The sequence below is a fragment of the Bradyrhizobium sp. BR14999 genome, assembly GCF_056106085.1.
In genome coordinates, this window is sequence record NZ_CM148536.1 from 1,295,150 (window position 1) to 1,408,626 (window position 113,477).

Genomic DNA, 113,477 nt, shown 5'->3' on the forward strand with positions numbered 1-113,477 from the left:
GGTGAGCATGGGCAATCCGCACGCGGTCTTCTGGGTCGAAGACGTCAACGCCTATGATCTCGAGCGTTTCGGTCCGCTGCTCGAAAACCATCCGATCTTCCCCGAGCGCGCCAACATCACGCTCGCCCATATCGTCGATCGCGACCACGTCACGATCCGCACCTGGGAGCGTGGCGCCGGCCTGACCAAGGCGTGCGGTTCGGCGGCCTGCGCCACGGCCGTCGCCGCGGCGCGGCTGAAGCGCGCCAATCGCAACGTCGAGATCACGCTGCCCGGCGGCAAGCTCGGCATCGAATGGCGCGAGCGCGACGACCATGTGTTGATGACGGGCACCGCGACCTTCGAATATGAAGGCAATTTCGATCCGGCGCTGTTCGCGCCGGTCGGCTGATGGCCGTCGACGTCGTCACTTTCGGCTGCCGCCTCAACGCCTTCGAGGCCGAGGTGATCCACCGCGAGGCGGAGAGCGCGGGCCTTTCCGACACCATCGTCATCAATAGCTGCGCCGTCACCAATGAGGCGGTGGCGCAGGCGCGCCAGTCGATCCGCAAATTGAAGCGCGAGCGGCCCGGTGCCCGCATCGTCGTCACCGGCTGCGCGGCGCAGACGCAAGCCGCGATGTTCGCCGCTATGGCCGAAGTCGATCGCGTCGTCGGCAATGACGACAAGCTGCGCTCGTCCGCATGGCGCGATGCGCGCGATGCATTCGACATCGGCGCCAGCGAGAAGATCGCCGTCAGCGACATCATGGCGGTTAAGGCGATGGCGCCGCATCTCGTTGACGGCTTTGCAACCGGCCTGCCGCGCGTCTTCGTGCAGGTGCAGAACGGCTGCGACCATCGCTGCACCTTCTGCATCATCCCGTTCGGCCGCGGCAACTCGCGCTCGGTGCCAATGGGCGCGGTGGTCGAACAGGTGCGGGCGCTGGCCCTGCGCGGCCATGCCGAGATCGTGCTCACCGGCGTCGACCTCACCAGTTACGGCGCTGACCTGCCGGGCGCGCCCAAGCTCGGCATGCTGACCAAGCAGATCCTGCGGCACGTGCCGGAATTGAAGCGCCTGCGCATCTCCTCGATCGATTCGATCGAGGCCGATGACGATCTGCTGGATGCCATCGCCGACGATGCGCGTCTGATGCCGCATCTGCACCTGTCGCTACAGTCAGGCGACGACATGATTTTGAAGCGGATGAAGCGGCGGCATTCGCGACAGGATGCGATCGCGTTCTGCGACCAGGTGCGCCGCCTGCGCCCGGACGTCATTTTCGGCGCCGACATCATCGCGGGCTTCCCGACCGAGACCGAGGACATGCTCTCGCGCTCGCTCGATCTCGTCGAGGAATGCGGCCTCACCTTCCTGCACGTCTTCCCCTACTCGCCACGCCCCGGCACGCCGGCCGCGCGAATGCCGCAGGTTGCAGGCGGCGCGATCAAGGAACGCGCGCGGCGACTGCGTGCAGTTGGCGAGGCGGCGTTGCGGCAGCGCCTGCAAGCCGAGATCGGCGCAACGCGCGAGGTGCTGATCGAGAGCGAGGGGCAGGGACGCACGGAGCATTATCTGCCGGTGGCGATTGCGGGCGAACGTGTGGGCAGCGTGGTGCCGCTGATGATTGCCGGCAGTGATGGCGAGCGGCTGACGGCGTAAACAGCTGTCGCGCGTCGCGTCGCGCTACATCCCCATCGTCGTCCCGGCGAAGGCCGGGACCCATACCGCGTCATCTATCGGTGATGCGCGATGCCTGTCCCGACAAAGCAGAGTAACTGCTAGCCCTCGCCAAACTGTTCCCTGTGGTTATGGGTCCCGGCCTGCGCCGGGACGACACTGGGAGTGTGGATGCGGGCCCCTAAAGCGCGCGCCTCTACAACGCCCGCACCTGCCAGAACCGCAGGGTGCGCCGCGCATTCTCCGGCGTCATTCTCGCAAAATGACCCTGCGCCCGCGCGAGATCAGCCGGCTTCATCGCGCCCGTCGCGTAACGGCTTTCGAGCACGGCGGCGGTGGTGTCCCAGCCGAGCTGCGCGGCCTTGCACGGCACCAGCAGCCCGTCGTCGCGCAGGCTCTGCATCAGCGGGCGAATCACCTCGACGGTTGATTCGGACAGCGCTGCAAGCGCCGCCACCGTCTCCTCATAGCGCCGCTGTCTGGCGAAGCTGAACAGCGTCGCTTCGTTGAGCCGGCCGTGCGCTTTCAGATTTGCGATGGCCCGCTTGGCGCCTTCGAAGTCGCGCACGCCAGACATCTCGCGTTCGACGCCGACGGTGACGGCGGCAATCGCGCTCTGGATTTCCTCGAACAGGTGCGGTGGCGCGCGTGACAACAGGCGGGTGCGCACGGCGTCGCTCGCCGAACGCAGCAATTGGCGGCGCAGCTCCGACGGCAAATCGACGCGGACGCCAACACTGATTGCGAGCTCCGGATCGCTTTCGGCCTGTCCGACGATGATGGCGAATCCACTGCCGGAGACGCGGGCGCCGGGATTGGTGGCGAGCCGCCGGCTGACGCTGGGATAGCGGCGTGCCAGCAGCGCGTCGGTGACGATCTCCTTCAGCCACCAGCGGCCGGCGACCGCGAGCAGATGCGGCTCGCCCTTGCTCGATGCGATCTTCATCAGCTCGCCATCGTCGAGGCGGGCGGATTCCTGGAGCACGGGTCCGGCGATACGGATCTCGTCATTGTTGGCGAGGCGGCGGATCACGGATGGCGGCGCCTGCGCGATCGGCGCAAGCTGCGCGCTGATCTCGGCGAGCGCAACACGGGCGCCGATGTCGGCGATGGCGCGCAGCTCGATGGTGCCGATCAGGCGCTCGAGCACGTCGTCGAACAGCGCGATCTGCTCGTCGTCAAAGCTGCCGGCGGAACCCAGGAACAGGTCGGTGACGCGCCGGGCCGTCTCCAACCCCTTTTCCGGCGAGCCCATCCGTATCGCGGATTCGACCTCGTCGACGATCGATAGCTCGGCCTTGGACATCACGCGCTGCTCGTCCTGAGCGGTTACGGAAGCTTGTTCTAAGCAACCGCTATCATTAGAGGCGAGCGCTGAACGTTTCGTAAACCATGGCCTGAGGCCGACTAGCTTTAGCGAGATGCCGCCGCAGCGTCAGTGCGCTCCCTCCAGAGGGACTCCCCAAGAGGAGAGAACCCTCACCCGGCGCTACGCGCCGACCTCTCCCGCAAGCGGGAGAGGTTCAGTCCCCGTTCCATCCGCAGGCACGGAGCCGCTCGTGCATGTGGGGCGGGGCCGGCGCCACGACGCGGATCGGGTCCTTGTTCCGGGAGATCGGCACCACGATTTCGCGGGAATGCAGGTGCAGGCGCGGCTCGCCGAAGCGCGGGCCGGTGCCGTAAATGTTATCGCCGACGATCGGCCAGCCGGTCGCGGCCGAATGCACCCGCAATTGATGGGTCCGTCCGGTCACCGGTTCCATGGCGAGCCAGGTCAGGCCCGCGCCGCGCCCCATCACCTTCCAATTGGTGATCGCCTTCTGCCCTTCCGGATCCGGTTTCTGCCACCAGCCGCGCTCGGCGTTGAGACGGCCGAGCGGCATGTCGATGCTGCCTTCGTCTTCAGCAGGGCCGCCCTCGACCACGGTCCAGTAGGTCTTGCCGATCTTGCCGTGCTTGAACAGGAGCCCGAGCGAGGCTGTCGCCTTGCGGTGGCGGCCAAGCACGAGGCAACCGGAGGTAGCCTTGTCGAGCCGGTGAGCCAACACCGGCGGTCGCGGCAGGCCGAAGCGGAGCGCGTCGAAGGAGGCTTCGAGGTTCGCCCCGCCCTTGGGGCCGCGATGGACCGGCAGGCCGGCCGGCTTGTCGATGACCAGCATCAAGCCGTCGCGATGGAGCACGCGGCCTAAGATTTCATCGGCGGTCAATTCGGGAACATCGAGCAATTGCAAGACTTTCGTTTAATCGTCGGAACGGCTAACACACCCCCGCCATGAACGATACCTCCGAGACCCCCAAGCTGAGCTGGTGGCGCCGCCTGTCCAACGGGCTGAAGCGCACGTCGTCCTCGCTCGGGACCGCGGTCGCCGACCTCGTCACCAAGCGCAAGCTCGACCGCGCCATGCTCGACGACATCGAGGACGTGCTGCTGCGCGCCGATCTCGGCACGCAAGTCGCGGTACGGATCGCGGACGCCGTCGGCGCGGGGCGCTACGACAAGGCGATCTCGGCGGACGAGGTCAAGGACGTGGTCGCGACCGAAGTCGAGAAGGTGCTCGTACCGGTCGCGAAGCCGCTCGAGATCGATGCAGCGAAAAAGCCGTTCGTCATCCTCGTGGTCGGCGTCAACGGCTCCGGCAAGACCACGACCATCGGAAAACTCTCGCAAAAGTTCGCGTCCGAAGGCCGCAAGGTGATGCTGGCCGCCGGCGACACGTTTCGCGCAGCGGCGATCGAGCAGCTCAAGATCTGGGGCGAGCGCACCAAGACGCCCGTCATTGCCGGCGCGCAAGGATCGGATTCGGCAAGCCTCGCCTTCAACGCACTGACGGCAGCGAAGGAGCAGAGCATCGACGTGCTCCTGATCGACACCGCGGGCCGGCTTCAGAACAAGGCCGAGCTGATGAACGAGCTCGAGAAGGTCGTGCGCGTCATTCGCAAGGTGGATGCCACCGCGCCGCATGCGGTGCTGCTGGTGCTCGATGCCACCGTCGGCCAGAACGCGCTGTCGCAGGTCGAGGCCTTTCATCGCACCGCCGGGGTCACCGGCCTCGTGATGACCAAGCTCGACGGCACCGCGCGCGGCGGCATCCTGGTGGCGCTGGCGGAGAAATTCAAACTGCCAGTGCATTTCATCGGCGTCGGCGAAGGCGTCGACGATCTCGCGCCCTTCACCGCGCGCGATTTCGCCCGCGCGATCGCCGGAATCGAAAGTTGAGAATGGACAAGACCCAGCCGCATCCGCTGTTCAAGCTTGCAACCGAGCTCGGTCCGCTGCTCGTGTTCTTCTTCGTCAATGCGAAGTTCAACCTTTTTGCCGCGACCGGCGCCTTCATGGTGGCGATCGTGGCGGCGATGGTCGCCTCCTATGTGGTGACGCGCCACATCCCGATCATGGCGATCGTGACGGGCGTCATCGTGCTGGTGTTCGGCACGCTGACGCTGGTGCTGCACGATGAGACCTTCATCAAGGTCAAGCCGACCATCATCTACGGCCTGTTCGCCGCGATCCTCGGCGGCGGCCTGCTGTTCGGCCGCTCCTTCATCGCTGTGATGTTCGACCAGGTGTTCAATCTGACGCCGCACGGCTGGCGCATCCTCACGCTGCGTTGGGCGCTGTTCTTCGCCGGCATGGCGGTGCTGAACGAGATCATCTGGCGCACCCAGAGCACGGACTTCTGGGTGAACTTCAAGGTCTTCGGCGTCCTTCCGCTGACCGCTATCTTCGGCATGATCCAGATGCCGCTGATCAAGCGCTATCACCTCGAGCCGGTGTCGCTGGAGGCGAGCGAGGCCGAGGCGGGAGATGTGAGCAAGGGGTGACCGGTGAGCGCTCGCCACACATTCGGTGTCATCGCCCGGCTTGACCGGGCGATCCAGTACTCCGAGCCGTCTGTGGCTGAATCGATAAGCCGCGGCGTACTGGATGCCCCGGTCAAGCCGGGGCATGACAGCTGTGTGTGGGGCGCCGGGTCTTTGATTCGCAATGACGGGCTTGGCTAAGATCCCGCCTTCAGCGCCTTCTCCAGCTCCGGCATCAGCACCGTCTTGAGGTTTTGCGGCGTGACCGGTCCGACCAACTTGTAGACGATGGTGCCCTCGCGCCCGACGACGAAGGTCTCGGGCACGCCATAGACGCCCCATTCGATCGAGGCGCGACCGTTGGCGTCCACGCCGACGCGGCCGAAGGGATTGCCGTAGCGTCCGAGGAAGCGCCGGGCGTTGTCGGCCGCATCCTTGTAGTTGATGCCGACGAGCTGGAAGCGCTTGTCCTTGGCGAGCTCGGTCAGGAGCGGCGCCTCGTCATGGCACGGCACGCACCAGGACGCCCAGACGTTGACGAGGCTGACCTTGCCTTTGAACGCGGCGGGATCGAGCCCCGGCACCGGCGCATTGTCAGCCTGCAATCCCTCGAGCGGCGGCAGCAGCGTTTGCGGCGCCGGTCGCCCGATCAGTGCGGACGGAATCCGCGAGGGATCGCCGCTGCCGAGCCGAAACCAGAACAACAGCGCAAGGCCGAGGAAGGCGATCAGCGGCAGCGCCATCAGGAAGGTGCGGCGCTGCGGCGTCGCCGGGCTCGATTGATTGCTCATGATCGATCCGTCGCGCTGCGGCCCGAGCGGCGGGTCACACCGCTGCGATCGAGCTCGCGCAGGCGCTGCGTCTGGTTGCGATAGTCGAGCACGACCCAGCCGATCAGGATCACGACCACGAGGGCCGCTGCGGCATATGAGGTCACGATGAACGACGCGTAAGGACCGAGCGCCATCATCACGCAGCTCCAGCTTCTTTTGACGCGTTTTCTTCACGCGAACCGGCGTCCACTTCGCTCGAAAACGCGACGCGGCTCGCCTGCATCATTTGCAGGGAGCGGACGCGGCGGCGCAGGATCTCGTTGCGCATCGCAGCCAAGTGCAGCGTGACGAACAGCAGCGTGAAGGCGATCGCCATCACCAGCAGCGGGAGCAGGAACGACTTGTCGAGCGTCGAGCCGCCCATGCGCATCACCGAGGCCGGCTGGTGCAGCGTGTTCCACCAGTCGACGGAGAACTTGATGATGGGCAGGTTGATGGCGCCAACCAGCGTCAGCACCGCCGCGGCGCGCGCCGCGCGCGAGGGATCGTCGACCGCGCGCCACAGCGCCATCAGGCCGAGATACATCAGGAACAGGATCAGCACCGAAGTCAGCCGCGCGTCCCACTCCCAGTAAGTGCCCCACATCGGCCGGCCCCACAGCGAGCCCGTGAGCAACGCGAGGAAGGTGAAGGCCGCGCCGATCGGAGCAGCCGCTTTCGCGGCGACGTCGGCGAGCGGATGCCGCCACACCAGCGTGCCCAATGAGGCGATGCTCATCACGCCCCACACGAACATCGAGAGCCAGGCATTGGGCACGTGGATGAACATGATCTTCACCGTCGCGCCCTGCTGGTAGTCGTCGGGCGCAAGCGCTGACTGGTACAGACCGATGGTGAGCAGGATGACGGTCGCAGCCGCAAGCCACGGCAGCAGACGCGCTGTCAGCGCGAGGAACCGCGTGGGATTGGCGAGGTCGATCAGCGTCATGGTATTCTGATAATCATCCGGAAGCGCTCAGGCAATCAGCACGAAAGCACGTCGCGAAAGTTGATGCGGGTCAAGGTCAGGCGGGCCCATCTCAGTCGGGTCCATCTCAGTCGAGTCCATGCCGCAGGCTCGCCGCCGCCGCGAAGGGTCCGATCAGGAGGCTGACCAGCGATAGCGCGCACAGGATCGAGAAAGGCGCGCCGAACGTCATCGGACCGACGATCACCGCCTGCGAGGCCGCGACCCCGAAAATCAGCACCGGAATCGACAGCGGCAGCACCAGCACGGCCATCAGCAGTCCGCCCCGATGTAGGGTCACCGCCAGTGCCGCGCCGATCATGCCGGTGAAGGTGAGCGCCGGGGTTCCTGCCAGCAGCGTCAGCGCCACCGCGCCGGTTGCGACCATGTCGAGGTTGAGCAAGAGGCCGAGCACGGGGGTTGCGACAATCAGCGGCAGGCCGGCCGCCAGCCAATGCGCCAGCGCCTTGGCGGCGCAGGCGAGTTCCAGCGGCGTCCGGCTCATCGTGATCAGGTCGAGCGAGCCGTCCTCATGGTCGGCCATGAACAGCCGGTCCAGGGTCAGCAGGCTCGCGAGCAAGGCCCCGAGCCAGAGAATGGCCGGCCCGAGCCGCGACAGCAGCGCCAGATCCGGCCCCACCGCGAACGGCATCAGCACCACCACGGTCAGGAAGAACAGCACGCCAATCAGCGCCCCGCCGCCGACGCGGAGCGCGATCCGGATGTCCCGGCGGATGAGGGCCGACAGGGCGGTCATGGAGCACCTCGCGCGGGCTGGCCGCCTGAAAAAAGCTGAGGGTCAGGCCGCATCACCCCACACCCCCGATCCGCAGCTCTCGCGCGTCGATCCCCAGCGGGGCGTGGGTGGCGGCGATGATCAGGCCGCCGCTTGCCAAGTGCTGTCGCATCAATCCGGCAAACATGTCCTGGCCGGCCACGTCCAGCGCCGTGGTCGGCTCGTCCAGCAGCCAGACCGGGCGGCGCACGGTCAATAGCCGCGCCAGTGACAGCCGGCGGCGCTGGCCGGCGGAGAGGAAGGCGGCGGGCAGGTGGGTGGCGTGGTCGAGGCCGACTTTGGTGAGGCTCTCGGCGGCATCGCGTCGCTCGCCGCCGAGAAATTCAGCCCAAAATGCCAGATTTTCCTTAACGCTCAGCGCCGGCTTCAGGGCATCGCGATGGCCGAGATAGTGGCATTGCTCCGGCAGTGTCAGCTCGCCATCACCCCCGTCCAGCGCGATCGTCCCGCCGGCCGGAATGAGCAGGCCGGCGATCAGCCGCAGCAGCGAGGTCTTGCCCGATCCGTTGCGACCCATCACCGCCAGGGCTTCGCCCGCGGCAGCCGCGAAATCCAGGCCGGCGAACACCTCGCGGCCACCCCGCACGCATCTGAGCCCGTGACCTGAAAGCCGCATCTCGCCTCGTTTCAACCCGCTCAAAGCCAGGCCTCAGGAAAACTTGGGGTAGCGCATGGGAATTTTTGGCTCGCGGATTGGCGCGGCACGATTGTGGCTGTGGCGGCGCGGTTAGAAAGCTTCTATAAGCCCGGAACTACTTGATGCAGCAACTCAACCTGCCCCTGCAAGCGGCCAAGCCTGATACGCTGACGGTGTTAAAATACCCTGCCGGGTATAACTAACAATTGGGATTCCTACATGACCTCGCTCGACAGCTTCAAATGCAAAAAGACCCTCAAGGTCGGCGCCAAGACCTATGTCTATTACAGCCTGCCCACGGCCGAGAAGAATGGTCTGAAGGGAATTTCGAAACTTCCCTATTCGATGAAGGTCCTGCTCGAGAACCTGCTGCGCAACGAGGACGGCCGTTCGGTCAAGAAGGAAGACATTGTCGCCGTCTCGAAATGGCTGCGCAAGAAGTCGCTGGAGCATGAGATCGCGTTCCGCCCGGCGCGTGTCTTGATGCAGGACTTCACCGGCGTGCCTGCAGTGGTCGACCTCGCCGCGATGCGCAACGCGATGCAGAAGCTCGGCGGCGATGCTGAGAAGATCAATCCGCTGGTCCCGGTCGACCTCGTCATCGACCACTCCGTGATCGTGAACTTCTTCGGCGACAACAAGGCCTTCGGCAAGAACGTCACCGAGGAATACAAGCAGAACCAGGAGCGCTACGAGTTCCTGAAGTGGGGCCAGAAGGCGTTCTCGAACTTCTCGGTCGTGCCGCCCGGCACCGGCATCTGCCACCAGGTGAATCTCGAATATCTGGCCCAGACGGTCTGGACCAAGAAGGAGAAGATGACGGTCGGCAAGAAGACCGGCACGTTCGAGGTCGCCTATCCCGACTCGCTGGTCGGCACCGATTCCCACACCACCATGGTCAATGGTCTGGCCGTGCTCGGCTGGGGCGTCGGCGGCATCGAGGCGGAAGCCTGCATGCTCGGCCAGCCGCTGTCGATGCTGCTGCCCAATGTCGTCGGCTTCAAGCTGAAGGGCGCGATGAAGGAAGGCGTCACCGCGACCGACCTCGTGCTGACCGTGACGCAGATGCTGCGCAAGCTTGGCGTCGTCGGCAAGTTCGTCGAATTCTTCGGCCCGGGCCTCGACCATCTCTCCGTCGCCGACAAGGCGACCATCGCCAACATGGCGCCCGAATATGGCGCGACCTGCGGCTTCTTCCCGGTCGACGCCGCCGCGCTCGACTATCTCAAGACCTCCGGCCGCGCCTCGGCGCGCGTTGCGCTGGTTCAGGCCTATGCCAAGGCGCAGGGCCTGTTCCGCACCGCCAAGTCGGCCGATCCGGTGTTCACGGAAACCCTGACGCTCGACCTCGCCGACGTCGTGCCCTCGATGGCCGGTCCGAAGCGTCCCGAAGGCCGTATCGCGCTCCCGTCGGTGGCCGAGGGCTTCTCGCTCGCGCTCAGCAGCGAGTACAAGAAGGCCGAGGAGCCGGAGAAGCGCTTTGCCGTCGAAGGCAAGGACTTCGAGATCGGTCACGGCGACGTCGTGATCGCGGCGATCACCTCCTGCACCAACACCTCGAATCCGAGCGTGCTGATCGGCGCCGGCCTGCTTGCGCGCAACGCGGCTGCGAAGGGCCTCAAGGCCAAACCGTGGGTGAAGACCTCGCTTGCCCCGGGCAGCCAGGTGGTCGCGGGCTATCTCGCCGATTCCGGTCTGCAGAAAGATCTCGACAAGGTCGGCTTCAACCTGGTCGGCTTCGGCTGCACCACCTGCATCGGCAATTCCGGTCCGCTGCCGGAAGAGATCTCGAAGTCGATCAACGACAACGGCATCGTCGCCGCTGCCGTGCTCTCAGGTAACCGCAATTTCGAAGGCCGCGTCTCGCCGGACGTGCAGGCGAACTATCTGGCCTCGCCGCCGCTGGTCGTCGCGCACGCGCTCGCGGGCAGCGTGACCAAGAATCTCGCCACGGAGCCGCTCGGCGAGGGCAAGGACGGCAAGCCGGTGTACCTGAAGGACATCTGGCCGACGACGAAGGAGATCAACGCCTTCATGAAGAAGTTCGTGACCGCGTCGATCTTCAAGAAGAAGTATGCCGACGTGTTCAAGGGCGACACCAACTGGCGCAAGATCAAGACGGTCGAGAGCGAGACCTATCGCTGGAACATGTCTTCGACCTATGTGCAGAACCCGCCCTATTTCGACGGCATGAAGAAGGAGCCGGAGCCGGTCACCGACATCGTCGAGGCGCGCATCCTCGCCATGTTCGGCGACAAGATCACCACCGATCACATCTCGCCGGCCGGCTCGATCAAGCTCACCTCGCCCGCCGGCAAATATCTCAGCGAGCACCAGGTGCGCCCCGCCGACTTCAATCAGTACGGCACGCGCCGCGGCAACCACGAAGTGATGATGCGTGGCACCTTCGCCAACATCCGCATCAAGAACTTCATGCTGAAGGGCGCCGACGGCAACATTCCGGAAGGCGGTCTGACCAAGCACTGGCCGGACGGCGAGCAGATGTCGATCTACGACGCCGCGATGAAGTACCAGGAAGAGAAGGTGCCGCTGGTGGTGTTCGCCGGCGCTGAATACGGCAACGGCTCCTCGCGCGACTGGGCCGCGAAGGGCACGCGCCTGCTCGGCGTTCGCGCCGTGATCTGCCAGAGCTTCGAGCGCATCCACCGTTCGAACCTGGTCGGCATGGGCGTGCTGCCGCTGACCTTCGAGGACGGCACTTCCTGGCAGTCGCTGGGTCTGAAGGGTGACGAGAAGGTCACGTTGCGCGGCCTCGTCGGCGACCTCAAGCCGCGCCAGAAGCTGACCGCGGAGATCGTCTCCGGCGACGGTTCGTTGCACCGCGTTTCGCTGCTTTGCCGCATCGATACGCTGGACGAGCTCGATTACTACCGCAATGGCGGCATCCTCCATTACGTCCTGCGCAAGCTCGCGGCGTAAGCGCGGATTTGTGAACGATGGCTCACTGCGAAGTGAGTAGAAGCCAGAACGAAGGCGGCCTATCAAAAGGCCGCCTTCGCGCGTTTTGCGGCACGTTTCGGATGGGCCCGGCCGGTGGAAAACCTCCTCCTGGACGGATGAATGTGCTGCGCCCCGTAAGATTACGGTGACCATCAGGCGATAAGATTCCCTCTCACGAGCAATGGTGTGCGGCGTTCGACATGACAACAATGACGGCTTCTCATCCGATTTCACGTTGGTCCAGTGCCCTCTGGTCGGGTGCTCTCGGCATCTGTGCGATCGTCGCCGTCATCCGCCCTGCCGGGGCTGATCCCCGCGCCGTTGTCGAATTGTTTACCTCGCAGGGCTGCTCGTCCTGCCCGCCCGCCGACAAGGTCATCGGCGATCTCTCCAAAGATCCCTCGGTCATCGCGCTGAGCATGCCGATCGACTATTGGGACTATCTCGGCTGGAAGGACACGCTGGCCGATTCGCGGTTCTCTGCGCGGCAGCGTGCCTACTCGCGCATGCGCGGCGACCGCGAGGTCTACACGCCGCAGGTCGTCGTCAATGGCTCGACCCATGTCATCGGGAGCGATCGCACCGGCATCGAGAATGCGATCGGCAAGACCGACAAGGGCATGGGCGTGATGAGCGTGCCGGTGACGATGTCGCTTGCGGGCAAGCAGATCAGCGTCTCCGTGGCCGCGAGCAACGAGCCCACGGTCTCGCATGGCGAGGTCTGGATCTGCTCGATCGCCAAGTCGGTGCCGATCACGATCACCCGCGGCGAAAATCGCGGACAGCAGATCACCTACCACAACGTGGTGCGCAACCTGCTCAAGGTCGGCGATTGGACCGGCCGTCCGGAAAGCTGGACGGTGCCGATCGAGAACCTCACGCGCGACGGCGTCGACGGCGCGGTGGTCTATGTTCAGGATGGCAACCGAGAGAAGCCGGGTGCAATGCTGGGCGCGGCGTACACGTCGCTGCACTGATTTCACTCGCTCACCCGCGTCGCGCTCGCTCTAACTCCTCATGGTGAGGAGCGCGCCCTTGCGCGCGTCACGAACCAAGCAGGCCCGGCGGATGCAGCTCGGCCTTTCATCCTTCGAGACGCCGCGCGAGCGCGGCCCTCAGGATGAGGGGGAGAGCCGGCGCATGAGGAGAGCGAAGGCTCGGCGAGTCGGAAACATCCCGACACAAACAAAAAAGGACCAACTTGCGTTGGCCCTCCTTGTCGCGCGTACAGACCCGATCCTGTCGACCCCGGGGGGCTGGGGGCTGAGGAATCCGGAACCGAAGGACCGGGCCAACGCACATGAGCCTTTTCGCAGTGCAGGGCGGCAGTCGCTAGGCGGAAAAGCGGCGACACTATGATTCCTGCTAACGATCCCGTGACGGTTTGCCGCGACAAAGTTCCACCATTGCGTGTGTCCCGATTCGATGAGTCGAACGGGGAGGCCCCTTGCGGTAGGGACCGGTTGGCGCAATCATGCAACTGTCATGATGCCAGAGGTTCCGGTTGTCGCGGACACGGGTCATGCCGTGCGATGAGGAGGCGCTTCCCATGAATCTGATGTCGGAGGATGCCGAGCCGAGCGAGCAGCGCGCGGCGGCGCGCCCCGCCGCTGCGACGACGCAGCCGAATCGGGTGACGTTCAACCGCCTCGAGCTGCACCGGATTCTCAATCTCTACGGCCGCATGGTCGCCGACGGCGAGTGGCGCGACTACGCCATCGACTTCCTGAAGGACCGCGCCGTGTTCTCGGTCTATCGCCGCGCCTCGGAAGTGCCGATCTATCGGATCGAAAAGGACCCGCGGCTTGCGCGCAAGCAGGGCATGTACAGCGTGATCTCGGCGACCGGCCTGATCCTGCGCCGCGGTCACGAGCTCGAGCGCGTGCTGCTGGTGATCGATCGGAAGCTGGCGGTGGTGTGAGGCTTTCGTAGCCCGGATGAGCGAAGCGACATCCGGGACTTTGCTTGCACCGTTCCCGGGTATCGCTTCGCTCACCCGGGCTACGGCATCTATTTCCCCGGCACCGTGCTCGCGCCCTCGCCGAGATCCCGCTGCATCATCACCGTATCCAGCCAGCGGCCGAATTTCAGCCCGACATTGGGATGCGTGCCGATCATCTTGAAGCCGCTCTTGGTGTGAACGCCGATCGAGCCGGCATTGGCGGAATCGCCGATCACGGCGATCATCTGGCGGAAGCCACGCGCCTCGCATTCGGTGATCAGCCGCTCCAGCAGCAGCGAGCCGACACCGCGGCGGTGGAACGAGGGATCGAGATAGATCGAGTTCTCGACCGTGAAGCGATAGGCCGGCCGCGGCCGGTAGGCCCCGGCATAGGCATAGCCGGCCACGCGACGATCGAGGATGGCGACGAAATAGGGATAGCCGCCGTCGGTCAGCGCGCGATAGCGCCGCGTCATCTCGGCAAGGTCGGGCGGCTCCAGCTCGAACGTCGCGGTGCCCTCGCGGACGGCCTGCTGATAGATGGCGGTGATGGCGGGAAGGTCGGCCTCGGTGGTGGGCCTGATTTCAGGTGCGGACATGGCGGGAAGGATAGAGGCTTCCCGCGGCGGCTGGAAGGGGCTCCGCTGCTTCTCCGGCGTCATTGCGAGCCACCGGGTCCGCGCAACGCGCGGCCCGATGACAGGCTCCGCGAAGCAATCCAGAAATGCATCCGTGAAGGCACTCTGGATTGCTTCGTCGCAAGAGCTCCTCGCAATGACGGTGCCTGTGGGTACAGCCCGGCCCAAACAAAAACCCCGGCCCTTCGGCCGGGGTTCATGTCGTTCCCTCGTCCTGGCGTTAGTCGCGCTGGCCGAGGAGCTGCAGCAGCAGCGTGAACAGGTTGATGAAGTTCAGGTACAGCGACAGCGCGCCGGTGATGGCCGCACGCTCTGCGATGTCACCGCCGGCCGAGGCGTAGCCGTAGATGTAGTCGTTCTTCAGCCGCTGGGTATCCCAGGCGGTGAGGCCCGCGAACACCAGCACGCCGACCACCGATACGATGAACTGCAGCATTGAGCTCGCCAGGAACAGGTTCACGAGGCTCGCGATGATGATGCCGATCAGGCCCATGAACAGGAACGAGCCCATTCCGGTCAGGTCACGCTTGGTGGTGTAGCCGTAGAGGCTGAGCGCACCGAAGGTCGCCGCGGTGATGAAGAACACCCGCACGATCGAGGTGTGCGTGAACACCAGGAAGATCGACGACAGCGAGATGCCCATCAGTGCCGAGAACACCCAGAACAGGATCTGGGCGGTCGAGGGTGCCAGGCGGTTGATGCCCGCCGAGATCACGAACACCATCGCGAGCGGCGCCAGCATGAACAGCCACTTGAGCGGACTCACGAACATCGCGTAGCCGAACGGCGTCAGGAACAGCTTGCCGACACGGACGGCTTCCGGCGTCGGGACGTCCGTCACGGCGGCCATGTAGACGCCGAGCGCGGCAAGGCCCGTGATGGCCAGGCCGATGCTCATGTAATTGTAGATGCGCAGCATATAGGCGCGCAGGCCGGCATCGACCGTCGCGGCGTCAACACGCCCGGCGGCCCTGCCGAAAGGAGAAGCGTAGTTACGGTCTAGGTCCGACATGGTCGAATTCCCGTTGGTTGGTCCGGTCCGGCATGAGGGTCGCCACGCCGCCGGTTCGTCAGTTCTATCTCGGATACCGATCCCAGCCGACTAAATTTTGGCTCACAATCGGGGCTCCGAACCCACTCGATATGTGGGAAACTAACACATTCGCTGCAACCGTCCACGCGCGGCCGAATGTCGCCCTCGGCCACAATCCTGACGGGCGGACGTGGTTAATCGCAGGAATCGTGCGATTCCGCTCCCGCGCCGCTACCTTTTGTCACAAATTCCGCAACACCGTCGCGGGCTTTTTGTTCAACGCGAGCAGCGTGCCGGCGAGCCCGAGCCCGACTGTGACGACGAGCGCGGCCGCGACCACGCCGGCGGCGCTGCCGGCCTGCCAAACGAAACTCAGCGTCATCAGCCGCGTCACGATCATCCAGGCCGCGATGCTGCCGGCGATCACGCCGAACATTGCGGTGGCGAGCCCGATCAGGAGGTATTCGAGCGCATAGGCGCCGAGCAGCCGCAGCCGCGTCGCGCCCAGCGTCTTCAGGATCACCGCATCATAGACCCGGTGGCGATGGCCGGCGGCGAGCGCCCCGCCGAGCACCAGGATCGCCGAGATCAGGGTCACCGCACTGGCGCCGCGGATCGCGAGCGCCAGGTTGGTCACCACCGAGCCGACCGTCTCCATCACCTCGCGCACGCGCACGCTCGTCACCATCGGATAGGCGTCGGCTACCTGCTTGATGATCTTGCCGTCGCCCGCAGCGTTGCTGCCGGCTTCGGTCAGCGTTGCGATATGGGTATGCGGCGCGCCCTTGAAGGCGTTCGGCGAGAAGACGAGGACGAAATTGATGCCGAGCCCCTGCCAGTCGATGGTGCGCAGATTGCCGATTCTAGCCGGGATGTCACGGCCAAGCACGTTGACCACGATCTCGTCGCCGAGCTTGAGGCCGAGTCCGTCGGCGATCTTCTTTTCGATCGAGACCAGCGGCGGCCCGGAATAGTCGGCGCTCCACCATTCGCCCTCGACCACCTTGGACCCCTTCGGCAGCTCGCCGGTGTAGGTCAGGCCACGGTCGCTTTGCAGCACCCATTCGGAATCGGTCGAGGGCTTGAGCTCCTCGGCGCGCAACCCGCGCGCGCCGACGATGCGGCCGCGCAGCATCGGCACGTCCTCGACCTTGGCGCCGGGGGCAATCTGGCGCAGATAGAGGTCGAACTGCTCGGCTTGCGCGCTCGGGATGTCGATGAAGAAGAACGATGGCGCCTGCTCGGGAAGCGACGCCAGGAACTGGCGGCGCAGATTGCCGTCGATCTGGGTGATGGTGACCAGCACGGCGAGCCCGAGCCCCAGCGACAGCACGACGGACGGCGTCAGCGCGCCCGGCCGGTGGATGTTGGCGATAGCCAGCCGCAGCATCGGCAGCCGCGTCCGCGGCAGGTGCCGTGCGATGGTCATCAGCAGCGCGGCGATGCCGCGCAGCAGGGCGAACACGACGACGGAGGAGGCGACGAACACCACGGCGATGCGCTTGTCGAAGGACAGGCCGATCACGACGGCGACGAGCAGGACGATCACGACGCCCATGAACACCAGATAGCCTAAGCGCGGCCGGTGCCATTCCGAGCTGATGGTGTCGCGAAACAGCGCGGCCACCGGCACGTCGTGGACGCGGCCGAGCGGCCGCAGGCCGAAAGCCAATGCGGTGAGCAGGCCATAGACGAAGGACAGCGCTAGCTCGTCGGCATGCACGGCCGGCACCACCGGCAGCGGCAACAGCTTGCCGAACAGGCCGACGATGGCGAAGGGCATCGCGGCGCCGAGCGCAAGGCCGATCACCGAGCCGATCGCGGCGAGCAGGATGACCTGCGCGAGATAGATGCCGAACACGTCGCGGCCGGTGGCGCCGACGGCCTTGAAAGCCGCGATCACCTCGAGCCGGCGGTCGATATGGCTCTTGACGGCATTGGCGACGCCGACGCCGCCGACCAGCAGCGCGGCGAGGCCGACCAGCGTCAGGAACTGAGTGAAACGGTTGATGTTGCGCTCGAGCTGCGGCGAGGCGTTGGAGCGGCTGCGGATCTCCCAACCGGCCTGCGGCGCCGCGTTGCGCGCATCAGTGATAAAGGTTTCGGTGGCGCGTTCGCTGTTGGCGGCGTCAGGCAGCTTCACCCGGTAGACCCAGCGCACCAGGCTGCCGGGCTGGATCAGGCCGGTGGCGCGCAGGCCCGCCTGGCTGATCAGGAAGCGCGGGCCGAAGCCGATGCCGCCGGCGAGCTTGTCGGGTTCGGCCTCGACGGTGCTGCGGATCTGGAACGTCGCCGAGCCGATGGTGACGCGATCGCCGGTCTTGAGCGAGAGCCGCGCCAGCAGCGTCGGATCGGCGGCGGCGCCAAACGCGCCGTCATGCTCGGCGAGGAGATCGGACATCGGCAGCGGCGGCGCCAGTTTCAGCTGGCCGAGCATCGGATAGCTGTCGTCGACCGCCTTCATCTCGACCAGCGCGAGCTTGCCATCAGTCGAGCGCGCCATGCCGCGCAAGGTCGCGGCGGTCGACACGGTGCCGCGCGAGCGCAGGAAGGCGACCTCTTCCGGCTTGGCCTCGCGCTGGAACAGCACGAACGAGACGTCGCCGCCGAGCAGCGTGCGGCCTTCGCGCGCAAGACCGTCGGAGAGGCTCGCCGAGACCGAGCCGACGCCGGCGATCGCCATCACGCCGAGCGCGATGCAGGCGATGAAGACGTAGAAGCCGCGCAGGCCTCCGCGCAATTCGCGCAGCGCGTAGCGCAGTGACAGCGCGACGGCACCAGGCCTCGCGAACGATTCGGCAGCCGTGCTCATGCGGGCGCGGACTGCGTGTCGATGCGCCCGGAGCGCAGGCGGATGACGCGATCGCAGCGATGCGCGAGCGAGGAATCGTGCGTGACCAGCACCAAGGTCATGCCGCGCTCGGCATGCTTGCTAAACAGGAGATCGATGATCTGCTTTCCGGTTGTCTCATCCAGATTGCCAGTCGGCTCGTCGGCGACGAGGATCGCCGGATCGGGCGCCAGCGCGCGCGCCAGCGCAACGCGCTGCTGCTCGCCGCCGGAGAGTTGCGTCGGATAGTGATGCAGGCGATCGCCGAGCCCGACCGATTGTAGCTCCTGCGCCGCGCGCGTTGCGGCATCGGGATTGCCGGCGAGCTCGAGCGGCACGGCGACGTTCTCAAGCGCCGTCATGGTCGGGATCAGATGGAAGGACTGAAAGACGATGCCGACCTGGCGGCCGCGGAAGCGGGCCAGCGCATCCTCATCGAGGGCATTGAAAGGCGTGCCGTTGACCACCACCTCTCCGCTATCAGGACGCTCCAGCCCCGCCATCACCATCAGCAGCGTGGATTTGCCCGAGCCTGACGGGCCGATCAGGCCGATCGTCTCGCTCCGGCCCACGCGCAGGCTGATATCCTTGAGGATGTGAACGCGTGCCGCGCCCGTGCCCAATGAGAGATTGACGTTGGAGATGGCGATGGTGTCCGCCGTGGTGGCGGCGAGCGAAGAGGTTTCGATGCGACTGTCCATGGTCCGGTCATATGGCAACTCCGCTGGCGCGGTCGAGAGGCGTTACGGATTGTTCATGCACATAGCCGTGTTGATGTTCGCTTTGATGACGGCCATCACGACGGCCTCGGCGCAGGGGCAGAAGCCGATCAAGCTTGTCGTTCTCGGCGATTCCCTGAGCGCCGGTCTCGGCCTGCCGGCCCAGGACGCATTCCCCCAAAAGCTCCAAAAGGCCTTGCAGACCAAGGGCATAGCGGTCGACATGATCAATGCCGGGGTGTCCGGCGACACATCCTCCGGCGGCCGCGACCGGCTCGATTGGTCGGTGCCTGAAGGAACCGAGGCCGTCATCGTCGAGCTCGGCGCCAACGACGCGTTGCGCGGCATCGATCCCGATTTGACGCGCGCCGCGCTGAGCGACATCGTTCAGCGGCTCAAGGCGCGCAAGATCGCGGTGCTGCTGTGCGGCATGCTGGCGCCGCCGAATTACGGCGCCGATTACGCCGCGCGCTTCAATTCGATTTATCCGGAGCTGGCGAAAAAATTCGACGTGCCGCTCTATCCGTTCTTCCTCGATGCCGTCGCAGCCGACGTCAAGCTCAACCAGGCCGACGGCATTCATCCGACCGCGGCCGGCGTCGACATCATCGTCGAAAGGATGATGCCCACCGTCGAGGCATTCCTTGGCACGATCGCTGAGCAACGGCGTTGAAAAGCAGGCAGCGCTAACCGTAATTCCCAGGGTTTTATCGGGGTGAGGCGGGCTAAGCTTCGCAGAGTCACACAACTGCGATAGGAATCAGGGTAGCGGTGATTCGTCGCCGGCTCTAATTTGGTTATGGTCCTGCTTCCCAGGGGCTGTACCCAAGCATCGGGAGTGCGAAACGATGCCGCGTTTGTTCACTGGTCTGGAAATTCCGGCCGAGATCGGCCAGTCGCTTTCCAACTTGAGGGGTGGCCTTCCCGGCGCCCGCTGGATCGATCCCGAAAATTATCACGTCACCTTGCGCTTCATCGGCGATATCGACGGTGTCTCCGCCAACGAGATCGCCTCGATGCTGTTTCGCGTCGACCGCAAGCCGTTCGAGGTGAAGGTGCAGGGCCTCACGAGTTTTGGCGGCCGCAAACCGCGGGCAGTCGTTGCGACGATCGCGCCGAGCAAGCCGCTGATGGAATTGCAGGCCGAGCTCGAACGCATGATGCAGCGGATCGGTCTCGATCCTGAAGGCCGCAAGTTCATCCCGCATGTCACGCTGGCCCGGCTGCACGACGCATCCGATCGCGACGTCGCCGACTATCTCTCGCTGCGCGGCTACTTCCCGAGCAAGGCGTTCATGGCGGAGCGCTTTGTTCTGTTCTCGTCCCGCGCTTCAACCGGCGGCGGCCCGTATGTCGTCGAGGACGCTTACGAGCTGTGCGCGTAGCTCGCTCTCGTGCCCCGGCCGTAGAGCCGGGGCCCAGCGCTCAGCGATGAACGAAATTTGGCGATGAACGAAACGGTGGGTCCCGGATCAGCGCGTCCGGGACACGAATCCGCATACCCCATCCACCAATTCACGGCTTGCAATTTCCGCCGGTCTCTGGCGGTAAGGGGCCATGCTCACGACCCCAAGTTCCCCGTTCAGCGAAGCCTATCAGGCCGAGATCGCGTCCGGCGCGATCGAGCCCGATGCCGCGCAGGCCGAAGTCGCCGAGGCCTATGCGGCGCTCGACCTGCGGCTCGCGACTTACAAGCCGCAGCGCAAGCAGGGCCTGCTCAGCCGCCTGTTCAGCAGTGACAAGGACGAGGCGCCGCGCGGGCTCTACATCCATGGCGAGGTCGGTCGCGGCAAGACCATGCTGATGGACCTGTTCTTCCAGTACAGTACCGTCGAGCACAAGCGCCGCGCGCATTTCCACGAGTTCATGGCGGAAGCGCATGAGCGCATCTATGACTATCGCCAGGGCATCGCGCGCGGCGAGATCGCCGACGGCGACGTCATCGCGCTGACCGCGAACGCGATCTTCGAAGAGAGCTGGCTGCTCTGCTTCGACGAATTCCATGTCACCGACATCGCGGACGCGATGATCCTCGGCCGTCTGTTCGCAAAGCTGTTCGAGCTCGGCACCGTCGTGGTCGCGACCTCCAACGTCGCGCCCGACGATCTCTATAAGGGCGGCCTGAACCGGTCGCTGTTCCTGCCTTTCATCAAGCAGATCACCGACCACATGGATGTCGCGCGGCTCGATGCGCGTACCGACTTCCGCCTGGAGAAGCTTCAGGGCGTGCCGATGTGGCTGACGCCGGCCGACGTTGATGCGCATGCCGCGCTCGACCGCGCCTGGTCGAAGATGAGCGGCGGCGCCCGATGCAAGCCGCACGACATTTCGATCAAAGGCCGCATCCTGCACGTGCCGTGCTCGGCCCATGGTGTGGCGCGGTTCTCGTTCGCCGATCTCTGCGAGAAGCCGCTTGGGGCATCGGACTACCTCAGGCTCGCGCACGACTATCACACCATCCTGGTCGACCATATTCCAGTGATGGACTTCTCCCAGCGCAACGCCGCCAAGCGCTTCATCACGCTGATCGACACGCTCTATGACAATGCGGTGAAGTTGATGGCCTCGGCCGATGCCAATCCGATCTCGCTGTACCTCGCCACCGAAGGCAACGAGGCCAACGAGTTCAAGCGGACCGCGTCACGCCTGATCGAGATGAGCTCGGAATCCTATCTGGCGCTGCCCCACGGCCGCAAGGATTCCACCGCCAGCGGCTCGACCAAGGGCCTGGTGGAGACTTAAGTCCTATTTGCCAGCGCTGTCATTCCGGGGCGCGCGTTAGCGCGACCCCGGAATCCATCGCGCCACCAACTCTGCAGCTCAATGGATTCCAGGCCTGCGCCTGTCGGCGCATCCCGGAATGACGGACCGGGTATGGCTGCTATCGCGGCAAGCCCGACAAATGGGCATCCACCGACTTGAACGGGGGAGACGAAAGGGATAACCACCCGTCTCAGTTTTCCCCTCCTTACGTGTCTAAAGGACAGGTTCACATGGCGCGCGACAAGATTGGTTTGATTGGCTCCGGCCAGATCGGCGGAACGCTGGCTCACCTCATCGGCCTGAAAGAATTGGGCGACGTCGTGATGTTCGACATCGCCGAGGGCGTGCCGCAGGGCAAGGCGCTCGACATCGCGCAGTCCTCGCCGGTCGACGGCTTTGACGCGCACTACAGCGGCGCGAACTCCTACGAAGCGCTCGACAACGCAAAAGTCTGCATCGTCACCGCCGGCGTGCCGCGCAAGCCCGGCATGAGCCGCGACGACCTCCTCTCCATCAACCTCAAGGTCATGGAGCAGGTCGGTGCCGGCATCAAGAAGTACGCCCCCGACGCTTTCGTCATCTGCATCACCAACCCGCTCGACGCGATGGTGTGGGCGCTTCAGAAGGCCTCGGGCCTGCCGCACAAGAAAGTCGTCGGCATGGCCGGCGTGCTGGATTCGGCGCGCTTCCGCTACTTCCTGGCCGACGAGTTCAACGTCTCGGTCGAGGACGTCACCGCCTTCGTGCTCGGCGGCCATGGCGACACCATGGTGCCGCTGGTGAAGTACTCCACCGTCGCCGGCATCCCGCTGCCCGACCTCGTCAAGATGGGCTGGACCTCGCAGGCGCGTCTCGATGAGATCGTCGACCGCACCCGCAACGGCGGCGCCGAGATCGTCAACCTGCTCAAGACCGGCTCGGCCTTCTATGCGCCGGCGGCGTCCGCGATCGCGATGGCCGAGAGCTATCTGCGGGACAAGAAGCGCGTGCTGCCCTGCGCCGCCTACCTCAACGGCGAGTACAGTGTGAAGGACATGTATGTCGGCGTGCCCGTCGTGATCGGCTCCAAGGGCGTCGAGCGCGTGGTCGAGATCGAGCTCGCCGGCAAGGACCGCGAGGCCTTCGACAAGTCGGTAGGCGCCGTGCAGGGCCTGGTCGACGCCTGCAAGAAGATCGCCCCCGATCTTCTCGGCCGCTAATCGCCAGCAATTCCCGCCGAAGCCCGAAAACCGGTCTTCGGCGGTTTCATTTCCGGGGCCCGGGTGTCCGGGCGGGCTCCGGACCAGAGATCTCGAAGTCAAAGAATCCGGGTTGCAGTTCCTGTGGTATATGGTATGCCAGCCACAAGACTGAGGTGGGCCCTTGAGGTCACCGCCCGCGGGTTCAGGGAGCGACCATATGAATATCCATGAGTACCAGGCCAAAGCGCTGCTGAGCGAGTTCGGCGTGCCGATTTCCAAGGGCGTGCCTGTCCTTAAGCCCGCTGACGCGGAAGCCGCCGCCAAGGCGCTGCCGGGTCCGGTCTGGGTGGTGAAGAGCCAGATCCACGCCGGCGGCCGCGGCAAGGGCAAGTTCAAGGAAGCCTCGGCCGGCGATAAGGGCGGCGTCCGCATCGCCAAGTCGGCCGCCGAGGTCTCCGAATTCGCCAAGCAGATGCTGGGCGCCACGCTCGTGACCGTGCAGACCGGTCCCGCCGGCAAGCAGGTCAACCGCCTCTACATCGAGGACGGCTCCGACATCGACAAGGAATTCTACCTCTCGATCCTGGTCGACCGCGAGACCTCGCGCGTCTCCTTCGTCGTCTCGACCGAGGGCGGCGTCAACATCGAGGAGGTCGCGCACAACACGCCTGAGAAGATCGTGACCTTCTCGGTCGATCCCGCGACCGGCGTCATGGGCCATCACGGCCGCACGGTTGCGAAGGCGCTGAACCTGTCAGGTGATCTCGCCAAGCAGGCCGAGAAGCTCACCGCGCAGCTCTACGCCGCCTTCGTCGCCAAGGACATGTCGATGCTGGAGATCAACCCGCTGGTCGTGACCAAGCAGGGTCAGCTCCGCGTGCTCGACGCCAAGGTCTCGTTCGACGACAACGCGCTGTTCCGTCACCCCGAGGTGCTCGCGCTGCGCGACGAGACCGAGGAAGACGCCAAGGAAATCGAGGCGTCGAAATACGATCTCAACTACGTCACGCTCGACGGCAATATCGGCTGCATGGTCAACGGCGCCGGTCTTGCCATGGCGACGATGGACATCATCAAGCTCTACGGCATGTCGCCGGCCAACTTCCTCGACGTCGGTGGCAGCGCCAGCAAGGAAAAGGTTGCGGCCGCCTTCAAGATCATCACCGCGGATCCCAACGTGAAGGGCATCCTGGTCAACATCTTCGGTGGCATCATGAAGTGCGACGTGATCGCCGAGGGCGTCACCGCCGCCGTGCGCGAGGTCGGCCTCAGCGTCCCGCTGGTGGTCCGCCTCGAAGGCACCAATGTCGAGCTCGGCAAGAAGATCATCCGTGAATCCGGCCTGAACGTGGTGCCGGCCGACAATCTCGACGACGCCGCGCAGAAGATCGTGAAGGCCGTCAAGGGAGGCTAAGGCCATGGCCCAGGACCATCTCGCCGCATCATCTCCGCTCCCCGAGCACACGCGCCTCGCCGCGTTCGCCGGCGAATGGAATGGCGAAGAGATGGTCTTTCCGTCGCGTTGGACGGAGGGCGGACCGGCCACCTCGCACGTCGTCGCGCGCATGGACCTCAACGGGTTCTATCTGATCCAGGACTCGGTCCAGATGCGCGACGGCAAGCAGATCTTCGCCACCCACGGCATCTTCACCTACGACCGCGACGATCGGACCTACAAATTGTTCTGGTACGACTCGCTCGGCTACACGCCGCCCTCGCCCGCCTCCGGCGGCTGGGTCGGCAAGACCCTGACGCTGGTGCGCGGCTCGCTCCGCGGCAATGCGCGCCACGTCTACGAGATCATCGACGACAATTCCTATTCGTTGAAGATCCAGTTCTCGCCGGACGCGGAAGGCTGGGCCGACGTGCTCACCGGCGTCTACCGCCGCATCCACTGACCTCTCACTCGTTAGTTCGCGAAAGCAGATCTCATGTCCATCCTGATCGACAAGAACACCAAGGTCATCTGCCAGGGCTTTACCGGCAAGAACGGCACCTTCCACTCGGAGGCCGCGCTTGCCTATGGCACCAAGATGGTCGGCGGCACCTCGCCGGGCAAAGGCGGCGCGACCCATCTGGGCCTGCCGGTGTTCGACACCGTGCGCGAGGCGCGTGAGAAGACCGGCGCCGATGCGTCGGTGATCTACGTGCCGCCGCCGGGTGCGGCGGACGCGATCTGCGAAGCCATCGATGCCGAGATCCCGCTGATCGTCTGCATCACCGAGGGCATTCCGGTCGTCGACATGGTGCGCGTGAAGCGCTCGCTGATCGGCTCCAAGTCGCGCCTGATCGGGCCGAACTGCCCGGGCGTCATGACCGCCGGCGAGTGCAAGATTGGCATCATGCCGGCCAACATCTTCAAGACCGGCAGCGTCGGCATCGTCTCCCGCTCCGGCACGCTGACCTATGAAGCCGTGTTCCAGACCTCCCAGGAAGGCCTCGGCCAGACCACCGCGGTCGGCATCGGCGGCGACCCGGTCAAGGGCACCGAGTTCATCGACGTGCTGGAGATGCTGCTCGCCGACCCCAAGACCGAATCGATCATCATGATCGGCGAGATCGGCGGTTCCGCCGAGGAAGACGCCGCCCAGTTCCTCAAGGACGAGGCCAAGCGCGGCCGCAAGAAGCCGATGGTCGGCTTCATCGCCGGTGTCACGGCACCTCCCGGCCGCCGCATGGGCCATGCCGGCGCGATCATCTCGGGCGGCAAGGGCGATGCCGGTTCCAAGACCGAAGCGATGAAATCGGCCGGAATCACCGTCTCTCCGTCGCCCGCGCGCCTCGGACATACGCTTGCCGAAAAGTTGAAAGGCTAATTCACTTCTTCGTGCTTTTCCGGGCGAAGTTTCGCAGCAAATAGGGTAAAGGGTGCCTGTCGCGCCGAGCCTCTGCCGGGAGCTCGGCGCCAGCGCCGTTTGTTATGCGCGAACCGAAATCGCCAGGAACTCCAGTATGTCTCGCCAGGACGCGAACGCAGCCTTTGCCCTCTCATCCTTTTTGCAGGGCACCAACGCCACCTACATCGACGAAATCTACGCCCGCTACGAGAAGGATCCGTCCTCGGTCGACGCCGAATGGCGGGAGTTCTTCAAGAGCCTGAACGACCAGCCCGGTGACATCAGCAAGAACGCCGAAGGCCCGTCCTGGGAGCGCGCCAACTGGCCGCTGACCCCACAGGACGACCTCACCTCGGCCCTCGACGGCAATTGGGCCGAAGTCGAGAAGGCGGTCGGCGGCAAGATCGCCGCCAAGGCGCAGGCCAAGGGGGCCGGCCTCTCGTCCGCCGACCTGCTCCAGGCCACGCGCGACTCCGTCCGCGCGCTGATGCTGATCCGCTCCTACCGCATGCGCGGTCATTTCCACGCCAAGCTCGATCCGCTCGGCATCGAAGCCCCGCGCAACCGCGAAGAGCTCGACCCGCGCACCTACGGCTTCAGCGAAGCCGATTTCGACCGCAAGATCTTCCTCGATCACGTGCTCGGTCTCGAATACGGCACCCTGCGCGAGATCACCGCGATCTGCGAGCGCACCTACTGTCAGACGCTCGGCGTCGAGTTCATGCATATCAGCAATGCCGCGCAGAAGGCCTGGATCCAGGAGCGCATCGAGGGGCCGGACAAGGAGATCTCGTTCACCCGCGAAGGTCGCAGAGCCATCCTGATGAAGCTGATCGAGACCGAAGGCTTCGAAAAATTCTGCGACACCAAGTTCACCGGCACCAAGCGCTTCGGTCTCGACGGCGGTGAATCGCTGATTCCCGCGCTGGAGCAGATCATCAAGCGCGGCGGCAATCTCGGCGTGAAGGAGATCGTGCTCGGCATGCCGCATCGCGGCCGCCTCAACGTGCTGACCCAGGTGATGGGCAAGTCGCACCGCGCGCTGTTTCACGAGTTCAAGGGCGGCTCCGCCAACCCGGAGGACGTCGAAGGCTCCGGCGACGTCAAGTATCACCTCGGCGCTTCCTCGGACCGCGAGTTCGACGGCAACCGCATCCATCTGTCGCTGACTGCGAACCCCTCGCATCTCGAGATCGTCGATCCCGTCGTGCTCGGCAAGGTCCGCGCCAAGCAGGACCAACACGGCGATCCGCCGGACATGCGCATCTCCGTCATGCCGCTGCTGATGCACGGCGACGCGGCGTTCGCCGGCCAGGGCGTGGTCGCGGAGTGCTTCGGCCTGTCCGACCTGAAGGGCTACCGCACCGGCGGCTCGGTGCACTTCATCGTCAACAACCAGATCGGCTTCACCACCTATCCGCGCTACTCGCGCTCCTCGCCCTATCCGTCTGACGTGGCGAAGATGATCGACGCGCCGATCTTCCACGTGAACGGCGACGATCCGGAAGCCGTCGTGTTCGCGGCCAAGGTTGCCACCGAGTTCCGGCAGAAGTTCCACAAGCCCGTCGTCATCGACATGTTCTGCTACCGCAGGCATGGCCATAACGAGGGCGACGAGCCGGCCTTCACCCAGCCGGTGATGTACAAGAGGATCGCGGCCCATCCCTCGACGCTGGAGCTCTACTCGCGGCGTCTGGTCAGCGAAGGCGTGATCACCGAGGGCGAGGTCGACAAGGCCAAGGCCGATTGGCGCGCGCGGCTCGATGCCGAGTTCGAGGCCGGCACGTCCTACAAGCCGAACAAGGCCGACTGGCTCGACGGCAAATGGGCGGGCTTCAAGATCGCCGATCAGGAGGAGGATGCGCGGCGCGGCGTCACCGGCGTCGATCTCCCGATCCTCAAGGACATCGGCCGCAAGATCACCAAGGTGCCGGACGGCTTCCGCGTCCACCGCACCATCCAGCGCTTCCTGGAAAACCGCGCCAAGGCGATCGACAGCGGCAATGGTATCGACTGGGCGACCGGCGAGGCGCTGGCGTTCTGCACGCTACTCCATGAAAACCATCACGTCCGTCTGTCGGGACAGGATTCGGAGCGCGGCACCTTCTCGCAGCGTCACTCGGTCCTGATCGACCAGGAGGACGAGAGCCGCTACACGCCGTTCAACCATCTCGGCAGCGAGCAGGGCCATTACGAGGTCATCAACTCGCTGCTGTCGGAAGAGGCCGTGCTCGGCTTCGAATACGGCTATTCGCTCGCCGAGCCGAACACGCTCACGCTGTGGGAAGCCCAGTTCGGCGACTTCGCCAACGGCGCGCAGGTCGTGTTCGACCAGTTCATCTCCTCGGGCGAACGCAAATGGCTGCGCATGTCCGGCCTCGTCTGCCTCTTGCCGCACGGCTATGAGGGCCAGGGACCGGAGCACTCCTCGGCGCGTCTCGAGCGTTACTTGCAGATGTGTGCGGAAGACAACATGCAGGTGGTCTACCCGACCACGCCGGCGAACTACTTCCATGTGCTGCGGCGCCAACTCCACCGCGAGATCCGCAAGCCGCTGATCATGATGACGCCGAAGTCGCTGCTGCGTCACAAGCGGGCGGTGTCGCGTCTCGAAGAGCTCGCGAAGGGCACGAGCTTCCACCGCATCCTCTATGATGACGCCCAGATGCAGCCGAACGAGGCGAGCAAGCTCGTCCCGGACGAGAAGATCCGCCGTATCGTGCTCTGCTCCGGCAAGGTCTATTACGACCTCTACGAGGAGCGCGAGAAGCGCGGCATCGACGACATCTATCTGATGCGCGTCGAGCAGCTCTATCCGGTGCCGCTGAAGGCGCTGGTGGTCGAGCTGTCCCGCTTCAAGAAGGCGGAAGTGGTGTGGTGCCAGGAAGAGCCCCGCAACATGGGTGCTTGGCACTTCATCGAGCCCTATCTGGAATGGGTGCTGAACCAGGTGCACGGCGCGAGCCGGCGTCCGCGTTATGTCGGACGCGCCGCTTCCGCCGCGACCGCCACGGGTCTGATGTCCAAGCATCAGGCGCAGCTGAAGGCGTTCCTGGACGAAGCACTGAGCTAGGCAATTTTAGACTGAATCATGCCCCGCCTTGTGCGCAGTTGCGTAACTAGGGCGGGGCATCCAGTACTCTGCGGCGTTCGTTCTGATCACCAACGTCGCGGCGTACTGGATCGTTCGCCCCCGTGCGGAATTGCGCACAAGGCGGGCGATGACACCCGAGAATTCATGACCGCATTGGCGATCCCCTTAAGGAAGAGACCATGACTGAAATTCGAGTGCCGACGCTCGGCGAATCCGTCACCGAGGCCACCATCGGCCGCTGGTTCAAGAAGGCCGGCGATCCCGTCGCCGTCGACGAGCCCTTGGTGGAGCTCGAGACCGACAAGGTCACCATCGAAGTCCCGGCGCCCTCCGCAGGCACGCTGAGTGAGATCATCGCCGCCGATGGCGTGACCGTCGCGGTCGGTGCGCTGCTCGGCCAGATCACGGAAGGCGCGGGTGCTGCAAAGCCCGCTGCTGCTCCCGCGAAGCCCGCCGCTGCTCCGGCTCCCGCTGCAGCCGCTGCTGCACCGGCCCCGGCCGCGAAGGCGCCGCCGGCCGATGCGCCGCTGGCCCCGTCGGTGCGCAAGCTGTCGGCCGAGACCGGCATCGACGCCTCAACCGTTCCGGGCTCCGGCAAGGACGGCCGCGTCACCAAGGGCGACATGCTCGCCGCGATCGAGCGTGCGGCGTCCGCGCCGACCCCGGTCAACCAGCCCGCCGCCGCCGTTCAGGTCCGCGCGCCGTCGCCGGCCGATGACGCCGCCCGCGAAGAGCGCGTCAAGATGACCCGCCTGCGCCAGACCATCGCGCGCCGGCTCAAGGACGTGCAGAATACCGCGGCCATGCTCACGACCTTCAACGAGGTCGATATGACCAACGTCATGGCGCTGCGTGCCCACTACAAGGACGCATTCGAGAAGAAGCATGGCGCTAAGCTTGGCTTCATGGGCTTCTTCACCAAGGCCGTCGTGCAGGCGCTGAAGGACATCCCGGCCGTCAACGCCGAGATCGACGGCAGCGACCTGATCTACAAGAACTATTACCACGTCGGCGTTGCCGTCGGCACCGACAAGGGCCTTGTCGTCCCCGTGGTGCGCGACTGCGACCACAAGTCGATTTCCGACATCGAGAAGAGCATCGCTGATTTCGGTCGCCGCGCCCGCGACGGCCAGCTCAAGATCGACGAGATGCAGGGCGGCACCTTCACCATCACCAATGGCGGCATCTACGGCTCGCTGATGTCGACCCCGATCCTGAACGCGCCGCAGTCCGGCATTTTGGGCATGCACAAGATCCAGGAGCGGCCGATGGTCGTCGGCGGCAAGATCGAGGTCCGCCCGATGATGTACCTCGCGCTGTCCTACGATCATCGCGTGATCGACGGCAAGGAAGCCGTGACCTTCCTGGTCCGCGTCAAGGAGAGCCTGGAAGATCCGGCGCGCCTGGTGCTGGACCTCTGATCCCTGATGCTCTGCGAGCGCCGTCGCAACGAAACGCGACGGCGCATGTCGAACCATGGAGGCGCGCATGACGGATAAAGTCGTTGTCATCACCGGCGGCAGCCGCGGCATCGGGCGGGCGACTGCGCTTGCGGCGGCCGCGCGCGGCTTCCGCGTCGTGGTCGGCTACGCCAGCAACAAGCAGGCTGCGGACGAGGTCGTGGCCGCGATCGAAGCTAGGAACGGCAAGGCCATCGCGGTGAAATGCGATGTCGCGGAGGAAAGCGACATCCTCGAACTGTTCAAGCAAGCCGACAAGTTCGGCACGCTGGGCGCGCTCGTCAACAATGGCGGCATCGTCGGCAAGAGCGGCGTGCGCGTCGACGAGATGTCGGCCGAGCGCATCCAGCGCGTGATGGCGGTGAACGTCACCGGCTCCATCCTCTGCGCGCGCGAGGCGGTGAAGCGGATGTCGACCAAGCATGGCGGCAAAGGCGGCGTCATCGTCAACCTGTCGTCGGTCGCGGCCAAGCTCGGCTCACCCAATACCTATGTCGATTATGCGGCCTCCAAGGGCGCGATCAATTCCTTCACCATTGGGCTCGGCTATGAGGTTGCGGGCGAAGGCATCCGCGTCGCAGGCATCCGCCCGGGCCTGATCGATACCGACATCCACGCCGCCGGCGGTGAGCCTGACCGCGCCCACCGTCTGGCCCATCTGGTGCCGATGAAGCGCGTCGGCACCGCCGACGAAATCGCCAACGCCATCGTCTGGCTGATCTCGGACGAGGCCTCCTACGTCACCTCAGCCATTCTCGATGTGTCCGGCGGACGCTGACGCGCCGCGCGGACGCTGACACATCCTCACGCTAAACCTACGGGACTTTCTCTCATGGCTACCTACGATCTCGTCGTCATCGGCACCGGACCGGGCGGATATGTCTGCGCGGTGCGCGCAGCCCAGCTCGGCATGAAAGTCGCCGTGGTCGAAAAGAACGCCACGCTCGGCGGCACCTGCCTCAATGTCGGTTGCATGCCGTCGAAGGCGCTGCTGCACGCGTCCGAAATGTTCGAGGAAGCCGGCCATTCGTTCGCCAAGATGGGCGTCAGCGTTTCCGCGCCGAAGCTCGATTTGCCCTCGATGATGAATTTCAAGCAGCAGGGCATCGACGGCAACGTCAAGGGCGTCGAGTTCCTGATGAAGAAGAACAAGATCGACGTGCTCAAGGGCACCGGCAAGATCTTGGGCACCGGCAAGGTCGGAGTCTCCGCCGACGGCAAGGCACAGATGGTCGAGACCAAGAACATCGTGATCGCAACCGGCTCGGACATCGCGCGTCTTAAGGGTATCGAGATCGACGAGAAGCGCATCGTCTCCTCGACCGGCGCGCTGTCGCTGGAGAAGGTGCCCGGCAGATTGCTGGTCATTGGTGCCGGCGTGATCGGGCTCGAACTGGGCTCTGTGTGGCGCCGGCTCGGATCCGAGGTCATGGTGGTCGAATTCCTCGATCGCATTCTGCCCGGCATGGACGGCGAGGTCGCACGGCAATTCCAGCGGATGCTCGAAAAGCAGGGATTTGCATTCAAGCTGGGTTCGAAGGTCACCGGCGTCGAAGCCAACAGCAAGGCGTTGCTCGCGAAAATCGAACCGGCTGCCGGCGGTGCCGCCGAGACCATTGAAGCCGACGTCGTTCTGGTCTGCATCGGCCGCACGCCCTACACCGACGGGCTCGGTCTGAAGGAGGCCGGCGTCGCGCTCGACGCGCGCGGCCGGGTCCAGATCGATCCGCATTTCGCCACCAGCCTGAAGGGCGTCTACGCCATCGGCGACGTCGTCGCAGGACCCATGCTCGCGCACAAGGCCGAGGATGAGGGCGTGGCGGTCGCCGAGATCATCGCCGGGCAAGCCGGCCACGTGAACTACGATGTCATTCCCGGCGTCGTGTATACCACGCCGGAAGTGTCCTCCGTCGGCAAGACCGAGGAGGAACTCAAGCAAGCCGGCGTCGCCTATACCGTCGGGAAGTTTCCCTTTACCGCCAACGGCCGTTCCAAGGTCAATCAGACCACCGACGGTTTTGTGAAGATTCTCGCAGATGCGAAGACCGATCGCGTGCTCGGCGTGCACATTATTGGCCGCGAAGCCGGCGAAATGATCCATGAAGCCTGCGTTCTCATGGAATTTGGCGGCAGTGCGGAGGATCTCGCCCGCACCTGCCACGCGCATCCGACCCGCTCGGAAGCGGTCAAGGAAGCCGCGCTTGCAGTCGGCAAGCGGGCCATCCATATGTAGCCACGGCCCGAGCCGAATCGGGCGGGACAACACATGCTGCGCCGCCTTCTTCAACCGGTCTGGGTCCTGCTTGCGATCGTCTTCCTGATCGAAGCCTGGCTGTGGGACCATCTCGAGCCGATCGTTGCAAAAGCCGTCGCAGCCATCCCGCTCGCGCGCTTCAAGCAATGGCTGACGGAGCGCGTCGATGCGCTGTCGCCGGCCATGACGCTGATCGTGTTCGCGGTCCCCATCATCCCGCTGTTTCCGCTCAAGCTGGTCGGCCTGTGGCTGCTCGCGCACGAATACTGGACCAGCGCGGTGTTCACGATCGTGTTCGCGAAGATGCTCGGCGTCGGCGTCACCGCCTTCGTATTCGACGTGACGCGCGACAAGCTTCTGGAGATGCACTGGTTCGAGCGGATCTATGAGCTCGTGCTGAAAGTGCGCGCCAAGGCCGCCGAGCTGGTCGATCCGATCAAGCGGCGCATCCGCGAGCTGATCACCGGCAACGGGGAGGGGTGGTCGTCACGGACGCTCCGCCTGATCCAGCGTTTCAGGAAGAGCGTGCACGAGGCGCGGTGACTCTCACCACGATGGCGTCGCGTAGCCCGGATGGAGCGCAAGCGTAATCCGGGACGGTCGCCCCGCATTCCGCTGCGCTCCATGCGGGCTACAAGCGCAGCCTCAGCCCCTCAATGCAAATGCAAGAGATGCGGCCACCACAGGCCGAGCGCAGTCATGATCAGGCCTGCGAGCGTCAGCACGCCGCTGACATAAGCGAGCGCGAACATGCCGGTGATGATGGTGGCTGACGCCAGCACGATGCCGATCTGGAACGCGGCCGAGGCCAGCTCGAAGTGATGGTACTTCGCGGTCGCCTCGTCGCGTTCGTGCTCGGCATGCTTGGCCTTCTCGGCGAGCTGCTCGGTGCCTTCGCCGGTCTCGGGCTCGGAGCGGTAGCGCTGCGCGGTCTTGGTCCAGTCGTCGACCTGTTTCTGCACCGTCGCCTTCATGGCGTCGTCGGTCGTGCCACCCAGCGTCAGCTTGCCCTGCTCGGCCGCGGTCGCCACCACGGTGCGGCGGATGCTCTTGGCCTGAAAGAACGCCCAGAGATTGGCGGCCTCGACGTTCTTGCTGATCGATTCGGTCTGGGCGCCCTTGCCGAGCGTCTCCGAGATCGCCAGGAACAGCGCCAGAACCGCGATCAGGAGCGCGATCTTCTTGTTCGAGCCGGACGCGTGTTCGGCGTGCTCGGCATGCTCCATGCTTTCATGTGCGCTCATATGTCCTCCTGCTCGGTTCCGCAACGATTGACCGAACCGCGTGCGCCGCGCAAGAGGCACGCGCGTTATGACATCAGTGTGTCACCGCCGCGGATGCGCGCTCGCATAGACTTCGAGCAGCCGCTCGGAATCGATGCCGGTATAGACCTGCGTGGTCGAGAGCGAGGAATGGCCGAGCAGTTCCTGGATGGCGCGTAAGTCGCCGCCGCGCGAGAGCAGATGCGTGGCGAAGGAATGGCGGAGCGCGTGCGGGGTGGCGCTGTCGGGCAGGCCGAGTGCGCCGCGCAGCCGTTCCATCGCGAGCTGGATGATGCGCGGGCTCAAGGGCCCTCCGCGCGCGCCGACGAAGATCGGCCCCTCGGCGGGCAGGGGATACGGGCACATCGCAACGTACTCTTGCACGAGCTCGAGCACGTTCTGCAGCACCGGCACCATGCGGGTCTTGTTGCCTTTGCCTGTCACGACGAGCACGTCGCCTTCGCCCGGACGCGGCACCTCGCGGCGCTTCAGACCGAGCGCCTCGGAGATGCGCAGGCCCGAGCCGTACAAGAGCGCCATCACCGCAGCATCGCGTGCCAAAATCCACGTCTCGCGTTCCTCGCCGGCGCGTTCGTCGGCATCGGCAAGCCGTTTGGCCGACGCCATCGGCAGCGGCTTGGGCAGGCTTTTCGCGACTTTTGGCGCGCGGATTGCGGAGAGCGCGCCGACCTTGCCCTTGCCTTCGCGCTCGAGAAAGCGGCCGAACGAGCGCAGGCCCGCCAGCGCGCGCATCAGCGAGCGGCCGGCAATGTCATCGGCCCGGCGCATCGCCATGAAGGCGCGCACGTCAGTGGCCTCCAGCGCAGCGAAGCGCGCCAGCGTGACGCGCTCGCCCCAATGAGAGCAGAGAAAATCCAGGCATTGCCGCAAGTCGCGGCCATAGGCCTCCAGCGTCTTCGGCGACAGCCGCCGCTCGGCGCCGAGATGCGACAGCCAGCGCGCCATCTCCTGCGCGATCGAGGGATCGGCGCTGGCGAGCTCGATGGGTGGGGCGGCCGCTTTGCTCATGCGCTCTGGACGTGGTGATTCCGCACAGTATATCGCATCACACTCGTTTATCGTTCGCTAAGGCCGCCCCACGGCGCTAGCCTCGAGGCCCCAGGTTCCGATTCTCCACCCATGGATCACACACCGCGCAGCCCCGCCACCGCCAACGCGACCCGCATGGTCGACGTGCTGGTGCCGGTCGCGCTCGACCAGACCTATTCCTACAAGGTGCCGCGCGGCATGGAGCTGAAGGCCGGCGATCTCGTCGGCGTGCCGCTCGGCCCGCGCGAGGTGCTGGCCGTGGTCTGGGCCGAAAACGCCAATCCCGATCCGCGCCTGCACAACCGTCTCAAGGAGGTCAGCGAAAAGCTCGACATCCCGGCTTTGAAGCCGGAGCTGCGCTCGGTCGTCGACTGGGTCGCCAATTACACGCTGAGCCCGCGCGGCATGGTGCTGCGCATGTGCCTGCGTATGGGCGAGAATCTCGGCCCGGAGCGGGCGCGCCCCGGCGTGCGCCTGGTCGGCGATCCCCCGAGGCGGCTGACGCCGGCGCGGCAGCGGCTGATCGCGGTGCTGGCGGACCGGCTGCTGCACGGCAAGTCCGAAGCCGCCAACGAGGCGGGCGTCTCGGCCGGCGTGATCGACGGCCTGGTCGACGAAGGCACGCTCACGGTCGAACCGATGCCGCCGCCGCCGCCGCCGCCCGCACCCGATCCGGATTTTGGCCGGCCGGATTTCACACCGCTCCAGCGCGCCGCGGTCGATACGATGCGCGCGCTCGCCGCCAACGGCACCTTCCACGTCGCGCTGCTCGACGGCGTCACCGGCTCGGGCAAGACCGAGGTCTATTTCGAGGCGGTCGCGGAAGCCATTCGTCGTGGCAGACAGTCGCTGATCCTGATGCCGGAGATCGCGCTCACCGGCCAATTCCTCGACCGCTTCGCGCAGCGCTTCGGCGTGCGGCCGATCGAATGGCATTCGGAGCTGACGCCGCGCACCCGCGCGCGCAATTGGGCGGCGATCTCCGCAGGCAGCGCGCCGGTCGTGGTCGGCGCGCGCTCGGCGCTGTTTCTGCCTTACGCCAATCTCGGCCTCATCGTCGTCGATGAGGAGCACGACCAGGCCTACAAGCAGGATGACGGCGTGCATTACCACGCCCGCGACATGGCGGTGGTGCGCGCGCATATCGCCAAAATTCCGGTCGTGCTGGCCTCCGCGACGCCGTCGGTCGAGTCCGAGGTCAATGCGCGCAAGAACCGCTACCAGCGCATCGCGCTGCCCTCGCGCTTCGGCGGCCAGCACATGCCGCATATCGAGGCGATCGATCTGCGCCGCGAGCCGCCCGCGCGCGGCCGCTTCATCTCGCCGCGGCTTGCGGGCGAGATCAAGATCGCAATCGAGCGGCGCGAGCAGGCGCTGTTGTTCCTCAATCGCCGCGGCTATGCGCCGCTGACGCTGTGCCGTGCCTGCGGCCATCGCTTCGCCTGCACCATCTGCGATGCCTGGCTGGTCGATCATCGCTTTCGTCAGCGCCTGGTCTGCCATCACTGCGGCTTCTCGATGCCGCGTCCGCACATCTGTCCGAACTGTTCGGCGGAAGAATCGCTTGTGGCGGTCGGGCCCGGCGTCGAGCGCTTGCAGGAGGAGGCGGCCGCGCTATTTCCGGACGCGCGCACCATGGTGCTGTCGAGCGATCTCATCACCTCGATCGAGACGATGCGCAGCGAGCTCGCCGAGATCGCGGAGGGGCGTGTCGACATCATCATCGGCACGCAGCTAGTGGCAAAAGGCCACAACTTCCCGCGACTCAATCTGGTCGGCGTGGTCGATGCGGATCTCGGCCTCTCCAACGGCGACCCGCGCGCGGCGGAACGTACCTGGCAATTGCTCAACCAGGTGATCGGCCGCGCCGGGCGCGAGCAGGGCCGCGGCGTCGGCTATCTCCAGACCCACCAGCCCGATCATCCCGTGATGAAGGCGCTGATCGCCTGCGACCGCGAGGCCTTTTACGACAGCGAGATCGACCTGCGCGAACGCACGCTCTATCCGCCGTTCGGCCGGCTCGCGAGCCTGATCATCTCCGCGGGCGACCGCCCGAGCGCGGAAGGTTTCGGCCGCCGGCTGGTGGCGCTGGCGCCGCGCGACGAGCGCGTGGTGGTGCTGGGGCCTGCGGAAGCGCCGCTCGCGGTCATCAAGGGCCGCTACCGCTTCCGCATCCTGGTGAAATCGGCCCGCGGCTTCGATCTGTCGGACTATTTGCGCAACTGGCTCGCCGTGTGCCCGAAGCCGAAGGGCAATCTGAAGCTCGAAGTGGATGTCGATCCGCAGAGCTTTTTATAGTCCTCGCGCTTTCGTAGGGTGGGCAAAGCGTGCGTCTTCGTTCGGAGAACGAAGGCGCAGGCGTGCCCACCAGGGGGTCTCGATTGCGGCAACGGAATTGGTGGGCACGCTCCCGCCGCCGCTCTGCGAGCGCCGGCGAATGCTTTGCCCACCCTACGGCTGCTTTAGGGTGGGCACACTCTCTCCACGTCATTGCGAGCCAACGGGTCCGCGCGAAGCGCGGCCCGATGACAGGCTCCGCGAAGCAATCCAGACTGTCTCCGCAGAGGCGCTCTGGATTGCTTCGTCGCAAGGGCTCCTCGCAATGACGGCGGAGGCCAACAAAAAAAGCCCGCGGTCCCCCAAGACCACGGGCTTGTTTCAGGCGCGCATCAAACTGATGAAAACTGCGCGTGCGAGGCGCTTGGAGCGCCTTAGGAGACGACTTCCGCGGTGACGCGGCCGACGCCGGCGCCGGTGAGGCCGATGGCGCGGGCTGCGCCCGTGGAGAGGTCGAGCACACGGCCGCGAATGAACGGGCCGCGGTCATTGATGGTGACGATGACGCTCTGGCCGCCATGGGTGACGCGCAGCTTGGTGCCGAACGGCAGCGAGCGGTGCGCGGCGGTCAAGGCGTTCTGGTTGAAGCGCTGGCCCGAGGCGGTCCGGCTGCCGGACTCGTTGCCGTAATAGGAGGCCATGCCTGAGAAGCTGCGGCCCGTGCCCGACGACGGCGTCATCGCGGCGTTGGCATTGCGCCAATCGGAGCTCGCGTTGGTATCGTTCTGGACGTGGTGGCGGTGATGGTGATGCCGGTGATGCCTGGATTTGGCGGAAGCTTCGGTGGCAGTTCCACCGATGACGAGAGTTGCGGCAACGAAAGCAATCGCCGTGCGCGGCCGGGTCACAAAGCCCAGCGTCTTCAAAGACAGCATATAGTGGTCCCTAAGCTAGTATTGCCACATATGTGGCTAGTGGAGCCCCTCTCAGTTTGTGAGCGGGATCGCGTTTCCTTTCGCAATGCGGCATGAATTGGGCAGTAAATCTGTTCTGTTTCGTCATGAAATATCTTGTTACCTGCCTCTGATATTCAGGCGATGTTCCGTAATCTTTTGCTTTAACAATTCATTAACCAGCCCATTACTTGCTAATACTGTAGAGTGAAGTCATCGCCGTCAGCGTTTAGAATTGGGTAAGTATTCCTCGAGTGGAACCGACATGACGGGACTCACGTCTCTGCGATCTGTGTTCATGGCGGCTATGCGCTGGGAGCAGGAACCAATGGGCGCCGGCCGGCTGCAAGGCTCGCGGCAATTCCGTGGCGCGGCAGGTCATCAGCGTCATTCGCGGCGTGCGACGAACTGGCAACAGAACCCCATGCCTTTAATTTGGCGTCATGTTGCACCTGCGCGCCTGCTATGTTAGCAAAGCCGCGATTTTAACGAGCCCGGCACCTCCCGTGCTGGTCGAAAATCGAAGTCCCGCTTGAATTCCAAGGGCTTGGATCGCTAGGCGCCGCTTCGTGGCGACGGTTTTTCCCTTGCGAGTTTGACAGCAAAAAGAGCGCGTCTGTGGCTGCAGAAGATACGTCCGTTTCAGGTGTGTCCGGCCGTTATGCAACGGCCTTGTTCGAACTGGCCCGCGACCAGAAAGTGGTCGACGAGGTCAAAGCCGATCTCGACAAATTCGATGCCTTGCTCAACGAAAGCGCCGATCTGAAGCGCCTCGTCCGCAGCCCGGTGTTCGCGGCCGACGCCCAGTCCAGGGCCCTGTCGGCCGTGCTGGCCAAGGCCGGCATCGCCGGTATCTCCGCCAATTTCCTGAAAGTGCTGACTGCCAACCGCCGCCTGTTCGCGGTGTCGGACGTCATCCGCGCCTACGGCGCCCTCGTCGCCAAGTTCAAGGGCGAGACGACGGCCGACGTCACCGTCGCGGAAGCGCTCTCGGACAAGAATCTCGACGCCCTCAAGGTTGCCCTGAAGTCGGTGACCGGCAAGGACGTCGCGCTGAACGTGAAAGTCGATCCCTCGATCATCGGTGGCCTCGTCGTCAAGCTGGGCAGCCGCATGGTGGATGGTTCGCTTCGCACCAAACTCAATTCGATCAAGCACGCGATGAAAGAGGCAGGCTGATGGACATCCGCGCCGCGGAAATTTCCGCGATCCTCAAGGACCAGATCAAGAATTTCGGCCAGGAAGCTGAAGTCTCCGAAGTCGGACAGGTGCTGTCCGTCGGCGACGGTATCGCCCGCGTCTATGGTCTGGACAACGTCCAGGCCGGTGAAATGGTCGAGTTCGAGAACGGCACTCGCGGCATGGCGCTGAACCTCGAAACCGACAACGTCGGTGTCGTTATTTTCGGTGCCGACCGCGAGATCAAGGAAGGCCAGACCGTCAAGCGCACCCGCGCCATCGTGGACGCGCCGGTCGGCAAGGGTCTGCTCGGCCGCGTCGTCGACGCGCTCGGCAATCCCATCGACGGCAAGGGGCCGATTCAGGCTGACAAGCGCATGCGCGTCGACGTCAAGGCGCCCGGCATCATTCCGCGCAAGTCGGTGAACGAGCCGATGGCGACCGGCCTCAAGGCGATCGACGCTCTGATCCCGATCGGCCGCGGCCAGCGCGAGCTGATCATCGGCGACCGTCAGACCGGCAAGACCGCGATCGCGCTCGACACCATCCTGAACCAGAAGCCGCTCAACGCGCAGCCGGACGAGAACATCAAGCTGTATTGCGTCTACGTCGCGGTCGGCCAGAAGCGTTCGACCGTCGCGCAGTTCGTGAAGGTGCTGGAAGAGCAGGGCGCGCTCGAATACTCGATCGTCGTCGCCGCCACCGCCTCGGATCCGGCGCCGATGCAGTACATCGCGCCGTTCACCGGCTGCACCATGGGCGAGTACTTCCGCGACAACGGCATGCACGCGGTCATCATCTATGACGATCTGTCCAAGCAGGCCGTCGCCTACCGCCAGATGTCGCTGCTGCTGCGCCGCCCGCCGGGCCGCGAAGCCTATCCGGGCGATGTGTTCTACCTGCACTCCCGCCTGCTCGAGCGCGCGGCGAAGCTGAACAAGGACCAGGGCTCGGGCTCGCTGACCGCGCTGCCGGTCATCGAAACCCAGGCAAACGACGTGTCGGCCTACATCCCGACCAACGTCATCTCGATCACCGACGGCCAGATCTTCCTGGAAACCGACCTGTTCTTCCAGGGCATCCGTCCCGCGGTCAACGTCGGTCTGTCGGTGTCGCGCGTCGGCTCCTCGGCGCAGACCAAGGCCACCAAGAAGGTCGCCGGCAAGATCAAGGGCGAGCTGGCGCAGTACCGCGAAATGGCGGCGTTCGCGCAGTTCGGCTCCGACTTGGACGCCTCGACTCAGCGCCTGCTCAACCGCGGATCGCGCCTCACTGAGCTGCTCAAACAGCCGCAGTTCGCGCCGCTGAAGATGGAAGAGCAGGTCTGCGTGATCTGGGCCGGCACCAACGGCTACCTCGATCCGCTCCCGCTCAACAAGATCAAGGCGTTCGAGGACGGTCTGTTGTCGCTGCTGCGCGGCAAGAACGTCGAGATCCTCAACTCGATCCGCGACACCCGCGATCTCAGCGACGACACCGCCGGCAAGCTGAAGTCGGTGGTCGAGGGCTTCGCGAAGTCCTTCGCATAAGGCCGTCGTGGCCGGGCTAAAGCGCGAAGCGCGTCTTCGCATCTGATGTCCCGGCCATCCACGCGTCACCGCGTGGAGCGAGAAGACGTGGATGCCCGGGACAAGCCCGGGCATGACGACTGGGATAGGCTAGCGGCTTGATCCAAGAGATCGAACCGCCGGGGTGAACGAAGAATGGCGTCACTTAAAGACATGCGGGTGCGCATCGCCTCCACCAAGGCGACGCAAAAGATCACCAAGGCCATGCAGATGGTCGCGGCCTCCAAGCTGCGCCGCGCACAGACCGCCGCGGAAGCGGCGCGTCCTTACGCCGACAAGATGAGCGCGGTGATCGGTAACATCGCCAGCGCCGCCGCCGGTTCGCCCGGCGCGCCCAAGCTGCTGGCCGGCACCGGCAGGGACCAGGTTCATCTTCTGCTGGTCTGCACCGGCGAACGAGGCCTGTCGGGCGCCTTCAACTCCTCGATCGTGCGTCTCGCGCGCGAGCACGCGCAGTCGCTGATCGCGCAGGGCAAGGAAGTCAAAATCTTCTGCGTCGGCCGCAAGGGCTACGAGCAGCTCCGCCGCCTGTTCGAAAAGCAGATCGTCGAGCATCTCGACCTGCGCAGCGTTCGCCAGCTCGGCTTCGTCAATGCCGAGGACATCGCCAAGAAGGTGCTGGCCCGTTTCGACGCCGGTGAGTTCGACGTCTGCACGCTGTTCTATTCGCGTTTCAAGTCGGTGATCGCACAGGTCCCGACCGCCCAGCAGATCATCCCGCTGGTGGTCGAGGAAAGCGCTGCCGCCACCACGACGGCTTACGAATACGAGCCGGAGGAGGACGAGATCCTCGCCCGCCTGCTGCCGCGCAATCTCGCGGTGCAGATCTTCCGTGCCCTGCTCGAGAACAACGCTTCGTTCTACGGTGCGCAGATGTCGGCGATGGACAACGCCACCCGCAACGCTGGCGAAATGATCCGCAAGCAGACGCTGGTCTACAACCGCACGCGTCAGGCTCAGATCACCAAGGAACTCATCGAAATCATCTCCGGCGCAGAAGCAGTCTGACCGGACACGAAATTCGGATCGAAGGAGACAGTAAATGGCTACAGCAGCCACCCAGATCGGTCGCGTCACCCAGGTCATGGGCGCCGTCGTCGACGTGCAGTTCGAAGGCCACCTGCCGGCCATTCTCAACTCGCTGGAGACCAAGAACGGCAACAACCGCCTGGTGCTCGAAGTCGCGCAGCACCTTGGCGAATCGACCGTCCGCACGATCGCGATGGACGCCACCGAAGGTCTGGTGCGCGGCCAGGAAGTGACCGACACCGGTCAGCCGATCTCGGTGCCCGTGGGTGACGGTACGCTGGGCCGCATCATGAACGTCATCGGCGAGCCGATCGACGAGGCTGGCCCGATCAAGTCGGAGGGCACTCGCGCCATCCACCAGGAAGCGCCGACCTATACCGACCAGTCGACCGAAGCTGAAATTCTCGTCACGGGCATCAAGGTCGTCGACTTGCTCGCGCCCTACGCCAAGGGCGGCAAGATCGGCCTGTTCGGTGGCGCCGGCGTCGGCAAGACCGTGCTGATTCAGGAACTGATCAACAACGTCGCCAAGGCGCATGGTGGTTACTCGGTGTTCGCCGGCGTCGGCGAGCGTACCCGCGAGGGCAACGACCTCTATCACGAGTTCATCGAGTCCAAGGTCAACGCCGATCCGCACAATCCGGATCCGAGCGTGAAGTCGAAATGCGCGCTGGTGTTCGGCCAGATGAACGAGCCGCCGGGCGCCCGCGCCCGCGTCGGCCTCACCGGTCTGACCGTCGCCGAGCACTTCCGCGACCAGGGCCAGGACGTGCTGTTCTTCGTCGACAACATCTTCCGCTTCACCCAGGCCGGCTCGGAAGTGTCGGCGCTGCTCGGTCGTATTCCTTCGGCGGTGGGTTATCAGCCGACGCTCGCCACCGACATGGGCGCGCTGCAGGAGCGCATCACCACCACCCAGAAGGGCTCGATCACCTCGGTGCAGGCCATCTACGTGCCGGCCGACGACTTGACCGACCCGGCGCCCGCGACCTCGTTCGCGCACTTGGACGCCACCACCGTGCTGTCGCGCGCGATCTCGGAAAAGGGCATCTACCCCGCGGTGGATCCGCTCGACTCGACCTCGCGCATGCTCTCGCCGCTCGTCGTCGGCGAAGAGCACTACCAGACCGCCCGTATGGTCCAGCAGGTGCTGCAGCGCTACAAGTCGCTGCAGGACATCATCGCCATTCTCGGCATGGACGAGCTGTCGGAAGAGGACAAGCTGACGGTGGCGCGCGCCCGCAAGATCGAGCGCTTCCTGTCGCAGCCGTTCCACGTCGCCGAAGTCTTCACCGGATCGCCGGGCAAGTTCGTCGAGCTCGCGGACACCATCAAGGGCTTCCGCGGCCTCTGCGAAGGCAAATATGACCACCTGCCGGAAGCTGCCTTCTACATGGTCGGCACCATCGAAGAAGCCGTCGAGAAGGGCAAGAAGCTGGCCGCTGAAGCGGCTTAAGAAGCGAATGGCGAATGGGGAGTAGCGAATAGTCCGCTGCTCCCAGTTCGCTACCCGCTATTCGCTACTCACCATTCGCAGGTTCTTCATGGCCACCTTCCACTTCGATCTCGTCTCTCCCGAAAAGCTCGCCTTCTCCGGCGAGGTCGATCAGGTCGATATTCCCGGCGCCGAGGGTGATTTCGGCGTGCTCGCCGGACACGCGCCGGTGGTGGCTGCGGTTCGTCCCGGCATTCTCACCATCACCACGGGCGGCACGCATCAAAAGATGATCGTGCTCGGCGGCCTCGCCGAAGTTTCGGAGAACCGCCTCACGGTGCTCGCCGACGTTGCCACCTCGATCCAGGAGATCGATCGCGCGCAGTTCGCCGAGACGATTGCCGAAATGGAAGCAAAGCTTGCCGAGAAGGAAGGCTCTGAGCTTGATCACGCCATCGAGCGGCTCGACCATTACAAGACCATCCAGAACGTGATCGGCACCACGGCTATGCACTAAGCCCCGGGGCACCGCTCCGGGGCTCAAGCTCAAAATTCCCGAATCAACTCAGCGCTCGTCACACCCGTGGCGGGCGCTGAACTTTGTTGCACCGCGTCGCCGATAACGGCATTCTGCAGTCGCGAATTTGTTCCGGGGCTGGGCAGATGAAACGCAAGATCGCAGCGATTTTCGCAGCCGATATTGCCGGTTACTCGAGACTGGTCGCGGAAGACGAGCAGGAGACGCTGCGGCGTCTCGCCTCCTATCGCGAGGTCGTCGACGATTTCATCGCCAAGTCGGGCGGGCGCATCTTCAACACGGCGGGCGATGCCGTGCTCGCGGAATTCCCGAGCGCGGTCGACGCGGTGCGCTGCGCCATCGACATCCAGGAGAGCTTACGGACCCGCAACATGGCCTATCCGCCGAGCCGGCAGATGTCGTTCCGCATCGGCATCACCATCGGCGACGTGGTCGAGCGCGACGGCGATCTCTTGGGGGACGGCGTCAACATCGCGGCGCGGCTGGAAGGGCTCGCCGAGGTCGGCGGCATCTGCGTCTCCCGCGCCGTGCACGAGCAGGTCGCCAACAAGCTGTCGGTCCAGTTCGCCGATATCGGTGCCCAGGAGGTCAAGAACATCCCGACGCCGGTGTACGCCTACATGGTGGCGATGCGGCGCGAGGACGGAACCTACGCGAAACCGCAGCTGAAGAAGCAGGCCTCCAAGCTGGCCGCCGCGCCCGTGTGGATGTGGCCGCTGGTGGTCGCCGTCGTCTCGATCGTCGCCATCGGCGTCAGCGGCTTTCTCTACAACACCAAGCTCAAGCAGACGGCGAGCATCGTAGCGCCGCCGGACGCGACGCCCAGTGCAGCTCCGACTGCAAATGCGGCGGCGACGAGCCCGATGCCAACTCAAATGGCGAAGGCGCCGATGACGCCGCCGAATGCCGGCGCCGCGATGGCGCCGATGCCGTCACCGTCACCGTCGGCTTCGCCGATATCAGGCAAATTTCCTGCCGAGAGCGTGCCCTTCATCAACGAGCGTGTTCGCAACTACCTTGCTGGCGACTATTCCGCTGCCGCCGACTACAAGGCCTTCGCGCTCAATGTCGGCGGCTTCACCGGCTCGGCGTTGAACCAGCCGAACGAAGAGGCCGCGCGCAACATGGCGATCGAGCAGTGCCAGAAGCGCGCCGACGCCGCGCAATCGCCGCGGCGCTGCGAGCTCTATGCGGTCGGCAACACCATCGTTTATGCGCATGGCAAGCCGCCGATGCCATCACAGCCCTTCGTGCGGCACGACGCCATGACCGAGCGGCCGTTCGCGTCGAAAGACTTTCCGATGGTGCGCGATCCCCAGAAAGTCCGGCTCGAGAACATGTTCGCACCGGCCGCGAAATCCCGCTCGGTCGCGCTCGGGCCGGGCGGACAATATTTCATGGTGCTGGGCGCCGCATCGGCCGACGACGCGGCGCGGCGTTCCCTGGAATCGTGCGGCGCCATCGCTGGCGTTGCCTGCCTGGTCGTCGCGATCGACGACAATTTCGTCGTGCCGATCGCGACCCTGTTCAGGATCACCGGCTTCTTCAGCGCCGCCTCCAATGCCTCGATCGTGGCGGATGCGCGCGGCGAGGTCATGCGCAAGCTCACGGACACCATGGGCTGGAACGCGGTCGCGGTCGGCACCGCCGGCCGCCCGGGTCTCGGCGTGAACGCCGCCGACGAGCAGACCGCCGTCAATTCCGCGCTCGCCGACTGCGCCAAGCGCGACAGCGATTGCCACGTCATCGCCATCGGCCCGTTCACCGTGGGGCCGATCAATTAGAGCTTGCTCTGATCCCGACCAGCGCGCAGACGACGCTGCGTTCCCTCCCCCACAAGGGGGGAGGGAATGAGAAATGGTGCTTCCCTCACACGCAAATTTTCGGCGAAAATTCGCGAATGATTTCAAACCCTGTTCTACTGTGCCTGGGGTTGATTTCGCAGTTTTAGTTTCCGAACGTCGCAAACTGCTCTGCCACGGCGCGATAAACGTCGCGGCGGAACGGCACCACGAGGCTGGCGACACGGTCGAGGCGCTCCCAGCGCCAGGCGTCGAACTCCGCCGGCTGGCCGTTGCGCGGCGTCAGCGGATCGATCTCGTCGTCCTTGCCGGTGAAGCGCAGCGCAAACCACTTTTGCCGCTGGCCGCGGAATTTCGCCAGCCGATGCGTCTGCGGTCCGTCGTAAGGCGGGAATTCATAGGTGAACCAATCGGTCTCGCCGAGATAGTCGGCGCTGACCACGTTGGTCTCCTCCCAGAGCTCGCGCATCGCCGCATCGCGCAGATTCTCGCCGTCGTCGACGCCGCCCTGCGGCATCTGCCAGTCGAGGCCTGGCAGGATGATCTCGGGCCCGTCGCCCTTGAAGCGGTGGCCGATTAGCACGCGGCCGTCGGCATTGAACAGGGCGATTCCCACGTTGGGGCGGTAGGGTTTTTCATCGGTCACGCATGGATCTTTCGTTGTCACTCCGGCGGTGCCTTTAGCACCGAACCCGGCGAGACAATTTGATTTACTGATCCGCAAGCGCGGAAAATTCCTTCACCACGCGCTCATAGACCGGGCGCTTGAACGGGATGATCAATCCGGGGAGATTCTTCATCGGCTCCCAGCGCCAGCTCACGAACTCGGCCTTGTGGCCGCCGCCGCCGGGCTTCTCGACATTGATCTCGCTGTCCTTGCCGGTGAAGCGCACCGCGAACCATTTCTGGCGCTGGCCGCGGTAGCGGCCCTTCCAGGCGCGTCCGGCGACCGTGCGCGGAATGTCGTAAATGAGCCAGTCCGGAACCTCGCCGAGCCGCTCGACCGAGCGCACGCTGGTCTCTTCATAGAGCTCGCGCTTGGCGGCCTCCCAAGTGTCCTCGCCGGGATCGACGCCGCCCTGCGGCATCTGCCAGACATGGGCGTCGTCGACATGCTCGATGCCGCCGGCGCGGCGGCCGATGAACACCAGTCCCTTCGTGTTGATCAGCATCACACCGACGCAGGTCCGGTAGGGCAGATCCTCGTAACGCGCCATTCCGCCAGACCCCCTCACATACTGTTGTCGGTAGGGCCTGAAGCGGCCCCGCGGGGACCCGTGCCGTACCAATTCGTTGATTTAGCTGGATTTTGATTTCAGCATCGCAGTTGTCAATGGCACCAAAAGGATACCCCGGTCGCCCAAAGACTTGGTCCAGGCGCCGATGCGCTCGATCGAGACCGGCAGGGCCGAGGCCGTGCCGACGGCGATGCCGCGCTCGCGCGCCGTCGCTTCGAGCTTGTTCAGGGCGCGGTCGATCTCGGTCGGGGTCGGCACCACGTCGATCGCAATGTCGCCCTTGCCGAACGGCATCGCCTGGTTGGCCGCGGCCTGGGGCGCGATGCTGCGGGGCGAGGAGCCGTCGTCGAAGAAGCCGAGCCCGCGCTTGGCCGCCTCGCGGATGATCGGCTGCATTGCCGGCTCCGTAGCGATGAAGCGGGCGCCCATGAAATTGGTGAGGCCGGCATAACCCTGCATCCGGCTCAGGTGCCAGTACAGGCGGTCCATGTTCTGGTCGGTGCTGAGCGAGGTCAGCAGCGTCTGCGGCCCGGGATCGTTGTCGGGGAAGTCGTAGGGCTCCATCGGGATCTGGAGGAAGATCTCGTGACGCTGCGCGCGCGCCCGCTCGGCGAGCTTGCCGGGGTCGGATCCGTAGGGTGTGAAGGCCAGCGTCACCGCCGGCGGCAGCTTCATGATCGCATCGGTGGTCTTGGCGGCACCGACGCCGAGTCCGGCGATCACGATGGCGACCACCGGCATCTTGGCGGCCTTGGCGCGATCGGCATCCGCCGCGTAGACGTTGAACGGCTTCATGTCGCCGGCGATCACCGGGATCATGCCGTAGCGCGACTTCTCCAGCAGTTTTGGATCGATCCCGGCCATGACAGGCGGCGGTGTCGAAGCCGCCCCGCCCTTGTCGGTGGCCTCGCCCGCGCCGATCACCACGTCATGGCGTGCGCCGGTGGAGCCGTCGATCATGGTGACGGTCTTCTGCTCACCGGGAGCGGCCTGCTTCGGCGCCTCCGTGGTCTCGTGCTTGCTCTCTTGCTTGCTTTCGCCGGCATGGCCCGAGGCCACCGGCTTTTCATCCGTGGCTTTGGGCTCGCGGATCGCGATCCGCGTCATCGGCTCGCCGCCGAGCGGATCCCTGTTGAAGATGGCGAAGCCGGCAAAGGTCGCCAGGAACAGGAGAAGCAGGACGGCAAGCAGCTGCATGGCCGTGAACGGCAGCCGCAGCCGGCCTTTCCGGCGCGGCTTGTCCTGTCCGAGCGGGGCGCTCAGATCGTCGGCCGTTTCAGTCATGCGCGATCCCGAATCACTCGCAATGACGATACCACGCCGAGGTCAAGCGGCGGCAGGCCGGGATAGGCCGGGGACGCGTGATCGAATCGGCTGCACCCTTGACGCAGGTGCGCTCCCTCTCCCGCGCGCGGGAGAGGGTTGGGGAGAGGGTGTCTCCGCAGAGAGACCCCCCAGAGGAGAAAGCCCTCACCCGCGCCTTCGGCGCGACCTCTCCCGCAAGCGGGAGAGGTTAGGAAGCGTCGCTCCTCCGGAGCCACGGGCCTAAGATCCAAGCAAAAAGGGCGGCTTCCTGCAGCCGCCCTTTGCGAGAGATTCGTCTAAGCCGATTCTAGTTCGCCGCTTTGGGCTTGTCGGCGGCGGCCTTGTCGCCACCCGGCGTGGGCGCGGCCGAGGCGCTGTTCTTGATGCCGTGGAGCAAATCGTCGGCGAGCTTGAGCGCCTTGTCGTCCTTGGCGTCCGGCGGGACGTAGGACTGCGAGCCGGTCTTCTCGTCGCCGTCGTTCTTGAGGTGGCCGCGCAGCGACGCTTCGCCCTTGGTGTCGGTGCGGGACTTCAGCTCGTCCGGCACGTCCTGAAGCACTTCGATGTCGGGGACGATGCCCTTGGCCTGGATCGACTTGCCCGACGGCGTGTAGTAGCGCGCCGTGGTCAGCCGCAGCGCGCCGTTGCCGCTTCCGAGCGGAATGATGGTCTGCACCGAGCCCTTGCCGAACGAGCGCGTGCCGACGATGGTCGCGCGCTTGTGGTCCTGCAGCGCGCCGGCGACGATTTCCGACGCCGAGGCCGAGCCGCCATTGACCAGCACGATGACCGGCTTGCCCTTGGTCAGGTCGCCCGCATGCGCGGTGCGGCGCTGGGTCTCCTCGGCATTGCGGCCGCGGGTCGAGACGATCTCGCCCTTCTCCAGGAAGGAATCGGAGACGGTGACCGCTTCCTCCAGCAGGCCGCCCGGATTGTTGCGGAGGTCGATGATGTAGCCCTTCAGCTTGTCGCCGATCTGGTTCGAGAGATTGGTGACCTCACGCTTCAGGCCTTCGGTGGTCTGCTCGTTGAAGGTGGTGATGCGGATATAGGCGATGTCGTCGGCCTCGACGCGCGCGCGCACCGAGCGGACGCGGATGTTGTCGCGCACCAGCGTGACGTCGAGCGGATTGTCCTGGCCCTTGCGGATGATCTTGAGCTTGATCTTGGTGTTGACCGGACCGCGCATCTTCTCGACCGCCTGGTTCAGGGTCAGGCCCTGCACCGCCTCGTCGTCGAGATTGGTGATGATGTCGTTGGCCATGATGCCGGCCCGCGAGGCTGGCGTGTCGTCGATCGGCGAGACCACCTTGATCAGGCCGTCTTCCATCGTGACCTCGATGCCGAGGCCACCGAACTCGCCGCGGGTCTGCACCTGCATGTCGCGGAAGCTCTTGGCGTCCATGTAGCTCGAATGCGGATCGAGGCCGGTGAGCATGCCGCTGATGGCGGATTCGATCAGCTTGGTGTCATCGGGCTTCTCGACATAGTCGGAGCGCACGCGCTCGAAGACGTCGCCGAACAGATTGAGCTGGCGATAGGTGTCCGCGGTGGCGGCTCGCGCGCTGGAGCCCATGAACACCGCGCGCGGCTGGGTCACGAACAGCGTCAGCGCCGCGCCGGTGGCTGCGCTGAGGAGGATTACTGAAGTCTTGCGCATCATCCGCGAACCTTCTCGCCTTCATTTGCGGCCCACCATGGGCCTGGATCGACTGGAGTGCCGTCCTTACGGAACTCGACATAGAGCACAGGTTGACTCGCGTTCGTGGCGAGAATGGAGGCGACTTGAGATGTCGACCCCATGGTCGCGACCGGCTCCCCCGTGAGCACAAACTGTCCGATGTTGACCGAAATGCGCTCCATCCCGGCGATCAGGACATGATACCCGCCACCAGCGTTAAGGATCAAGAGTTGTCCATAGCTGCGGAAGGGGCCGGCATAGACCACCCAGCCGTCACACGGCGTTGTGACCTGGGAGCCTGGCTTGGTCGCCAGCGAAATGCCCTTCTGGACCCCGCCGACCCCATCGGAACCGCCAAAATCCCTGATCTTGTTACCGTTAACCGGAAGAGGCAGGAGCCCCTTGGTCGACGCGAAGGCAATCGCGGGCGCGGTCCGGGACCGGTCCTTGAAAGCGGCCGGACCAGACTTGGCACCGGTATTGGCGCTGGCAGCCGCCTTCGCCTCGGCCTGCTTGGCCGCCTCAGCCGCCTTCTCAGCAGCCTTGGCGGCGCTTTGCAGGTCCTGCTCCATCTTGGTGATCAGGCCCTGGAGATCGCCGACCTGCTTTGACAGCATGATCGCGCGCGAATTCTCGGCGTCGAGGTCCTTTTCCCGCGCCGCCTGCTGGCGCTGCCGCTCGTCGACCAAAGCCGTGAGCCGGCTCTGGTCGTTGCGGACCCTGTCGCGGTCCAGGGCGAGCTGGTCGCGTTCGCTGGCGATGTTCTTGCGCAGCGCCACGAGCTCGCCGAGCTCGCCGGCGATCGCCTCGGCGCGGCCGCGCAATTCCGGCACAACCGCGCCGAGCAGCATCGCGGTGCGCAGGGATTGCAGCGCATCTTCGGGGCGCACCAGCAGCGCCGGTGGCGTGCGCCTGCCGGCGCGCTGCAAGGCCGCCAGCACTTCGACGATGTCGGCGCGGCGCGAATCGAGCGAGGCGCGCATCTGTTGCTCACGGCCGTTGAGATTTCGCAGCCGGGCTTCGGCTTCGTCGATCTTGGCCTCGACGGAGCGCACATTGGCGGCGGTGTCGATCAGCTGCTGATTGAGCTGAGTGCGGTCCTGACCGAGCGCGGTGATCTCGGCCTTGAGCTTGGCCTGCGCTTCCTCGGCGCTCTTCTGCCTGGCGCGCGCGGCCTCGAGCTCCTGCTCGCGCTGCTTGATCGCATCGGGCGAGACGGCCGCGGTCTGCGGCGGCGTCGCCGTCTGAGCTTGCGCGAGGCTTGCGCCGGCGACGCTCGCAATCAGCAACAGGTTGAGGAGCGGCGCTCGCATCTTGTCGGCAAAGGTGCTCGTTATGGCGCGCATCACGCGCGGTGATAGGGGTGGCCGGCCAGAATGGTGGCGGCCCGATAAAGTTGTTCCAGAAGCATGACGCGGACCATTTGGTGCGGCCAGGTCGCAGAGCCGAACGCGATCGCGAGCTTGGCCTTACGGCGCAATTCGGGCGAAAGTCCGTCCGCCCCTCCGATCACGAAGATAGTATGTCCGGCACCCTCGTCGCGCCAGCGCCCGAGATGGCGTGCGAATACGGTGGAATCCAGATTCTGGCCGCGCTCGTCCAGCGCCACCAGGATCGACTTTTCCGGAATATGCGCGCTTATCGCCGCGGCTTCTTCGGCCATCCGCGTCGCGGAGTCGCGCGCACGGCTTTCCGGGATTTCGTGGACGGTGAGCTCGCGGAATCCGAGCTTGCGGCCGGCCTCGTCGAACCGCTCGAAATAGCGGTCGGCAAGCTCCCGTTCGGGGCCCTGCTTCAGCCGGCCCACGGCAATGATAGCAACACGCATGATGGTCAGCGTCGTGTTTCAGGGTCGCGCGCATCAGGCGCGCGCACGACGCTACCATGCGCGTCAGCCGATTCGAAATCGGCTCAGTGAGCCTAGATCGCCTTCGCCGCCCCTGGGCCCTGCGTATACAATCGCTCGAGATTGTAGAACTCGCGGACCTCGGGTCTGAACACGTGCACGATCACATCGCCGGAATCGATCAGCACCCAGTCGCAATTGGGCAAGCCCTCGACATGGATGTTCTTGATGCCGTTTTCCTTGAGGCCCTTCGTGACGTTGTCCGCGATCGCGCCGACGTGCCGGTTCACCCGGCCGGTGGTGACGATCATGTAGTCGGAGTACGTCGATTTGCCGCGAAGGTCGATGGTGACCGTCTCTTCCGCCTTCATGTCCTCGAGGCGGGAGAGGATCAGGCTCAGCGTCTTGTCGGCGTCGGGTTGCGCCTTCAAGGCCGCAGCTTTGGTCGATGTTTTACGCGTAGGCTTAGCAACCTTGGGTAAAACAGACTTGGACAATACAGATGTGGCCAGGGACCATTCCTTTCACTGTATCGCGAACGCCGAATCCGACGCTCACCGGTTACACTACATCATGTGGGGTTAAGGCTTTCAATATGCCAGAGAGCCCCAAATCCACACACTCCGTCTCACTTCGTACCTTTTCTCACTTCGTACCTTTCCAGCTCCCGTCCGGGTTCCGCAGGCCTGTCGAGGAGAGATTCAGCTTCAATCCGGTCAAAAACACCCAGGCCGGCGCCGGCTGGTCCGCAAGCAGCGCTGCCTTGTCCTCGGGCAGGCGGTAGCGCGATAGCGCTTGGCCTGCGGGCGAGGCGAGGGCGCGAAAACTCTGCGGCGGGCGATCGATGACTGCCACCGGCACCTGGGCGGCGATGCGCCGCCAGTCCTGCCAACGGTGGAATTGAGCGAGGTTGTCGGCGCCCATAATCCAGATAAAGCGCAAGCCAGAGAAGCGGCGGCGCAAGATGTTGATCGTGTCGATAGTATAGCGGGTACGAATGACGGATTCGAGACAGCTCACCTCGATCCTGGGATCGTTGGCGACCTCGCGCGCCGCCTGCATGCGCGCGCCGAGCTCTTGCAATGCGCCGTTCTCCTTGAGCGGATTTCCCGGCGTCACCAGCCACCAGACGCGATCGAGCTGCAATCGCTTCAGCGCGAATTGGCTGATGGCGCGATGGGCCTGATGCGGCGGGTTGAACGAACCGCCGAGCAGGCCGATGCGCATGCCCTCCGTATAGGGCGGGACCGCTTGCGCCACGAAATGCGGCACGACGAATGTGTTGCTCAATACCCGCCCCGCGACGTTGCTTACGGCCGCGTCTGCCCGGTGCCGCGAACGCGATATTTGAAGCTCGTCAACTGTTCGGCGCCGACAGGGCCGCGGGCATGGAAGCGGCCGGTGGCGATGCCGATCTCGGCGCCGAAGCCGAACTCGCCGCCATCGGCAAACTGCGTCGAGGCGTTGTGCAGCACGATTGCGGAATCGACCTCGCTCAGGAATTTGTTTGCGGCGGTCTCATCCGCGCTCACGATGGCATCGGTGTGATGCGAGCCGTGGTTCTGGATGTGCGCGATGGCGCCTTCGACGCCGTCGACCACTTTCGCTGCGATGATGGCATCGAGATATTCGGTGTCCCAATCATCTTCGCTGGCAGGCTTTACGCGCGCATCGGTCTTCTGCACGGCGTCGTCGCCGCGCACTTCGCAGCCGGCCTCGATCAGCATCTCCACCAGCGGCTTCAGGCTCTTTGCGGCTCCCGCGCGATCGACCAGCAGCGTCTCGGCGGCGCCGCAGACACCGGTGCGGCGCATCTTGGCATTGAGCACGATCGACTTTGCCATGGCAAGATCGGCGCTGCCGTCGACATAGACGTGGTTGACCCCCTCGAGATGCGCGAACACCGGCACGCGCGCTTCCTGCTCGACGCGCGCGACGAGGCTCTTGCCGCCGCGCGGCACGATCACGTCGATGGCGCCGTTCAACCCTGATAGCATCATGCCGACCGCCGCACGGTCGCGCGTCGGCACCAGCGTGATCGCTGCCTCGGGGAGGCCCGCTTCGCGCAGGCCCTGCGCCAGGCACTCATGGATGGCGCGGCAGGAACGAAAACTGTCGGAGCCGCCGCGCAGGATCACGGCATTGCCGGACTTCAGGCACAGCACGCCGGCGTCCGCCGCAACGTTCGGCCGGCTCTCGAAAATCACGCCGACGACGCCGAGCGGCACGCGCACGCGCTCGATGGTCATGCCGTTCGGCCGCTGCCAGCTTTCGGTGACGACACCGACCGGATCGGCAATGCCACGCACGATGCCGATGCCCTCGGCCATCCCTTCGACGCGCGCCGGCGTCAGCGTCAGGCGGTCGATGAAGGCGGAGGTCGCATTGCCGGAGGCGCGGGCCTCGGCGACGTCCTCGGCGTTGGCGGCGAGGATCGCCGCAGCGTTGCCGCGGATCGCCCGCTCCATGGCTTCCAGCGCCCGGTTCTTCTGCTCCGGCGGCGCCAGCGCCAGCACCCGCGCGGCGGCGCGGGCCTTGGCGGCGAGATCGGACATCAGCGCCTGGAGATCGGCATTGCCGTCGACGGCTTTGAGGGGGGCGGCCATGGGGTCAACCTTCTGCTAAGGCAGTGTCCTAGCACGGAAATCCCGCGTCTGCGAAGGGCGGGGAGGGTATGGCTGGTTTCCCCGGTCGCGACAGGCTGGGTCGCTGGCCTACCCGGTTTCTTGCAAAAGGGCCGCTGCGGCCCTTACCCGCCCACCACGAGGTCGTCGCGGTGGATCATCTCGGACCTGCCGCTGATGCCGAGGATGGTCATCACGTCCGGGGAGGAGCGGCCCTTGATCCGCTCGGCGACCTCGGCGTCATAGGCGATCAGGCCACGCCCGACCTCGCTGGCGTCGGGACCGCGCACGATCACGGCATCACCGCGGGCAAACTGGCCCTCGACCTTGATCACGCCGGCCGGCAGCAGGCTGGCGCCGGCGCGTAGCGCCGTCACCGCGCCGGCATCGATGGTCAGCGTGCCCTTCGGCTCCAGCGTGCCGGCGATCCAGCGTTTTCGCGAGGTGATGGGATTGGCCGGCGTCAGGAACCAGGTGCAGCGGCCGCCATCGGCGATCGCCTGCAACGGATGTTCGATCTTGCCGGAGGCGATCAGCATATGCGTGCCGCCTGTCGTGGCGATCTTGGCTGCCTCGACCTTCGTGCGCATGCCGCCGCGCGACAGCTCGGACTCGGCATCTCCCGCCACCCCCTCGATCTCCGAGGAGATGCTCTCGACCACCGGAATCAGCTTTGCGTTCGGGTTGTTCTTGGGCGGGGCGTCGTAGAGGCCGTCAATGTCGGAGAGCAGCACCAGGAGGTCGGCGCTCGCCATGGTGGCGACGCGCGCCGCGAGGCGGTCATTGTCGCCGTAACGGATCTCGTTAGTGGCGACCGTGTCGTTCTCGTTGATCACGGGAATCGCGCGCCACTCCAGCAGCTTGCCGATGGTGGAACGCGCATTGAGATAGCGGCGGCGCTCTTCGGTGTCCTGGAGCGTCACCAGGATCTGGCCGGCGCCGATGTCGTGCGCACCGAGCACCTCCGACCAAATCCGCGCCAGCGCGATCTGGCCGACCGCGGCGGCGGCCTGGCTCTCCTCCAGCTTCAGCGGACCGCGCGGCAATTTGAGGCGGCCGCGGCCGAGCGCGATCGAGCCCGAGGAGACCACCAGCACGTCGCGGCCTTCGCGGTGCAGTTTTGCCATGTCGTCCGCCAGCGCAGCCAGCCAGGACGCCCGCACCTCGCCCCTGTCGGAATCGACCAGCAGCGCGGAGCCGACCTTGACGACGATACGGCGGAATTGACTGAGTTCGGGGCTGGCCATGTGTATTTGTGCTGGCGCTGGATGCGAATTGCTCGGGAAACGGCGGAGCGACAGGCGGCGCCGATGAGTCCTGCTTTTGCAGCAGGACGGTGACCGGCGCAAGGCAGCCGGCATGGTAAACGGCGCATGTCGGCCTTGTCTCGGGCGTCCGCCTGGCTCTAATCGCCATCAACCAAAATGGGCTGAAAGAGGAAACGAATGGATCGCCGCAACTTCATGGCCGGATGCTTGGGGCTGCCGCTGCTGGCGCAGGCGGGTGGGGCGCAAGCGCAGGCCGGGCTCACAAGGGTCATCTTCCCGTTCGCTGCGGGAGCTGGCGGCGACACGCTGTGCCGGCTGATCGCGCAGGAGATGGCGCCAGCGTTGCAACGGACCGTGGTGGTCGAGAACCGCACCGGCGGCGACGGCCTGATCGGCATCAAGGCGGTGAAGGGTGGCAGTCCCGACGGCAGCATGGTGCTGGTGACGACGGGGCCGACCATGTACCTGCTGCCGATGGTGGAGACGACACCGAGCTTCGACACGGCCAAGGACTTCATGCCGGTGTCGCTGCTGGCGCGGTTCGAATTTGCGCTGGTGATCAACCCGGCGGTCGACGCCACTGATTTCAAGAGCTTCGTGGCGTGGCTCAAGGCGCATCCGGACAAGACCTCGTTCGGGGTGCCGAGCAACGGTACGATTCCACATTTCATGGGTTCCAAGCTCGAGAAGGATCTCGGCATTCCCCTGACCCGCGTGCCCTATCGCGGCAGCGCGCCCATCCTCAACGACATCGTTGGCGGCCACATCTCGTTCGGCATCACGACATTGGCCGACGCTCTGCCGCAACATCGCGCCAAGGGCGTGAAGATCATCGCGGTCGCAAGCGCGGAACGCTCGCCCTTTGCACCAGACGTTCCGACGCTGAGGGAGAGCGGCATCGATCTCGTCGCGGACGCCTGGTACGGCATGTGGCTTCCGGCCGGCAGTCCGCCGGAGTTCGCCAGCAAGCTCGGCGCCGCCGCAAGTGCCGCGCTCGCCAAGCCCGAGGTGAAGGAGAAGCTCACCGCGATCGGGCTCATTCCGGTCGGGTCCACGCCGGAAGGATTGACGAAGGAGCTCGCAGCGAACATCGCCTTGTGGCAACCGATCGTGAAGGCGACGGGATACAAGATCGAGAACTGAGGCTTCTCCCTCTCCCCGCTTGCGGGGAGAGGGTTGGGGTGAGGGGGAGTCTCCGCGGGGCCGGTGAGAGTTGGACGCGCGGAGAGTCCCCCTCACCCGGATCGCATCTCGCGATGCGATCCGGCCTCTCCCCGCAAGCGGGGAGAGGCAAAGAGCGCCTCTACATCTTCGCGCGCTGTGCGATGCCGTCCTTGATCGCTGCAAGCTCCGCCTCATCCCAGATGCCGATCAAAACCCCACCCTTCACCTGCAGCTGGTTATCCGCATAGGCCGCGATCTTCTCGCGCGGGGTGGTGATGTGGTCGTTCGGATGCAGCGCCCAGTCGAATAGCTCGGCCTGAAGCCGCGCGATGATGCCGGCGCAATCAGGATCGTCGCCGCGATCCAAAAACTCGTCCGGATCGGTTTCGAGGTCATACAGCATCGGGCGGAATCCGGAGGCGTGGATGTATTTCCAGCGGCCGTCGAATACCATGAACAGGCGGCAGCGCTCGATCGGCTGATTCAGCTTCAGCCGCACATCCTGCATGGCGTAGTCATATTCGGAGAATGCCACCTTGCGCCAATCAGGTGGCGTCGGGCCACGCAGCAGCGGCAGCAGCGAGCGTCCTTCGAGAATGTGGCCCGGCACCTTGCCGCCGAAATAATCGACGAAGGTCGGCGCGAGATCGATAGCCTCGACCAGCGCATCGCTGCGTGCGCCACGCGTGGTGTCAGCTTCTTGCGACGGATCGATGATGATCAGTGGAATCTTGGCCGACTGCTCGTGGAACAGGTCCTTCTCGCCCATCCAGTGATCGCCGAGATAGTCGCCGTGATCGGAGGTGAACACGATCATGGTTGTTTCCAAGAGGCCGCGTTCCTCCAGAAACGTCATCAGCACGCCCATCTGGTCGTCGATCTGGGTGATCAAGCCCATATAGGTCGGGATCACCTTCTCGCGGGCATCATCGCGCGCCATGTTGCGCGAGTAGCGCATGTCCATATAGGCGCCGAACACCGGATGCGGGTTCTGCCGCTCGCGCTCGGAGCGGATCACCGGGATCATGTCATCAGTCAAATACATGCTCGCATAGGGCTCGGGCGCGATATAGGGCCAGTGCGGCTTGATGTAGGACAGATGCAGGCACCACGGCCTGCCGTCCGTCTCAGCCTCGCTGATGAAGTCCATCGCGCGCCGCGTCATGTAGGGCGTCTCGGAGTGCTCGTCCGGCACGCGCGCGGCCTTGTCGGCATGCACCAGCAGCCACCCATTCTGCAACGAGCCGTCGTCCGCCGCGCCGGAATTGGCCCAATGCTCCCAGGGATTGGTGGCCTCAAAGCCCTGCTGGCGCAGATATTCATCGTATTTCGGCCGTGGCCGGCCGGTCGGATGCAGGCCGTCGTCACGCTCATAGGGCTCGAAGCCGCATTCGGCGACGTGCACGCCGATGATCGATTCCGGGGGAATGCCGAGCGCCTTCATGCCCTCGAGGTCGGGCGCCATGTGGGTCTTGCCGACCAGCACGTTGCGCACGCCGATCTTGCCCAGGTGATCGCCGAGCGTGGGTTCGCCGACACGCAGCGGCCAGCCGTTCCAGTGCGAGCCGTGCGAGCGCATGTAGCGCCCGGTATAGAACGACATCCGCGACGGGCCGCAGATCGGCGACTGCACGTAGGCCTTGCTGAAGAGTACGCCACGCTTGGCCATGGCGTCGATGTTGGGTGTCTTCAGCGTGGGATGGCCGGTGCAGCCGAGATAATCATAGCGAAGCTGGTCGCACATGATCCAGAGAACGTTCTTCGCGCGCGCCATGCGTCTCGCTCCGTACTTCGTTTGCCGGATATTGCGCTATCGATGGCGCGAAGAAAACCTCTCCCGAAGGGAGAGGTCGGCGTAGGCCGCCTTTGGCGGCCGTACTTAGCAGAACGCCGAAGCAAAGCTTCGGCTACGGCGTCGGGTGAGGGGTTACGGTCTCTCGTGGGACCTGAGCCCCTCACCCGATTTGCTGCGCAAATCGACCTCTCCCCGTCGGGGAGAGGTGTCGAGAGAGTGTCGTCTTACTACGCCGACCACGGCTCCGCTTCGGCGGCGCTCTTGGCCTTGGCGGAGACCGGGCTCTCGCCGATCACGTCGGCCAGCGCGCGCAGGGCTTCCTTGACGCCCTGGCCAGTCGCGCCCGACAGCAGCAGTGGCGTCTTCTTGGCGGCGCGCTTCAGGCGGTCCTTCTGCTTCTTCAATTCGTCCGGCTCGACCGCGTCGATCTTGTTGAGCGCGACGATCTCGATCTTGTCGGTGAGCTGGCCGCCATAGGCCTCCAGCTCCGTCCGCACCGTCTTGTAGGCTTTGCCGGCGTGCTCGCTCGTCGCATCGACGAGATGCAGCAGCACGCGGCAGCGTTCGACATGGCCGAGGAAGCGGTCGCCGAGGCCGGCGCCTTCATGCGCGCCTTCGATGAGACCCGGAATGTCCGCCAGCACGAATTCGCGGCCGTCGGCATTCACGACGCCGAGCTGCGGATGCAGCGTGGTGAAGGGATAGTCGGCGATCTTCGGCTTTGCCGCGCTGACCTTGCTGAGGAAGGTCGACTTGCCGGCATTGGGCAGGCCGACGACGCCCGCATCCGCGATCAATTTCAGCCGCAGCCAGATCCAGCGCTCTTCGCCCACCTGGCCGGGATTGGCGTTGCGCGGCGCACGGTTGGTCGACGATTTGAAATGCGCGTTGCCGAAGCCGCCATTGCCCCCCTCGGCCAGCACGAATTTTTCGCCGACCTTGGTGAAGTCGTGGATCAGCGTCTCGCGGTCCTCGTCGAAGATCTGCGTGCCCACCGGAACCTTCAGCACGATGTTCTTGCCATTGGCGCCGTGGCGGTCCGAGCCCATGCCGTTCTCGCCCTTCTGGGCCTTGAAATGCTGCTGGTAGCGGTAGTCGATCAGCGTGTTGAGCCCATCGGCGACCTCGATGATCACATTGCCGCCGCGGCCGCCATTGCCGCCGGAGGGACCGCCGAATTCGATGAACTTCTCGCGGCGGAACGCCACGCAGCCGTTCCCGCCGTCACCGGAGCGGATATAGACCTTTGCTTCGTCGAGAAATTTCATGGGCCATAGGTAGGCCAGCTCGCCCGGCCCGGCAACCCGAATTGACCCATGCATCGGCGGAAATTCCGCGATTTTGGGGCGTGCTTAACCTGCGGGCCTTTTCCGGATCAGGAATTTCTGCGTGCCCTCCAGCACCAGCTCCTTGCGCTGGTTGAACACGGTGCTTTTGAGCGAGACGACGCCGGTCGTGCGACCCGGCACCAGCTCGGTGACTTCGAGCGCGGGATAGATAGTGTCGTCGGCGAACACGGGCTTGAGAAACCGGCTTGACTGCTCGAGGAAGCCGACCAGGGATTCCTCGACCATGAACGGAAACAGGCCGGCACCGGGCGCGGTGTGGATCAAGGTCTGGAAGCCGTGGGCGAGCAGATGCGGCATGTCGCGGGCGCGGCAATATTCCACGTCATAGTGCACCGGATGGGTGTCGCCGCTTGCGGTCTGGAATGCCGCGAACACGGCGGAAGTCTGAGTGCGGCTCGGCAGCACGAAACGCTCGCCGAGGACGAAATCCTCAAACCAGCGTTGCGTCGGGATCATGCGATGCCGGGAGGGATCGAAATCGGTCATGCCGCGTCCTTTCGTCGGTATGAGTTCTATCGCTACCGCGATGCGAAGAGTGCGACAATCCGTTCAATTCGGCGGAAGTGGGCTTGTCCAGCGCGCCTGCGTCATTAAAACGACCGAAGCGACACTACTCGCCGTTTTTCGACGCTCCCTCCGCTCGTCATTGCGAGCGAAGCGAAGCAATCCAGACTGCCTCCGTGGAAACAGTCTGGATTGCTTCGTCGCAAGAGCTCCCCGCAATGACGGGTTTTCCACGAACGACAGCAATGCCCTTCTTCAAGAATCTCTCCGCCTATGACGACCGCTCGGCACGGCTGACCGGCATCGCCTTGATGGTGCTGTCGATCTTCATGTTCTCGTTCGGCGACGCCATGGGCAAGTTCCTGGTCGGCACCTATTCGGTGGGGCAGCTCCTGTTCCTGCGCGCCTGCGCGGCGCTGCTCTTGCTGTCGCCGTTGGTCTGGAAGCAGCGTCACCACTTCCTGCAGCTGGAGCGGCCGGGGTTGCAGCTGTTTCGCGTCGTGCTGTCGACTCTGGAAGTGGCTGCCTTCTTCCTCGCGACCGTCTATCTGCCGCTCGCCGACGTCATCACCTATTATCTCGCCGGTCCGATCTTCGTCACCGCGATGTCGGCGATCTTTCTGGGCGAGAAGGTCGGCTGGCGGCGCTGGACCGCGATCCTGATCGGCTTCTGCGGCGTCTTGATCGCGCTGCGGCCTTCCGCGCAGACCGTCAGCCTGCCGGCGCTGATCGCGCTCGGCGGCAGTCTCTCCTTCGCAACGCTGATGCTGATCACGCGCAGCCTGCGCAAGACGCCCGATATCGTGATGGCGTCCTCGCAATTCATCGGCACGTTTTCGCTGGGTGCCGTGCTCTCAGCATTTCACTGGGTGCCACCGACATCGGGCAGCCTCGTGATCTTCGCGCTGGCGGGATGCGTCTCGGTCACCGCGCTGTTCTGCGTCAACCGCTCGCTGAAGCTCGCGCCGGCCAGTGTCGTGGTGCCCTACCAATATTCGATGATCGTCTGGGCCGTGATCTTCGGCTTCGTCGTGTTCGGCGACGTGCCCGAAGTCGCCACCATCGTCGGCGCCGCCATCATCATCGGCGCCGGGTTCTACATCTATCTGCGCGAGCGCGACCTCGGCCGCGAGAGCGCCGAGGTGAATCCGCCGGCGTAGCTCTTACCCTCCCCTGGAGGGGGAGGGTCGCTCGCGCACCGCGCGAGCGGGGTGGGGTGACAGTCTTTCCGCGAAGATGGTGCTTGGATTGGCGGTGATGGGTGAGACCATTGCTGTGGCTTCACCCCACCCCGCTGCGCATTCCGCTTCGCTGCATGCGCATCGACCCTCCCCCTCCAGGGGAGGGTGATCGGTGGTCCTACCTCATCCTCCTCGCACTGCTCCAGCTCTTCAGCGACGCCCACACGCCGCGTGACAGGCGGAAGCAATCGACGGGCGTGGACGAGCCCAGCGCCAGGAAGCGGTGCAGCTGGACGCCGCTCCACTGGAAGCCGCACTTCTCCAGCACCTTGCGCGAGGCCGGGTTGGTGACGCGCGCGCCGGCATAGAGATGATCGTCCTCGAACTCCTCGAAGAAGAAGTCGATCGCGCCGCGTGCGGCCTCGGTGGCAAAGCCCTGGCCCCAATGCTCGACGCCGAGCCAATAGCCGAGCTCGGCATTGTCGGGCGTGGAGCAGTCGATGCCGACCATGCCGATTGGGCCGCTGTCGTGCTCGATCAGGAACACGGTCTCGCTGCCGAGCGCGGCGGTGGCGCGTATGAATTCGACGGCGTCGTCCTGCGAATAAGGATGCGGCAGGCGGCGGGTGTTTTCTGCGATGCGGCGGTCGTTGGCGAGCCGGGCGATGGTCCTGACGTCGGCGAGTGTCGGCCGCCGCAAGGTCAGCCGCTCGGTGGCGACGACACTCGGTCTCGCCTCCTGCAAGGTCACGCTCGAGAAATCCTGCAACATGTCCGGCTCCTGGAAAGTCACTAAGTCAAAGTGAGCAAGTCAAAGAAAAGGGGAGGCCGGTTTCCCGCCTCCCCTGGAGCCTTCGATCTCTATGATCTCTAGGACTCCGCCGGTTTGGTCAGGACCCGGCGGATTCCCATTTGATCCGCCGTCTATTCAGCCGCCTCTGCGATCGGGAGTACCGATACGAAGGTGCGGCCGTTGGCTTTGGCCTGGAACGCAACACGACCTTCGACCTTGGCGAACAAAGTGTGGTCCGTGCCCATGCCGACATTAAGGCCGGGGTGCCAGGTGGTGCCGCGCTGACGCGCAATGATGTTGCCGGGAGCGACGATCTCCCCGCCGAACGCCTTGATGCCGAGGCGCTTGCCCTTGGAATCGCGTCCGTTACGCGATGAACCGCCTGCTTTTTTGTGAGCCATGGCTCGTCTCCGAAATCCTACGTATGTCTAGATCAATTCCTTGACGGAATCATTTCACGATTTCTCACGCATCAATTCGTGAATTGGCGTGATCAAATCTCGTTATTCGGCGGCTTCCGTTGCGGACTCCTTGGCCACCTTCTCCTTCTTCGGACGCGGGCCCTTGGTGGGCTTGGCGCCGTCGGTCAGGATCTCGCTGACGCGAAGCACCGTGATCTCGTCGCGATAGCCGCGCTTGCGGCGCGAGTTCTTGCGGCGGCGCTTCTTGAACGCGATGACCTTCGGTCCGCGCTTGTGGTCGAGCACCTCGACCGCAACGGACGCGCCTGCGACCGTCGGGACGCCCAGGACCGGTGTGTCGCCGCCGACCACCAGAACTTCATTCAACTGCACGATCGTGCCGACTTCGCCGGCGATCTTGCCTACTTCGAGAACATCATCCGGCACGACGCGGTATTGCTTGCCGCCGGTTTTGATGACTGCGAACATCGTTTTTTTCCTTCGTGTTCAATCCCGGCCTCGCGACAGTTTGTCGGGGCCGGCTTTTTGTCAGTCGCTACGGGTTTATGCGAAGCTTTGTGCGGGCGGGAGTTATCCCTTTGAAAACCCACGCAAAAGCAAGCGGCGCGAGAAACGCCTCGCGCCGGCTGTGGGACTTATAGCCGCCGGACGCCGCAAGTCAAGGAAAAGCGAGCGAAAACGGTCAGGATTTGAAGGATTTGGGTCCATTCCGGTGTGTGGCCCGAATCTGCGGCCGGCTTGAAACCAACGGGTTCCCTCCCCGTTGTGTCCTCGCAAATCGGACACGCGGGCAAGGGCTATCATGGCAACAGACCAGCTGGTCAACACGACGGGCATCGCCCAGCACGGGGCGAGCCGCCTGCCGTCGGTCGACGTCGACAGCTTCAACATCGAGCTCAAGGACGACGAGGGCTTTCTGGGCGACCGCGCCAGCAAGGGCGCGTTTCGCGAGATCCTCGAAGAGTGGCGCAAACCGCTTCGCAAGAGCGGCGAGGATCCCTTCGGCGACGAGCCGTCCGACAAGATCAGCAAGAAGGTCCTCGATGCCGTTCTGGTCGGCGACGATACCGAGGCCACGGCCGTCGTGCATAGCGCGATCGAGGATTTCGCGCAGGAGCTCGCTTACGTCACGCGGCGGTTCCTCAAGACCAAGGCCTGGGCCAAGACCGACTGCATTGTGGTCGGCGGCGGCTTTCGCGCGAGCCGGCTCGGCGAAATCGCCATTGCCCGGGCCGAGATCATCCTCAAGTCGGAAGGCTTCGAGGTCGATCTGGTGCCAATCCGCTTCGATCCTGATGATGCCGGGTTGATTGGAGCCCTGCACCTCGCACCGTCCTGGATTTTCGAGGCCTATGACAGCATCCTCGCGGTCGACATCGGCGGAACGAACATCCGCTGCGGGATCGTGGAGACGCGCTGGAAGAAGGCGCCCGATCTGTCCAAGGCCGCGGTCTTCAAATCCGATCTGTGGCGCCATGCCGATAGTGAGCCGAGCCGCGAGGCCGCGGTGAAGCGGCTGGTCAAGATGCTCGAAGGCCTCATCGAGGATGCCGAAGCCGAAGGCTTCAAGCTCGCGCCGTTCATCGGCATCGCCTGTCCCGGCGTGATCGATGCGGACGGCTCCATCGAGAAGGGCGCGCAGAATCTGCCCGGCAATTGGGAGAGCAGCAAGTTCAACCTGCCGGCAAGCCTCGTCGAAGCCATCCCCGAGATCGGCGGGCACGACACCGCGGTCGTGATGCACAATGACGGCGTGGTTCAGGGCCTTTCGGAAGTGCCGTTCATGCAGCACGTCGATCGCTGGGGCGTGCTCACCATCGGCACCGGCCTTGGCAATGCGCGCTTCACCAACCGCCGCAAGGAGGGCGGTAATGGAAAAGACCGGGATTCCACGGAGAACGGCAAGAAAAAGGGCAAGAACGACAACAAGAACGACTAGCTCGGGTTTTCGAGCGAAGTGGACACCGGTTCGCGTCAAGGAAACGCGTCCAACAAGAATCTGGAGCCCGTTTCGGGCTCCACAGTAACCTTGACTGGTTAGGTTAAGGGGCGGATTGCGTTGCGCGGTGCGGGCTGCACGCTAGGGTCGAATCGTCGCTTCACTCGGCCGGCGAAGCCGCCCTTCCCGGTCAGTATTTCAATGAGCGGCAAGGGACCGCCAGTGTTTACCGCGTCTGGCGGTCCCACCCCGTTTCTTGGACCCGGGCCTCAATTCCAGCCGATGCGCTGAAAGAACGCCGCGATCTCCATGGCCGCGCGATCCGGATCTTCCCGATGCGGGAAGTGGCCAACGTCCGGAAACATCGCCAGATCGAGTTCGCTGAAGGTTTCGCCGAGCCGATCGGTCCAGGCATAGGGAAACAGCGGGTCGTGCTCGGCCCAGCGCACGCAGGTCGGCACATTGATCGGCGGCAGGCGTGGTGCCTCACCCTTCATCATCGCGATGCGCCCGGCATGCGAGGCGCGATAATGCGCAAAGCCGCCGGCGAGATTGCCGTCCTTGAGGAAGTTATCGGCGAAGGCGTCGAGCACGTCGTCGAAAGCATCTTTGCGGTGCGCCCAGCCTTTGAGGAAGTGGCTGATATAGAGCCGGCAGGTCTCGCGGCTGGCGCCGACCAGCGCCGGGGCCATCTCCATCTGGTGAAAGGACTGGTACCAGATGTGGTTGAGCCTATCGGGGGCTGCCATGCGCGGCCCGATGCCGGGATAGACGAAATCGAAGAAGAACAGCCCGGTGAGCCGTCCCAGTGCCTGTCGGGCCAGGGGCTGCATCACGGCGCCGCCGACGTCATGACCCACGACGCCGAATCGGTCGATGCCGAGCCCGTCCATCAGCGCTAGCATGTCCGCCGCATGGCCATCCGGTCCGTAAGGGCCATCAGGCTTGTCGCTGTCGCCAAAGCCGCGCAAATCGGGCGCGATCAGCATGAAACGGTCCGAAAGCCTAGATATCACCGGCTCCCAGGTCCGCCAGAATTCCGGCCAACCATGCAGCAAAAGCAGCGGTTTGCCCCGTCCAGCGCGGACCAGGTGGAAATCGGCGCCATTGGCCGCGATCGTCAGATGCTCCACGGCGGTTCCTTTCGGAATGAGAGGGAAGGGATGAAACAGGCGGCGGATTTTCGCCTTTCGCGCCTTGTCTGGCCGGCCATCCTCGCCTATTACACGCCCCGACCACAGGGGTTCCTACCTCTTATCGGCACCTTCAGGAGAGGTGGCAGAGTGGTTGAATGCACCGCACTCGAAATGCGGCATAGGTGCAAGCCTATCGGGGGTTCGAATCCCTCCCTCTCCGCCATTATCAAGTAGATCGCTCCGCAAGCACCGTCCTCGCCGTCGCCACAAACGCTTGCGCCGCCGGCGAGAGAGTTCGTCCCTGGCGCTGGAGCAGCGATACCGGGCGGGTGATGGCCGGGCGCACCAGCGGCTTCGCGATCAGCGTCGGGAATTGATCGGCCGGCAGCATCGTTGCAGGAAGGATGGCGAGGCCGAGACCCTGCGCGGTCATGGCGAGCGCGGTGTTGATCAACGTCACTTCATAGGTCGGATTGAGGCGCTTGCCCTGCGCGCCCAATGCCTGATCGATCTGCATACGGATCCGCGTCTCGCGCCGCATCGCGATCGTCGGGAACTGCTCGAGCTCGTCCCATGTGAGGGAACGACGTGCGGCGAAGTCCGCGGTGCGGCGGCCAATTGCGCTCAGGCGACCGCGGGTCAGGGTCTCGACCGACATCTCCGCGATCTCGCCCTCCACGCTGCCGATCGCGAACTCTGCATCGGTTGCGATCATACGCGGAACGAGATCGTCCGCGGCAACGTCGCGCATGTCGATCTCAATGTCCGGATAGCCCGCGCGGAATTTCGCCAACACCAAAGGCAGCAGCGCCGATGCGGCGCCGGCTGACGCGAGAAACACGACGCGACCTGCGCGCGCCTGCGCGAGGTCATGCATGCGCCGTGACAGTCCTTGCGCATCGCTGAGCATCCGTTCGGCGGCATGAAAAGCTTCGTCGGCGGCCAGCGTTGGCTGCACGGACCGCGTGGAGCGATCGAACAGCCTGACGCCAAGTTGGACCTCGAGCTGCTGGACCAAGAGGCTCGCCGCCGATTGCGTGATCCCCAGCTCGCGCGCGGCCCGCGTGATGCTGCGCGTCCGGTACACGCCGGTGAAGGCCTGCAGCTGCCTCAAGGTGACATTCATAGGCAATGCTCATGAATTGATGAGTTCTTTCTGGCTTATCTCATAAGCGACCCTGCAATAAAATGCATGCTGCGTGGACGGCGAATCCGCGGGTGAAGCATGGGATGGAAACGAGCATGAGGACACAGGTGCTGGTGGTGGGCGCCGGGCCCGTCGGATTGACCGCGGCGATGGATCTGGCCTCGCGCGGGATCGACGTCGTCGTCGCGGAGGTCCGCCATGCCGGCGATCCGCCCAGCGTCAAATGCAATCACGTTTCGGCGCGCTCGATGGAGATCTTCCGCCGGCTCGGCGTCGCCGCAAAGCTGCGCGACGCAGGCCTCCCGGCCGACTTCCCGAACGATTGCTCCTACCGGACCACCGCGACCGGCATCGAACTTTGCCGCATCGACATCCCCTCCCGCGCGCGCCGTTACACCGCAACCGGCGGCCCCGACACCTGGTGGCCGACGCCCGAGCCGCCGCACCGGATCAACCAGGTCTATCTCGAGCCGATCTTGTTCGGCCATGCCGCCGCGCAGCCGCGCATCACCATTTTGGCGCGCACGGAAATTACGGACATCGAACAGAACAACGGCCATGTAATCGCGATAGGTCGCAACCTCGACAGCGGAAATCCGCTCCGTATCGAAGCCAACTTCGTGGTCGGGTGCGATGGCAGCCGCTCGCTGGTGCGAAAATCGATCGGTGCGAGCCTGTCCGGGACGCCAGTGATCCAGCGCGTGCAATCGACCTATATCGAAGCTCCGCAACTCAAGGAACTGATGGGAGCGCACAAGCCTGCCTGGATGGTGCTCTCGCTCAACCCGCGGCGGTCCGGCACCACGGTTGCGATCGATGGTCACGACCGCTGGCTGATCCACAATCACCTGAAGCCCGACGAGCCCGAGTTCGATTCGGTCGATCGCGACTGGGCGATCCGCGCCATTCTCGGCGTCGATGCGCGCTTCGAATACCGGGTCCTTAGCAAGGAGGACTGGGTCGGGCGCCGGCTGGTGGCCGATCGCTTCCGCGATCGCAGGGTCTTCATCTGCGGCGACGCCGCGCATTTGTGGATGCCCTATGCCGGCTACGGCATGAATGCGGGCATTGCCGACGCCGTCGACCTCTGCTGGCAATTGGCGGCGCATCTGAACGGGTGGGCGCCGGCTTCAATTCTCGACGCCTATGAAGCGGAGCGCCAGCCCATCACCGAACAGGTGTCGCGCTTTGCGATGGACCACGCGATGAAGATGATGGCCCAGCGCGGCGGCGTCTCGGCGGAGATCGAGGATGCCACGCCGCGCGGTCACGCGGCGCGCGCAGCGCTGGCCAGGGCGGCGTATGATCTAAACGTGCAGCAATATTGCTGCGCCGGCCTCAACTTCGGCTACTACTACGATGCCTCGCCGATCATCGCCTATGACGGCGAGACCCCGCCGGCTTACGCGATGGGAAGTTTTGCGCCTTCCACCGTACCCGGCGCCCGCGCGCCGCATCTGTTCCTGCGCGACGGCCGATCGCTCTACGATGCATTCGGGCCCGGCTATACATTGCTGCGGCTCGATCCGGCGATCGATGTGGCACGATTCAAGTCGGCCGCGGAGGAACGCGGCATGCCGCTCACGCTGGTCGACATCGCGCCGGACGAGGCGAACGGTGCCTATGCCGAGAAGCTAGTGCTGGTGCGGCCAGACCAGCACATCGCCTGGCGCGGGCAAGTCGCGCCCGACAATCCACAAGGCTTGCTGGCACGCATCACCGGCGCGGCGGCGTAAGGCGACATCAAGCTGCCCGGCCGACCCGTCTGGTCGGGACTCACAAACAAGAACGGACTGAGGAGGGAAATGTGTTTCACGCTGCGAGGCGCCGCATTCTGGCCGTGCTGACGGCCGCGACTTTCGTCGTGCTGCCGCTGGGGGGCGTTGAAGCGGCCTATCCGGAGCAATTGATCAAGATCATCGTGACGTTCCCGCCCGGCGGCAGCGCCGATACCGTGATCCGCGCGCTCGAGCCGCTGGTCACCGCCGAACTCAAGCAAAGCCTGGTGATCGAGAATCGCGCCGGGGCAGGGGGCAACATCGGCATGGCCGCGGTCGCGCAAGCCAAGCCGGACGGCTATACGCTCGGTGTCGCACCGGCAGGCAGCCTCACGGTGAACCCGCACCTCAATTCGTCAATGCCGTTCGATCCCAAGGATCTCGCGCCCATCACCCTGCTTGCGGAGATTCCCTTTGTGCTGGTGGCGTCTGCAAACGTGCCCGCGCACACTGCGGCGGAGACAATCGCGCTCGCCAAGGCAAAGCCAGGCACGTTGTCGATCGGACATGGCGGCAATTCGACCGCCATGCATCTGACGGCAGCGCTGTTCACGCAGAAGTCCGGGATCACCATGGAGCTGGTTCCCTATCGTGGGACGGCGCCAGCGACGGTCGACGTGCTCGCGGGGCACGTCCCGTTCGCGGTGCTGGATATCCCCGCATCGCGGCAGCTGATCCTCGAAGGCAAGCTCAACGCGATCGGCGTCTCCTCGGCGCGCCGTCTTGCATCCCTCCCTGACGTGCCGACGCTTGCCGAGAGCGGGATCGCGGGTTTCGAATCGGTCGGCTGGTTCGGTCTCGTTGCTCCGGCCGGCACGTCTGCGGATGTCGTCGGCCGACTGAACGAAGCCTTCACGAAGGCCCTGAAAGACCCGTCGGTGGTCGAGAAGATCCGGACGCTCGGCGCAGAGCCCGCGCCGACATCGCCTGAGCAGTTCGGCCGCTTCATTCAGGGCGAAAGCGCGAAATGGGGCAAGCTGATTGGCGAGGCCGGGATCAAGGCGAACTAAAGCGCGATGCGATGAGGATGAATCGTCATCGCGCCTTAGGTTGTTGTTTGAGCATGATCTTTTCGGAAAACCGCTGCGCACTTTGCGCTCACGCGGTCCTTCGGGTCCGGATCATGCTTTAACGCGCGGCGATGCCCGCGCTCTCGATCACCCGCTTGTAGCGTGCGGTCTCCTCGACGATGAACGGCTCCATCTCGGCCGGCCCCTTGTCGGCGATCGACACCTGGCCGTTGGTGGAGAGGTCCGCGACGATGGCGGGGTCGGCGAGCACGGCGGCCAGCGCCTCAGAGAGCCTGCCCACGATTCTCGGGTCGGTTCCGGCTGGGACCGAGACCCAGGTCGAGCCGACATTGACGGCGTCCGGGTAGCCGACCTCGAGCATCGTGGGCGCGCCGGGCAGCGCGGCCAGCCGCGCCGTGCCGGTGGTGCCGAGCACCTTGACCTTGCCGGTGTCGATCAGCGGCCTGAGCACGGTAAGGTAGTCGAAGGAGACGTCCAGGATGCCCGACATCATGTCGGTCATCTGGCTCGAGCCCGACTTGTAAGGCACGTGGGTCAGCTTGATGCCGGCGGCGGCCTGGAACATCTCGCCGGCGAGGTGCTGGGCGGTGCCGGGGCCGGGGGAGCCGAAATTGACCTTGCCTGGGTTGGCCTTCGCGTACGCGACGAACTCAGCCAGCGTGTTGTAGGGTGCTGCCGCGGTCGCGACGAGGATCTGGTTCGACGAGCTCACGCCGCGGACGTGGACGTAGCTCTTGAGCGGGTCGTAGTTGAGCTTCGCCAGCCCCAGGTTCGGCTGGATCGTCATAGGCCCGCCGGAGGCGTAGAGCACGGTGTAGCCGTCGGGCTGGGCCCGGGCAACGAACTCCGTCCCAATGGTCCCGCCAGCGCCGGGGCGGTTCTCCACCACCACGGGCTGCCCAAGCCGCGTCCGCAGCAGCTCCGCGATCTTGCGCGAGACGAGGTCGGTGACGCCGCCGGCCCCGAACGGCACTACCCAGGTGATCGCGCGGTTCGGCCAGGATTCTGCGGCCGTCTGAGCCCCCGCGGCGCCCGCCTGGAGCGCCAGCGTCGTCGCGGCGACGAGGCACAAGAGCGCTCTCATCACCTTGTCGGCGATGCCTTCCATGGTTGCAGTTCTCCCCCGCTGCCGTGTGGCCGTTTATGGCCATGTTGACTGAAAGTTACAGCTGTGAGTCTCTTCCAACCATTGGCGTAATCTGAGCATCTCTTTTGCAGAATATGAAAAGATGGATGAATTGCCTTCAGGTCGTGGAACTGTTCATCAGCACCGTCCGCGAGGGCAGCTTCTCGGCGGCGGCCCGCCGCGCCGGGCTCTCGCCGACCTTGGTGTCGCTACATCGGCGAGCTCGAAGCGCAGTTCGGCGTGCAGCTGTTCAACTGCAGCATCTGATCGGGCGCATCGGTCGCGATCTCTCGCCGGCCGCGCGCTTCAGCGCGGCATGCTTGCGGGCGGTCAGCCGATCCGCGACCGCAAGCTCGCCGGCTGACGTGTCGTGCAGCAACCGTCGATGCCCTCTGCAGCCAGTGCGGTCTTGAACCCGCCATCGGCGGAATCCGACCAAGCAACATCCCGCCGGCTGACTGGCGGCAGCCGCCCGCCGGCAGTTTAGGTGATCCAGGACGATGTTCGATAAAACCTACCGGCAGCGCCTCGAAGCCGATCTTGCACAATGGGAAGCTGAAGGTGTGATCGCGCCGGCGGTTGCCGCCTCCATCCGCGCCGCGCTGCCGCCGCTCCCAGCCGGCATCAACATCGCTGTGGTCGTCGCCATCGTCGGTGGCCTGTTGATCGCGGCGGCCTTCCTCGCCTTCGTCGCCGCGCACTGGACCGAGATCGCGCGGCTGCTGCGGTTCGCAATCCTGCTCGCCGGCATGGTCGTCGCTGGCGGCCTCGGGGCCTGGTTCGCAACGACGGGTCGCACTGTTCTCGCCGATCTCTGTGCGAGCATTGGCGCGATCATCTTTGGCGCGGGCATCGCGCTGGTCGGCCAGATGTACCATCTCGGCGACGATTTTGCCGGCGGCATGCTGCTGTGGTCGATCGGGGCATTGGCCGCCGCCTTGTTGACGGGCTCGCGCGGTGCGCTCGCGGTCGGTCTCGTGGCCGCCTCGATCTGGACCTGCTTGCGGACTTACGACACGCCGGACGCCCTGCATCTTCCGTTCGTGGCCGTCTGGCTCATCGCCGCCGCGACGGCCTTCGCATGGAATTCTCGCGTGGCGGCGCATCTCGTCGCGATCGCGATGCTGCCGTGGTGGATCGCGACGTCGCTTCGCTTCGAATTCGATGGCGCCCAGCCATCATTCCTGCTCGCGAATGGTGCGGCGCTGTTGTTCGGCGCGGGGCTCGCGATCGCCGCATCGCCGTCGCCGAGGGCGCTCCGCCTCGGGAGCGTTCTGTCGATCTACGGGGCGTTTTCGCTGGCCGGCGTTGCCTTCCTCGAGGTGACGACAGTCGACGACATCGTCCGCTTCCGGACCGGCGCGGTGCCAGCTCAACCGCTTTGGGCGATCCTGTGCGGGATCGCGGGTGTGATCCTGGCTCTCGCATCCGCCGGGATCACCAGGCGCGCCGGTGAAGTCCTGGCAGCATGCGCCATCGGTCTCGTGCTGCTCGCCGCGCCGATCTGGCCGGCATCTGCGGCCGGCGAACCCTGGTTCGCCTATGCCGCACTGCTCTGCGCCATGTTGTGCCTCGTCGTCTCCGGCATGCTCGATGAGGTGCGCCCGCGGATCGTTGCCGGCTGGCTCGGCATCGCCGGCGTGATCGCGGGCATCACCTGGGCCGTGAAGGGCTCGCTGCTGGGTCGCTCGGCCTTCCTTGCGGCGGCCGGAATCATCGCAGTCGGATTTGCGACCGCGCTCAATCGCATGCTGCCGAGGGCTGCGCGATGATCGAACTGGCCGTATCCGTCACAAAACTCTGGCAGCGCATTCCGAAAGCCGTGCTGTTCGGGGTCGCCGTCCTGCTTCAATGCGTGCTGCTGGTCCTGATGGTCGCCGATCGCATGCAGATCCTGCGTGAAGGTCGTGAGGTGACCTTGCAGACGCAGCCGGTCGATCCTCGCGATCTCCTGCGCGGCGACTATGTCGTGCTCCGCTACGACATCTCGCAAGTGCCGGCCGGCGCGCTCGCCGGCAAGCCGGCCGCCGAACGCAATGCCGTCGTGTTCGTCAAGCTCGCGCCCAATGCCAGCGGCCTTTACGAGGCCGTCTCGGTGCATGCCGAGCCTGTCCCGGTCACGGCGCCTGAAGTGCTGATCCGCGGCCGCGTCGGCTATTCGGGAGGCGCCTGCGGCACAAATGGCCGCACCTTCTGTGACAAGCTGACGATCAAATACGGTCTCGAAAGCTATTTCGTGCCCGAAGGCGAGGGCAAGAAGCTCGAGCAGGCGCGCAACCAGCAAAAGCTGCGGGTCGTCGCCGCGGTGCTGCCTTCGGGCCGCGCCGCCATCAAGCGGCTGCTGCTCGACGGCGAACCGGTGTATGAGGAGCCTTGGTACTAGACGTCTATCGTTCGGTGCCCGCCTTCAACGCCCGCCGCAGCACATCCCACATCCTGGGATCGCCCATCTGCGCCACGTTGAACCGCATGAAGTTCGATGCCGTCTGTGACACGCTGAACACGTTGCCCGGTGCCAGCACCACGTCCTCTTCGAGAGCCGCGCGCGCGACGGCCGTGGCATCCCGTCCATCGGGAAGACGGCACCAGAGGAAGAAGCCGCCGCGCGGCGTCAGCCACGGCTCGATGCCGAGCGCCTGAAGTTTTCGCGCGACGTCACGCCGGGCGCGCATGAGCCGTTGCCTGAGCTCGTCCATGTGCTTGCGATAGCTGCCGCCGGCCAGCACCTTTGCGATGATCTCGGTCGCGACCGGGCTTGAGCCGCCGAAGCTGGTTGCGACCTGGAGATCGACGAGATGCTCGATCCAGTCGGCGCGCGCGGCGATATAGCCGCAGCGCACCGAGGCCGATAGCGTCTTGGAGAAGCTGCCGATGCGGATCACGCGGGCGAGACCGTCGAGCGCGGCAAGGCGCGGCGAGCGCTCCGGCTCGAAGTCGCCGAAAATATCGTCCTCGACGATGGTGACGTCGTGCGCGGCGGCCGCGCTCAGCAGACGGTGCGCAGTCGGAAGCGACAACGTCGCGCCGGTCGGGTTGTGCAGCGCTGAATTGGTGATGTAGAGCCGCGGCCGTTCGCTGGCGAGGACCTGCTCGAAGCTTGCGACGTCCGGACCCGATGGCGTGTAGGGCACGCCGACGATCTTCGCCTGGTGCGCCCGCAGCAAGGCGCGAAAATTAAAGTAGCAGGGATCATCGACCAGCACGGTGTCGCCGGGACGGAGCAGGAAGCGGCAGACGAGATCGGCACTTTGCGTGCCCGAGCCCGTGAGCATGAGCTGGTCGACCGACACCTCGATCGCATCTTCCGCAAGACGCGTAAGCAGCAGCCGGCGCAGTGCCGGCGAACCGCGCGTGCCGCCGTAGTCCGCCAATAGAGTCGCATGGGTCCGCGCGAGCGCGCGGATAGCGCGTCGCAGCGCCGCCTCCGGCATCCACTCCGGCGGCAGCCAGCCGCAGCCGGGCTTCAGCGCGGTCGTGTCCGCATCAAGCGATTGCCGCGAAACCCAGAATGGATCGACCTCCCGGTCGCGGCGCGGCTCGGCCTCGGTCAGTGCGAGCGGCGGCATGATCGTCGGCGAGACATAGAAGCCCGAGCCGCGACGGGCACGAATCAGCCCTTCCGCGGCCAGGCGGTCATAGGCCTCGACGATGGTGGAAGGCGAAACCCCCAGCGTCGCCGCAAGGCTGCGGATCGATGGCAAGCGGTCGCCGGCACCGAGCGCGCGGCCCGCGACCTTGGCGCGGATGGCACTCATCACGCCTGCGGTCCGCGTTCCGTTGCGCCCTCTCGCTGATGCCTCGCTGTCCAAGTGTATCGCCTTCCATATCCATACAGTTTTGCCAGATTGTACTGAACTGTCGCTGGTCTTGTCACTGGCGATGGCCAAGCATCGCGCTCCAAAAAGCGAGACAGGAATGCACTCTTCAGCCACCGGCTGGGGCCACGGTCTCCTCGGCGTCATCATCTTCAGTGGCTCGCTGCCGGCGACGCGGGTGGCGGTCGGCGGTTTCTCCGCGCTATTCCTGACATCCACGCGCGCGGTCATTGCGGCGTTGATCGGACTTGCCATGCTCGGCTTGCTCCGTCAGGCACGGCCGGCGAAGCACGATCTCGCCTCACTCGCCATCGTCACCATCGGTGTCGTGGTCGGCTTTCCCTTGCTGACCGCGCTCGCGCTCCAGCACATCACCTCGGCGCATTCGATCGTCTTCATCGGCCTCTTGCCGCTATCGACCGCGATCTTCGGCGTCTTGCGCGGCGGCGAGCGGCCGCAGCCGTTGTTCTGGCTGTTCGCCGTCCTCGGCAGTGCCACCGTCGCGGGCTTTGCTCTGTCGAATGACGGCTCAGCCTCGCTCACCGGCGATCTCCTGATGGTGGCCGCGATCGTCTTATGCGGTCTCGGCTATGCCGAAGGCGCCGCGTTGTCGCGCCGCCTCGGCGGCTGGCAGGTGATCTCCTGGGCGCTACTGCTCGCGCTGCCGCTGATGGTGCCCGTCGCGATTTGGACGTGGCCGCCGACATGGAGCGGCGTCAGCGCCCCCGCCTGGATCGGGCTCGCCTACGTCTCGATCTTCAGCATGTTCGTCGGCTTCATCTTCTGGTATCGCGGGCTTGCGCTCGGCGGCATTGCGCGTGTCGGCCAGTTGCAACAGCTCCAGCCATTCTTTGGCCTGGCGCTTGCCGGCCTGTTGCTGCACGAGTCGGTTGCCTGGAGCATGATCGCCGCGACCGCGCTCGTGGTCGTCTGCGTCTTTTTCGCGCGGCGGTTTGCGTGATGATGGCCGGCTAGTCCTGCCTTCGGCACGGCAAGAGCGCGAGTGCACGGACTGCCCAAGCAGGCCCGGCGAACGCGCGCGAGATCAATGATTCCCGCGCGCGCCCAGCGACGTACGAGCCGCGAACGAGCTCACTCCATCACGGTTTTCGTCAGCGTCGAGCGGGCGAATTTCTTCAGCGGCATCGGCTTGCCGAACAGAAAGCCCTGCACGAGATCGAAGCCGAGCTCGTTCGCGCCGACGAGGTCGGCGCGGCTCTCGACGCCCTCGGCGACCACGCGCGCGCCGTAGCCTTGCGCCAGCTCGACGATGTGACGGCACACCGTGCGCTTCAGCCGGTCACTGCCGCTGCCGGTGACGAAGTGCCGGTCGGCCTTCATCATGACGAAGGGAATCTTGTCCAGGCCCATCAGCGCCGGCCAGTTGGCGCCGAGATTGTCGATCGCGAGGCCAATATTGTGCAACCCCACCTCGCGTGCGACCTCGGTCAGGAGATCGAGATCGCGGGTCGCTTCTTCGCTGTCGATCTCGATGGTCAGCCCGCCGAAGGCCGGATGCGTCGGCACGCGGCGACAGAGATCGCGCACCGCCTGCGGCGCCTTCAGATAGGACGCTGGTAGGTTGATCGAGAGATCGACCGGGCTCTGCTGCTCCAGCAGATAGTGCCAGTCCTGCATGGCGCGCTCGATCACGAATTCCGAGAGATCACGCAGATGCGGATCATGCTCCTCGGGAATGAAATAGGCCGGCGGCACGACGCCCCAGGTCGGATGGCGCATTCGCACCAGCGCCTCGGCGCCGCTGCGGATCAGCGTGCGCGCGTCGATCTTGGGCTGGTACCAGAGCTCCAGCCAGCCGGCATGCAAGGCCTCGCCGACATGCACGGCCGGGCTCGGCGCCGGCTCCTCCGGCAGCAGCATCGCGACGCGCTCGCGCAGCGTCTCCGCGGCAAAGGGCGTGGTCAGCGGCGGCAGCATCGCAAGGCCATATTCCTCGCCGACCTGCCGCACGGCCCTGACGACGATCGATTCGCGGGCGCCGACCGCCAGAACCTTCCCGGCGAAGCCCTCACGCACCAAGACCTCGAGGAATCTCCCCGGCTCGATGCCGTCGGTGGCGACACCGAGCAGGATCAGATCCGGCAATTCGGTGGCGAGCACGGTTTGCAGCTCGTCCGCGCTGGCGCATTCGCAGGTAACGAAGCCAAGATCCTCGAGCACTTCGCTGAGGAAGGCGCGCAAGTGACGCTTGCTGTCGGCCACGCAGGCGCGCGGCGTCACCTTTCGCCGTCCGAAGGTTACAGGCCTTCGTCCGACGAGTTCAACAATCCCATCGTTCATCAACACCACTCCCGTTCCGTGACGGTTTCTTAAACGCGGAGCGTGGGTTCAAATAAGGAGAGCGTCACGTCGCTGTTGAATTATTTGAGTAACGTTAAGCCCTGCAATTAGAGCTAATTTGTCGACAGATTCTTCGAAAAGAATTCGCATACTCCGGCACCGCACGCGCAACGGCTGCCAGCGCATGCGGAATTTCTCCCGCGCGATCGATGAACGTGCGGCTTGCCGACGCCAGGCATCGAGTGATGCGGTTGCGTGGCCCTTCGCTCCAATGACAGGACGATTGGAGAATTAATTTCCGGCGGCTTTTTCGTGTTGTGCCACGCCGACCGCCTTGTAGTCATAGGTCGGATAGAATTCGGTGCGATAAGATCCCCATGCCGTGTCCTCGATGACGCGGTTGACCTCGCGCAGCCGCGACGCCGGCAGGCGCAGCGTGATCACTTGGCCAATGCCCATCATCACATACCAGCTCACGACCTCGACGCCGGCCGGCGGAAACGCCTTGTAGAAGCCCTGCGTCTCGAGTTGCGCATTCAGCTCGTGCAGCGGCCGGGATTGATCGTGTTTGAAGAAGACGGTCAGCAGCACCGCGTTGTCGGCGGTCGGCGCAGCATTGCCTTGCGGCGTCGTCGTCTGCGCCATCGTCGTCGATGTGAGCGCGAGCGCACTCACGAGCAACATCACCATCGTCAGGGTCCGTCGGTTCGATCTCATCGCGACCTCCTGCGGCTTGTTCCTTCGCAGCATCGGAGGATAGGAGCGACAGCTACGGCCGCGGAACTCATTTTCGCGCGATGCGGGCATGTTCCATCTGCGCTCGTGACAGTTATGCGACGATGCGTCCGCGCCTGTCGGCGCAAATGTGAAACACATCACATGCGCACTGCTGCGCCTGCGCTATTGCTCCGCGCATCCGGTGGTGGGCTGTCGAGGATGCAGCAATGACGATGCGGCGAATGATGTATTGGTGGTTCAGATTCGTGCTGTCGGGGCGATTTCTCGATCGCTTCCTGTGTCTGCCGCGCGCGCATTAGGGCATGATCCGGAAAAGTGTGAAGCAGTTTTCCGAAAAGATCATGCTCAAACAAAGACCTAAAGCGCGATGACGATTCAATTCGATCTCATCGCGCTTTAGGGCATGATCACTCACCGATAACGCGAAGGCCCCTCGCGCTTTGATGACTGCGCGATATCAGGTCTGCCCGATCAATTTGCGAAACGCCGCCGCGCCGTCCTGCATCGCGTCGCGTCCCTTCCAGGCGAGATAGGTCAACTTGCCGCCGAGCGTGTCGTGGCTGCGCAGGCGGCGCGATCCGAGAATGTGGCCGACATTGGCGGGGAAGCGGCTGACCTCGGCGGACACCAGTGCCGCGATCGCGTCCATCAACTGCTGGAGGCGGATGCCCCACTCGCAATGTTCGATGTCGTCGATGCGGACCTTGAGCGCATATTCGATGTCGTAGATCTCGGCGAGCAGGTCGCGGGCGACCAGCACGCGGTTGTGCCGGAGCGCGACCCGAAGAGCGAGGCGCTTGTCGTCGAGCCGGTCGAGCACCATGGGAACGACACAGGCATAGGGCGCGGCGGCGACGTCGGCGGCGCTCTTGGTTGCGGCGGCCTTGGTGGCGAGGCGCACCAATTGCCAGGGCGTCTTCAGGCGCCTTGCCACCAGTGCCAATGCGAAGGGCAGCGCGCGGGGATGGGACTTCCTGAAGCCGTCGAGTTGCGAGGTGATCTGGGCCACCTGGTTGTCATCGAACTTCGCGATCTGCTCGGGCAGTTTTTCGTTGAACTTCGGCAGCGCGTCGCCGGCGCGCAGCACGTCGAGCATCTTCATCACGTCGTCGAAGGCGGTGCGCGATGCCGTGTACTGCGCGAGCTTGGCGCGTGCGAGCTCGGTGCTATCCGCCGACGCCAGGGTGCTCTCGAGGACCTTGAGGACCTTGGTCTGGAAGGTCGACGCGATCTTTTGCACTTCCTTCGGATTGTTGGCGGCGACCTGGTCGTTGATAGCCTTGATGTAGTCGCGTGCCATGGTCGGCAGCAGGTCGCGGCAGATCCATTCCCAGATAGGGGTGAGCGTGTTGCGCGAGATCCGCCCCGCATTGGCGTGCTCGGGCGCGCCGTCGATCAGAAGCAGCTCGAGCGGTGCGAAGAAATAGCGCGAGGGGCTGGTGGCGCGCGCCTGGGTCGATCCGTCCTTGCGAAACTCGGCGCGCAAGCGCGACTGGATGTCGGCCGAGCCCGGCATGTCGATGCCGCACAGCTCGAGCCGCTCGAGTTCGCTGAGCAGACAGCTGCGCGACAGCGGCGTCAGCCTCTGCAAGAATTCCGAAAGCCGATCGATCTCATTCATGGCACGCAATCTTTCGCAGCGTTTCCCGCAGGCATGCGGGCCCAATGCGTGGAGGCATTTGCGCGCTCTCAATCTCCCTAGAGAAGCAAGTCGCCGTTAATTAATCCGTAAAATCCGGGGGGCGGGGATGATCGGAGGCAGCCTTTGAGGGTTTTCGCCCGCTTGCTCAGGATCTGAGCCGGAATCTCAACCTCTACGCGCCCGGGAACTGGCCCCACGCAAGCATAAATTGTGCCGATGCCGCGGATTTAGCGCAAAACTGCCGAAATCACCGTAATCTTACGGAGCAAAAAGTTAACCACAGACCGGGTCCCGTTCCGCTAAACGAGTGACATGGCGTCACAGAATGATACGGCCACTGATTCGCGGCCGTCGGAATGGTACGAAAGCAGCGCTGCTCCAGCTGAAGAGCCCGATTTCGTCCGCCTGAACGCCGCCCGTGCCAAGGCCGCCGACGAAATGGCCGCCGCCATTGCCCGCGAGCTCAACGGCCCCCTGACGGCGCTCCTGCTCTACATGGGCGAGATCAAGCACCACAGCGATCAGCTCGCGCCCGTCACCGGCGACCGCGCCTATTTGCAGCGCGTGGTGGAGAATGCGCTGGCGCAGACCGAGCGCGTTTGCGGCCTCGTCAAGCAGCTTGCCGGCCCTCACAAGGGCGGCCTGCCGATCCCATCCGGGACCGGGGACGCCGAAGCGCGGCCCCCCCGCGTGCCGCTGCCGCAGCGCGTGCCCCGCGCCGAATTGATTGGCCTGTCCGGCCAGAAGCGGCTGACCAAGCGCGAGCGCGAGGTGCTGAGGCTGATCAGTGAAGGCTATTCGAACAAGCAGGGCGCGCTTCGGATGCAGATCAGTCCGCGCACGTTCGAAAGCCACCGCGCCGAGGCGATGCGCAAGCTAGGTGCGCGCAACACCGCAGACCTCGTCCGTGCGGCGCTGCTGCACTCGATCGATTGAGATTGATTGCATTCCGCCCGGCCGGCGGCGCTGATCCCGCTCAGAAATAGTCTTCGGCGAAGGGACGCGTGCGTGATGCGGGCCGCAGCGGCTTGGGCTCGTCCTTCGGTGCGTTCGGGATGATCGTGATGGTCCAGCGGGGAGGCATGTTCGATTCCTGCTCGAGCACCGAGCGCACGAAGCCAGTCACCGTCGACTCGCCAGACTTTACCGTCGCCATCCGGCCGTTGAACTGAGCGATGCGGAAGCGACGGACTTCCTTCTGGTCCGCAGTCTCGTAGGTGAACATGGAAACCCTCCTGGTTTCCCGCGACTATCGCCAGCTATGATTAGCCATCTGTGAAAATCCCAAGCCGTAGAAGTACGGCGGGAATACACGCGCGGATAGTTAGAGCGTTTTCGACAACCGAAATGGCTCTAAAGCGCGATGAGATTTGGATGAATCGTCATCGCGCTTTAGGTTGTTGTTTGAGCATGATCTTTTCGGAAAACCGCTGCGCACTTTTCCGGATCATGCTCTAGCATTCCGGCTCCTGCGCGCGCGCCGCGGCGTAGGCGTCGTCCATCAGGTCCAGGAGATCGCCGAGCTCGGTGTCGTGAAGCGTCTCCGCAGACTTCTCCAGCCGCAGTGCCAGCGCCGCGAGCCTCGCATAGCCGAACGTCCCGGCCGCACTCTTCAACGAATGTGCTTCGCGCGCGATCCTGGCCTGGTGCTGCTCGCGCGAGAGCGTGCGGAACAGTTGCAGGCGTGCGCCGGTCTCGCTCCAGAACACGGCGCGCACCTCGCGGGCTCCGTCCTCGCCGATCTCACGTACCAGCGCCGCATAAGCATTCGGGTCGCGCGCGGGCGCGCAATCGAGCAGCTTCGGCGCCGGCGCGACGGACAATTCAAACATGGCTTTGCCTGCTCGATCACGATTCGATGCCGCGCGGGCCGGTATCGGTGCGAGGCCCGCCGTGTCTACGGCATCTGGATTTCAGTTCCGGAAGCAGGACGGCTCGTGTTTGCGGGCCGGCATTAGCCGTCCGTTTACCACGCGGGCGGGGTCAGCGCTGGCCGAGCAGCCGGTCGTATTGCGCCTTCACGGTGGCGTAGCATTCGCACGCGGTCTGGCGCAGGCCGTCCAGGTTCAGGATCTGGATGTGTCCGCGGCTGTAGTGGATGAAATTGGCCTGCTGCAAGGTGTTGGCGACCAGCGACACGCTGTTGCGCCGCGCCCCGATCATCTGTGCCATGGCCTCCTGGGTCAGCAGCAGCCGGTAGTCGCCCGACAGGTCATGGGTGTGCAGCAGGCAGCGCGACAGCCGCGACTCCACGGGATGGGCGGCGTTGCAGCCCGCGGTCTGCTGGACCTGCGCGTAAATCGCAAGACCGTGGCGCGTGAGCAAGGTCCGCAAGCTGCTGCTCTGGTCGGCCGCGACGCGCAGCCGGTCGAGATCCATCACCGAGGCGACTCCGGGAACCAGCACGACGGCCGTGTTCAGCGCGCTTGCATCGCCCATGGTCGAGAGTGTTCCAAGCAGGCTGTCGCGGCCGATCATCGCGACCTGCACATGCTCGCCCTTGGCGAGCTTCACCACGAGCGAGATCACGCCGCGGTGGGGAAAATAGGCGCGCTTGAGCGTTTCGCCGGCCTCGACCAGCACCGCGTCATGGGGCAGATCGATCGCGCGCAGGTACGGGCGGATCAGCTCATAATCGTCTCCCGACAGCGCGGATAGGAAACCGTTGGATGGGCGGCCCGTCGTTTCCAAAGCTGCCTCCCGCCTTTTGCACCAGCAAAGTCGCCACCGGCGAAATCGCTTCTTGCGCGAGTAAGTTCCATCATGTTCACGTCGGGATATATTGGCAATTGGGACGAGATGTCCGGCCCAAGACAGTCTCCCTGACCATTTCAATCGTTACGAGATGAGAGCGCAGCAGATCGAAATCTGCCGCGTCGAGCATTTGCAGCAACTGGTTGGGCGGGTGGCCGCTTGCGGTCATAAAGGGGCACCGGGTGCATTGACATCCATTCGCGCCGCGCCACGTTCGTCATGCAGTTGCGCGGCGACAAAAATATATTGTATAGGTTGTGGCGCTGTCCATATACTCGTTGCAGGGCAGACAGCCTGTGGCATTTGCGGCGGAAATGGAAATAAAGAGCGGCGCGCTGATTCGCTCTTGAGTTGTGCACCTCTCTGCGAGGGTTGCGCAGGAAAGAGCGGCAAGGGGGCCTTCATGAGCCGGAAGCATTGCATCCGTGCTGCCATCGGACGCCGGTCGACCCGCGCAGTCTCGTCCGCGAGTGCTTTCAGCCATCCAGCATTGCTTCGAACCATGGCGCCGTGCGGCCGCAGATTTCGCGACCATCGTCTCCGTTTTCCCGGCGCCGCCAACCATCTTAGCGGCCATCCATTTCTCGATCGAAACCAGAGGAGAAAGGCGTGTCCCACGGCTCGATGATTGAATTGCCGAAACGGGAAGCTCAAACGGGGAGGGAAGGTCTGCGCCATATTCTCGTTGTCGACGACGACCCGATGGTGTGCATGGCCATCGAGATCCATCTCCAGCGCAACAATTTTCGGGTGACGATCGCCGAGGGAGGTGAAGCCGGACTGCGGGCCCTCGCACACGATCAGTTCGATCTGATGATCATCGACATCCTCATGCCGCATATGCGCGGGTTCGAATCGATCCGGACCTTCCACGAGCGGGCGCCCGCCATTCCGCTGATCGCGATGTCGGGCTACGCTTTCGCAAATCTGAATTCGCCCGCACCCGATTTCCTCCGGATGGCGCTGGAGCTCGGCGCCGCACGCTGTCTGCGCAAGCCGTTCACGCCGCACGCACTGCTCGCCGCCATCAACGATTGCCTGGCGGAGCATCGGCCCGACGCCGAGATTGCCTCGGCAGCGCGGCTGGGTTAGCGCAGCACGAGCCGGACTGGCGACGAGGTAACGGTTCGTTTACCGAAAACGTGAATTTCGCGGAGCTCGGCACAGCACGAAACGACTATCGCGAGAGCGCCCGCGACCGCGGGCCGAGTCCGTTCAATTCCACTCAAGGCCGCGCCTATCGTCCTTCACGAACGGGATTTTCTCGCGCGTGCCATGCGCCGTGATCGACGCGTCTACCTCACTCCTCGCTCCGTCGCGGCGCGGTGCCGGTTTTGCCGAAGCGTGTCCTCGCATGCAGCCGAACGGCAAACTTGTCTTCAATATCCGTATTAGCACGGAGGCCGAAATTAACGGGACCGTGAAAAGGGATGTCTAACGATCGAAAAGAGGGCTTCCGTCGATACCAAGCGCGGCGCAACGCGTCGAAGCCCAGCTCAGTAAGGCGTACCTCATGGATGATCTGTTGCGGGAGTTTTTGACGGAGACCAGCGAGAGCCTGGACACCGTCGACAATCAGCTGGTGAAGTTCGAGCAGGAGCCGAACAACGCCAAGATCCTGGATAACATCTTCCGCCTGGTCCACACCATCAAGGGCACCTGCGGCTTCCTCGGCCTGCCGCGGCTGGAAGCGCTGGCGCATGCCGGCGAGACGCTGATGGGCAAATTCCGCGACGGCATGCCGGTGACCGGGCAGGCGGTGACGGTGATCCTGTCCTCGATCGACCGCATCAAGGAGATTTTGGCTGGCCTGGAGGCGACCGAAGCCGAGCCGGAGGGCAACGACCGCGACCTCATCGACAAGCTGGAGGCGATGGTCGAGCAGGGCATGGCCGCGATGGCGGCTGGCGCAGCTGCGGTCGCCGACGCGCCGCCGCTGGCGCCGGAAGCCCCGGCCGCCGCTGCGCCCACCAAGGCGATGACCACGGGCACGCTGATCGCACAGACGCTGGAGCGCCCGTTGCGTCCCGGCGAAGTCTCGCTCGACGAGCTCGAGCGCGCCTTCCGCGAGACCGCGATCGAAGCGCCGGTGCCTGCTGCGCCCGTTGCCAAGGCTGAAGCCAAGGCCGAGCCCGCGCCGGTGGTTGAAGCCCCGGCGCCTGCCGCGAAGCAAGCCGCCAAGCAAAAGCCCGCGCCGAAGAAGTCGATGGCCGACGAAAGTGCCGGCGAAGGCGACCGCATCGCCAACCAGTCGATCCGCGTCAACGTGGACACGCTGGAGCATCTGATGACCATGGTCTCCGAGCTGGTGCTGACCCGCAACCAGCTGTTGGAGATCTCCCGCCGCAACGAGGACACCGAGTTCAAGGTGCCGCTGCAGCGGCTGTCCAATGTCACCGCCGAGCTGCAGGAGGGCGTCATGAAGACGCGCATGCAGCCGATCGGCAATGCCTGGCAGAAGCTGCCCCGCATCGTCCGCGATCTCTCCTCCGAACTCGGCAAGCAGATCGAGCTGGAGATGCACGGCGCCGACACCGAGCTCGACCGCCAGGTGCTCGACCTGATCAAGGACCCGCTCACCCACATGGTGCGCAACTCCGCCGATCATGGCCTGGAGACCCCCGCCGAGCGCTTAGCGGCCGGCAAGGGCGAGCAGGGCACCATTCGGCTGTCCGCCTATCACGAGGGCGGCCACATCATCATCTGCATCGCCGACAACGGCCGCGGCCTCAACACCGAGAAGATCAAGGCCAAGGCGATCTCCTCAGGGTTGGTCACCGAGGCTGAGCTCGAGAAGATGAGCGAGGCCCAGATCCACAAGTTCATCTTCGCGCCGGGCTTCTCCACCGCGGCCGCCATCACCTCGGTCTCCGGCCGCGGCGTCGGCATGGACGTGGTCCGCACCAATATCGACCAGATCGGCGGCACCATCGACATCAAGAGCGTGGCCGGCGAGGGAAGCTCGGTCACCATCAAGATCCCGCTGACCCTCGCGATCGTCTCGGCCCTGATCGTCGAAGCCGCCGGCGACCGCTTTGCCATCCCGCAGCTCTCGGTGGTCGAGCTGGTGCGCGCCCGCGCCAACAGCGAGCACCGCATCGAGCGCATCAAGGACACCGCGGTGCTGCGCCTGCGCAACAAGCTGCTGCCGCTGATCCATCTGAAGAAGCTCTTGAAGATCGACGACGGCGCCGCGTCCGATCCCGAGAACGGTTTTATCGTGGTGACCCAGGTCGGCAGCCAGACCTTTGGCATCGTCGTCGACGGCGTGTTCCACACCGAGGAGATCGTGGTCAAGCCGATGTCGACCAAGCTGCGTCACATCGACATGTTCTCCGGCAACACCATCTTGGGCGATGGCGCCGTCATCATGATCATCGACCCCAACGGCATTGCCAAGGCGCTCGGCGCCGCCGGCTCCTCGGCCCATGACATGGCCGACGAGAATGCGGCGCATCACATCGGCAGCGGCGAGCAGACCACCTCGCTGCTGGTGTTCCGCGCCGGCTCGTCCCAGCCCAAGGCGGTCCCGCTCGGCCTCGTCACCCGCCTCGAGGAGCTGCCGGCCGACAAGATCGAGTTCAGTAACGGCCGCTACATGGTGCAGTACCGCGAGCAGCTGATGCCGCTGGTCGCGATGGAGGGCGTCACCATCGCGAGCCAGGGCGCCCAGCCGATCCTGGTGTTCGCCGATGACGGCCGCTCCATGGGCCTCGTCGTCGACGAGATCATCGACATCGTCGAGGAGCGGCTCAACATCGAGGTCGGCGGCTCCGGTTCGGGCATTCTGGGCTCGGCCGTGATCAAGGGCCAGGCCACCGAGGTGATCGACGTCGGCCACTTCCTGCCGATGGCGTTCGCCGACTGGTTCACCCGCAAGGAGATGAAGCCGTCGCTGCACTCGCAGTCGGTGCTCTTGGTCGACGACAGCGCCTTCTTCCGCAACATGCTGGCGCCGGTGCTGAAAGCGGCCGGCTACCGCGTCCGCACCGCGCCGACCGCGCAGGAGGGCCTCGCTGCGCTGCGCGCGCAGAGCTTTGACGTGGTCCTGACCGACATCGAGATGCCCGACATGAACGGGTTCGAGTTCGCCGAACTGATCCGCTCCGACAACAATCTGGGGTCGATGCCGATCATCGGCCTCTCCGCGCTGGTGTCGCCGGCGGCGATCGAGCGCGGCCGTCAGGCCGGCTTCCACGACTATGTCGCCAAGTTCGACCGTCCCGGTCTGATCGCGGCGCTGAAGGAGCAGACCGCGGGCGCCGCCGGCGCCTCCGAGCTGAGCCGGGCAGCGGCTTAAAGCATGATCCGGAAAAGTGTGAAGCGGTTTTCCGACAAGATCATGCTCAAACAAGCGCAGGGATCAGGAGACAAGCGATGAGCCGCAAGACCCAGTCCAGCGAGGGCGCCATGGTCGAATACGTCACCGCGATGATCGGCGGCCAGCTGTTCGGCCTGCCGATCTCCCGCGTCCAGGACGTGTTCATGCCCGAGCGCGTCACCCGCGTGCCGCTGTCCTCGCGCGAGATCGCCGGCGTCCTGAACCTGCGCGGCCGCATCGTCACCGTGGTCGACATGCGCGCCCGGCTCGGCCTGCCCAAGGCCGAAGACGGCAAGGTGCCGATGGCGGTCGGCGTCGACCTGCGCGGTGAATCCTATGGCCTCTTGATCGACCAGATCGGCGAGGTGCTGCGCCTGCCCGAGGACGGCAAGGAGGAAAACCCCGTCAACCTCGATCCGCGCATGGCCAAGCTCGCCGGCGGCGTCCACCGCCTCGACGGTCAGCTCATGGTCGTGCTCGACGTCGATCGCGTCCTCGAGCTCGAAACCAAAGTGCAAATGGCTGCGTGAGCCAACCGAAACATCGAAACCGGAGAACCAAAATGAAAACGTGTTTGGTGGTCGATGATTCCAGCGTCGTGCGCAAGATCGCGCGCCGGATCCTGGAAGGCCTGGAGTTCGAGGTCACCGAGGCCGAGGACGGCTCGAAGGCGCTCGAAATCTGCCAGCGCAAGCTGCCCGATGCGGTGCTGCTCGACTGGAACATGCCCGTGATGGACGGCTTCGAATTCATGGGCCATATGCGTCGCCTGCCCGGCGGCGACCAGCCCAAGGTGGTGTTCTGCACCACCGAGAACAACGTGGCTCATATCGCCCAGGCGCTCAGCGGCGGCGCCAACGAGTACATCATGAAGCCCTTCGACAAGGACATTATCGCCGACAAATTCGCTGAAGTTGGGTTGATCCCGGTCGGACAAACCATGGTCTGAGTGTGTCTGGCCCAAAGTGTTTGGGCCAGAGTGTTCCAGTACAGTTTCGAAGAGGCCATCCGTGACCCCGACCGAGTACGAGTATCTGCGCAAGTTCCTAAAGGATAATTCCGGTCTCGACCTGTCCGCAGACAAGCAATATCTGATCGAAAGCCGCCTGCTGCCGCTCGCCCGCAAGACCGGGCTCTCCGGCATCGCCGAGCTTGTGCAGAAGCTGCAGGCCGGCTCGCGCCCGCTGATCACCGACGTGGTCGAAGCAATGACCACCAACGAGACCTTCTTCTTTCGCGACAAGGTGCCGTTCGAACATTTCCGCGACACGATCATGCCCGAGATCATCAAGGCGCGCGCCGGCCGCCGCAGCGTGCGCATCTGGTGCGCCGCCGGCTCGACCGGGCAGGAGCCCTATTCGCTGGCGATGTGCCTGAAGGAGATGGGCGCGGCCCTCACCGGCTGGCGCATCGAGATCATCGCGACCGACCTGTCGCAGGAGGTGCTGGAAAAGGCCAAGGCCGGCGTCTACAGCCAGTTCGAGGTGCAGCGTGGCCTGCCGATCCAGATGCTGGTCAAATATTTCAAGCAGACCGGCGAGACCTGGCAGATCAATCCCGAATTGCGGGCGATGATCCAGCATCGGCAGCTCAATTTGCTGCACGATTTTGCCCAGCTCGGCACCTTCGACGTGATCTTTTGCCGCAACGTGCTGATCTATTTCGACCAGGACACCAAGATCAACATCTTCAATCGCCTGGCGCGCCAGATCGAGCCCGACGGCTTCCTGGTGCTGGGTGCGGCCGAGACCGTGGTCGGATTGACCGACACGTTCAGGCCGATTGCGGAGCGGCGCGGCCTCTACAAGCCGAACGATCCGCGCGCGGCAGCAGCCAAGCCGGCTCTCACGGGCGTGGCCCCGCGCCTGGCGGTGATGGCAGGACGGTAAGCATGGCCGAGGATGGAAAAGGTGCGGAGCGCGTAACGTTCAGCCGCGGCTATGATGTCTGCATCATGGCGATCGACGGCACCTGGCGGCGCGACTGCAAGCTCAACGCGATCTCCGACACCGACGCCATCCTCACGGTGGAAGGCTCGATCCAGGGGCTGAACCTGAAAGAGTTCTTTCTGCTGCTGTCCTCAACCGGCCTCGCCTACCGCCGCTGCGAGCTGGTACGGGTCAACGGCGCCGAGATGGATATCCAATTCCTGCGCGGCAAGAACCGGAAGAAGCGCGGCGCGACCGGCGGCCATGACGCCGCGGCCTGATCGGCGCGTGGCTGCCGCCGCACTTTCCGCCACGTTGCTTTATATTTGCTGAAACATCAGAACCAATTTGCCGTAGCCGCTTTACGTCGTCTAAGCGCGAGCCGTGTAACCATTGCTGGTCTCAATCTCAGGAATACCGGCAATGCCCAGAAGCTCTCTTTCCCCCATCTCGTCAAACCTGCCCGACGTCGCCGAGCGGCGTGCGCTTCAGCTCCTGGTGGTCGATGACGACGCCACGCAGCGCAGCCTGATCACGGTTGCCGCCAAGCAGGCCGGCCACGAAGTCACCGTGGCGCCCTCGGTGGCGGAAGCGATCGAGAAGCTCCGCGCCGCGCGCTTCGACTGCGTGACGCTCGATCTCGTGCTGGAGGATGGCGACGGCATCGACGTGCTGCGCGAGATGAAGGAGGCGAAATTCGCCGGCGCCGTGATCGTCATCAGCGGCATGGACGGCAAGCGCCGCAGTGCCGCCCGCAGCTTCGCCCGTTCCGTCGGGATCGAGCTCCAGAGCCTGCCGAAGCCGCTGGATCTGGCGGCCCTGCGCATCAGCCTCGCCAATCTCGGCAAGACCGCGATGGGCCTGCCGGCAATCCACACCTGGGGTGGTGTGGCCACCGACGCGATCGTGGAACGGCACCGCGCCTAAAGCTTGATCCGGACCCGAAGGGCCATGTTAGCGCAAAGTGCGCAGCGGTTCCGAAAGATCATGCTCAAACAACAGCCTAAAGCGCGATGACGATTCATCCTAATCTCGTCGCGCTTTAGCTGCGGAGCTGCCATGCGATCGGATTTGCCGCCGCGCCGCCGCGCTGATCGCGATCCTACGCGTCGCTGGATTCCGACAGGCATTGCAGGGCGTGGCGAAGGCCCGCCCGGCAGGCGCCGAGGGCGGCGCTCGCGGTGGCGTACTGGGGCGTGACGTCGTCGAGGATGAGGACGTCCGCGGAACTTTCCGCATCATTGCCGTGTTCTTGATCCATGGCTGCGGCGATCCGGCGCATGCTGGTCTCGATCTGTGCGATCAGCAAGCGAAGGTCAGCTGCAATCAGCTCACGGCTCTCGACTTCGGGCGTTGCGAGCAACTGCGGTGTATCGGCTAAATTTAGCATGGATATTCTCCGTCTCCCGCAATTAGGCGCCATGCCGCTACTTGTGCGTTAAGTCTATGTCCCGTACAAATACGGGTGGGCCGAATCCGCGCCGAACGCCATAACGGTTGGCGCGGACGCGAGTCCTTCATGCCAACTGGATGTGGCACATGGCCGAACAAAGCTCTCGCGGTGAAATCTTCGTGGTCGACGACGACCCTGCCGTTCGCGACACCTTGTCGATGGTGTTGAAGGCGGCAGGCTATGAGGTGATCTGTTTTGCGGACGGCGCAGCGCTGCTCTCCGTCGCGCGGAACCGCACACCGGCTGCGATCCTGCTCGACGTGCATATTCCCGGAAAGTCGGGCCTCGACATTCTCAAGGAACTGCACGGCGAGGACTATCCGGCGCCGATCTTCATGATCTCCGGGCAGGGCGACATTGCGATGGCGGTCGGGGCGATCAAGAGCGGTGCGCTCGACTTCATCGAGAAGCCGTTCCGCGGCAGCGAGATCGTCGGCCGGCTCGACGAGGCGATCGGCGCCTACGCGCGCCGGCAGGCGGAGAATGCGTCGCCGAAATTCGGCTCGCTGCATTTCCCCGGACGTGAGCCGTTGACGCGCAGGGAGCGCGAGGTGCTCGAGCAGTTCGCCTCCGGTGCATCCAACAAGGAAGCCGGCCGCACGCTCGGCATCAGCCCGCGCACCATCGAGGACCACCGCGCCAACATCATGAAGAAGCTCGGCGCGCGCAATGCCGCCGACCTGATCCGCATCGTGATGACCGCGGCCCAGCGCGCGTCGTAGAATCGATCGGCGAGCCTTTGTAGCCCGGATGGAGCGCCAGCGAAATCCGGGACCGGTGCACGCAGCAAGAGACTTCCCGGATTGCGCTGCGCTCCATCCGGGCTACACGCGACCAGCTATGAAAGGCCTGCCTAAAAGGCCTGCGCTCATCCCTGCAACGCCTTGCGGATGATCCGCGCCAGATCCGATTTTCGATAGGGCTTGGCCAGCAGCAGGACCCCCGAATCCAGCCGGCCGTGATGGATGATCGCATTCTCGGTATAGCCGGACGTATAGACCACCCTGAGATCGGGGCGGGTCTTCTGGATCTCGTCGGCGAGCTGACGTCCGTTCATCTTGCCGGGCATGATGACGTCGGTGAACAGGAGGTCGAACCGCTTGCCGGCGGCGACGATCGCGAGCGCCTCCGCGGCGTTCGCGGCCTGCAAAGTGGCGTATCCCAGCGAATGCAGCTGAGCCAGCACGTAGTCACGCACCAGCCGGTCGTCCTCGACCACCAGGATGGTCTCGTGTCCGCCCTCGATCGCCGCCGCCGTCACGCCCTCGCCGACCGCCGTCGGCGTCTTGCCAGGCGGCAGGTACATCTTGATCGTGGTGCCGTGGCCTTCCTCGCTGTAGATCTTGATGTGTCCTGCGGACTGCTTGATGAAGCCGTAAACCATTGAGAGTCCGAGTCCGGTGCCCTTGCCCGGGCCCTTCGAGGTGAAGAAGGGATCGAACACCCTGGCCAGCATGTTCGCGGGGATTCCGGTGCCGGTGTCGCTCACGGCGATCAGCACGTAGTGCCCCGGTGGCACATCGTTGGCGCTGGCATAGACCTCGTCGAGATAGGCGGCGCCCGTCTCCACGATCAGCTTGCCGCCGTTCGGCATGGCGTCGCGGGCATTGAGTGCAAGGTTGAGGATCGCGGTGGTGAGCTGGTTGGGATCGACAATCGCGACGCAGCTCTCGTCCTCGAACACCGATTCGATCTGGATCTGTTCGCCCAGCGTCGGCCGCAGCAGTTTCGCGGTGTCGATGATCAGCGAGTTGATGTCGATCTCGCGCGGCTGGAGCGGCTGCTTGCGCGCGAAGGCGAGCAGGTGCTGGGTCAGATCGGCGCCGCGCGCGGCCGCCTCGTCGATCATCTTGGTGATGGCCGCAAGCTGCGGCTCCTTCTCGACCGCCTCCGCAAGGATCTCGATGGTTCCGGTGATGACGGTGAGGATGTTGTTGAAATCATGCGCCACGCCGCCGGTAAGCTGGCCGACCGCCTCCATCTTCTCGGCATGGCGGATGCGCTCCTCAGCCGCGATCTTGTCGGTGAGGTCGCGGTAGAAGACGTTGAACAGCAGGCCCTCGCGGCGCTTCAGCGCGGTGACGCTCAGCTCAGCCTTGAACTCCTTGCCGTCGCGGCGGCGGCACATCAGCTCGCGACGGCGGTTCAGCGTTTTGTCGTCTTCGTTTGCGAGGAACTGCGTTAGGCCGGCCCTAACCCTCTCGCGTTCGCTTTCGGCGACGATCAGATCGATCGTGTTCTTGCCGAGCACCTCGTCGCGGCGCCAGCCGAACAGCCGTTCGGCTTGCGAATTCCAGTTCAGGATGCTGCCGGTCTCGTCGGTCTGCACGAAGGCGTCGAGCGAGGTCTCGACGATCTTGCGGGCAAGCCGCTCGCTCTCGCGCAGCGATTCCTGCGCGAGCCGCGCCTCCGTCATGTCCCGCCCGACGAAGAAGAACCGCTGCGCCTGCTCGGACCAGTTGCCGAGCCAGGACAGCCAGACCATGTGTCCGTTCTTGTGGAAGCAGCGCGTATCACCGAGCTTTGGCCGCTCGCCGAGCCGCATCGCGCGCATGTTTTCGCGGGACTGCTCCAGATGGTCGGGATGAACGAAGTCGGCGCCGCTGCGGCCGATCATCTCCTCCGGCCGGTAGCCGAGAATGGTCTCGCTGCTCGGGCTGATCTGCACGACATGGCCGCGCGCGTCCATGACCATGATCAGGTCCTGCGACGTCTCGAAGATCTGCCGGCGCTCTTCGAGCTGCTGCTGCAGCGCCCGCTCGGCCCGCCGCGCCTCGGTGAGGCTGCGCGCAGATCCGGAGGCACCGACGATCTCGCCCGACGGTCCCCTGATCGGCGAGAGGCTGAGCGAGATCTCGACCGGCGCGCCGTCCTTGCGCAGGCGCACCGTCTCGAAGCGTTCGATCGGCTCGCCTGCCGCGATCCGCCGCAAGATGTTCTTGCCCTGCTCGCGGCGGTCGGCGGGTACGATGATGGCGGTGGATTTCCCGATCGCCTCGTCCGCCGAATAGCCGTAGAGGCGTTCGGCAGCCGGATTCCAGCCCGTGATGATGGCTTCGAGCGACTGCATCACGATCGCATCGTCGGACGATTCCACTGCGGCGCTGAACAGGCGCTCGCGCGCCGCATGATGGCTTCGAGCTGCCTCGGTGCGGCGATGCTCCTCGATCTCGCGCTGGAGTGCGGCCGTTTTCGCCCGGGTTTCCTCGACCATCTGGGCAAAGGCCCGTGCCAGCACGCCGGTCTCGCCGCTGGCATCGACGGGTATATCCGCCGGACGTCCGCTGCCGATGGCCTGCACCGCCTTGGTCAGGCGGCCGATCGGGCGCGTCAATGAGCGCGCCAGGAGCACCGCGAGCAAAGCCGCAGCCAGCACGGCAAGCACGCCGACAAGCAAGGACGTTCGTTGAATCGCTGCGGGCACGAGGCCGAACACCGGCGAGGGAATCGTCTCGATGATCGCAACCCAGTCCTTGCCCACGAGCAGGGCCGGCGCAATCGCCGCCCCGCTCGGCCGGCCCGACCCGTCGGTCATGAGCCGCGTGGATCCTTCCAGCGTCCCGGCCGAGGCCGCAAAATAGGGAAAATCCTTGCGCCAGTCGTTGGGACGATCATGCCATGCGCCGAATTCCCGCGTGCGATCGGGATGGACGAGATAGTCGCCGCGCGAATTCACGACATAGATCTCTCCGCCCGAGGTCACGGTGGAGCGGACGCGGTCGAGCGCCGGTCGCATGTCGATATTGGCGATGATGATGCCGAATGGCCTGCCGTCCGCCGTGAACAGCGGGGTTGCAACGCGTAACGTCGGAATGTGGGAGGTCGTGGTTCCCCCCTGGCGGGTGGCGAGATCGATGGCGGACACGTAGATCTCGCCCGGCGCCAGCCGGATCGTCTCCTGAAAGTAGCTCCGTTCGCTCTTGCGCTCGAGTTCGTCGTTGGGAGCGATCCGCGCCTTTCCATCCGGGCCGGAGCGATCGACGCGGACCAACTCGCGCTGGTCGTCGTCGAGACCGATGATGCGAAATTGCCCGTAACTGGGTTTGGCGTCGATCTCGGCTGCGAGCCGCGCTGCGATGCGCTCGCGCCAGGTTTGCTCCGACACGCCGTCGGATGCGTCGATGCCTCCACCGATGTGAGCGCGGATCAGGCCGTTGATGGCTGCGGCAGAGCGGTAGCCGAGCAGATCGCCGCGCGCGCCGGCGACGTAGGATTCGAGATTGGTCGCCAGCAGCCGTGACTGGGCTTCGACGCGTTCCAGTACCCGCGGAATGACGGCCTGGGTGGTGTTGCGATAGCCCAACCATCCGACTGCGGCCACGGTCACCGCCACCAGCAGGGTCATCGTGATGGCAAGCCGCGTTGCGAGCGTCATGGGGATATTCGCACCGGTTCCCGAATGGCCACGCCTGTTCTGGCCTGGAAAGGAATGAGGGTCCTTGTCATCGGTGGCCGGTGCTGACATCCGGATTCCCCACCGATGCCGCCCGGGCCGTGCCCAGGCAGCCATCGACCGCCGCGAGCAGTGCGCCTGGTCGGAACGGCTTTTGCAAGCTTGCCACCGCGCCGAGCTTGGTTGCCATCTTCAGGAAATCCGGCTCCGCATAGGGGTCCGGCGCGGCCGAACGGCCGGAAATGACGATGATCGGGACGGTTGGGGCCAGCGCCCGGATATGGCGCATCGTCTCCAGCCCGTCCATGCCGGGCATGAAAATGTCGAGAAACAACAGGTCGAACGGGCTGGCCTCGAATAACGCAAGCCCCTCGTAGCCATCGCCGGCGACGGTGACGTGATGACCGGCCCTCTCCAGCAGCAGCCGGATCGTGATCTGCACGGCCGGGTCGTCATCCACGATCAGGATGTTGGCCACGTCTGAGATCCTCCGGGGTCGGATGGGGATGCCCCAGCGACCGCAAATCAAGCCATCAAAGACGAAATTGTTGCGCGGATTCCGCCCGGCCCGCAAGCACTTCGCGAGCGCCACCATTCCGGTCGAGGTAACCTCTCCCGGCGCGCTATATGCACGCTCCCGTGCATAAGCCGTCCCTCCTAGTCGGTCAGGTACTCGGGATAGCGGCTTCGGATCTTGTCCAGCTCGCTCAGCGTGCCCGACAGATGTTTGCGCAGATGCTGTTGCGCGGCCTCGGCATCTCCGGCCTCGATCGCGCGCGTGATCAGCCGATGGTGACGGACGATGTTCTGGGCCTTGCCGGGTGAGGGCAAATGCAGCCGGCGCAGCCGGTCGATATGTCCGCTGCGGCTGCGCACCAGCGTCCATAGATCTTGCTTGCCGGCGGCCGCGTAGAGCTGGGCGTGAAAGTCGTTGTCGCCGGCGATGAAGCTCTCGAAATCTCCGGCCTTGGCGAATTGCTGCTGGAGCGCGATCGCGTGGTCGAGGCGGATGACCAGGGCCGCGTCATGCCTTTCCGCGAGCAGGCGCACGATCTCCAGCTCCAGTGCCTGACGCAGGAAATGGGCCTGCCGCGCGCGGTCGACGTTGATCCGGCTCACCACGGTCGCATGCTGCGGAAAAACGTCGACGAGGCCCTCTTCCTCGAGGCGCATCAGCGCGTCGCGCACCGGTGTCGAGCTGACACCGAACTGGCCGGCAAGCTCGGCGCGCGACAAGGGAGCGCCGGGCGGCAGCTCCAGGGCGACAATCGCGTTGCGTAGCCGCTCGAACACCTGCGGCGCCGCCTGGCGGCCGCGGTCGAGCCGGGCGGGGCGTGGGGCCGCGCGCAGCGCGGTATGGGATGATTCCATGGCGGGTCCCGCGGGCTTGCGTTTGATGCACTAATATATTAGTGCATCAGCAGGGTCAACGCAGATCGACGCTGGCCGGAGGAAACACACAACAATGATCAAGCATCTTCGCAGCAAGCTTGCGGCCGCCACCGTGATCGCCGCGATCGCCTTCTCAATGTCAACGGCTCACGCGCAGCAAAAGTCCGAGATCGCGCTGTCGCGCCAGCCCGGCATCTTCTACATGCCGAGCCATATCATGGAGAAGCTGAAGCTGATCGAGAAGCATGCGGCTTCCCTCGGCGTAACTGGTGTCACCACCAAATGGATCACCTTCTCCGGCGGCGGAGCGCAGACCGACGCGCTGCTCGCCGGCGGCGTCGACATCCTCAACACCGGCACCGGCAATCTGCTGCTGCTATGGGATCGCACCCGCGGCGGCGTGAAGGGCATCGTCGCCACCTCGGCGCAGCCGATGACGCTGATCAGCCGCGACGCCAACATCAAGTCGATCAAGGATTTCGGCCCGGGCGACAAGATCGCGGTGCCGACCGTGAAGGTCTCGACCCAGGCGATCGTGCTGCAGATCGCGGCCGCCGAGGCCTTTGGTGCCGACCAATGGTCGAAGCTGGATGCCAACACCGTGCAGCTCGGTCACCCCGACGCCTATGCGGCGCTGTCCAACCCGAAGCACGAGGTGCACAACCATTTCTCGATTCCGCCCTTCACCTTCCTGGAGTTGAAGAACGTGCCGGGCGCGCATGTCGTGCTGAGTTCGCCGGATGTGATGGGCGGCCCGCTCAGCCAGGCGCAATTCTTCACCACGACCAAGTTCGCTGACGCCAATCCAAAGATCATCCAGGCCGTGCGCGACGCCACCAAGGAAGCGCAGGATCTGATCCGCAGCGATACCAAGCAGGCGGTCGAGATCTACAAGGAGATCACCGGCGACAAGACGTCGGTGGAAGAGCTGCTCGATCTCCTGAAGGAGCCCGGCATGATGGAGTGGAATCTCGAGCCGCAGGGCACGATGAAATTCGCAGCCCATCTCTACAAGACCGGAACGCTGAAGAATCAGCCCAAGGCCTGGACGGACTACTATCTCCCCGTCGCGCACGATCTGAAGGGCAACTGATGGCGCTGCTCGACGTCAGCTCGGTGACGCTGCGCTACAAGACCTCCAGCGCCGTCGTCACCGCCACGGAAAAAGTGAGCTTCACCGTCGACCGGTCCGACCGCTTCGTACTGCTCGGACCCTCCGGCTGCGGCAAGTCGACCCTGCTCAAGGCCGTCGGCGGCTACATGAGCCCGAGCGAAGGCCGCATGACCATTGGCGATCGCGAGATCCATGGGCCCGGCGCCGACCGCATGATGATCTTCCAGGAGTTCGACCAGCTCCTGCCCTGGAAGAGTGTGCTCGCCAATGTGATGTTCCCGCTGCTCACCGCGAGAAAGCTGTCGCGCAAGGACGCCGAGGCGAAAGCGCGCGCCTATATCGAGAAGGTCGGCCTCACCCGCGTGGTCGATGCCTATCCGCACACGCTCTCCGGCGGCATGAAGCAGCGCGTCGCGATCGCGCGCGGCATGGCGATGGAGCCGGACATCCTTCTCATGGACGAGCCGTTCGCCGCGCTCGACGCGCTGACGCGGCGGACCTGTCAGGATGAGCTGCTCCAGCTCTGGAGCGAGACCAAATTCACCGTGCTGTTCGTGACCCATTCGATCGCGGAGGCGATCCGCATCGGCAACCGCATCCTGCTGCTGTCGCCGCATCCCGGCCGCGTCAAGGCCGAGGTGATCGACGTCGACAAGGTTTCGAATGAGGATGGCAGCGCCGGCCGGCTGGAGAAGGAGATCCACGATCTCCTGTTCGCCTCCGAAGCTGTAGCGCACTAAGGGAGCCGCCATGGGCGAAGCCAGAATCTTGCTGCGTGACGCGCCGGTTGCCAGCACGGGAGGTGCAGGCGAGGTCGAGCGCAAGTTGGGTGTGCTTGAGCTGCTGTGGAACGACGGCTTTGTCCGCAAGTCGGTCATCATCCTGTTTCTCGCGGCGGTCTGGGAAGCGTACGGGGTCTACCTCGACAATCCCCTGCTGTTTCCGACACTGCACGACACCTTCATGACGCTGTTCGATCGCGTCAAGGACGGCACCATTCCGATGCGGGCCTGGACCTCGCTGAAGGTGCTGTTCATGGGCTATTCGGCCGGCATCGCACTGGCCGCGATCTTCACCGTGCTCGCGATCTCGACGCGCATCGGCACCGACTTCCTCGAGACCGTCACGGCGATGTTCAACCCGTTGCCGGCGATCGCGCTGTTGCCGCTGGCGCTGATCTGGTTCGGCCTCGGCAATGGCAGCCTGGTCTTCGTGCTGATCCATTCGGTGCTGTGGCCGGTCGCGCTCAACACCCATTCCGGCTTCAAGAGCGTGTCCAACACGCTGCGCATGGTCGGCCGCAATTACGGCCTGCGCGGATTGCCTTATGTGGCGAAGATCCTCATCCCCGCGGCCTTCGGCTCGATCCTCACCGGCCTCAAGATCGGCTGGGCTTTCGCCTGGCGCACGCTGATCGCGGCCGAGCTGGTGTTCGGCGTGTCCTCGGGCCAGGGCGGTCTCGGCTGGTTCATCTTCGAGAACCGCAATCTGCTCGACATACCTGCTGTCTTCGCTGGCCTCTTGACCGTGATCATCATCGGGCTCTTTGTCGAGAACCTGATCTTCCGCGCCATCGAGCGGAACACCGTCCAGAAATGGGGCACCCAATCATGACCAAGAACAAGAAGAAAACGCCCGACCAGCTCCGCAGCGCGCGCTGGTTCGCACCCGACGACCTTCGCTCGTTCGGCCACCGCTCCCGCACCATGCAGATGGGCTACGCGCCGGAAGAGTGGAAGGACCGCCCGATCATCGCGATCCTCAACACCTGGTCGGATGCACAGCCCTGCCACATGCACTTCAAGTCGCGGGTCGACGACGTCAAGCGCGGCATCCTGATGGCCGGTGGCCTGCCGCTGGAGCTGCCGGCATTGTCGCTGTCGGAATCGCTGCTCAAGCCCACCACCATGCTCTACCGCAATCTGCTGGCGATGGACGCCGAAGAATTGTTGCGCAGCCATCCCGTCGATGGCGTGGTGCTGATGGGCGGCTGCGACAAGACCACGCCGGCGCTGCTACTCGGCGCCACTTCGATGAACATTCCGGCGATCTATCTGCCGGCCGGTCCCATGCTGCGCGGCAACTGGAAGGGCAAGACGCTGGGCTCCGGCTCCGACGGCTGGAAATACTGGGACGAGCGCCGCGCCGGAAAAATCTCCGACAAGGACTGGCTCGACATCGAGGCCGGCATCGCCCGTAGCTACGGCACCTGCATGACCATGGGCACGGCCTCGACCATGACCGCGATCGCCGAGGCGATCGGCATGACGCTGCCGGGCGCTTCCTCGATTCCCGCCGCCGACGCCAACCACATCCGCATGGCCTCCGAATGCGGCCGCCGCATCGTCGAGATGGTGTGGGAGGATCTGACACCGAAGGCGATCCAGACCCGCAAGGCGTTCGAGAACGCGATCGCGGTGGCGATGGCGATGGGCTGCTCGACCAACGCGATCATCCATCTGATCGCGCAGGCCCGCCGCGCCGGCCAGGACATCGGCCTCGACGATTTCGAGAAGGCCAGCCGCAAGGTGCCCGTGATCGCCAACGTGCGGCCGAGCGGCGATACGTATTTGATGGAGGATTTCTTCTATGCCGGCGGCCTGCCGGCGCTGATGAGCCAGATCAAGCCGCATCTGCATCTCGACTGCGTCACCGTCACTGGCAAGATGGTGGCTGAGAACATCGCGCACGCCGAAGTGCACAATGCCGACGTGATCCGCTCCGTCGACAATCCCATCTACAAGGAAGGCGCGCTTGCCGTGCTCAAGGGCAATCTCGCTCCCGACGGCTGCGTCATCAAGCCCTCCGCCTGCGCGCCGCGCTTCCTCAAGCACACCGGGCCGGCGCTGGTGTTCGACGACTATCCCGCGATGAAGAAGGCGGTCGACGATCCCAATCTCGATGTCACCGAAGATCATATCCTCATTCTGCGCAATGCCGGGCCGCAGGGCGGGCCAGGCATGCCGGAATGGGGCATGCTGCCGATTCCGACCAAACTCGTGAGGCAGGGCGTGCGTGACATGGTGCGCATCTCGGATGCGCGCATGAGCGGTACCAGCTATGGCGCCTGCATCCTGCACGTCTCGCCCGAGTCCTACATCGGCGGCCCGCTGGCGCTGGTGCAGAACGGCGACCGCATCACGCTCGACGTCGCCGCGCGCACCATCAATCTCGATGTGAGCGAAGCCGAACTCGACAAGCGCCGCGCCGCCTGGAAACAGCCCGAGCGCCGCTTCGAGCGCGGCTATGGCTGGATGTTCACCAAACACATCAAGCAGGCCAATGACGGCTGCGACTTCGACTTCCTCGAGACCGATTTCGGCGCGCCGATCGGCGAGCCTTCGATTTACTAGAGAGCACGACATGACCAAACTCAGCGAAGCCACCCGCAACAAGCTCAAATCCGTCTCCACCGCCACCGTCGCCACCGCCTTGTTCAAGCGCGGCCTGCGCATCCAGATGATCCAGGATGTGCACCCCTTAAGCCCCGACCAGCCGGCCATGGTCGGCGAGGCCTTCACGCTGCGCTACATGCCGGCACGCGAAGATCTCAACACCATCGAGGTCTTCAAGGACCGCTCGCATCCGCAGCGCAAGGCGGTCGAGGATTGTCCGGCAGGCAGCGTGCTGGTGATGGACAGCCGCAAGGACGCGCGCGCAGCCTCGGCCGGCGCGATTCTGATCACGCGGCTGATGAAGCGTGGCGTCGCCGGCGTCGTAACCGACGGCGGCTTTCGCGATTCCGCGGAGATCGCCAAGCTCGGCTTCCCCGCCTTTCACCACCGCCCGAGCGCGCCGACCAACCTCACGCTGCACCAGGCGATCGAGATCAACGTCCCGATCGGCTGCGGCGATGCGCCGGTGTTCCCCGGCGATGTTATCCTCGGTGATGCCGACGGTGTCATCGTGATCCCCGCGCACCTGGCAGATGAGATCGCAAACGAAACCTTTGAGATGACGGCGTTCGAGGACTTCGTCACTGAGGAAGTCGGCAAGGGCCGCGGCATCTTCGGCCTGTATCCCGCGACCGATCCGCAGACGCTCACCGACTTTGCCGAATGGCGCAAGAAGAACGGCCGCTAAGCCGAGAGCAAATCACGTCAAGGAACAGGCCGGCCACATCAAGCGCCGGCCTTTTATCGCCCAGGGAGGATTACAATGAATTTCACGCGACGCAATCTGATGGCCGGCGCCGGCGCAGCAGTGGCATCCACGTTTCTCGCCCGCGCTGCCGGCGCCCAGTCGTTCGCGTTCACGCCCAATCAGCGCTACCCGGACCCGGCCGTCCAGATCCTCGACCCCAGCTTCACAAAATACCGGCTCTATTCCTCCACGGTCGAGCAGGTTGCAACCGGGATGCGCTGGGCTGAAGGCCCGGCTTATTTTCCCGAGGGCGGCTATCTCTTGTTCTCCGACATCCCCAACAACCGGATCATGAAGTTCGACGAGAAGACCGGCCAGACCAGCGTGTTCCGCGCCGATGCCAATTACGCCAACGGCAATGCGCGCGACCGTCAGGGCCGCCTCGTCACCTGCGAGCATTCGGTCACCCGCCGCATCACCCGCACCGAGAAGGACGGCAAGATCACCGTGCTCGCCGACAAGTTCGAGGGCAAGCGGCTGAACGCGCCGAACGATATCGTGGTGAAGTCCGACGACAGCATCTGGTTCACCGATCCGCTGTTCGGCATCAACGGCGAGTGGGAGGGCAAGAAGGAGAAGGCCGAGCAGGCCAGCACCAATGTCTATCGCATCGCCAAGGACGGCAAGCTCAGCGCCGTCCTCACCGACCTCGTCAATCCCAATGGCCTCGCCTTCTCGCCGGACGAGAAGAAGCTCTACATTGTCGAGTGGAAGGGCACGCCAAACCGCAGCATCTGGAGCTACAATGTCGGCGACGACGGCAGCCTGAGCGGCAAGACCAAGCTGATCGACGCCGCCGATCAGGGCTCGCTCGACGGCTTTCGCGTCGATCGCGACGGCAATCTCTGGTGCGGCTGGGGCTCGAACGGCGCGCTGCAATCCGAGCCGACCGAAATCGGCGGCCGCAAGGTGTTCCAGCTCAGGGGAAGGCCGGACGATCTCGACGGCGTCATGGTGTTCAACCCCGAAGGCAAGCCGCTCGCCTTCATCAAGCTGCCGGAACGCTGCGCCAACCTCTGCTTCGGCGGTCCCAAGAACAACCGGCTGTACATGGCCAGCAGTCATTCGGTCTACGCGCTCTATGTCGAGGCGCATGGCGCGGTGTGAGGCGCGGTCGTGCCTCACACTCTATGTCGTCCCGGCGAAGGCCGGGACCCATAACCACAGGGAGTGGTTTGGCGACGATTAGTAGTTAAGAGGTCTTCGTCGGTACTGCTGGCTGCACTCTGTCGATAGATCACGCGGTATGGGTCCCGGCCTTCGCCGGGACGACGATGTGGAGGTATCCGCGCGAGCCAACACGCAGCGCCGTTGCCCACCGGCGACGCTACACCCCAGCCTCCGTCATCCCCGCCGCCCACAGCGCGAACGCATAGACGATCGCGACTTCATCGAGCCGCTCAAATCGCCCCGAGGCGCCGCCGTGGCCGGCGCCCATGTTGGTGCGCAAGAGAACCGGGCCGCCACCGCGCATGGTAGCACGCAGGCGCGCGATCCATTTGGCGGGCTCCCAGTAAGTGACGCGCGGATCGGTTAGCCCGCCCATCGCCAGGATCGCCGGATAGTCCTTCGCCGCGACATTGTCATAGGGCGAGTAGGACAGGATGGTGCGAAAATCCGTCTCGCTCTCGATCGGATTGCCCCATTCCGGCCATTCCGGCGGCGTCAGCGGCAGCGTGTCGTCGAGCATGGTGTTGAGCACGTCGACGAATGGCACTTCGGCGACGATTCCCGCGAACAATTCGCCGGCGCGATTGGCGACCGCGCCCATCAGCATGCCGCCGGCCGAGCCGCCATGGCCGACGATGCGCTTGGCGCTGGTGTATTTCGCTGCGATCAGCGCCCGCGCGCTGGCAGCAAAATCGTCGAACGAATTGGTCTTCTTCTCGCGCTTGCCGTCGAGATACCAGCCCCAGCCCTTGTCGGCGCCGCCGCGGATATGGGCGATGGCATAGACGAAGCCGCGATCGACCAGCGATAGCCGGTTGGCGCTGAACGAAGCCGGCATCGCCATGCCGTAGGAGCCGTAGCCGTAGAGCAAGAGCGGCGCCGAGCCGTCGAGCTTCAGCCCACGGCGATAGAGGATCGACACCGGCACCTCGGCGCCGTCATGCGCCTTTGCCATGATGCGCGTGGTGACGTAGTCGGCGGCATCATGACCGGACGGAATCTCCTGGCGCTTGCGCAAGGTGCGCGTGCGCTTGACCATGTCGTAATCATAGACCTCCGACGGTGTCGTCATCGACGAATAGGCGAAACGCAAATTGGTCGTGTCGAATTCGTAGGAGCCCATCGTGTCGAGCGAATAGGCGGCCTCGTCGAAGGCGATCGCGTGCTCTTCCTTTGTCGCAAGATCGCGGATCACGATCGCCGGCAGCGCATTGGCGCGCTCCAGCCGCACCAGATGGCCGGCATAGAGATCGAGGTCGATGATGTAGATGCCGGGACGATACGGGATCAGGTCGCGCCAGTTCTTGCGCTCGGGCGCGGCGAGCGGCGCCGTGACGATCTTGAAGTCGATGGCGTCGTCGGCATTGGTGAGGATGAACAGCTCGTCGCCGCGATCGGCCAGTGAATATTGCACGCCTTCTTCGCGCGCTGCGACCAGGCGCGGCGGCGCCTCGGGGTTTGCGAGATCGATCAGCCGCTGCTCCGAGGTCTCGTGGTCGCCGCCAGCGATCACGCAGAAGCGGCCGCTGGTGCTCTCGTGCAGATGGGTGAACCAGCCGGCATCCTGCTCCTCATAGACCAGCGTGTCGTCGGCCTGCTTGGTGCCGAGCCTGTGCCGCCACACCTGCATCGGCCGGTGATTGTCGTCGAGCTTCACATAGAAGAAGCTTTTGCAGTCCGCCGCCCAGACCATGCCGCCGTCGGTCTCCTCGACGAGATCGTCAAGGTCCTTGGCCGTAGCCCAATCGCGCACGCGGATGGTGAAATATTCGGAGCCCTTGGTGTCGGCGCTCCAGGCCTGCAGCTTGTGATCATACGAGTGCCGGCTGCCGCCGAACTTGAAATATTTGTGGTCCTTGGCGAGCGCATCGCCGTCGAGCACGATATGGCCCTCGCCGCCGTCGCGTGGCATGCGGCCGAACAGCTCGTGCTGCCCGCCCTCGCGAAACCGGCGGAAATAGGCGAAGGGACCGTCGGGCGAGGGCACGCTGGAATCGTCCTCCTTGATCCGCCCCCGCATCTCGCGCACCAGCGTCTTCTGGAGGGGGGCGGTGTGGCCGAGCAGGCTCTCGGTGTAGACGTTCTCCTCATCCAGATATTTGCGGATGTCGGGATCGAGCACGCTGGGATCGCGCAGCACCTCCTGCCACCTCTCGTCCTTCAGCCAGGCATAGTCGTCGGTCACGATGATCCCGTGCCGCGTGTAGGAATGCGGCCGGCGCGGCGCGATGGGCGGCTGGGAAGGTGTTTTGGCTTGTGTCACTCGATCCTCGTTCGTGTCCGTGCGTCGCTGCTCTTCGCCTCTCCCCGCACTTGTCCGCCGAAGCCTTGGCGAAGGCGGATGCGGGAATCCGGGTGAGGGGGCTCTCCGCGAGTCCCGCTGCTACCGGCCCTGCGGAAGGAGCCCCTCACCCCAACCCTCTCCCCGCAAGAACGGGGAGAGGGAGAAGATGCATCACCTTATATCGTCCCGATTCCTCGAATTGCCAGCGTGACTGCGCCAAGTCGCCGGGTTGTTGCTGGACCGCTTGTGTGCTTTGAGGAACGATATCCCGCCGCCGGTCCAGCCTGATGCTGTTCAATTCCTATCCGTTCATCCTGCTGTTCCTGCCAGCCGTGCTGGGCGGCTATTTCTGGCTCGGGCGGCGCAGCAATCTGGCCCCGGTGATCTGGCTGGCACTGGCCTCGATCACCTTCTATGCGATCGGCAGCTGGCAATTCCTGGCCCTGTTGCTGATCTCGATCGCCTTCAACTATGGCGTCGGCCATCTCCTCATCGTGGCGAAGCTCACCCCGCCGCAACGAAAGGCAGCGCTCGCTTGTGGCGTCATCGGCGACCTCCTCGTGCTCGGGATCTTCAAATATGCCGGCTTCGTCACCGAGAACATCAATGCGCTGGCCGGCACGCATCTCGCGGTCCACATCCTGCTGCCGGTCGGCATCTCCTTCTACACCTTCACCCAGATTGCGTTCCTGGTCGATGCCTATCGCGGGCAGGTCGCGGCCTATGCGCTGCCGCACTACGCGCTGTTCGTGACCTATTTCCCGCATCTGATCGCAGGACCCATCCTCCACCACAAGGACATGATTCCGCAATTCGAGCGGAAGGAGAGCAAGCTTCCGGACACGCATCTGATCCTGTGCGGGGTCATCATCTTCGCCATCGGCCTGTTCAAGAAGACCTGCCTTGCCGACGGCATCCAGCCGCTGGTCGCGCTCGCCTTCGAAGCGCGCTCGCCGAGCTTCGATCAGGCCTGGTGTGGTGCGCTCGCCTACACGTTCCAGCTCTATTTCGACTTCTCCGGTTATTCGGACATGGCGATCGGGATCTCGCTGATGTTCGGCATCTTCCTGCCCGTCAATTTCAACTCGCCCTACAAGGCCATCAGCATCGTCGAGTTCTGGCGGCGCTGGCACATGACCTTGTCGCAGTTCCTGCGCGACTATCTCTACATCCCGCTTGGCGGCAATCGCAGGGGCCGCGTGCTGCGCTACGTCAATCTGATGATCACGATGCTGCTCGGTGGGCTCTGGCACGGCGCGGCCTGGACCTTCGTGGTGTGGGGTGCGCTGCACGGCGCCTATCTCTGCATCAATCACGCCTTCAACGCGCTGGTGCCGAACGTTCCGTCGCCTCTTGCGAGGCCGGTCCGCATCGCCGGTGCCGTGCTGACCTTCCTCGCCGTCGTCGTCGCCTGGGTGTTCTTCCGCGCCGAAAGCGTCGCCTGGGCGCTGCGCGTGCTCCACGCGATGGCTGATCCCTCAAATATCGTCTTCGGTCGTGAAGAGATCGCGGCGCTTGTGCTGGTCGCCATCTATGCCGCGCTGGTATGGCTGGCGCCGAACACGCAAGGCATCATGGGATACGATCACGCCAACCGCAGGGTCGGCGAGGCCTTGCGGGCAGGGCGGATGCGGCCGCTGATCCTCTATGGCGCGTCGCTGGTGCTCGCCTTCGGGATCTTGGGCATCCAGAGCCACAGCGAATTCATCTATTTCCGGTTCTGATGCGCGCGCCGTTCACGCATTTGGGGCGACTTCTGCTCGCGAGCATCGCCTGCGTGCTGGGCGCAGCATTGCTTACTTTCGTCGTCGATCCCCTGCAACTGTTCCGCCCCTCGCGTCTCACCGCCTTCTATTCCGAGGACACGCGCGTGCAGAATGCCGGGCTGATCCGCAGTCAGTCGTTCGACACCGTCTTCATGGGTACCTCGCTCGCGATTCATTTCCGCCAGAGCGACATCGATCGTGCGCTCGGCGTTCATTCGCTCAAGCTGGCGATGACCGGCTCCAATTCGCGCCAGCAAAGCTTTGTGCTGGAGCAGGCCATCGACCGCGGCGCAAGGCGGGTGATCTGGGCGATGGACGATTTCATCTTTATCGATGCCGCGGACATCGAGACGGATCCCTATCTGTCCGTCGATCTCTATCGCAGCACGGCCAAGGGGATCGCGTCCTATCTGTTCAGCGCCGCGATGGCGAAGGAATCCGCGTTCGCACTGGTGCGGTCGGTCCCGCCATTGCGAGAGCCGCTGTCCCGGGCGGCGCCCTTTCTGCCTCTCAAGTTTGCGCTGCACGACGTCGATGACATCTACGCGCTACCGCGGGATTTCGACGTCGCGAGCGGCTACAATGCGCAGAAGACGCTTGCCGCCTTCGCCTACATCACCGCTCCCGCGCGCAGTCGTTTCCTCGGTGAAGGCTATGGTTACGATGCCATGGTGCGGCATTTCGAGCGCGATGCGGTGGGCCTGATCACGCGCCATCCGGACGTGACCTTCGACATCTACTTTCCGCCCTATTCGATCCTGCAATTCGTCGCGATGCGCGATGTATCACCGGAAACGCTAGAGATCGTCACCGATCTCACCGCACGCATTGCGGAAGCCCTGACGCAGTTGCCCAACGTGCGTCTCCACGATTTCCGCGCGATCAACGCGGTGACGCACGATCTCGGTAATTACAGCGACGTCATCCACCACTCGCCGGTGATCGATGCGAAGGTGTTGAAGTGGCTTGCGAGTGGGAAGTATCGGGTGGATCCGAAGAAGCCGACGGCATCGCTGGATGAGCTGAAAGCGCAGGTCGCGGCGTATCGGGTGCCGCAGCCCTAGCCAAACACTCCGTCGCTAGCCAAACACTCCGCTGTCGTCCCGGCGCAGGCCGGGACCCATAACCCCAGCGAGGAGTTTGGCGAAGATTTGCAGTTAAAGAGTCTTCTCGTGGTACGCCGGCCGTGCATCACGGAAAGATCACGCGGTATGGGTCCCGGCCTTCGCCGGGACGACAATGGAGTTCTTGGCTTGCGCCCTACACCGCCACTTCCTCACCGAGATACGCGACCGCCGCCTCGAGCCCGCCTTTGCCATGCGGGATCTTTAGCGCATTGAGCCCGATCTCGATCACCCCCAACGTGCCGAGCAGCATCGGCGCGTTGACGTGGCCCATATGGGCGATGCGGAAGGCCTGGCCCGAGAGATCGCCGATGCCGGTGCCGAGCACGACGCCGCACTTCTCTTTGCAGTAGCGCTGCAGCACCGCCGGGTCATGGCCGTTGCTCATGGTCACCGTGGTCACGGTGTTGGAGCGCTCGCTGGCTTCTGCCACATTGAAGCCGAGCACCTGGCCTTCCGACCATGCGCCGACCGCGCAGCGCGCGGCTTCGCCGAGCAGGCTGTGGCGGCGGAAGGCGTTCTCCAGCCCTTCCTCGTGCAGGAGGTCGATCGCCTGGCGCAGCGCGAACAACAGATGCACCGGCGCGGTGCCGGCATATTTGCGATAGTGCTCGGTGCCCTCGCGCTCGCTCCAGCTCCAATAGGGCGTCGCCATGTTGGCTGTCTTGTGCACCTCGAGCGCACGCGCGTTGGCGGCGACGAAGCCGAGCCCGGGCGGGGTCATCAGGCCCTTCTGCGAGCCGGACATCGCGACGTCGATGCCCCATTTATCCATCTCGAACGGCATGCAGCCGAGCGAGGCCACGGTGTCGACCATATACAGCGCGGGATGGCCGCTGGCCTTGATCGCCTTGCCGATCGCCTCGATGTCGTTCTGCACGCCCGAGGCCGTGTCGACCTGGACGACGACGACAGCCTTGATGGTGTGCTCCTTGTCGCGGCGCAGGCGCTCCTCGACCTCGTGCGGCCGCACCGCGCGGCGCCAGTCGCCCTTGAGCACCTCGACCTCGGCGCCCATCAGCGCCGCCGCATTGCCCCAGCCGATCGCAAAGCGCCCGCTCTCCAGCACCAGCACCTTGTCGCCGCGCGACAGCACATTGCTCAGCGCCGCTTCCCAGGCGCCGTGGCCATTGGCGATGTAGATGTAGGACTTGCCCTTGGTCGAAAACAGCTTCGAGATGTCACTGAGCAGGCCCGCGGTCAGGTCGGTCATCTGCTTGGAGTAGATGTCGATCGCCGGACGATGCATCGCCTGCAGCACCTCGTCGGGCATCGTGGTGGGCCCGGGGATGGCCAGAAATTCCCGGCCCGCGCGAACGGTCATTGCTGTTGGTCCTTGTGTCGTGAGAACGGACTGGTGGGTCGCTGAAACACACTTTTACGCGGCGCCGGGGTTTGAGAAAAGCGCTCAAAACGCAGGTCTGAGGTGGGTTATCGCTTCGTCTCGCGGCAGCCCGCGGCCTCCGCCTCTTCCACCGAACAGAACCAGCGGGTGCCCTTGCTGATCTTCATCTTGATCTGGGTGTACCAGCGGCTGGTCGGCTGGTGGTAGATGCATTCGCCGGCGCTGTTGACGTTGCCCTTGATGGTGCAATCAGGCGACGGCGCGACCGGTCCCGAGGCCGAGGCGAGCAGCACCGCATGCGCCCCATCGGGCGGCTTGGTGGCGCCGAGGATGGTGGTCTTCTTGTTGCGGACCCGCCAGTCCCAGGGCGCGATGAAGGCGCCCTGCCACATCCCGGCCTTGGCCTCCCGCGCGGCGGCTTCGTCCGCGACGTAATCATGGGACATGCGGGTGTAGGCCAGCGCCCAGCCGCTGCGCACCAGCCATTTCTGGATGTCCTCGCCGCCGACCTCGCAGCGCGCCACGGTGCGGCCGCGCCGGTCGATCGCGCGGGTATGGCACACCCAATTCTTGCCATCGGCATATTTGGCGAGCTCGTCTCGCGCAGCGACGCCGCAGGTCCAGCGCTCGGTCTTGGTGTTGAGGCAAAGCTGGTCGACTGCCGGCGCGTCGATGCCGCCGAGCCGCACCCGCGTGTTGCCGATCACCACGGTATCGCCGGCGCGCACTTTTGCCATGCCGGTGATGTCGGCGGCGTCAGCCAGCGACGGGAGGGCGATGAAAGCCAGCGCAATCAGGACTTTTCGCAACATGCCGGTCCGCAAGTTCCAGGAAAATCTCGATAGACCCCGCGATTGTGGTCAGCTTTTGGCCACTCGGCCAGCGCCTGCCCAACAGATGGGCTTTCAACTTCCCGTCATTGCATGGCGCTCCTTCACCCTCCCCTGGAGGGGGAGGGTCGGCATGCGATCGAGCGAAGCAAGATTGCGTGACGGGGTGGGGTGATCTCTCCACTCGGGCACTGTTCGTCGCGGAGGGACCGTCACCCCACCCCGCTCGCGCTGCGCGCGACCGACCCTCCCCCTCCAGGGGAGGGTGAAGAGCTACCCGCGCCCAGCCATCGCTCGCCGCGCCACCGCCAGCCCCATCAGCACGAAGGCCGACGTCACCTCGGGCCCGCCGACCAGAATCCGCGTCGGTGTCTTCATCTTGTTCCATTCATAGGCGCGGAACGGGCCGCGGCGGCCGCCTTCGCCGATGGCATCGACGATCACGTTCAGCGCCGGCGCGAAGGCGCGTGGGTCGGCACCGAGATGGCCGAGTGCGATCAGGGCGAGGGCGGCGTCGAACACATTCATCTCCGCGGCCATCAGCTCGCCTTTGACGTAGGACAGCACGCGGTGGCGGATGAAATCGAAATCGCCGTCGGGATCGATCGCGGCTTGCGCTGCCAGCGGCAGCGCCAGGAAGGCTGCATAACAACGGCCGAAATAGGCGCTGTAGAGCTCCGGCAGGTAATAGATGTGCGAGCGCGGATTGGCGAAGGCAGCGCTGGCCGCCAAGCGCTTCTGGAAGCCGATGATGCGATGCACGGTGGCGAGCCGCGATGGCGTCTCCAAAATTTTCCACCGCGCCAGGTTGCGGAAGCTGACCTCGAGAATGTCGAGATTGAGCGTCGGATCGAGATCGTTGCCGTAAGGACGCTCGCCCGCGAGATTGTCGATCCAGGTCGCGACGCCGCCCTCATAGTCAATATTGTCGTTGAGCGGCACCGTCACACGCGGCGCGTTGACGCCGGCGCGGACCTGGTAGTCGGCGTAGAAATCCAGCAGCGGCTGGTCGATGATCTCATCGGTGCAGCCGGCCTGCGTCGCTGCCGAGATCGAGCAGGCCGTGGTGTCGCAATCCGGCACGTAGATCCCGAAGCCGAGATCCTGCTTGATCTGGGCGAAGAAGCGGGAGAAGCGGGGATGCGGCGCCGGCGCGAGCGCGGTGATGACATTGAACCGCGCGCCGTCGATGCCCTCGACCTCCTCGCGGCTGATGTTGACGCAGAAATCCACCATGTCGGCGATCGCGCGCTCCGCCGCGATCTTGTCGGCGGGTGAGGCGAGCCCGGTCTCGACATAGCTCAGCAGCGCCTCGATGAAGAACGCATCGTAATAGGCCGAGCGATGGCGGATCTGCACCGGCTCCCACATCGGCTCGGCAACCCCTCGCCACGGCGGATGCACCACGGCGCGTGCCAGCGAGCGCGCGATGAAGACGCGGGCGAGATTGAACAGCAGCGAGGAGTTCTTGTAGCCGCGCGCGTTGAGGCCCGTGAGCGCCATGATCAGCTCGCGTCCGCGGCAATCGGGATCGCCGATCAGGTTGAAGGCAGCATAGGTCGGCAGAAAACCGTTTCGGCGATACGAGCCGAGCAGGTGCTGCGCGCAGTCGCGGATCACGCCGTCGATCTGCGATTGTTGCGGCGCCTTACCGACGAACATGGCCGGTGGCGGCCTGGGATGGTCGAGCGCGATGCTGTCGAGGAGATCGGCCACGGGCTGGCCGACGGCCGCCCAGTCGGGCTCGGCCTCGTCGCGGGCACGGGCGAGCGCCTGCCGCAGCGCCGCTAGCCTCGCCTCGTCGCGCAGCTCGGGCAGTCCGGCCCGCCGCAGCAGCACCCGCAACGCGGGATTGCCGAGCGCGGTCTTGTAGAATTTGGCCAGATGCGGATCGCCGCCGGCCTGACCCGCCAGCACGGGATCGCAGACCTCGTAAAGCGAGGGGCCGTCCTTCCGCGCCGTCAGCGCCCGGCAGGCGGCGCCGGCAAAATATTGAAAGCTCATGAAATACCTGGTCGCGGGGCATTGGCCGGGGGCCGGCCGACACGCTCCCAGCCGCGTGCCACCCCCCTGCAAGTCGTTGAAAAAGCTACCCGGATTCGCGGGAAATACAAATGTGATGAAAGTCACATAAAAAGTCGGCACGAGGGCTGCATGATGAGGCCCCGGAAGCCTCCGGGGGAACCCAAAGCGGAGAAAATCGGGCCGGAGAATTATCTAACATCTTCAGGTGCTTAGCTCAAATACTGGGCGAACTATTGCCGGGGAGGCGATATCCGGTTAAAGGTTTGTTTGGTGCGGCGCCGCAAATTGCGCGCAATTCGGGGGCACTTCCCCGGCCAATCCCTCAAACCTAAAGACGCTATCGCGCTACTCAAACAGTGTGCGCGCGCTTGGCTGGTCTTTGGCACAGGAACGAACCGAGATGAATGTAAGGCAGCTCGACCTTTCCCGACGCACGATTGCCGTCGCCGCCGCCCTCATCGGCACGGTGTCCCTCGTGATCGGCGCCCATGCTGCCCTCAACATGCGCGCGATCGACGCCGCCAAGGCCGTCTCGACCGACCAGATCACCGGCTCGATCGGCCATGCCACGCATCTGGCGCTGGTCATCGGCAATGGACATTATCCCGACGCCAACGCGCCCCTGACGCAGTCGATCAATGACGCCCGCGCGCTCTCTTCGTCCCTGCGCAAGAGCGGCTTTGACGTCGACATGGTGGAAGACGCGACCAAGGACGACATGGTCCGCGCCGTCAACCGCCTGAAGTCCCGGATCAAGCACGACAGCGTCGTCATGCTGTTCTTCGGCGGCTATGGCGTGCAGGCCGGCCGCGAGAGCTACATGCTGCCGGTCGATGCCGTGATCTGGAAGGAAAGCGACGTCCGCCGCCACGGCGTCTCCATCGAGGGCGTGCTCGACATGATGAAGGAGCAGGGCGCCAAGGCCAAGCTCGTCGTCGTCGACGCCTCCCGCCGTAACCCGTACGAGCGCCGCTTCCGCTCCTACAGCCACGGTCTCGCGCCGATCAGCGCGTCCGACAATGCGCTGATCCTCACCTCGGCCTCGCCCGGCAAGGTCGTCGATGACGGCAAGGGCGAGCACAGCGTGCTGATCAGTGAGCTGCTCAACAACCTCAATGCGCAAGGTAGCAGCGCCGAAAGCGTCTTCAACAAGACCCGCGTCGCCATCTCCCGCGCCAGCGAAGGCGACCAGGTCCCGAGCGTCTCGTCGTCATTGCTCGAGGACGTCCGTTTCGGCGAAGCCGGCGGCTAGCTTTTCCTACCCTCCCCTGGAGGGGGAGGGTCGATCGCGCGAAGCGCGAGCGGGGTGGGGTGACAGTCCCTCCGCGACGAACGGTCCCCGTGGGGAGAGATCACCCCACCCCGCTGCGCATTTCGCTTCGCTAAATGCACAGCGACCCTCCCCCTCGAGGGGAGGGTAAGAAAGACCCGTCTGCTACTTCACCGCTTCCGCGCTCGCCATCACCGGGCGCACTGGATCGCCCTCGCGCAGCAGCGCGCCGGCGCGGGCGACGATGACGTCGCCATCGTTGAGGCCGTCGCGGACCTCGATATTGCCGCCCGACATCAATCCGATCTCGACGCGCTTGGTCTCGACGCGATTGCGGCGGATCACCTGCACCACGGTGCCGGCCGAGGAATATTGCACGGCTGTCAGCGGCACCGCGACGTTGCAGCTCTGCCCGGTCTTGATCAGCGCGCGCCCGCTCGCGTTGAGCAACAGGCGCTTCTGCGAGGAGATGCCGATATAGACCATGCCCTGCTGGATGTTTTGCTCGACGGTCGGCCCGATGCGGCGAATCTTGCCGTCGATGTCGCCGGCGCCGGCGATGCGCACGGTCGCTTGCTGATTGACGGCGAGCTTGCGCATGTCGGTGGTCGCGACCAGGCCGACCAGATCATATTCGCTGCGCGCCACGATCGTGAACAGGGCCTCGCCCTTGGCCGAGGCGAAATTGCCGATCTGCGCGGTCGACGTGGCGATGACGCCCGCCACGGGCGCGGTGACCTGAAGCGTGCCGCCTTCCGGCAGCGCCAGCCGCGCCAGCACCTGGCCGGCGGTGGTGGTCTGGCCGGCTTCGGCCAGCACCTCGGTCACCTTCAGGCCGGGACGTTCAGGCCGCACCGAGGTT

101 protein-coding genes and 1 tRNA gene (2 of these 102 running past the window's edge) are annotated in these 113,477 nt (G+C 64.7%); 53 read left to right on the plus strand and 49 right to left on the minus strand.

Annotated elements, in window-relative coordinates; all coding sequences use genetic code 11:
* Together dapF and mtaB are read left to right on the plus strand one after the other, a co-directional pair.
* Positions 1 to 391 carry the 3' end of a diaminopimelate epimerase gene (dapF, locus tag ACR9YP_RS06110; RefSeq protein ID WP_091893052.1) on the plus strand. The gene continues 485 nt to the left of window position 1, outside the view, so the window shows 391 of its 876 coding nt (coding positions 486–876); its start codon lies off the left edge, out of view; it ends in the stop codon at positions 389 to 391.
* Complete coding sequence (gene mtaB / locus ACR9YP_RS06115; protein ID WP_438103607.1) at positions 391 to 1,644, plus strand: tRNA (N(6)-L-threonylcarbamoyladenosine(37)-C(2))-methylthiotransferase MtaB; 1,254 nt, start codon at positions 391 to 393, stop codon at positions 1,642 to 1,644. Before dapF ends, mtaB begins: the two co-directional genes overlap by 1 nt.
* A 214-nt stretch (positions 1,645 to 1,858) precedes the next feature.
* On the opposite strand, the gene ACR9YP_RS06120 is transcribed toward mtaB, so the two are convergent.
* On the minus strand, positions 1,859 to 2,968 hold the full coding sequence (locus tag ACR9YP_RS06120) for a DUF2336 domain-containing protein (protein ID WP_438103606.1): 1,110 nt from the start codon (positions 2,966 to 2,968) through the stop codon (positions 1,859 to 1,861).
* Between the two features lie 217 nt (positions 2,969 to 3,185).
* Entirely contained in the window at positions 3,186 to 3,887 is a 702-nt protein-coding gene (locus tag ACR9YP_RS06125) for an RluA family pseudouridine synthase (RefSeq protein WP_438110458.1), read from the minus strand.
* Positions 3,888 to 3,934: 47 nt separating this feature from the next.
* Between ACR9YP_RS06125 and ftsY the strand changes: the two genes are divergently transcribed.
* Complete coding sequence (ftsY, locus tag ACR9YP_RS06130) at positions 3,935 to 4,879, plus strand: signal recognition particle-docking protein FtsY (RefSeq protein WP_438103605.1); 945 nt, start codon at positions 3,935 to 3,937, stop codon at positions 4,877 to 4,879.
* Positions 4,880 to 4,881: 2 nt separating this feature from the next.
* Positions 4,882 to 5,484 (plus strand): septation protein A, encoded by a 603-nt coding sequence (locus tag ACR9YP_RS06135; RefSeq protein ID WP_438103604.1) that lies wholly within the window; start codon positions 4,882 to 4,884, stop codon positions 5,482 to 5,484.
* Positions 5,485 to 5,660: 176 nt separating this feature from the next.
* Here the strand turns inward: ACR9YP_RS06135 and ACR9YP_RS06140 are convergent, their stop codons facing one another.
* From ACR9YP_RS06140 to ccmA, 5 genes are all read right to left on the minus strand, one after another.
* On the minus strand, positions 5,661 to 6,254 hold the full coding sequence (locus ACR9YP_RS06140; protein ID WP_128930639.1) for a DsbE family thiol:disulfide interchange protein: 594 nt from the start codon (positions 6,252 to 6,254) through the stop codon (positions 5,661 to 5,663).
* A complete protein-coding gene (ccmD, locus tag ACR9YP_RS06145; RefSeq protein WP_091893065.1) occupies positions 6,251 to 6,436 on the minus strand; it encodes a heme exporter protein CcmD in 186 nt (61 codons plus the stop codon). The genes ACR9YP_RS06140 and ccmD overlap by 4 nt, the downstream gene beginning before the upstream one ends.
* Positions 6,433 to 7,224, minus strand: coding sequence for a heme ABC transporter permease (locus ACR9YP_RS06150; RefSeq protein ID WP_438103603.1), 792 nt, complete (start codon positions 7,222 to 7,224; stop codon positions 6,433 to 6,435). Before ACR9YP_RS06150 ends, ccmD begins: the two co-directional genes overlap by 4 nt.
* A gap of 106 nt (positions 7,225 to 7,330) precedes the next feature.
* Positions 7,331 to 7,999 (minus strand): heme exporter protein CcmB, encoded by a 669-nt coding sequence (ccmB, locus tag ACR9YP_RS06155; RefSeq protein ID WP_438103602.1) that lies wholly within the window; start codon positions 7,997 to 7,999, stop codon positions 7,331 to 7,333.
* A 52-nt stretch (positions 8,000 to 8,051) separates the two neighbouring features.
* Complete coding sequence (gene ccmA / locus ACR9YP_RS06160) at positions 8,052 to 8,654, minus strand: heme ABC exporter ATP-binding protein CcmA (RefSeq protein ID WP_438103601.1); 603 nt, start codon at positions 8,652 to 8,654, stop codon at positions 8,052 to 8,054.
* Between the two features lie 240 nt (positions 8,655 to 8,894).
* Between ccmA and acnA the strand changes: the two genes are divergently transcribed.
* The 3 genes from acnA to ACR9YP_RS06175 all read left to right on the plus strand — a co-directional run bounded on the left by acnA (position 8,895) and on the right by ACR9YP_RS06175 (position 13,557).
* Positions 8,895 to 11,615, plus strand: coding sequence for an aconitate hydratase AcnA (acnA, locus tag ACR9YP_RS06165; RefSeq protein ID WP_474219215.1), 2,721 nt, complete (start codon positions 8,895 to 8,897; stop codon positions 11,613 to 11,615).
* 221 nt (positions 11,616 to 11,836) lie between these two features.
* Complete coding sequence (locus tag ACR9YP_RS06170; protein ID WP_438103599.1) at positions 11,837 to 12,613, plus strand: DUF1223 domain-containing protein; 777 nt, start codon at positions 11,837 to 11,839, stop codon at positions 12,611 to 12,613.
* A gap of 572 nt (positions 12,614 to 13,185) precedes the next feature.
* Positions 13,186 to 13,557: a DUF2794 domain-containing protein gene (locus ACR9YP_RS06175; protein ID WP_128930646.1), complete on the plus strand. Its 372-nt coding sequence runs from the start codon at positions 13,186 to 13,188 to the stop codon at positions 13,555 to 13,557.
* Positions 13,558 to 13,646: 89 nt separating this feature from the next.
* On the opposite strand, the gene ACR9YP_RS06180 is transcribed toward ACR9YP_RS06175, so the two are convergent.
* The 4 genes from ACR9YP_RS06180 to ACR9YP_RS06195 all read right to left on the minus strand — a co-directional run bounded on the left by ACR9YP_RS06180 (position 13,647) and on the right by ACR9YP_RS06195 (position 18,780).
* Positions 13,647 to 14,177, minus strand: a complete 531-nt coding sequence (locus tag ACR9YP_RS06180) for an N-acetyltransferase family protein (RefSeq protein ID WP_474219217.1) — start codon at positions 14,175 to 14,177, stop codon at positions 13,647 to 13,649.
* Between the two features lie 259 nt (positions 14,178 to 14,436).
* Positions 14,437 to 15,228: a Bax inhibitor-1/YccA family protein gene (locus tag ACR9YP_RS06185; protein WP_025575992.1), complete on the minus strand. Its 792-nt coding sequence runs from the start codon at positions 15,226 to 15,228 to the stop codon at positions 14,437 to 14,439.
* Between the two features lie 262 nt (positions 15,229 to 15,490).
* Positions 15,491 to 18,061, minus strand: coding sequence for an ABC transporter permease (locus ACR9YP_RS06190; RefSeq protein WP_438103598.1), 2,571 nt, complete (start codon positions 18,059 to 18,061; stop codon positions 15,491 to 15,493).
* Positions 18,058 to 18,780, minus strand: a complete 723-nt coding sequence (locus ACR9YP_RS06195) for an ABC transporter ATP-binding protein (RefSeq protein WP_474219219.1) — start codon at positions 18,778 to 18,780, stop codon at positions 18,058 to 18,060. Before ACR9YP_RS06195 ends, ACR9YP_RS06190 begins: the two co-directional genes overlap by 4 nt.
* A 55-nt stretch (positions 18,781 to 18,835) precedes the next feature.
* Between ACR9YP_RS06195 and ACR9YP_RS06200 the strand changes: the two genes are divergently transcribed.
* The 12 genes from ACR9YP_RS06200 (at position 18,836) to ACR9YP_RS06255 (ending at position 32,930) form a co-directional block, all read left to right on the plus strand.
* Entirely contained in the window at positions 18,836 to 19,471 is a 636-nt protein-coding gene (locus ACR9YP_RS06200; protein WP_438103596.1) for an arylesterase, read from the plus strand.
* A 175-nt stretch (positions 19,472 to 19,646) separates the two neighbouring features.
* Positions 19,647 to 20,183: an RNA 2',3'-cyclic phosphodiesterase gene (thpR, locus tag ACR9YP_RS06205; protein WP_091893084.1), complete on the plus strand. Its 537-nt coding sequence runs from the start codon at positions 19,647 to 19,649 to the stop codon at positions 20,181 to 20,183.
* Between the two features lie 172 nt (positions 20,184 to 20,355).
* Entirely contained in the window at positions 20,356 to 21,540 is a 1,185-nt protein-coding gene (zapE, locus tag ACR9YP_RS06210) for a cell division protein ZapE (RefSeq protein WP_438103595.1), read from the plus strand.
* A gap of 251 nt (positions 21,541 to 21,791) precedes the next feature.
* Positions 21,792 to 22,760, plus strand: coding sequence for a malate dehydrogenase (mdh, locus tag ACR9YP_RS06215; RefSeq protein ID WP_438103594.1), 969 nt, complete (start codon positions 21,792 to 21,794; stop codon positions 22,758 to 22,760).
* 199 nt (positions 22,761 to 22,959) lie between these two features.
* The gene (gene sucC / locus ACR9YP_RS06220; RefSeq protein ID WP_091893090.1) at positions 22,960 to 24,156 is read left to right on the plus strand and encodes an ADP-forming succinate--CoA ligase subunit beta; all 1,197 of its coding nucleotides are present in this window, start codon (positions 22,960 to 22,962) and stop codon (positions 24,154 to 24,156) included.
* Between the two features lie 4 nt (positions 24,157 to 24,160).
* Positions 24,161 to 24,640, plus strand: coding sequence for a DUF1579 family protein (locus ACR9YP_RS06225; protein ID WP_091893092.1), 480 nt, complete (start codon positions 24,161 to 24,163; stop codon positions 24,638 to 24,640).
* Positions 24,641 to 24,673: 33 nt separating this feature from the next.
* On the plus strand, positions 24,674 to 25,558 hold the full coding sequence (gene sucD / locus ACR9YP_RS06230) for a succinate--CoA ligase subunit alpha (protein ID WP_091893094.1): 885 nt from the start codon (positions 24,674 to 24,676) through the stop codon (positions 25,556 to 25,558).
* 136 nt (positions 25,559 to 25,694) lie between these two features.
* Complete coding sequence (locus ACR9YP_RS06235; RefSeq protein WP_091893096.1) at positions 25,695 to 28,652, plus strand: 2-oxoglutarate dehydrogenase E1 component; 2,958 nt, start codon at positions 25,695 to 25,697, stop codon at positions 28,650 to 28,652.
* 200 nt (positions 28,653 to 28,852) lie between these two features.
* Positions 28,853 to 30,094, plus strand: coding sequence for a 2-oxoglutarate dehydrogenase complex dihydrolipoyllysine-residue succinyltransferase (odhB, locus tag ACR9YP_RS06240; RefSeq protein WP_438103593.1), 1,242 nt, complete (start codon positions 28,853 to 28,855; stop codon positions 30,092 to 30,094).
* Positions 30,095 to 30,161: 67 nt separating this feature from the next.
* Complete coding sequence (locus ACR9YP_RS06245) at positions 30,162 to 30,911, plus strand: SDR family oxidoreductase (protein WP_474219222.1); 750 nt, start codon at positions 30,162 to 30,164, stop codon at positions 30,909 to 30,911.
* Positions 30,912 to 30,965: 54 nt separating this feature from the next.
* Positions 30,966 to 32,366, plus strand: coding sequence for a dihydrolipoyl dehydrogenase (gene lpdA, locus ACR9YP_RS06250; RefSeq protein ID WP_370990237.1), 1,401 nt, complete (start codon positions 30,966 to 30,968; stop codon positions 32,364 to 32,366).
* A gap of 33 nt (positions 32,367 to 32,399) precedes the next feature.
* Complete coding sequence (locus tag ACR9YP_RS06255) at positions 32,400 to 32,930, plus strand: hypothetical protein (RefSeq protein WP_370990236.1); 531 nt, start codon at positions 32,400 to 32,402, stop codon at positions 32,928 to 32,930.
* A 110-nt stretch (positions 32,931 to 33,040) separates the two neighbouring features.
* On the opposite strand, the gene ACR9YP_RS06260 is transcribed toward ACR9YP_RS06255, so the two are convergent.
* Positions 33,041 to 33,631, minus strand: a complete 591-nt coding sequence (locus ACR9YP_RS06260) for a DUF4337 domain-containing protein (RefSeq protein ID WP_128942448.1) — start codon at positions 33,629 to 33,631, stop codon at positions 33,041 to 33,043.
* Positions 33,632 to 33,712: 81 nt separating this feature from the next.
* Positions 33,713 to 34,678: a tyrosine recombinase XerC gene (locus ACR9YP_RS06265; protein ID WP_091893108.1), complete on the minus strand. Its 966-nt coding sequence runs from the start codon at positions 34,676 to 34,678 to the stop codon at positions 33,713 to 33,715.
* Between the two features lie 111 nt (positions 34,679 to 34,789).
* Here ACR9YP_RS06265 and ACR9YP_RS06270 point away from each other — a divergent pair, with 111 nt between their 5' ends.
* Entirely contained in the window at positions 34,790 to 36,997 is a 2,208-nt protein-coding gene (locus ACR9YP_RS06270) for a primosomal protein N' (protein WP_474219224.1), read from the plus strand.
* Between the two features lie 413 nt (positions 36,998 to 37,410).
* Here ACR9YP_RS06270 and ACR9YP_RS06275 read toward each other — a convergent pair whose 3' ends face one another.
* Positions 37,411 to 37,911: a septal ring lytic transglycosylase RlpA family protein gene (locus ACR9YP_RS06275; protein ID WP_249759057.1), complete on the minus strand. Its 501-nt coding sequence runs from the start codon at positions 37,909 to 37,911 to the stop codon at positions 37,411 to 37,413.
* A 636-nt stretch (positions 37,912 to 38,547) separates the two neighbouring features.
* Here ACR9YP_RS06275 and ACR9YP_RS06280 point away from each other — a divergent pair.
* The 6 genes from ACR9YP_RS06280 to ACR9YP_RS06305 all read left to right on the plus strand — a co-directional run bounded on the left by ACR9YP_RS06280 (position 38,548) and on the right by ACR9YP_RS06305 (position 45,462).
* Positions 38,548 to 39,108, plus strand: coding sequence for a F0F1 ATP synthase subunit delta (locus ACR9YP_RS06280; protein ID WP_091893114.1), 561 nt, complete (start codon positions 38,548 to 38,550; stop codon positions 39,106 to 39,108).
* Positions 39,108 to 40,637 (plus strand): F0F1 ATP synthase subunit alpha, encoded by a 1,530-nt coding sequence (gene atpA, locus ACR9YP_RS06285; RefSeq protein WP_370990232.1) that lies wholly within the window; start codon positions 39,108 to 39,110, stop codon positions 40,635 to 40,637. Before ACR9YP_RS06280 ends, atpA begins: the two co-directional genes overlap by 1 nt.
* 174 nt (positions 40,638 to 40,811) lie before the next feature.
* Positions 40,812 to 41,684, plus strand: coding sequence for a F0F1 ATP synthase subunit gamma (locus ACR9YP_RS06290; RefSeq protein ID WP_438103592.1), 873 nt, complete (start codon positions 40,812 to 40,814; stop codon positions 41,682 to 41,684).
* A gap of 34 nt (positions 41,685 to 41,718) precedes the next feature.
* Positions 41,719 to 43,161 carry a F0F1 ATP synthase subunit beta gene (atpD, locus tag ACR9YP_RS06295; RefSeq protein WP_128930666.1) on the plus strand — a complete coding sequence of 481 codons (1,443 nt, stop codon included), beginning with the start codon at positions 41,719 to 41,721 and terminating at the stop codon, positions 43,159 to 43,161.
* An 88-nt stretch (positions 43,162 to 43,249) separates the two neighbouring features.
* Positions 43,250 to 43,657 carry a F0F1 ATP synthase subunit epsilon gene (locus tag ACR9YP_RS06300; RefSeq protein ID WP_091893122.1) on the plus strand — a complete coding sequence of 136 codons (408 nt, stop codon included), beginning with the start codon at positions 43,250 to 43,252 and terminating at the stop codon, positions 43,655 to 43,657.
* Between the two features lie 146 nt (positions 43,658 to 43,803).
* On the plus strand, positions 43,804 to 45,462 hold the full coding sequence (locus ACR9YP_RS06305; RefSeq protein WP_474219227.1) for an adenylate/guanylate cyclase domain-containing protein: 1,659 nt from the start codon (positions 43,804 to 43,806) through the stop codon (positions 45,460 to 45,462).
* Between the two features lie 163 nt (positions 45,463 to 45,625).
* Here the strand turns inward: ACR9YP_RS06305 and ACR9YP_RS06310 are convergent, their stop codons facing one another.
* From ACR9YP_RS06310 to proB, 10 genes are all read right to left on the minus strand, one after another.
* Entirely contained in the window at positions 45,626 to 46,126 is a 501-nt protein-coding gene (locus ACR9YP_RS06310; protein WP_370990229.1) for an RNA pyrophosphohydrolase, read from the minus strand.
* A 64-nt stretch (positions 46,127 to 46,190) separates the two neighbouring features.
* Positions 46,191 to 46,697 carry an RNA pyrophosphohydrolase gene (locus ACR9YP_RS06315; protein ID WP_091893128.1) on the minus strand — a complete coding sequence of 169 codons (507 nt, stop codon included), beginning with the start codon at positions 46,695 to 46,697 and terminating at the stop codon, positions 46,191 to 46,193.
* An 81-nt stretch (positions 46,698 to 46,778) separates the two neighbouring features.
* Entirely contained in the window at positions 46,779 to 48,002 is a 1,224-nt protein-coding gene (locus tag ACR9YP_RS06320; protein WP_438103590.1) for a divergent polysaccharide deacetylase family protein, read from the minus strand.
* A gap of 328 nt (positions 48,003 to 48,330) precedes the next feature.
* Positions 48,331 to 49,686: a S41 family peptidase gene (locus ACR9YP_RS06325; protein WP_128930672.1), complete on the minus strand. Its 1,356-nt coding sequence runs from the start codon at positions 49,684 to 49,686 to the stop codon at positions 48,331 to 48,333.
* A complete protein-coding gene (locus tag ACR9YP_RS06330) occupies positions 49,683 to 51,017 on the minus strand; it encodes a murein hydrolase activator EnvC family protein (protein WP_438103589.1) in 1,335 nt (444 codons plus the stop codon). The genes ACR9YP_RS06325 and ACR9YP_RS06330 overlap by 4 nt, the downstream gene beginning before the upstream one ends.
* Before the next feature lie 32 nt (positions 51,018 to 51,049).
* The gene (gene rlmH / locus ACR9YP_RS06335; RefSeq protein ID WP_128930673.1) at positions 51,050 to 51,532 is read right to left on the minus strand and encodes a 23S rRNA (pseudouridine(1915)-N(3))-methyltransferase RlmH; all 483 of its coding nucleotides are present in this window, start codon (positions 51,530 to 51,532) and stop codon (positions 51,050 to 51,052) included.
* A gap of 92 nt (positions 51,533 to 51,624) precedes the next feature.
* Positions 51,625 to 51,981 carry a ribosome silencing factor gene (gene rsfS / locus ACR9YP_RS06340; RefSeq protein WP_128942457.1) on the minus strand — a complete coding sequence of 119 codons (357 nt, stop codon included), beginning with the start codon at positions 51,979 to 51,981 and terminating at the stop codon, positions 51,625 to 51,627.
* Positions 51,982 to 52,195: 214 nt separating this feature from the next.
* On the minus strand, positions 52,196 to 52,840 hold the full coding sequence (locus tag ACR9YP_RS06345; protein ID WP_438103588.1) for a nicotinate-nucleotide adenylyltransferase: 645 nt from the start codon (positions 52,838 to 52,840) through the stop codon (positions 52,196 to 52,198).
* 20 nt (positions 52,841 to 52,860) lie between these two features.
* Positions 52,861 to 54,156: a glutamate-5-semialdehyde dehydrogenase gene (locus tag ACR9YP_RS06350; RefSeq protein WP_438103587.1), complete on the minus strand. Its 1,296-nt coding sequence runs from the start codon at positions 54,154 to 54,156 to the stop codon at positions 52,861 to 52,863.
* A 143-nt stretch (positions 54,157 to 54,299) separates the two neighbouring features.
* Positions 54,300 to 55,421 (minus strand): glutamate 5-kinase, encoded by a 1,122-nt coding sequence (proB, locus tag ACR9YP_RS06355; RefSeq protein WP_474219228.1) that lies wholly within the window; start codon positions 55,419 to 55,421, stop codon positions 54,300 to 54,302.
* Between the two features lie 198 nt (positions 55,422 to 55,619).
* Between proB and ACR9YP_RS06360 the strand changes: the two genes are divergently transcribed.
* Complete coding sequence (locus ACR9YP_RS06360; RefSeq protein ID WP_438103585.1) at positions 55,620 to 56,585, plus strand: Bug family tripartite tricarboxylate transporter substrate binding protein; 966 nt, start codon at positions 55,620 to 55,622, stop codon at positions 56,583 to 56,585.
* 160 nt (positions 56,586 to 56,745) lie between these two features.
* Here the strand turns inward: ACR9YP_RS06360 and ACR9YP_RS06365 are convergent, their stop codons facing one another.
* From ACR9YP_RS06365 to ACR9YP_RS06375, 3 genes are all read right to left on the minus strand, one after another.
* Positions 56,746 to 58,380: an alkaline phosphatase family protein gene (locus ACR9YP_RS06365; protein ID WP_438103584.1), complete on the minus strand. Its 1,635-nt coding sequence runs from the start codon at positions 58,378 to 58,380 to the stop codon at positions 56,746 to 56,748.
* 248 nt (positions 58,381 to 58,628) lie between these two features.
* Positions 58,629 to 59,669 carry a GTPase ObgE gene (gene obgE / locus ACR9YP_RS06370; RefSeq protein ID WP_128942479.1) on the minus strand — a complete coding sequence of 347 codons (1,041 nt, stop codon included), beginning with the start codon at positions 59,667 to 59,669 and terminating at the stop codon, positions 58,629 to 58,631.
* Between the two features lie 84 nt (positions 59,670 to 59,753).
* Positions 59,754 to 60,236 (minus strand): MaoC family dehydratase, encoded by a 483-nt coding sequence (locus ACR9YP_RS06375; RefSeq protein WP_438103583.1) that lies wholly within the window; start codon positions 60,234 to 60,236, stop codon positions 59,754 to 59,756.
* 263 nt (positions 60,237 to 60,499) lie between these two features.
* Here ACR9YP_RS06375 and ACR9YP_RS06380 point away from each other — a divergent pair, with 263 nt between their 5' ends.
* The gene (locus tag ACR9YP_RS06380; RefSeq protein WP_474219229.1) at positions 60,500 to 61,414 is read left to right on the plus strand and encodes a DMT family transporter; all 915 of its coding nucleotides are present in this window, start codon (positions 60,500 to 60,502) and stop codon (positions 61,412 to 61,414) included.
* Positions 61,415 to 61,613: 199 nt separating this feature from the next.
* Here ACR9YP_RS06380 and ACR9YP_RS06385 read toward each other — a convergent pair whose 3' ends face one another.
* From ACR9YP_RS06385 to rplU, 3 genes are all read right to left on the minus strand, one after another.
* Positions 61,614 to 62,207 carry a GNAT family N-acetyltransferase gene (locus ACR9YP_RS06385; protein ID WP_164935160.1) on the minus strand — a complete coding sequence of 198 codons (594 nt, stop codon included), beginning with the start codon at positions 62,205 to 62,207 and terminating at the stop codon, positions 61,614 to 61,616.
* A 152-nt stretch (positions 62,208 to 62,359) separates the two neighbouring features.
* Positions 62,360 to 62,629, minus strand: coding sequence for a 50S ribosomal protein L27 (gene rpmA / locus ACR9YP_RS06390; protein ID WP_091893154.1), 270 nt, complete (start codon positions 62,627 to 62,629; stop codon positions 62,360 to 62,362).
* A gap of 102 nt (positions 62,630 to 62,731) precedes the next feature.
* Entirely contained in the window at positions 62,732 to 63,118 is a 387-nt protein-coding gene (rplU, locus tag ACR9YP_RS06395; protein WP_370990217.1) for a 50S ribosomal protein L21, read from the minus strand.
* A 334-nt stretch (positions 63,119 to 63,452) separates the two neighbouring features.
* Here rplU and ACR9YP_RS06400 point away from each other — a divergent pair, with 334 nt between their 5' ends.
* Positions 63,453 to 64,589, plus strand: a complete 1,137-nt coding sequence (locus ACR9YP_RS06400; protein ID WP_438103582.1) for an ROK family protein — start codon at positions 63,453 to 63,455, stop codon at positions 64,587 to 64,589.
* Positions 64,590 to 64,858: 269 nt separating this feature from the next.
* Here the strand turns inward: ACR9YP_RS06400 and ACR9YP_RS06405 are convergent, their stop codons facing one another.
* Complete coding sequence (locus ACR9YP_RS06405) at positions 64,859 to 65,722, minus strand: alpha/beta fold hydrolase (protein WP_474219230.1); 864 nt, start codon at positions 65,720 to 65,722, stop codon at positions 64,859 to 64,861.
* 136 nt (positions 65,723 to 65,858) lie between these two features.
* On the opposite strand from ACR9YP_RS06405, the gene ACR9YP_RS06410 reads away from it, so the two are divergent.
* Positions 65,859 to 65,948: transfer RNA gene (locus ACR9YP_RS06410), tRNA-Ser, on the plus strand.
* 3 nt (positions 65,949 to 65,951) lie between these two features.
* Here ACR9YP_RS06410 and ACR9YP_RS06415 read toward each other — a convergent pair.
* A complete protein-coding gene (locus ACR9YP_RS06415; protein ID WP_438103580.1) occupies positions 65,952 to 66,851 on the minus strand; it encodes a LysR family transcriptional regulator in 900 nt (299 codons plus the stop codon).
* A gap of 116 nt (positions 66,852 to 66,967) precedes the next feature.
* Here ACR9YP_RS06415 and ACR9YP_RS06420 point away from each other — a divergent pair, with 116 nt between their 5' ends.
* Together ACR9YP_RS06420 and ACR9YP_RS06425 are read left to right on the plus strand one after the other, a co-directional pair.
* Positions 66,968 to 68,608: an FAD-dependent oxidoreductase gene (locus ACR9YP_RS06420; RefSeq protein WP_438103579.1), complete on the plus strand. Its 1,641-nt coding sequence runs from the start codon at positions 66,968 to 66,970 to the stop codon at positions 68,606 to 68,608.
* A 71-nt stretch (positions 68,609 to 68,679) separates the two neighbouring features.
* On the plus strand, positions 68,680 to 69,660 hold the full coding sequence (locus tag ACR9YP_RS06425) for a Bug family tripartite tricarboxylate transporter substrate binding protein (RefSeq protein WP_438103578.1): 981 nt from the start codon (positions 68,680 to 68,682) through the stop codon (positions 69,658 to 69,660).
* Between the two features lie 118 nt (positions 69,661 to 69,778).
* Here the strand turns inward: ACR9YP_RS06425 and ACR9YP_RS06430 are convergent, their stop codons facing one another.
* Positions 69,779 to 70,765 (minus strand): Bug family tripartite tricarboxylate transporter substrate binding protein, encoded by a 987-nt coding sequence (locus ACR9YP_RS06430; protein ID WP_438103577.1) that lies wholly within the window; start codon positions 70,763 to 70,765, stop codon positions 69,779 to 69,781.
* Between the two features lie 542 nt (positions 70,766 to 71,307).
* Here ACR9YP_RS06430 and ACR9YP_RS06435 point away from each other — a divergent pair.
* Positions 71,308 to 72,579 carry a DUF2157 domain-containing protein gene (locus ACR9YP_RS06435; protein WP_438103576.1) on the plus strand — a complete coding sequence of 424 codons (1,272 nt, stop codon included), beginning with the start codon at positions 71,308 to 71,310 and terminating at the stop codon, positions 72,577 to 72,579.
* On the plus strand, positions 72,576 to 73,190 hold the full coding sequence (locus tag ACR9YP_RS06440) for a GDYXXLXY domain-containing protein (protein ID WP_438103575.1): 615 nt from the start codon (positions 72,576 to 72,578) through the stop codon (positions 73,188 to 73,190). The genes ACR9YP_RS06435 and ACR9YP_RS06440 overlap by 4 nt, the downstream gene beginning before the upstream one ends.
* Positions 73,191 to 73,194: 4 nt before the next feature.
* Here the strand turns inward: ACR9YP_RS06440 and ACR9YP_RS06445 are convergent, their stop codons facing one another.
* Positions 73,195 to 74,562, minus strand: coding sequence for an aminotransferase-like domain-containing protein (locus ACR9YP_RS06445; RefSeq protein WP_438103574.1), 1,368 nt, complete (start codon positions 74,560 to 74,562; stop codon positions 73,195 to 73,197).
* 160 nt (positions 74,563 to 74,722) lie between these two features.
* On the opposite strand from ACR9YP_RS06445, the gene ACR9YP_RS06450 reads away from it, so the two are divergent.
* Entirely contained in the window at positions 74,723 to 75,583 is an 861-nt protein-coding gene (locus tag ACR9YP_RS06450; RefSeq protein WP_474219231.1) for a DMT family transporter, read from the plus strand.
* Between the two features lie 131 nt (positions 75,584 to 75,714).
* Here ACR9YP_RS06450 and ACR9YP_RS06455 read toward each other — a convergent pair whose 3' ends face one another.
* The 3 genes from ACR9YP_RS06455 to ACR9YP_RS06465 all read right to left on the minus strand — a co-directional run bounded on the left by ACR9YP_RS06455 (position 75,715) and on the right by ACR9YP_RS06465 (position 79,282).
* Complete coding sequence (locus ACR9YP_RS06455) at positions 75,715 to 76,923, minus strand: EAL domain-containing response regulator (protein WP_128942469.1); 1,209 nt, start codon at positions 76,921 to 76,923, stop codon at positions 75,715 to 75,717.
* 291 nt (positions 76,924 to 77,214) lie between these two features.
* The gene (locus tag ACR9YP_RS06460; protein ID WP_438103573.1) at positions 77,215 to 77,640 is read right to left on the minus strand and encodes a hypothetical protein; all 426 of its coding nucleotides are present in this window, start codon (positions 77,638 to 77,640) and stop codon (positions 77,215 to 77,217) included.
* Between the two features lie 478 nt (positions 77,641 to 78,118).
* Positions 78,119 to 79,282 (minus strand): hypothetical protein, encoded by a 1,164-nt coding sequence (locus tag ACR9YP_RS06465; protein ID WP_438103572.1) that lies wholly within the window; start codon positions 79,280 to 79,282, stop codon positions 78,119 to 78,121.
* Positions 79,283 to 79,615: 333 nt separating this feature from the next.
* On the opposite strand from ACR9YP_RS06465, the gene ACR9YP_RS06470 reads away from it, so the two are divergent.
* A complete protein-coding gene (locus ACR9YP_RS06470) occupies positions 79,616 to 80,239 on the plus strand; it encodes a helix-turn-helix transcriptional regulator (RefSeq protein ID WP_438103571.1) in 624 nt (207 codons plus the stop codon).
* 40 nt (positions 80,240 to 80,279) lie between these two features.
* On the opposite strand, the gene ACR9YP_RS06475 is transcribed toward ACR9YP_RS06470, so the two are convergent.
* The 3 genes from ACR9YP_RS06475 to ACR9YP_RS06485 form a co-directional block, all read right to left on the minus strand.
* Positions 80,280 to 80,528 (minus strand): hypothetical protein, encoded by a 249-nt coding sequence (locus ACR9YP_RS06475; protein WP_474219232.1) that lies wholly within the window; start codon positions 80,526 to 80,528, stop codon positions 80,280 to 80,282.
* A 229-nt stretch (positions 80,529 to 80,757) separates the two neighbouring features.
* Positions 80,758 to 81,135 (minus strand): Hpt domain-containing protein, encoded by a 378-nt coding sequence (locus ACR9YP_RS06480; RefSeq protein WP_438103570.1) that lies wholly within the window; start codon positions 81,133 to 81,135, stop codon positions 80,758 to 80,760.
* 151 nt (positions 81,136 to 81,286) lie between these two features.
* Positions 81,287 to 81,994 (minus strand): Crp/Fnr family transcriptional regulator, encoded by a 708-nt coding sequence (locus ACR9YP_RS06485; RefSeq protein ID WP_370990204.1) that lies wholly within the window; start codon positions 81,992 to 81,994, stop codon positions 81,287 to 81,289.
* A gap of 672 nt (positions 81,995 to 82,666) precedes the next feature.
* Here ACR9YP_RS06485 and ACR9YP_RS06490 point away from each other — a divergent pair.
* The 7 genes from ACR9YP_RS06490 (at position 82,667) to ACR9YP_RS06520 (ending at position 89,233) form a co-directional block, all read left to right on the plus strand.
* Positions 82,667 to 83,149, plus strand: a complete 483-nt coding sequence (locus ACR9YP_RS06490) for a response regulator (RefSeq protein ID WP_438103569.1) — start codon at positions 82,667 to 82,669, stop codon at positions 83,147 to 83,149.
* A 421-nt stretch (positions 83,150 to 83,570) separates the two neighbouring features.
* Positions 83,571 to 86,357, plus strand: a complete 2,787-nt coding sequence (locus ACR9YP_RS06495) for a hybrid sensor histidine kinase/response regulator (RefSeq protein WP_438103568.1) — start codon at positions 83,571 to 83,573, stop codon at positions 86,355 to 86,357.
* 77 nt (positions 86,358 to 86,434) lie between these two features.
* The gene (locus ACR9YP_RS06500; protein WP_474219234.1) at positions 86,435 to 86,908 is read left to right on the plus strand and encodes a chemotaxis protein CheW; all 474 of its coding nucleotides are present in this window, start codon (positions 86,435 to 86,437) and stop codon (positions 86,906 to 86,908) included.
* A 32-nt stretch (positions 86,909 to 86,940) separates the two neighbouring features.
* Positions 86,941 to 87,327, plus strand: a complete 387-nt coding sequence (locus ACR9YP_RS06505; protein WP_091897857.1) for a response regulator — start codon at positions 86,941 to 86,943, stop codon at positions 87,325 to 87,327.
* Positions 87,328 to 87,388: 61 nt separating this feature from the next.
* Complete coding sequence (locus tag ACR9YP_RS06510; protein ID WP_438103566.1) at positions 87,389 to 88,267, plus strand: CheR family methyltransferase; 879 nt, start codon at positions 87,389 to 87,391, stop codon at positions 88,265 to 88,267.
* 2 nt (positions 88,268 to 88,269) lie between these two features.
* A complete protein-coding gene (locus tag ACR9YP_RS06515; RefSeq protein ID WP_091897861.1) occupies positions 88,270 to 88,587 on the plus strand; it encodes a pilus assembly protein PilZ in 318 nt (105 codons plus the stop codon).
* Positions 88,588 to 88,729: 142 nt separating this feature from the next.
* Positions 88,730 to 89,233, plus strand: a complete 504-nt coding sequence (locus ACR9YP_RS06520; protein ID WP_128930701.1) for a response regulator — start codon at positions 88,730 to 88,732, stop codon at positions 89,231 to 89,233.
* A 175-nt stretch (positions 89,234 to 89,408) separates the two neighbouring features.
* Here the strand turns inward: ACR9YP_RS06520 and ACR9YP_RS06525 are convergent, their stop codons facing one another.
* On the minus strand, positions 89,409 to 89,696 hold the full coding sequence (locus ACR9YP_RS06525; protein ID WP_438103565.1) for a hypothetical protein: 288 nt from the start codon (positions 89,694 to 89,696) through the stop codon (positions 89,409 to 89,411).
* Positions 89,697 to 89,845: 149 nt separating this feature from the next.
* Between ACR9YP_RS06525 and ACR9YP_RS06530 the strand changes: the two genes are divergently transcribed.
* Entirely contained in the window at positions 89,846 to 90,481 is a 636-nt protein-coding gene (locus tag ACR9YP_RS06530) for a response regulator transcription factor (protein ID WP_091897867.1), read from the plus strand.
* A 146-nt stretch (positions 90,482 to 90,627) separates the two neighbouring features.
* Here ACR9YP_RS06530 and ACR9YP_RS06535 read toward each other — a convergent pair whose 3' ends face one another.
* From ACR9YP_RS06535 to ACR9YP_RS06545, 3 genes are all read right to left on the minus strand, one after another.
* Positions 90,628 to 94,224: a PAS domain S-box protein gene (locus ACR9YP_RS06535; protein WP_474219236.1), complete on the minus strand. Its 3,597-nt coding sequence runs from the start codon at positions 94,222 to 94,224 to the stop codon at positions 90,628 to 90,630.
* Positions 94,202 to 94,630, minus strand: a complete 429-nt coding sequence (locus ACR9YP_RS06540; RefSeq protein WP_438103564.1) for a response regulator — start codon at positions 94,628 to 94,630, stop codon at positions 94,202 to 94,204. Before ACR9YP_RS06540 ends, ACR9YP_RS06535 begins: the two co-directional genes overlap by 23 nt.
* Positions 94,631 to 94,809: 179 nt before the next feature.
* A complete protein-coding gene (locus ACR9YP_RS06545; protein ID WP_438103563.1) occupies positions 94,810 to 95,523 on the minus strand; it encodes a GntR family transcriptional regulator in 714 nt (237 codons plus the stop codon).
* Positions 95,524 to 95,617: 94 nt separating this feature from the next.
* Here ACR9YP_RS06545 and ACR9YP_RS06550 point away from each other — a divergent pair, with 94 nt between their 5' ends.
* The 6 genes from ACR9YP_RS06550 to ACR9YP_RS06575 all read left to right on the plus strand — a co-directional run bounded on the left by ACR9YP_RS06550 (position 95,618) and on the right by ACR9YP_RS06575 (position 101,908).
* A complete protein-coding gene (locus tag ACR9YP_RS06550; protein ID WP_474219237.1) occupies positions 95,618 to 96,637 on the plus strand; it encodes an ABC transporter substrate-binding protein in 1,020 nt (339 codons plus the stop codon).
* Complete coding sequence (locus tag ACR9YP_RS06555) at positions 96,637 to 97,398, plus strand: ABC transporter ATP-binding protein (protein ID WP_370990909.1); 762 nt, start codon at positions 96,637 to 96,639, stop codon at positions 97,396 to 97,398. Before ACR9YP_RS06550 ends, ACR9YP_RS06555 begins: the two co-directional genes overlap by 1 nt.
* A 10-nt stretch (positions 97,399 to 97,408) precedes the next feature.
* Complete coding sequence (locus ACR9YP_RS06560; protein WP_474219239.1) at positions 97,409 to 98,272, plus strand: ABC transporter permease; 864 nt, start codon at positions 97,409 to 97,411, stop codon at positions 98,270 to 98,272.
* Positions 98,269 to 100,011, plus strand: a complete 1,743-nt coding sequence (araD, locus tag ACR9YP_RS06565; protein WP_438103561.1) for an L-arabinonate dehydratase — start codon at positions 98,269 to 98,271, stop codon at positions 100,009 to 100,011. The genes ACR9YP_RS06560 and araD overlap by 4 nt, the downstream gene beginning before the upstream one ends.
* Positions 100,012 to 100,021: 10 nt before the next feature.
* Positions 100,022 to 100,741, plus strand: a complete 720-nt coding sequence (locus tag ACR9YP_RS06570) for a ribonuclease activity regulator RraA (protein ID WP_474219240.1) — start codon at positions 100,022 to 100,024, stop codon at positions 100,739 to 100,741.
* A gap of 75 nt (positions 100,742 to 100,816) precedes the next feature.
* Complete coding sequence (locus ACR9YP_RS06575) at positions 100,817 to 101,908, plus strand: SMP-30/gluconolactonase/LRE family protein (protein WP_438103559.1); 1,092 nt, start codon at positions 100,817 to 100,819, stop codon at positions 101,906 to 101,908.
* Between the two features lie 220 nt (positions 101,909 to 102,128).
* On the opposite strand, the gene ACR9YP_RS06580 is transcribed toward ACR9YP_RS06575, so the two are convergent.
* Positions 102,129 to 104,234 carry a S9 family peptidase gene (locus ACR9YP_RS06580; protein WP_474219242.1) on the minus strand — a complete coding sequence of 702 codons (2,106 nt, stop codon included), beginning with the start codon at positions 104,232 to 104,234 and terminating at the stop codon, positions 102,129 to 102,131.
* A 308-nt stretch (positions 104,235 to 104,542) separates the two neighbouring features.
* Between ACR9YP_RS06580 and ACR9YP_RS06585 the strand changes: the two genes are divergently transcribed.
* Together ACR9YP_RS06585 and ACR9YP_RS06590 are read left to right on the plus strand one after the other, a co-directional pair.
* Entirely contained in the window at positions 104,543 to 105,979 is a 1,437-nt protein-coding gene (locus ACR9YP_RS06585; protein ID WP_438103557.1) for an MBOAT family O-acyltransferase, read from the plus strand.
* Positions 105,979 to 107,085: a hypothetical protein gene (locus ACR9YP_RS06590; RefSeq protein ID WP_438103556.1), complete on the plus strand. Its 1,107-nt coding sequence runs from the start codon at positions 105,979 to 105,981 to the stop codon at positions 107,083 to 107,085. The genes ACR9YP_RS06585 and ACR9YP_RS06590 overlap by 1 nt, the downstream gene beginning before the upstream one ends.
* Before the next feature lie 196 nt (positions 107,086 to 107,281).
* On the opposite strand, the gene ACR9YP_RS06595 is transcribed toward ACR9YP_RS06590, so the two are convergent.
* From ACR9YP_RS06595 to ACR9YP_RS06605, 3 genes are all read right to left on the minus strand, one after another.
* The gene (locus tag ACR9YP_RS06595; protein ID WP_438103555.1) at positions 107,282 to 108,469 is read right to left on the minus strand and encodes a pyridoxal-phosphate-dependent aminotransferase family protein; all 1,188 of its coding nucleotides are present in this window, start codon (positions 108,467 to 108,469) and stop codon (positions 107,282 to 107,284) included.
* 107 nt (positions 108,470 to 108,576) lie between these two features.
* Positions 108,577 to 109,302 (minus strand): thermonuclease family protein, encoded by a 726-nt coding sequence (locus ACR9YP_RS06600; RefSeq protein ID WP_091897881.1) that lies wholly within the window; start codon positions 109,300 to 109,302, stop codon positions 108,577 to 108,579.
* Positions 109,303 to 109,593: 291 nt separating this feature from the next.
* The gene (locus ACR9YP_RS06605) at positions 109,594 to 111,324 is read right to left on the minus strand and encodes a hypothetical protein (RefSeq protein WP_438103554.1); all 1,731 of its coding nucleotides are present in this window, start codon (positions 111,322 to 111,324) and stop codon (positions 109,594 to 109,596) included.
* A gap of 421 nt (positions 111,325 to 111,745) precedes the next feature.
* Between ACR9YP_RS06605 and ACR9YP_RS06610 the strand changes: the two genes are divergently transcribed.
* Positions 111,746 to 112,597 carry a caspase family protein gene (locus ACR9YP_RS06610; protein ID WP_438103553.1) on the plus strand — a complete coding sequence of 284 codons (852 nt, stop codon included), beginning with the start codon at positions 111,746 to 111,748 and terminating at the stop codon, positions 112,595 to 112,597.
* Positions 112,598 to 112,780: 183 nt separating this feature from the next.
* On the opposite strand, the gene ACR9YP_RS06615 is transcribed toward ACR9YP_RS06610, so the two are convergent.
* A protein-coding gene (locus ACR9YP_RS06615) for an efflux RND transporter periplasmic adaptor subunit (RefSeq protein WP_474219244.1) crosses the window boundary here: on the minus strand, positions 112,781 to 113,477 show its 3' portion. Its footprint extends 197 nt past the window's final position; the window shows 697 of its 894 coding nt (coding positions 198–894); the start codon falls outside the window, past its right edge; the stop codon is at positions 112,781 to 112,783.

Coding starts and splice junctions, on each gene's coding strand:
- mtaB (WP_438103607.1), top strand. CDS start 391: ATGGCCGTCGACGTCGTCACTTTCGGCTGCCGCCTCAACGCCTTCGAG.
- ACR9YP_RS06120 (WP_438103606.1), bottom strand. CDS start 2,968: ATGTCCAAGGCCGAGCTATCGATCGTCGACGAGGTCGAATCCGCGATA.
- ftsY (WP_438103605.1), top strand. CDS start 3,935: ATGAACGATACCTCCGAGACCCCCAAGCTGAGCTGGTGGCGCCGCCTG.
- ACR9YP_RS06135 (WP_438103604.1), top strand. CDS start 4,882: ATGGACAAGACCCAGCCGCATCCGCTGTTCAAGCTTGCAACCGAGCTC.
- ACR9YP_RS06140 (WP_128930639.1), bottom strand. CDS start 6,254: ATGAGCAATCAATCGAGCCCGGCGACGCCGCAGCGCCGCACCTTCCTG.
- ACR9YP_RS06150 (WP_438103603.1), bottom strand. CDS start 7,224: ATGACGCTGATCGACCTCGCCAATCCCACGCGGTTCCTCGCGCTGACA.
- ccmB (WP_438103602.1), bottom strand. CDS start 7,999: ATGACCGCCCTGTCGGCCCTCATCCGCCGGGACATCCGGATCGCGCTC.
- ccmA (WP_438103601.1), bottom strand. CDS start 8,654: ATGCGGCTTTCAGGTCACGGGCTCAGATGCGTGCGGGGTGGCCGCGAG.
- acnA (WP_474219215.1), top strand. CDS start 8,895: ATGACCTCGCTCGACAGCTTCAAATGCAAAAAGACCCTCAAGGTCGGC.
- ACR9YP_RS06170 (WP_438103599.1), top strand. CDS start 11,837: ATGACAACAATGACGGCTTCTCATCCGATTTCACGTTGGTCCAGTGCC.
- ACR9YP_RS06175 (WP_128930646.1), top strand. CDS start 13,186: ATGAATCTGATGTCGGAGGATGCCGAGCCGAGCGAGCAGCGCGCGGCG.
- ACR9YP_RS06180 (WP_474219217.1), bottom strand. CDS start 14,177: ATGTCCGCACCTGAAATCAGGCCCACCACCGAGGCCGACCTTCCCGCC.
- ACR9YP_RS06185 (WP_025575992.1), bottom strand. CDS start 15,228: ATGTCGGACCTAGACCGTAACTACGCTTCTCCTTTCGGCAGGGCCGCC.
- ACR9YP_RS06190 (WP_438103598.1), bottom strand. CDS start 18,061: ATGAGCACGGCTGCCGAATCGTTCGCGAGGCCTGGTGCCGTCGCGCTG.
- ACR9YP_RS06195 (WP_474219219.1), bottom strand. CDS start 18,780: ATGGACAGTCGCATCGAAACCTCTTCGCTCGCCGCCACCACGGCGGAC.
- ACR9YP_RS06200 (WP_438103596.1), top strand. CDS start 18,836: ATGCACATAGCCGTGTTGATGTTCGCTTTGATGACGGCCATCACGACG.
- thpR (WP_091893084.1), top strand. CDS start 19,647: ATGCCGCGTTTGTTCACTGGTCTGGAAATTCCGGCCGAGATCGGCCAG.
- zapE (WP_438103595.1), top strand. CDS start 20,356: ATGCTCACGACCCCAAGTTCCCCGTTCAGCGAAGCCTATCAGGCCGAG.
- mdh (WP_438103594.1), top strand. CDS start 21,792: ATGGCGCGCGACAAGATTGGTTTGATTGGCTCCGGCCAGATCGGCGGA.
- sucC (WP_091893090.1), top strand. CDS start 22,960: ATGAATATCCATGAGTACCAGGCCAAAGCGCTGCTGAGCGAGTTCGGC.
- ACR9YP_RS06225 (WP_091893092.1), top strand. CDS start 24,161: ATGGCCCAGGACCATCTCGCCGCATCATCTCCGCTCCCCGAGCACACG.
- sucD (WP_091893094.1), top strand. CDS start 24,674: ATGTCCATCCTGATCGACAAGAACACCAAGGTCATCTGCCAGGGCTTT.
- ACR9YP_RS06235 (WP_091893096.1), top strand. CDS start 25,695: ATGTCTCGCCAGGACGCGAACGCAGCCTTTGCCCTCTCATCCTTTTTG.
- odhB (WP_438103593.1), top strand. CDS start 28,853: ATGACTGAAATTCGAGTGCCGACGCTCGGCGAATCCGTCACCGAGGCC.
- ACR9YP_RS06245 (WP_474219222.1), top strand. CDS start 30,162: ATGACGGATAAAGTCGTTGTCATCACCGGCGGCAGCCGCGGCATCGGG.
- lpdA (WP_370990237.1), top strand. CDS start 30,966: ATGGCTACCTACGATCTCGTCGTCATCGGCACCGGACCGGGCGGATAT.
- ACR9YP_RS06255 (WP_370990236.1), top strand. CDS start 32,400: ATGCTGCGCCGCCTTCTTCAACCGGTCTGGGTCCTGCTTGCGATCGTC.
- ACR9YP_RS06260 (WP_128942448.1), bottom strand. CDS start 33,631: ATGAGCGCACATGAAAGCATGGAGCATGCCGAGCACGCCGAACACGCG.
- ACR9YP_RS06265 (WP_091893108.1), bottom strand. CDS start 34,678: ATGAGCAAAGCGGCCGCCCCACCCATCGAGCTCGCCAGCGCCGATCCC.
- ACR9YP_RS06270 (WP_474219224.1), top strand. CDS start 34,790: ATGGATCACACACCGCGCAGCCCCGCCACCGCCAACGCGACCCGCATG.
- ACR9YP_RS06275 (WP_249759057.1), bottom strand. CDS start 37,911: ATGCTGTCTTTGAAGACGCTGGGCTTTGTGACCCGGCCGCGCACGGCG.
- atpA (WP_370990232.1), top strand. CDS start 39,108: ATGGACATCCGCGCCGCGGAAATTTCCGCGATCCTCAAGGACCAGATC.
- ACR9YP_RS06290 (WP_438103592.1), top strand. CDS start 40,812: ATGGCGTCACTTAAAGACATGCGGGTGCGCATCGCCTCCACCAAGGCG.
- atpD (WP_128930666.1), top strand. CDS start 41,719: ATGGCTACAGCAGCCACCCAGATCGGTCGCGTCACCCAGGTCATGGGC.
- ACR9YP_RS06300 (WP_091893122.1), top strand. CDS start 43,250: ATGGCCACCTTCCACTTCGATCTCGTCTCTCCCGAAAAGCTCGCCTTC.
- ACR9YP_RS06305 (WP_474219227.1), top strand. CDS start 43,804: ATGAAACGCAAGATCGCAGCGATTTTCGCAGCCGATATTGCCGGTTAC.
- ACR9YP_RS06315 (WP_091893128.1), bottom strand. CDS start 46,697: ATGGCGCGTTACGAGGATCTGCCCTACCGGACCTGCGTCGGTGTGATG.
- ACR9YP_RS06320 (WP_438103590.1), bottom strand. CDS start 48,002: ATGACTGAAACGGCCGACGATCTGAGCGCCCCGCTCGGACAGGACAAG.
- ACR9YP_RS06325 (WP_128930672.1), bottom strand. CDS start 49,686: ATGATGCGCAAGACTTCAGTAATCCTCCTCAGCGCAGCCACCGGCGCG.
- ACR9YP_RS06330 (WP_438103589.1), bottom strand. CDS start 51,017: ATGCGAGCGCCGCTCCTCAACCTGTTGCTGATTGCGAGCGTCGCCGGC.
- rlmH (WP_128930673.1), bottom strand. CDS start 51,532: ATGCGTGTTGCTATCATTGCCGTGGGCCGGCTGAAGCAGGGCCCCGAA.
- ACR9YP_RS06350 (WP_438103587.1), bottom strand. CDS start 54,156: ATGGCCGCCCCCCTCAAAGCCGTCGACGGCAATGCCGATCTCCAGGCG.
- proB (WP_474219228.1), bottom strand. CDS start 55,421: ATGGCCAGCCCCGAACTCAGTCAATTCCGCCGTATCGTCGTCAAGGTC.
- ACR9YP_RS06360 (WP_438103585.1), top strand. CDS start 55,620: ATGGATCGCCGCAACTTCATGGCCGGATGCTTGGGGCTGCCGCTGCTG.
- ACR9YP_RS06365 (WP_438103584.1), bottom strand. CDS start 58,380: ATGGCGCGCGCGAAGAACGTTCTCTGGATCATGTGCGACCAGCTTCGC.
- obgE (WP_128942479.1), bottom strand. CDS start 59,669: ATGAAATTTCTCGACGAAGCAAAGGTCTATATCCGCTCCGGTGACGGC.
- ACR9YP_RS06375 (WP_438103583.1), bottom strand. CDS start 60,236: ATGACCGATTTCGATCCCTCCCGGCATCGCATGATCCCGACGCAACGC.
- ACR9YP_RS06380 (WP_474219229.1), top strand. CDS start 60,500: ATGCCCTTCTTCAAGAATCTCTCCGCCTATGACGACCGCTCGGCACGG.
- ACR9YP_RS06385 (WP_164935160.1), bottom strand. CDS start 62,207: ATGTTGCAGGATTTCTCGAGCGTGACCTTGCAGGAGGCGAGACCGAGT.
- rpmA (WP_091893154.1), bottom strand. CDS start 62,629: ATGGCTCACAAAAAAGCAGGCGGTTCATCGCGTAACGGACGCGATTCC.
- rplU (WP_370990217.1), bottom strand. CDS start 63,118: ATGTTCGCAGTCATCAAAACCGGCGGCAAGCAATACCGCGTCGTGCCG.
- ACR9YP_RS06400 (WP_438103582.1), top strand. CDS start 63,453: ATGGCAACAGACCAGCTGGTCAACACGACGGGCATCGCCCAGCACGGG.
- ACR9YP_RS06415 (WP_438103580.1), bottom strand. CDS start 66,851: ATGAATGTCACCTTGAGGCAGCTGCAGGCCTTCACCGGCGTGTACCGG.
- ACR9YP_RS06420 (WP_438103579.1), top strand. CDS start 66,968: ATGAGGACACAGGTGCTGGTGGTGGGCGCCGGGCCCGTCGGATTGACC.
- ACR9YP_RS06430 (WP_438103577.1), bottom strand. CDS start 70,765: ATGAGAGCGCTCTTGTGCCTCGTCGCCGCGACGACGCTGGCGCTCCAG.
- ACR9YP_RS06435 (WP_438103576.1), top strand. CDS start 71,308: ATGTTCGATAAAACCTACCGGCAGCGCCTCGAAGCCGATCTTGCACAA.
- ACR9YP_RS06440 (WP_438103575.1), top strand. CDS start 72,576: ATGATCGAACTGGCCGTATCCGTCACAAAACTCTGGCAGCGCATTCCG.
- ACR9YP_RS06445 (WP_438103574.1), bottom strand. CDS start 74,562: ATGAGTGCCATCCGCGCCAAGGTCGCGGGCCGCGCGCTCGGTGCCGGC.
- ACR9YP_RS06450 (WP_474219231.1), top strand. CDS start 74,723: ATGCACTCTTCAGCCACCGGCTGGGGCCACGGTCTCCTCGGCGTCATC.
- ACR9YP_RS06455 (WP_128942469.1), bottom strand. CDS start 76,923: ATGAACGATGGGATTGTTGAACTCGTCGGACGAAGGCCTGTAACCTTC.
- ACR9YP_RS06460 (WP_438103573.1), bottom strand. CDS start 77,640: ATGAGATCGAACCGACGGACCCTGACGATGGTGATGTTGCTCGTGAGT.
- ACR9YP_RS06465 (WP_438103572.1), bottom strand. CDS start 79,282: ATGAATGAGATCGATCGGCTTTCGGAATTCTTGCAGAGGCTGACGCCG.
- ACR9YP_RS06470 (WP_438103571.1), top strand. CDS start 79,616: ATGGCGTCACAGAATGATACGGCCACTGATTCGCGGCCGTCGGAATGG.
- ACR9YP_RS06475 (WP_474219232.1), bottom strand. CDS start 80,528: ATGTTCACCTACGAGACTGCGGACCAGAAGGAAGTCCGTCGCTTCCGC.
- ACR9YP_RS06480 (WP_438103570.1), bottom strand. CDS start 81,135: ATGTTTGAATTGTCCGTCGCGCCGGCGCCGAAGCTGCTCGATTGCGCG.
- ACR9YP_RS06495 (WP_438103568.1), top strand. CDS start 83,571: ATGGATGATCTGTTGCGGGAGTTTTTGACGGAGACCAGCGAGAGCCTG.
- ACR9YP_RS06500 (WP_474219234.1), top strand. CDS start 86,435: ATGAGCCGCAAGACCCAGTCCAGCGAGGGCGCCATGGTCGAATACGTC.
- ACR9YP_RS06505 (WP_091897857.1), top strand. CDS start 86,941: ATGAAAACGTGTTTGGTGGTCGATGATTCCAGCGTCGTGCGCAAGATC.
- ACR9YP_RS06515 (WP_091897861.1), top strand. CDS start 88,270: ATGGCCGAGGATGGAAAAGGTGCGGAGCGCGTAACGTTCAGCCGCGGC.
- ACR9YP_RS06520 (WP_128930701.1), top strand. CDS start 88,730: ATGCCCAGAAGCTCTCTTTCCCCCATCTCGTCAAACCTGCCCGACGTC.
- ACR9YP_RS06525 (WP_438103565.1), bottom strand. CDS start 89,696: ATGCTAAATTTAGCCGATACACCGCAGTTGCTCGCAACGCCCGAAGTC.
- ACR9YP_RS06530 (WP_091897867.1), top strand. CDS start 89,846: ATGGCCGAACAAAGCTCTCGCGGTGAAATCTTCGTGGTCGACGACGAC.
- ACR9YP_RS06535 (WP_474219236.1), bottom strand. CDS start 94,224: ATGTCAGCACCGGCCACCGATGACAAGGACCCTCATTCCTTTCCAGGC.
- ACR9YP_RS06545 (WP_438103563.1), bottom strand. CDS start 95,523: ATGGAATCATCCCATACCGCGCTGCGCGCGGCCCCACGCCCCGCCCGG.
- ACR9YP_RS06550 (WP_474219237.1), top strand. CDS start 95,618: ATGATCAAGCATCTTCGCAGCAAGCTTGCGGCCGCCACCGTGATCGCC.
- ACR9YP_RS06555 (WP_370990909.1), top strand. CDS start 96,637: ATGGCGCTGCTCGACGTCAGCTCGGTGACGCTGCGCTACAAGACCTCC.
- ACR9YP_RS06560 (WP_474219239.1), top strand. CDS start 97,409: ATGGGCGAAGCCAGAATCTTGCTGCGTGACGCGCCGGTTGCCAGCACG.
- araD (WP_438103561.1), top strand. CDS start 98,269: ATGACCAAGAACAAGAAGAAAACGCCCGACCAGCTCCGCAGCGCGCGC.
- ACR9YP_RS06570 (WP_474219240.1), top strand. CDS start 100,022: ATGACCAAACTCAGCGAAGCCACCCGCAACAAGCTCAAATCCGTCTCC.
- ACR9YP_RS06575 (WP_438103559.1), top strand. CDS start 100,817: ATGAATTTCACGCGACGCAATCTGATGGCCGGCGCCGGCGCAGCAGTG.
- ACR9YP_RS06585 (WP_438103557.1), top strand. CDS start 104,543: ATGCTGTTCAATTCCTATCCGTTCATCCTGCTGTTCCTGCCAGCCGTG.
- ACR9YP_RS06590 (WP_438103556.1), top strand. CDS start 105,979: ATGCGCGCGCCGTTCACGCATTTGGGGCGACTTCTGCTCGCGAGCATC.
- ACR9YP_RS06595 (WP_438103555.1), bottom strand. CDS start 108,469: ATGACCGTTCGCGCGGGCCGGGAATTTCTGGCCATCCCCGGGCCCACC.
- ACR9YP_RS06600 (WP_091897881.1), bottom strand. CDS start 109,302: ATGTTGCGAAAAGTCCTGATTGCGCTGGCTTTCATCGCCCTCCCGTCG.
- ACR9YP_RS06605 (WP_438103554.1), bottom strand. CDS start 111,324: ATGAGCTTTCAATATTTTGCCGGCGCCGCCTGCCGGGCGCTGACGGCG.
- ACR9YP_RS06610 (WP_438103553.1), top strand. CDS start 111,746: ATGAATGTAAGGCAGCTCGACCTTTCCCGACGCACGATTGCCGTCGCC.